Raw genomic sequence first — 115091 nt, forward strand, 5'->3', positions numbered from 1 at the left:
GCTAGAGTGGCGGCGGCGAGGACCAAAAAGAAGCCAAAGCGGCGTTGACGCGCCGGAAAAGCTGAACTATAAGCCGCTCCAATCGAGGCGGCCGTTGGCTGCCCGTTTGTTTTTTGCGCCCTGCGGCATCCCGCATGCGCCCACCAGATCAGAAGAGAGGCATCATGGCCAATACCTCCTCGGCCAAAAAGGCAACGCGCAAGATCGCCCGCCGCGCAGCGATCAACAAGAACCGCCGCTCGCGCGTGCGTACATATGTCCGCCAGGTCGAAGAGGCACTGGCTGCCGGCGACAAGGCAGCCGCGCTGGAAGCCTTCAAGACCGCAGAGCCGGAATTGATGCGCGCCGCGACCAAGGGCGTGATCCATAAGAATACGGCATCGCGCAAGGTGTCGCGTCTGGCTCACCGCCTCAAGGTGCTGTCGGCCTGATCGACCGTTCCTGAACTGTCGTTCTTTCAAACCCGGCCAATCGCGCCGGGTTTTTTCGTTTGCCGGCAAGCACTTAAAAAGAACGGCCGCAAAGCATGCCCGAGCCGCATTCCAGAGTCCGGAATGCTTTGCCGGCACATACACTCCCACTGATATTCCAATCCGCCGAAACGGCCCACGCCAATAAATTTGGCTGTCACAAATTGCTGATATTTTTCAGCGACTTGCTGGAAGTGATCCACAGCTTGTTCACATCGCCTGTGGGCGACAGGCAGCAAGTTGGTGTCAAGCGAATTATTTCAGAAAATTTCAAACCGCACAGCCATTTTCATATTCGCGGCAAAAGGGTTTGAATCCCAATGGCTTTGTCAAAATATGCGCTTCCAGCACGGAGCCCGAACCGTTGTTCACTAACCAGATTCCTTAAAAATCCGTTAGAGGTGGCCTTGCCCTATCCACAGCGATTTCGGTAATGTCGATCTATCGAAAGGGACGGGCCATTAGCCCTTAACCCAGCCTGAATCGGCCAGCTAACAGTGGCAGAATTCATGACGTGGATCAATTCCGCGAACGGGTATGGCTTGCCTTTTCGATACGATAGGGGACTGGCGTAATTGTACATGGCAGCTTGATGGCGCACCGGCGTTTTCGCCGGGTAGCACCGCTTTGCCCGAACATGTCAGACGGACTGGCCTTAAGCAGCCGGGACCGATCCCATTCTGACGAGGCAACGTCATCCGCCGGCGGCGGCGGTGGTGTTGTAGCGAAGATACGGTCGCCGGAAACATGGGTGCAGGAGGCGCACTCCCGGCGGAAAAAAGGTACAAAGGAAAAGGGACGCACAATCATGCAGAGCGGCATCGAGCGGGAGCTTACGGGCGACCTGCCATTTCCCGGAACATTGGTCGGAGCGCACGATATGGCGGCTTCCAGCGACGCGGAACAGAAGTTCGACCGGGTCAAGGCCCAGTTGAAGGCGCGCCTGGGAACCGAGGTCTATTCGAGCTGGTTCGGCCGTATGAAGGTGGCTGAGGCTTCCCGGGGCATTGTACGCATCTCGGTGCCCACGGCCTTCCTGCGCTCGTGGATCAATGGCCATTATCTCGATCTCATCGCCGATCTGTGGAAGCACGAGGATCCCGAAATCCTCAAGATCGAGATGGTCGTGCGCACCGCGACCCGTCCTGCCCGCAATGGCGTCGAACCCGAGGCCGTGCCGGCGCGCAAGATGACCAAGCATACGCAGACCGCATTGGCGGCCGGCACGGTCGGCCCCGGCAGGGTGGAGCGGGCGCCCGCCCCTCGTCCCGGCACGCCGATCGAGAGCGAATTCCGGCACAATGTGCTGGGGTCGCCGCTCGACCCGCGCTACACGTTCGGCTCCTTCATCGAAGGCCCGTCGAACCGGGTGGCTTTCGCCGCAGCCAAAGCCGTGGCGGAATCGCAGTCGAGCGCGGTGCGCTTCAACCCGCTGTTCCTTCATGCAACCGTCGGGCTCGGCAAGACGCACCTTTTGCAGGCGATTGCGGCCGAATCCCTGAAACAGAACCCGAAATCGCGCGTCGTCTATCTGACGGCCGAATATTTCATGTGGCGCTTCGCCACCGCGATCCGCGACAACAATGCGCTGACGCTGAAGGAACAGCTGCGCGACATCGACCTCTTGATCATCGACGACATGCAGTTCCTGCAGGGCAAGTCGATCCAGCACGAATTCTGCCATCTCATCAACATGCTGCTCGACAGCGCCAAGCAAGTGGTGGTTGCCGCTGACAGGCCGCCGTCGGAACTGGAATCGCTGGAACCGCGGGTGCGCTCGCGCCTCAATGGCGGTGTCGCGCTGGAAATGTCGGCGCCGGACTTCGCCATGCGCATCGGCATGCTCAAACTTCGGCTTGCCACCGCCAAGGTCGACGATGCATCGCTCAATATTTCGGAGGAGATCCTCAACCATGTCGCCCGCACGGTAACCGGCAGCGGTCGTGAGTTGGAGGGCGCGTTCAACCAGCTGCTGTTTCGTCAGTCGTTCGAGCCGGCGATCACCATCGACCGCATCGACGAAATCCTCGGCCACATCTATCGCTCTGGCGAGCCGAAGCGGGTGCGCATCGAGGACATCCAGCGCATCGTGGCGCGCCACTACAATGTGTCGAAGACCGAGTTGCTGTCCAACCGGCGCACGCGCACCATCGTGAAGCCCAGGCAGGTCGCCATGTACCTGTCGAAGGTATTGACGCCGCGCTCGCTGCCGGAGATCGGCCGGCGGTTCGGCGGGCGCGACCACACCACGGTGCTGCATGCGGTGCGCAAGATCGAGGACCTTTCCGGCGTCGACAACACGCTGGCGCAGGAACTGGAACTGTTGCGCAGGCTGATCAACGACCAAGCCTGATCGGCGCGGCAAACGGTCGTCGCGCTTTAAATTTTCTTGTTTTGATGCATGTCGTTGTCCCAAAACCGCTGCGCAGTTTTCGGCGACATGCATCGGTTGCCGGCCAACGTCCGCTTTATCCCCAGAAAGCCCGCTTAACCGGCGCGAACCGGTGGCCCGGACTTGCGTTTGCTGGCTTTTTCCTGTCAGTTTGCATAGATTCTGAGCCTGTTCAGACCTTTCGCGGGGCGCCGCCCACTGGTGACCCGTCCATTCATTCAAGCGAGCCTGTTTCGTCATGCGTGTTATCCTGGAACGGTCCAATCTCCTGAAGTCGCTCAACCACGTTCATCGCGTGGTCGAGCGGCGCAATACCATACCGATCCTGTCGAACGTGCTGCTCAGCGCCGAGGGCGCCAGCCTTGAAATGAAAGCCACCGACCTCGACCTCGAAGTGACCGAAGCGACGCCGGCAAAGGTCGAGCGCGGCGGGGCGACGACGGTTCCGGCGCACCTGCTCTACGACATCGTGCGCAAGCTGGCCGACGGCGCCGAAGTGATGCTGAAGACCGACGAGGACGGCAACGCCATGACGGTAACGTCGGGCCGCTCGAGCTTTCGCCTGCAATGCCTGCCGCAGTCCGATTTCCCGGAGCTTTCGGCGGGATCCTTCTCACACATCTTCCGGCTCGATTCCGTCGCCCTGAGAGGCCTTATCGAAAAGACCCAGTTCGCCATCTCCACCGAAGAGACGCGCTACTATCTCAACGGCATCTACCTGCACACGCATGAAACTGGCGGCAAGCTGAAGCTGCGTTCGGTGGCGACCGACGGCCACCGCCTGGCGCGCGCCGAGATCGACGCTCCGGCCGGGTCCGAAGGCATGCCGGGCATCATCATTCCGCGCAAGACGGTCAGCGAGTTGCAGAAGCTGGTCGACGATCCCGATGTCGCGGTGACCACCGAATTGTCCGACACCAAGATCCGCTTCACCATCGGCAGCGTGGTTCTGACCTCGAAGCTGATCGACGGCACTTTCCCGGACTACCAGCGCGTCATTCCGACCGGCAACGACAAGAAGCTGATCATCGACCGCCAGAGCTTCGCCGCCGCCGTCGATCGCGTCTCGACCATTTCCTCCGAGCGCGGCCGCGCGGTGAAGCTTTCGATCACCGAAGGCCAGGTGACGCTTGCCGTCAACAATCCGGATTCGGGCAGCGCAACCGAGGAACTGGCCGCTGATTACTCCTCAGACCCGATCGAGATCGGCTTCAACGCCAAATATCTGCTCGACGTCGCTGCTCAACTGACCGGCACGGAAGCCAAGTTCATGCTGGCCGATGCCGGCTCGCCGACGCTGATCCACGACATGGCCGATGAGACCGCGCTCTACGTGCTGATGCCGATGCGGGTGTAGCCGCACTGCGGCACACTGCAGCATAGTGATTGCGGCGACTTCTATAGGCGGATAGCGGTTGCCGGAACAAAGTCACATAAGGAAGCTAACACTTACGAATTTCCGCAACTATGCGGCGCTGTCGATCGGCTTTTCCCCCGGCCCTGTGGTGTTTTCCGGCGACAACGGCGCCGGCAAGACCAATCTTCTGGAAGCCATCTCCCTGCTGACGCCGGGCCGCGGCCTGCGCCGTGCGCCCTATGTCGACGTGGCCCGCGAAGGCGGCGATGGCGGCTTTGCGCTCCACGCAAGGCTCGACGGGCCGGAGGGACAGGTCGAGATCGGCACCGGCATCACCGGGGGTGAAGCGGCCGGCGAGGGCGGTCGCAAGGTGCGCATCAATGGCGCGCCGGCACGGTCGGCAGACGCCATGCTGGAATGGCTGCGCGTCGTCTGGCTGACGCCGGCCATGGACGGCCTGTTCCCCGGACCTGCCGCCGACCGGCGGCGCTTTCTCGACCGGCTGGTTTTGGCTGTCGATCCCGGCCACGGCCAGCGTGCGCTCGATTACGAGAAGGCGATGCGCGGACGTAACCGCTTGCTTACGGAAGGCTCGCGCGATGGCGCCTGGTTCGACGCCATCGAGATGCAGATGGCCGAAACCGGCGTGGCGATCGCGGCTGCGCGCGCCGAACTGGTACGCCTGCTTACCGCCATGATCGACAGGCTGCCTTCCAGCGGGCCGTTTCCGCAGGCCGACATCAGCCTCTCCGGCGACCTTGAAAGCGACGTCGCCACAGCACCCGCCGTGGACGTCGAGGAACGCTATCGCGCCGCCCTTGCCGACGGCCGCGAGCGCGACCGCGCCGCCGGACGCACGTTCGATGGCCCGCACCGTTCGGATCTGCTGGTGCGCCACCGCCCCAAGGCGATGCCGGCCGAACTCTGCTCGACCGGAGAGCAGAAGGCGCTGCTGGTCGGCATCGTGTTGTCGCACGCAAGGCTGACCGGCGAGATGTCGGGGATGACGCCGATCCTGTTGCTCGACGAGATTGCCGCGCATCTCGATGCCGGCCGGCGCGCCGCGCTGTTCTCGATCCTGGAAGAGCTGAGCTGCCAGGCCTTCATGACCGGAACCGACGCCGCGCTGTTTTCCAGCCTGAGGGGACGCGCGCAGTTCCTCACCGTCGACCACGGCACGGTTGGGCCAACCGAAGAGACCTGACAAGCTTTTTGCTCCGCTATATGGTCCGGCAATGACCCCTGCCGCCCTCACCGACGAAGAGCTCGAACGCTATGCCCGCCACATCGTGCTGCCCGAGATCGGCGGCGCCGGCCAGCAGAGGCTGAAGCGGGCGCGGGTACTGGTGATCGGCGCCGGCGGCCTCGGCGCGCCGGTGCTGGAATATCTCGCTGCCGCCGGCGTCGGCACGCTTGGAATCGTCGACGACGATATTGTCTCGCTGTCCAATCTGCAGCGGCAAGTGATCCACGCCACCCATACGGTCGGCACGGCGAAGACCGAGAGCGCCAAAGCAGCGATCGCCCGGATCAATCCCCATGTCGCGGTGGAATTGCACGATTTCAGGCTGACGGCCGACAATGCTGCCGTTCTCGTCGCGCGCTACGACGTGGTCGTCGACGGCTCCGACAATTTCGAGACGCGCTATGTGGTGGCGGATGCCTGCGCGGCGGAAAAGCGGCCGCTCGTGCATGCCGCCGTCGGCCGCTTCGACGGCTCGGTGACGGTGTTGATGCCGTTCGGGACCGGCGCCGACGGCAGACCGAACCCTGGATATCGCGACCTCTTTCCTGAAGCGCCGCCGGAAGGACTGGTGCCGTCCTGCGCGGTGGCCGGGGTCGTCGGTGCGCTGACCGGCGTCATCGGCACCTTGCAGGCAATGGAAGCCATCAAGCTGATCACCGGTATCGGCGAACCACTGGTCGGCCGGCTGCTGCTCTACGATGCGCTGTCGGCGCGCTTCGACACGATCCGCTACAAGAGAAGCTGACCGCATGGATCAGCCTGCCAGTGTTTTGGTCACGCAGTTCGCCCCCGGCTTCGACCGCTGGGACGAACTGCTCAGCCTGATCATGCGCGCCTTTGCACCGATGGACGGCGTCATCGACCCGCCCTCCTCGGCACATCTGCTGAACGCCGGAAACCTCAGGGACAAGGCTGGCCGCGAGACCGTGTTGCTGGCCCTGCAGGATGACAGGATCGCCGGCTGCGTTTTCGCGCTGGAGAGAGCCGATGATTTCTACATCGGCAAGCTCGCCGTCGAACCTGAGCTTCAAGGGCAAGGCATCGGCAGGCGGCTGATGCAGGCTGTCGAATTTCTCGCCCGCAGCCGGAACAAACCGGCCATCGAACTGCAGACGCGAATCGAACTGACCGTAAATCATGCAACCTTTGCCGGTCTCGGCTTTCGCGAGACTGAACGCACCGCGCATGACGGCTATGACCGGCCGACCTCGATCACCATGCGCAAGGAGTTCGCGTGAGCCTCGCCCTCAGCGCACAGGAGCAGACAATCGCCTCCGGCCATGACGGGGCGGCGATGGCGATGCGCATCGTTGCCGAAAGCGCTGCGCTGCTCGGCGCGCCGCGACTGATCCCGATCGCCTCGACGCATATAGACGGCGCGCTCTATCACGGCGATTCCGGCACGCTGTTTGCCGAAAGGCTGGTCGATGGCGGCGCCAGGGTCGCGGTGCGCTCGACGCTCAATGTCGGCGCGCTCGATCTGATGGGCTGCTCGCGCGTGCGCCTCGAAGAGCCGGCGCGCGGCATGGCGCGACGAATGATGGAGGCCTACCGCAAACTTGGCTGCGAGCAGAGCTGGACCTGCGCGCCCTATCAAGCCGGCCACAGGCCAGCGCTTGGCAGCGATGTCGCCTGGGGCGAATCCAACGCGGTGGTGTTCTGCAATTCGGTGCTGGGGGCACGCACCAACCGCTATGGCGACTTCCTCGACATCGCCTGCGCCATATCGGGGCGCGCGCCGGATTACGGCCTGCATCGCCCCGAGAACCGGCAGGCACGGCTGGTGTTCGATGTGTCCGGCCTCTCCGCCTCGTTCCTTGGTTCGGAGATCGCCTGGCCGGTGCTGGGCAGCCTCTACGGCCGTGAGGTCGGCAACGCGGTCGGCGTCGTCACCGGCATATCCAGCCATCCCGGCGAGGATGCGCTGAAGGCCTTCGGCGCGGCGGCGGCATCGTCGGGCGCCGTCGGCCTGTTCCATATCGCTGGGGTAACGCCAGAAGCGCCCGACGCCGAGACCATCCTGGTGGGCGGCAGGCCGGAAACGATGATCCGCGTAACGCCGGAGATGGCCATGAAGGCCCGCGCCGGCCTGTCCACCGCAGCCACGCAGACCGCCATCGATGCCGTGGCGATCGGCAGTCCGCATCTGTCTTTGGCCGAATTCGATGCACTTGAGCGGCTGATTGGCGGGCGGCGGCTCAGCGTGCCGATTTACGCCTGCACCGGCCGCCACGTGCTCACCAGGCTGGAGCAGAACGGCAACCGCAAGATGCTCGAAGCCAGCGGCGTCATCATCGTCGCCGACACCTGCGTGGTGGTGACGCCGATCCTGCCGGATCTGGCCGACGGCATGCTGATGACCAATTCGGGAAAATTCGCGCACTACGCGCCGGGCAATACCGGTTACGCCGTGCTTTACGGCTCGCTGGCCGACTGCGTGGAAAGCGCGGTTGCCGGTAAGCCCAGGTTTACGGATATCGCCGCATGAATGCTGCAGCCGACATACTGGTGCCGGGCAGCGGAGGCGAAGGACTGGCCTTGGTGCTGACCGCGCCGATCAGCTTCTGGGGCGGCGTCGATCCGAAGAGCGGCCGCATCGCCGATGTCCGTCACCCGCAGCATGGCGAAACCATTTCCGGGCGCGTGCTGTTCCTGCCCGGCACGATCGGCTCGTCCTCAGCGTCAGCCGTGCTGATGGAACTCGTCCACAATGGCCATGCGCCGACGGCACTCGTGCTGCACGAGCCGGACGCGATCCTGCTGCTTGGCTTGATTGTGGCCAGGGAAATGGGCTGGCCGACGCCGGTAGCGCTCAGGCTCAGGCGCGACGCTTTTGAGGCCTATCGCGGCAAGCGTGTGAGTGTCGCGGCGGATGGCGCCCTCACAACCGCATCCTGAACGCGGCCCGCTTCAAGTCCGTAGCGGCAGCACGCGGTCCGGCGGCCGGTGGCCGTCGAAGAAGGCGCGGATGTTGATGATCACCTTCTCGCCCATGTCGATGCGGCCCTCGATCGTCGCCGAACCCATATGCGGCAAAAGCACGACCTTGTTCTTCGCGGCAAGCTTCAGCAGTTTCGAGTTCAGCGCCGGTTCGTGCTCGTAGACGTCGAGGCCGGCGCCGGCGATCTTGCCGTCCTGGATCAGCTTGACCAGCGCTTCCTCGTCGATGATGTCGCCGCGCGCGGTGTTGACCACATAGGCGGTGGGCTGAAGCAGAGCCAGGCGCCGCGCCGAAAGCAGATGAAAGGTCGCCGGCGTCGACGGGCAATTGACCGAGATGATGTCCATGCGGGCAAGCATCTGGTCGAGGCTTTCCCAATAGGTCGCCTCCAGCCCTTCCTCGACCGCCGGCAGCACGCGATGGCGGTTATGGTAGTGGATGGACAGGCCGAAAGCCTTGGCGCGCCTCGCAACCGCAGTGCCGATGCGGCCCATGCCGACAATGCCGAGGCGCTTGCCCCAGATGCGCCGGCCGAGCATCCAGGTCGGCGACCAACCGGCCCATTTCTTGTCGCTGGTGAGCACATTGGCGCCTTCGGCCAGCCGCCGCGGGCCGGCCAGCATCAGCGCCATGGTCATGTCGGCCGTATCTTCGGTCAGCACGTTCGGCGTGTTGGTGACGGTAATGCCTTTCCTGGCCGCCGCCGCCACGTCGATCTTGTCGACGCCATTGCCGAAATTGGCGATCAGCTTGAGATTGTCGCCGGCCTGGGCAATCAGCGCCGCATCGATCTGGTCGGTGATGGTCGGCACCAGCACATCGGCTTCCTTGATCGCCGCGACCAGCTCCGGCTGCGTCATCGGGCGGTCCTCGACATTCAGCCTGGCGTCGAAGAGTTCGCGCATGCGGGTCTCGACCGGATCGGGCAGCTTGCGCGTGATGACGACGAGAGGCCGTTTTTTGCCTGCCATTGTTTCCTCGAACCCGATCTCGTTGAGACCTCTTTAACCAAGACAGGCGAAACTGAATACCGGTCGCGGTGCCTGCCACTCCTGTAACAAGCGGTGCCGCCGAAGACAAAGAAAAAGGGGCGCCCGGACCAAAGGGCACGCGCCGAAAGGAATGAAAGTGTCTGGTTTCGCGTCGCTTCGCCTGATCCTCAGCGCAGCGCTTCTCGGCGCTCTCCTGCATTCCCCGCAAGCCGCGGCGCAAGGTGCCGCCGCACCTGTGCAGACGGTCACGCTCGGGCCGAGCGGCCTGCCGCTGCCGCGTTTCGTCAGCCTGAAATCGGCTCGCGTCAACTCGCGCGTTGGCCCCGGCGCCAACTATTCCGTCGACTGGATGTACACAAAGGCCGGCCTGCCGATGGAGATCATCCAGGAATTCGATACCTGGCGGCGGGTGCGCGATGCCGATGGCTCGGAGGGTTGGATCAACCAGTCGCTGCTGTCGGGCCGCCGGACCGCGATCGTCGCCCCTTGGCAACGCACCAAAGGTGGCCGAATCAATCTGCTCGACGATGCCGACAAGGACGCCAGCGTCATCGCCATCATCGAGCCGGGCGTTACGGGCACGATCAAAACCTGCGATGGCCAGTGGTGCGAAATGACCTTCGACGGCCACACCGGCTGGATCGCCCAGTCGCAGGTGTGGGGCGCCTATCCCGGCGAGCACGTCAAGAATTGAGATTGCTGGAGGCCTAACGGCCGATACGGCCGAGGTGGGTGTCCTGAAAACCGGTCGACAGTTTGAGACCGTAGCCGAGCGCGCGGTCGACGGCGATGTGGATGATCCAGATCAGACCAATCGCGGTCGCCGTCGAATTGGCCAGAACATATCCGGCGAGGGCCAGCAACAGCGGGACGATCAGGATGTGCAACGCGTTGTAAGCGACAGCGCCGATCCGTGCCCCGGCGAGATAGCCCAGCATCGACAGGTCGGGCGCCAGAATAAGCAGGGCGAACAGCCACCAGGAAACGCCTGACGCGGCATAGGCGACTATAGCCACGACCGCGACCGCAACCCATTCGAGCCGGATTGCAAAATCGACAGGTTTCACGGGTTGGGGCTTAAACGCTGCGCTTCGGGCGCAGCCTCACCACGATGTCGACATTGGCGATCTCCATGCCTGCGGGTGGCTCCGGCAGGTTGGAGACGGTCACCGGACCGCTTTCTATATCGAAGATCCTGTTTTCGCCTTCGATGTAAAAATGATGGTGATCGGAGGTGTTGGTGTCGAAATAGGTCTTGGACCCCTCGACCGCCAGGATGCGCAGCAGCCCGGCCTGGGTGAACTGGTGAAGCGCGTTGTAGACGGTGGCGAGCGAGACCGGCACGCCGGCGGCGACCGCCTCTTCATGCAGTTCCTCGGCCGAAAGGTGGCGGTCGCCCTTGGCAAACAGCAGATCGGCCAGCGCAATGCGTTGGCGTGTCGGCCTGAGGCCGGCTTCGCGAACCCGCTTGTCCACAGCGACATTTTCCTTCCGGCAGCCCAGATCCATCTATTCGTCCAAGCCCATAGTTCTGCCTCAAGACACGCCCAGAGTGGCGAAAAAACGTCATTCGCCGAAACTGGATACCTCCAGACATATATTCTGTTGGCCGAATACGATCAATAGAGCGACGTGCGTCCAGTTGGACGCACTAAGTGCGCTCTATCGCTGTTTTGGCATCGCATGGTGCTTTCCGGAAATCGAAATCGATTTCGGCCGATGCGAGAGCGCGCATTGACCCGGGCAGACGGGCGGGTTAAGCGCAAACGCCGGTTTCCGGCCCGAAAGGGATTGTGTTAGGAAACCAACGACAAGGGCGCCCCACCGCCCGGGACATTATGGGGACGAGACATATGGCGGGTTCGAAATCCAGCTACGGTTATGAGGAATTGCTCGCCTGCGCCCGCGGCGAGCTGTTCGGGCCCGGCAACGCCCAGTTGCCCTACCCGCCCATGCTGATGTTCGACCGCATCACCGAGATCAGCGAGACCGGCGGCGCCCACGACAAGGGCTTCATCCGTGCCGAATTCGACATCAAACCGGACCTGTGGTTCTTCGCCTGCCATTTCATCGGCAATCCGATCATGCCGGGGTGCCTGGGCCTTGACGCCATGTGGCAATTGACGGGTTTTTACCTCGGCTGGCTCGGCGAGCCGGGCAAGGGCATGGCGCTGTCGACCGGCGAGGTCAAGTTCAAGGGCATGGTGACGCCTTCGGTCAAGAAGGTGGAATACGGCATCGATTTCAAGCGCGTCATGCGTGGACGCCTGGTGCTCGGTATCGCCGATGGCTGGCTTAAGGCCGACGGCGAACCCATATATGCTGCGACGGACCTCAAGGTGGGGCTGTCCAAGCAATCGGCCGCCTGACCGGCGCCACTGCAGCAGGGCGTTCCCGGACGCGCAACGACGCTGCGGCATTTTGATTTTGCGTATGATCGCCGGCGAAAACCGACTAGGGTTTCGGGATCATCCGCTGGAAGGAGTTGCGAATGAGAAGGGTCGTCGTCACAGGCCTCGGCATCGTATCGTCGATCGGCAACAACGCCAACGAGGTGCAATCCTCGCTCCACGATGCCAAATCAGGCATCAGCTTCTCCGATTCCTTCGCCGAACACGGCTTCCGCTGTCAGGTCTGGGGCGCGCCGACGCTCGACCCGACCCCTATGATCGACCGGCGTGCCATGCGCTTCCTGAGCCAGGGCGCGGCCTGGAACCATGTCGCGATGGACCAGGCGATCGCCGACGCCGGGCTTGGCGAAAGCGACATCACCAATGAGCGCACCGGCATCGTCATGGGCTCGGGCGGCCCCTCGACCCGCACCATCGTCGAGGCGGCCGAGACCACGCTCAAGAACAACAGCCCCAAGCGCATCGGTCCGTTCGCGGTGCCGAAGGCGATGTCGTCGACCGCCTCGGCGACGCTCGCCACCTGGTTCAAGATCCACGGCGTCAACTATTCGATCTCGTCGGCCTGCTCGACCTCGGCGCATTGCATCGGCAACGCCTACGAACTGATCCAGTGGGGCAAGCAGGATGTGATGTTTGCCGGCGGCCATGAAGACCTCGACTGGACGATGTCGGACCTGTTCGATGCCATGGGCGCGATGTCGTCGAAGTATAACGATCGTGCGCCGACAGCTTCCCGCGCGTATGACGCCAATCGCGATGGCTTCGTCATCGCGGGCGGCGCGGGCGTCCTCATCCTGGAGGAGCTCGAACACGCCAAGGCGCGCGGCGCCAAGATCTACGCTGAGATCGTCGGCTATGGCGCGACGTCGGACGGTTACGACATGGTGGCGCCGTCGGGCGAAGGCGCGGTGCGCTGCATGCGCCAGGCTCTGGCGACGGTGTCCACGCCGGTCGACTACATCAACACCCACGGCACCTCGACGCCGGTCGGCGATTCCCGGGAAATGGGCGCCATCCGAGAGGTGTTCGGCGAGAAGATGCCGTTCATCACCTCGACCAAGTCGCTGACCGGCCATTCGCTGGGTGCCGCTGGCGTACAGGAATCGATCTACTCGATCCTGATGATGCAAGGCGGCTTCATCGGCGAGAGCGCCCATATCGAAAACCTCGATCCCGAATTCGAGGGCATGCCGATCGTGTGCAAGCGCATCGACGACGCCAGGATCGACACGGTTTTGTCCAACTCGTTCGGCTTCGGTGGCACCAACGCAACGCTGATTTTCCAGCGCTATTCCGCATAAGGCCAGCGTTTTTTTGTAGGGGGATTGCCGGCCATGGACGGACTGATGAAGGGCAAGCGCGGGCTTGTCATGGGCGTCGCCAACGATCATTCGATCGCCTGGGGCATCGCCAGGAAATTGTCCGAACACGGAGCGGAGCTTGCCTTCACCTATCAGGGCGACGCATTCGGGCGCCGCGTCAAGCCGCTTGCCGAGAAGCTTGGCGCGTCTCTGGTGGTGCCCTGTGACGTCGAGGACAGCGCATCGGTCGCCGCCACCTTCGAGACGCTCGGCAAGGAATGGGGCGGGCTCGACTTCGTCGTCCACGCCATCGGCTTTTCCGACAAGAACGAGCTCAAAGGGCTCTACGCCGACACCAGCCGCGGTAATTTCGTCCGCACCATGGTCATCTCCTGCTACTCCTTCACCGAGGTCGCCCGCCATGCCGCCCCGCTGATGAGCGAAGGCGGCGCGATGATCACGCTGACCTATGCCGGCTCTGTCCGCGTCATGCCGAACTACAACGTCATGGGCGTCGCCAAGGCCGGGCTGGAAGCCAGCGTGCGCTATCTCGCCAACGATTATGGCCCGCGCGGCATCCGGGTGAACGGCATATCGGCGGGACCGGTGCGTACTTTGGCCGGCGCCGGAATCTCGGACGCCCGCCACATGTACTCCTACCAGCAGCGCAACTCGCCGCTGCGCCGCACGGTGACCATCGACGAGGTCGGCGGCTCGGCGCTCTATCTTTTGTCCGACCTCTCGTCAGGCGTCACCGGGGAAATCCATTATGTGGATTCCGGCTATCACATCGTGTCGATGCCAACCCTGGATGAGTTGAAGCAGACCGACAGCGTACGCGATTAACTCACCAGTAAAATTAGATGCATCGGCGGAAACTCATTTTAAGGAGATATCCGCTAGAAGTCCTATAGGCTTGGGCTCTGCGCGTTCTTGCTGGGCGCAAAGGATGCTTTAGCCTTTATGAATTTGCGCTTGATATTTCCCGAAAGTCGAGTTGATTTCGGGATCATGCGACAGGGACTGAGCAATGCCTGCTGTCAGCAACCCGAAGCGAACACCTGTGTTCCGGCTGCTCACCGTCGCCAGTTCGGGCCTTGGCAGTTTCATCCTTGGGCTTTGGGCCTCCGGCATGGTTTCGGGGACGGCTTTGCCGGCATGCAGGCGGAAACCATGATCGGCATCGCGTCGGCGCTATGCGCGCTGGCCGCCGCCGGTGCTGCCTTGTCCTTCTTCGCCGGCGTCGATGAATCGGTGGACTACGTTTTCAACGAAACCCATTTTGACAAGCTGACCGGGCTTTTTGCGCGGCCGGCGATGGTCGGCAGGATTGCCGACGCGGCGTCCGCGACGATCAGGACCGGTGAGCCGGTGTTCCTCATCGACATCGACATCGACCGCTTCAAGCAGATCAACGACGCCATCGGCTACAGCCATGGCGACGAACTGATCCGCGGCTTCACCAAGCGGTTGAAGGCCTGCATGCCCGAAGGCGCGGTGATGGGGCGCATCGGCGCCGGCGAGTTCGCTATCCTTGTCTGGGAACACCAACTCCAAAGGTCCATGGAAAGCACCGTCGAAACCATGATCGAGGAGATGCTGAAGCCGTACCAGCTCGATTCCCACCTGCAGTCGGTCGGCCTGTCGGTCGGCATCGTGGCGATGCCAAAGGATGGCGTCGATCCGGTCCTCATCCTGCGCCGCTCCAACCTGGCGCTGCAGAATGCCCGCGCCGGCGGCGTGGGCAACTGGTCGGTCTTCCATTCCGACATGGGCCAGGTCGCCGACTACCGCCACTGGATCGAATCCGAACTGCACATCGCCTTCGTCCGTGGCGATTTCGACCTTCACTACCAGCCGCAGCTCGACCTGCCGACCGGCCGTATCGTCGGCTACGAGGCGCTGATCCGCTGGAAGCACCCGGAACGCGGCATGATCCCGCCGATGGAATTCATTCCGATCGCCGAAGAGACCGGCATGATCCACCCGATCGGCAATTGGGTGCTGAACAAGGCCTGCAGCGATGCCCGTCATTTGCCCGAGGACTGCTTCGTTGCCGTCAACATCTCGCCGGTCCAGTTCAGGACCAAGGATTTCGTCGGTATCGTGCGCGACACGATGGCCAGCACCGGCATCAAGCCGTCGCGGCTGGAGCTCGAAGTGACCGAGACGGCGATGATGCAGGACCGCGACCGCGCCGCCATCATCCTGCAGCAGCTTGCCGACATGGGCATTTCGGTGGCCGTCGACGATTTCGGCACCGGCTATTCCAATCTCAGCTACCTGATCGACTTCGCCTTCGGCAAGCTGAAGATCGACCGCTCGTTCGTCAGCCGCATCGACACCGATTCCAATTCGGGCGCCGTCGTCTCTACCATCGTCGGCCTGTCGCGGGCGCTCGGCGTCGGCATCATCGCCGAAGGCGTCGAGACCGAGAACCAGGCGACGCTTTTGCGAGCAGCTGGTTGCGAGATGGTGCAGGGCTATCTGTTCGGCAGGCCGGCGCCGCTCAAGATCAAGCCTGGCGATATCAGACCGACCATTCCCGTCCACGAGCCGGCGCGCATCGTCAGCATGCATTGAGGCGACCGGCACCGTCCTATCGGCGCGCGGAGAAAACCTTGAACATGCCGTCGCGGGCGAGTTCGGCATGGCTGGAGAAGACAGCCTTCAGAACCGGTTCGTAAGGCAGCTGACGGTTCGCCACCATGAACAGCCGCCCGCCCGGTTTCAGCGCCTTGCCCGCCGCCTGGATCATGCCGGCGCCGATTTCCGGCTCGGCCGCCCGGCTGCGATGGAAGGGCGGGTTCATGACGATGGCATCATAGCGCCGCTCGACCGGCTCGCTCAGCAGATCGGTCCAGAAGAAGCCGGGCTCGAAGCCTGTCTGGCCGATATTGCCCTTGGCCGCCTCAAGCGCGTCGAAATCCGCTTCGTAAAGGTCGAGCCCCGTTATGCCGGATGAACGTGCCGCGACCTCGGCGGCGACATAGCCCCAGCCGGCGCAGAAATCAGCAATGTTGCCGCGCAGGTCTTTGGGCAGGTTGTCGACCAGAAGTTTCGAGCCGGCGTCGATGCGGTCGAAGGAGAACATGCCCGGCGCAGTGCGGAAGCGGTCCTCTACGACCAAGGCAGGATTGGCGACGCGCAGTTTTTCCGCAGGCGCCAGATCGACCGGACGGCGAAGCCAGAAGGCGATGCCGTGATATTTCGGCAGATGCCCTTCGATGGGGACAAGCTCGTCGATGCGCTTGCGCAGGCTGGCGATGCCTTCGTCCTTGCCGCCGGCGACAATGATCAGACCGCCCGGCGTGACGCGTTCGATCGCCTCGGCAATACGCATCTCGTTTAGCCCACGATGGCGGCCGGCAAGCACGAGCGCTGCATCGAATGCATCGCTTTCCGCGCGGGGCGTTACCTTGTGACCGGCACGCTCCAGCGCTCGGAGATGCGGCCGGAAACCCTGTGCAAGATGGAGCTCTGCCTCGAAGCCTTCCGGCAAGCGGAAGCCGGGCTCCGCACCCAGGAACAACACACGCTCGCCCTTTTGCGGCAGAGGAAGCCCCTCGGCCTCGAAGGGATGGAACAGTGTCTTCAGCGACTCAGCGGCCATTCTTCGATTCTCATGTCGTAGACGGGTCTTAAACGAAAACAGGCGCGACATAAGCCGCGCCCGTTCAACTCTATTGTCAGACCACTCAGGCGGCGTTTTCTTCGCCTTCGGCCTTCTTGTCGCGGGCGATTTCCCTGCCGGTGGCCTGGTCGACGACCTTCATCGACAGGCGGACCTTGCCGCGCTCGTCGAAGCCCATCAGCTTGACCCAGACCTTGTCGCCTTCCTTGACGACGTCCGAGGTCTTGGCGACCCGGTCGTTGGCAAGCTGCGAGATGTGGACGAGGCCGTCACGCGGACCGAAGAAGTTGACGAAAGCGCCGAAGTCGGCGGTCTTGACGACCGTGCCTTCGTAGATTTCGCCGACTTCCGGCTCGGCGACGATGGTATGGATCCACTTCTTGGCCGCCTCGATCTCCTTGGCGTTCGACGAAGCGATCTTGACCGTGCCGTCGTCCTCGATGTTGATCTTGGCGCCGGTCTTCTCGACGATCTCGCGGATAACCTTGCCGCCGGAGCCGATCACGTCGCGGATCTTGTCGGTCGGGATGTGCATGACCTCGATGCGCGGTGCGAACTCACCGAGTTCGGGGCGGGCGCCGGTCAGAGCATGCGCCATCTCGCTGAGGATATGCTGGCGGCCGTCCTTGGCCTGATCCAGCGCGATCTTCATGATCTCCTCGGTGATGCCCTCGATCTTGATGTCCATCTGCAGCGAGGTGATGCCGCCTTCGGTACCGGCGACCTTGAAGTCCATGTCGCCGAGGTGATCTTCGTCACCCAGGATGTCGGACAGAACCGCGAAGCGCTCGCCTTCCTTGATCAGGCCCATAGCGATACCAGCGACCGGCTTTGCCAGCGGAACGCCGGCATCCATCAGTGCCAGCGATGTGCCGCAGACGGTGGCCATCGACGACGAACCGTTGGACTCGGTGATCTCCGAGACGACGCGCAGCGTGTAGGGGAACTGGTCCGCGCTCGGCAGCATCGGACGGATGGCGCGCCAGGCGAGCTTGCCGTGGCCGATTTCGCGGCGGCCCGGCGAACCCATGCGGCCGGTCTCGCCGACGGAGTAGGGAGGGAAGTTGTAGTGAAGGAGGAACTTCTCCTTGTACATGCCGGTCAGCGAATCGACATACTGCTCGTCCTCGCCGGTGCCCAGCGTGGCAACGACCAGCGCCTGGGTCTCGCCGCGGGTGAACAGCGCCGAACCGTGCGTGCGCGGCAGGACGCCGACTTCCGAGACGATCTTGCGGACCGTCTTGAGGTCACGGCCATCGATGCGCGAACCGGTGTCGAGAATGTTCCAGCGCACGACCTTGGCCTGGAGTTCCTTGAACACCGAACCGATCTGCTCGGAGGTGTACTTGGCGTCTTCGCCTTCGGCCGGAGCGAACGCTGCCTTGACCTTCGCCTTGACGGCGTCGACGGCGGCGTAACGCTTCTGCTTGTCGACGTTCTTGTAGGCATTGCTGAGCTCGTCGCCGACGATCTTCAGCATTTCGGCTTCAAGCGCGGAGTAGTCCGGCGCCGTGAAATCGCGCGGCTCCTTGGCGGCAACTTCGGCCAGCTTGATAATGGCGTCGATCACCGGCTGGAAGCCCCTGTGGCCGAACATGACGGCGCCGAGCATCAGCTCTTCGCCGAGTTCCTTGGCTTCGGACTCGACCATCAGCACGGCGTCGGCGGTGCCGGCGACAATGAGGTCGAGCCTGGATTCCTGCATCTCGTCGACATGCGGGTTCAGCACGTATTCGCCGTTGATGTAGCCGACGCGCGCACCACCGATCGGGCCCATGAAAGGAACGCCCGACAGCGTCAAAGCGGCCGAGGTGGCGACGATCGACAGGATGTCGGGATCGTTCTCGAGGTCATGCTGGACCACGGTGACGACGATCTGGGTGTCGTTCTTGTAGCCGTCGGCGAAGAGCGGGCGGATCGGGCGGTCGATCAGGCGGGAAACCAGCGTTTCCTTTTCGCTCGGACGTCCCTCGCGCTTGAAGTAGCCGCCGGGGATCTTGCCGGCGGCGTAGGTCTTTTCCTGGTAGTTGACGGTCAGCGGGAAGAAATCGAGGCCTGGCTTCGGCTCCTTCATCGAAACGACGGTGGCGAGAACCTTGGTTTCGCCGTAGGTCGCAAGCACCGCGCCGTCAGCCTGACGTGCGATCTTGCCGGTTTCCAGGATGAGCGGACGGCCGCCCCATTCGATTTCCACTTTGTGGTAGTTGAACATATCTTGTCCTTAATAAGCGGAAAGGGCCGCGCCGTTTCACGGTGCGCGGATGCCCTTTCCCTGGCTTCCTTTCTCGGGCAGCCACGGGCAAGACAACGGGAAGCTCGGGTAGATTTCGGCGCTGGTTAGCGCACGAGCGTCCTGCAATCCTGCCCCATGACCGTCCATGGGCGGTTTCGAGTGGCCTCTGCGCGCTCGAAACCGGGTCTGGCCAATCGATGCGACTGGCAGAATGCGCGACCGGCGGGCTCTCCTTCGAAAGCCCGCCGGTCAATTCGTCAACGGCGCAGACCGAGCTTCTCGATCAACGTCTGATAGCGCGCGTCATCCTTGCGCTTGAGATAATCAAGCAGGCTGCGGCGCTGGGAGACGAGAGCGAGCAGACCACGGCGGGAATGGTTATCCTTCTTGTGGTCCTTGAAGTGGTCGGTCAGGTTCTTGATGCGCTCGGAAAGGATGGCCACCTGGACTTCCGGAGACCCGGTATCGCCCTTGGCGGTTGCGAATTCACCCATCAATTCCTGTTTGCGCTCGGCAGTAATCGACATCGTGTTTTTCCTTATCTGTTTGAGGAAACGGGTCGCCTTCAGCCGGGATGTCGTCCAGCAGGGGCCGGTGCAAGCAAAGCGACATGGCGCGATGCTGCGGCGCATATAGGGCAATTCCCCGGAAAACACCAGCCCATTCATAAAGCCGGCTTGTCGCAGCCCTTTGCTCGGGAATCCAGGATTCCCCTGACACCGAAACCTTACAGCCACTTCTTTCTTTTGAAGAAGACGATCAGCCCGACAGCAACGGCCAGCATGAACAGCAGAGAAGCCGGGTAGCCATAGTAGGCTTTCAGTTCCGGCATGTTCCACGGCGAGATCTCGGGATCGAAATTCATCCCCCAGATACCGACCAGGAAGGTTAGCGGCATGAAGATCACCGAGACGATGGTGAGATAAGAGATGACGTCGTTGGTGCGCGCCTGGCTCAGCGACAAATGCATTTCGATCAAGCCGGTCAGCATATCACGCTGGTTCTCGACCAGCTCGATCAGCCGCAATGCGTGGTCGAGCGTGTCGTTGAAGAAGATTTTCGTCTCCGGCTTCACATAGGGCACGTCGTTGCGGATCAGCGTCGCCAGCGCGTCGCGCATCGGCCACAGCACGCCCTTGAGCACATTGGCGTCGCGCCGCAATTCGTGCAGCTGGCGCATCTGATGCTTGTGAGGCGTGTTGAGCATCTCGTCCTCTATGCCATCGACCTCCTCGATAGCGGCCTCAATCGGCGGGAAATAGCTGTCGACGATGGAATCGATGAGCGCATAGGCCAGATAGTCGGCGCCGCGCATCCGCAAGCGGTTGGGCAACGCTGCCGCGATGCGCTTGCGTACGGGGTCGAACGGATCGCCTTCGCGCTCCTGGAAGGTGACGACGAATTTCTTGCCGAAGAACACCGCGATCTGCTCATAGCGATGCACCTTGACGTCGTCGATCATGCGCATGACGACGAAGGCGTGGTCCTCGAAGAAGTCGACCTTCGGCCGCTGGCCGGTGTTGACGACATCTTCCAGAGCCAGTGGATGCAGGTTGAAGATCCGGCCGATCTCCTCGATCAGCTGGATGTTGGCGAGACCGGTGCAGTCCAACCAGACGACCGGCCAGTTGTCGCAATGGGTGTTGAGATCGTCGATGCTGGCATCGTTGATGGTCTTGAATTTTTCAGGCGAAATCAGCGTCAGCCGCAGCTCGGACCGTCGCGCCGCCGGATCGGCGATCAGCGTGCCGGGCGAGGCGCCAACCGGCGGCCGGCGCGTTGTCACCGGCGCCCGCTTCTTCACCGCCTCAGCCTTTGCCATGTGCCCCTCGGATGTGACGTCGACGTAAGACTAGACGAGAGTGGTCAGCCGACAAAGACCCGCTTCGGCTTGAACATGCCTTGCTCGATGGCGCCGATGGCGACAAGCTTGCCGCGCGCGGTGGCGCAGGCTTCCTCGGCTTCCACGGGCGCGTCGCGGCCGCGGATGATGACGGGATTGCCAAGGCGGATCTTGGTCGCCGCTTCGTCGCTGATGGCGATCTGGGGCAGGCAGTCGAGCGCGGCAGCCGTGTCGACAAGCAGCGCATCGATGGCGCCGAAGTCGATCGGCGCATCGGCAACATCGGCGTCGCCCTCTCCGTCAGCTTCGCGCTGTTCGCCGAAACGGGCGACTTCCAGTTCGGCGAGGGTGACGAAATCCTCATGGGTGAACGGCTCGACCTCGACCCGGCGCAATTCGGCGATATGACCGAAGCAGCCGAGGTCGCGGCCCATGTCGCGGGCCAGCGAGCGCACATACGTGCCTTTGCCGCATTCGACCTCGAACAAGGTGTGGTCGGCAGCGTGCTCGACGATGTCCAGACGGCCGATCTCGATCTCGCGCGCGGGGATGTCGACTGTCTCGCCCCCACGGGCGAGATCGTATGCGCGTTCGCCTGATATCTTGATGGCCGAGAATTGCGGCGGTGTCTGCATGATGACGCCGGTGTAGTTCGGCAGCAGCGCCCTGACATCTTCTTCCGCCGGACGGCGGTCGGAACTTTGCGTCACCGGGCCTTCGAGATCGTCGGTCGAACGCTCCTCGCCCCAAGCGACGGTGAACCGGTAGATTTTGGCGCCGTCCTGCACATAAGGCACGGTCTTGGTTGCCTCGCCCAGCGCGATCGGCAGCATGCCAGAGGCCAGCGGGTCGAGCGTGCCGGCATGGCCGGCCTTTTCGGCCTGGAAAAGCCATTTGATCTTGGAGACGGCTTCGGTCGAACCCATGCCAACCGGCTTGTCCAGCACCACCCAGCCGGAGATCGGCCGGCCCTTCTTCTTGCCGCGGCGCCCCACTATTTCTCGTCCTTGTCGTTGTCTTCGCCATCGGTACCCAAGTCTCGCGCGACTTCCGGCGATTTCAGCAAATCGTTGATCCTGGCGAAATTGTCGAAGGACGTATCGAGCTTGAAGCGGAACTCCGGCATGAACTTCATCTGGCGGAGCGCGCCGGAGACGCGGCCACGCACGAACTTCGCGTGCTTGTTGAGCGCGTCGATGACCGCACCCGTGTCCTTGGCGCCGAGCGGCGAAACGAAGGCCGTTGCGACCCTCAGATCAGTGGACATGCGCACTTCCGAGACCGAAACCACGGTGTTCTCGATCAGCGGGTCGATAATCTCGCCGCGCTGCAAGGTTTCCGACAGCGCATGGCGCACCTGTTCGGCGACGCGAAGCATGCGCTGGGATGGGCTGGAGGCGGTTGGACGGGGCATTTTTCTCAATCCGGAAAGCGTGAGGCGCGGGATGGGACCGTGCCGCCATGTCTCATATTTGTTCTATGCATGTCGTTTATCCCGCACTTTTGGGCGACAGGCATTAAAGTTAGGGCGGCGGTCTTTCGACCACCGCCCGGTCGTATCGACAGTATACGAACTCAGAGCGTCCGGGTCACCATCTCGACGCGGAAGCACTCGATGATGTCGCCGACGCGCATGTCCTCGTAGTTCTGGAAGGCCATGCCGCACTCCTGGCCGCCCGGAACTTCCGCGACTTCATCCTTGAAGCGCTTGAGGGTCTTCAGCGTACCTTCGTGGATGACGACGTTGTCGCGGATCAGGCGCACGCCCGCTCCACGCTCGACCTTGCCTTCGGTGACACGGCAGCCGGCGATCTTGCCGACCTTGGTGATGTCAAAGATCTCGAGGATCTCGGCATTGCCGATGAAGGTCTCGCGGCGTTCCGGCGACAGCAGGCCGGAAAGTGCTGCCTTCACATCGTCGACGAGGTTGTAGATGATCGAGTAGTAGCGGATTTCGATGCCCGCGGCCGCCGCGGCCGCACGTGCCTGCACGTTGGCACGGACGTTGAAGCCGATGATCGCGGCCCCCGAGGTCTCCGCCAGCGACACGTCGCTTTCGGTGATGGCGCCGGCGCCGGCATGAACGATGCGCGCACGCACCTCGTCGGTGCCAAGCTTGTCGAGAGCGGCGTTGATCGCCTCGATCGAACCCTGCACGTCGCCCTTGATGACCAGCGGGAATTCCTTCAACCCGCTCGTCTGCAGCTGCGACATCATCTGTTCGAGCGAGCCGCGCTGGCCGGCATGGCGAGCCACTGCCTTCTCGCGCGCCAGACGCTGGCGATATTCGGTGATCTCACGGGCGCGGGCCTCGTTGTTGACGACAGCGAAGCGGTCGCCGGCTTGCGGCGTGCCTTGCAGGCCGAGCACCTCGACCGGCATTGCCGGCGGCGCCTCCTTGATCTGCTCGCCATGGTCGTTGACCAGCGCGCGCACCCGGCCCCATTCGTTGCCGGCGACGAGGATGTCGCCCGGCATCAAAGTGCCGGTCTGCACCAGTACGGTGGCGACGGGGCCACGGCCCTTGTCGAGCTGGGCTTCGATGACCACGCCCTCGGCGGTACGGTCCGGATTGGCCTTGAGGTCGAGGATTTCGGCCTGCAGCAGGATCGCCTCGAGCAGCTTGTCGAGGTTGGTGCCCTTGGTCGCCGACACTTCGACGTCCAGCACTTCACCGCCCATCGATTCGACGAACACCTCATGGCGCAGCAGTTCCGACCGCACCTTCTGCGGATCGGCATCATGCTTGTCGATCTTGTTGATCGCCACGATGATCGGAACGCCGGCCGCCTTGGCATGGCTGATCGATTCGATGGTCTGCGGCATGACGCTGTCGTCGGCCGCCACCACCAGGATGGCGATGTCGGTCGCCTGAGCGCCGCGGGCGCGCATCGCCGTGAAGGCGGCGTGACCGGGCGTGTCGATGAAGGTGATCTTCTGACCGTTCTTCTCGACCTGGTAGGCGCCGATATGCTGGGTGATGCCGCCGGCTTCGCCGGAGACGACATTGGCATTGCGGATGGCGTCGAGCAGCGAGGTCTTGCCGTGGTCGACATGGCCCATGATGGTCACGACAGGCGGCCGCGACACCAGGTCCTCGGCATTGTCGGCAATGTTGAACAGGCCTTCCTCGATGTCGGACTCGGCGACGCGGCGGACCGTGTGGCCGAATTCGGTGGCGACCAGCTCGGCCGTGTCGGCGTCGATGATGTCGCCCGGCTTCAGGATCTGGCCCTGCTTCATGAAGTACTTAACCACATCGACAGCGCGCTCGGACATGCGCTGCGCCAGTTCCTGGATGGTGATCGTTTCAGGCAGGATCACTTCGCGCATAACCTTCTCGCGCGGCTCATTATGCATCGCGCGCTTGAATTTTTCCTGGCGGCGACGCATCGACGACAGCGAGCGGGCGCGCGCGTCCTCGTCGGAAAGCGCCGTGTTGAGGGTCAGCTTGCCGCGACGACGGTCTTCCTCGGCCTTGGTCGGCTTGGCCGGGCGCGCCACTTCGGGCGTAACCGGACGGCGTACCGGGGCGCCGGCGGCGGTGCGCTTCGGCTTGACCTCTTCCTCGTCGTCCGATGCCACAAGCTCGGCAGCCTGCGGCGCGCGGCGGCGCGCTTCTTCCTCGGCGCGGCGGCGGGACTCGGCCTCGGTCTGCAGGCGGGCTTCTTCCTCGGCCTGACGGCGCGCGGATTCCTCGCGCTCGCGCTTGCGGCGTTCCTCATCCTCGTTGCGGCGCTTGGCCTCTTCGATGGCGCGTTGGCGGTCCTCGACGTCGCGAACCTTGGAGCCTTCGAGCGCCCTGCGGCGCGCTTCCATTTCATTGCGCGACAGTTCGTTCAGCACCATGCCGCCGCGTTCGGCCGGCGGCGGCGGAGGCGGCGCCTTGGGCGCTTCCTGCACGACGGGGGCTGCCACTACCGCGGGCTTGGGCGTAAATACGGGTGCAGCCACCGGCTCCGGCTTGTCGCCGGGCATGGAGAATTTACGCTTCTTGATCTCGACCTGGACCTGCTTGGTGCGGCCATGCGAGAAATTCTGTCGCACGACGCTCTGCTCGGTACCGGGGCGCTTCAGCGTCAAGGTCTTCTTCGGTGTAACACTCAACGTCTTATCGTCGCCCGATTTCGTATCGCTCATTCCATATCCTCTGCAGCATCATCTTCGTCAGCAACGGCCGCAAGCATTGCCAGATCGTCGGGGGTTCCGCCCCGATATCGGTCGAGCGCAACCATGCGCCTCTCAACCGCCTTGCCCGCGTCTCCCGCGAGAACGGCAGCATGTATCACATTTGTACCCCCCAATGCCAAGCTCAACTCGGCCTCGGAGAAAAGTTTGTAGGCAAGGACTGCCGGCCCGCCGAGGTGGACAGTTGCCCGCCGCGCCTGACTGATCTTGCGCACGCCATCGTCGGATGCCTCGGTCGCGTGGAGCACGAAAAGCGCCGACCCCGAGCGCACCGCGCTCTCGACCTTGGTTGCGCCGAGTGCGATCGAGCCAGCCTTGCGGGCAAGGCCAAGCATACCCAAAGCGGATCGTGCAAGCAGTCCGTCGACCATGCCGCCGAGATCGGGCGGCACGACGACCTGCGCCTTGAAGGCGCGGGCAAACAGGTTCTTCGCCGCCGCCTTGTCGATATGTAGGCGGTCGGCGCTCACCCAACAACCACGGCCGGGCAGATTTCTCTTCAGGTCAGGAACGACGGCCGAATCCGGGCCGACGACGAAACGGATCAGCTCATCCGGCTCGGCTTGCTTGCGCGTGACGATGCAGGTGCGATCGTTCATCTCGTCCGGGGGCGGGTTGTGTGCGATGCGGTTTCACCTCACGCACCAACGGCTTCGTCAGCCGGGACCTGTTCGGCTGCAAGCTCGTCTTCGGTGATCCAGCCGGCCTTGAGGCGGGCTGCCAGAACCATCTGCTCGGCGTCAGCGCGCGACACGCCGTGATTGGCGAGCACACCCGGGAATACCTTGGTCTCGCCGTCCTTGCGTTCCTTCCAGCCGGTCAGGTCGTCGGCGGCATAGCCGGCGAAATCCTCGATCGTCTTCACGCCATCCTCGCCGAGCGTCACCATCATGGCGGTGGTGACGCCAGGGATCTCGCGCAGTTCGTCGGTGACGCCCAGCGCCTTGCGCTTGTCGTCATGCTCGGCTTCGATCTTCTCCAGATATTCGCGGGCGCGGGTCTGGATCTCCGAAGCGGTGTCTTCGTCGAAACCGTCGATCGAGGCGATCTCGCCCGAATCGACATAGGCAACTTCCTCGACGCTGGTGAAGCCTTCGGAGGCCAACACCTGGCCGACCATCTCGTCGACATCAAGGGCTTCCATGAACAGCGACGAGCGTTCGACGAATTCCTTCTGGCGGCGCTCGGACTCCTCGGCCTCGGTCAGGATGTCGATGTCCCAGCCGGTGAGCTGCGAGGCAAGACGCACGTTCTGGCCGCGACGGCCGATGGCCAGCGACAGCTGGTCGTCGGGAACCACCACTTCGATGCGCTCGGCATCCTCGTCGAGCACGACCTTGGCGACTTCCGCCGGCTGCAGCGCGTTGACGATGAAGGAGGCGGCCGAAGGCGACCACGGAATGATGTCGATCTTTTCGCCCTGCAATTCGCCGACCACCGCCTGGACGCGGCTGCCGCGCATACCGACGCAGGCGCCGACCGGATCGATCGACGAGTCACGCGAAATGACGGCGATCTTAGCGCGCGAGCCTGGGTCGCGGGCGACCGACTTGATCTCGATGATGCCGTCATAGATTTCCGGCACTTCCATGGTGAAGAGCTTGGCCATGAACTGCGGATGGGTGCGCGACAGGAATATCTGCGGGCCGCGCTGTTCGCGGCGCACGTCGTAGACATAGGCGCGGACGCGGTCGCCGTACTTGTAGTTTTCACGCGGGATCAGCTCGTCGCGGCGGATAATCGCCTCGCCACGGCCGAGATCGACGATGACGTTGCCATATTCGACGCGCTTGACGGTGCCGTTGACGATCTCGCCGATGCGGTCCTTGTATTCGTCATACTGGCGGTCGCGCTCGGCCTCGCGCACTTTCTGCACGATGACCTGCTTGGCTGACTGGGCGGCGATGCGGCCGAAATCCATTGGCGGCAGCTGTTCGGCGATGAAGTCGCCAAGCTGGGCGTCCGGATTGCGCTCGCGGGCCGAGGAAATGGCGATCTGGGTGGCGTAGTCGTCGACCTTCTCGACCACTTCCATCAGCCGCTGCAGCTTCATCTCGCCGGTGTTGGCGTTGATGTCGGCGCGGATGTTGGTTTCCTGGCCGTAGCGCGAGCGCGCGGCCTTCTGGATTGCATCAGCCATGGCGGCAATGACGATCGACTTGTCGATCGACTTTTCACGCGCCACCGCGTCGGCGATCTGCAGCAGTTCAAGTCTGTTGGCGCTTACAACCATCTTATTTCTCCCGAGCTTGTTGCCGAGCTTTTAGGCCCGGCCGCTCATCATAGTTCCTGTTCGATTTCGTCTTCCGCGCCGCCTTCAGCACCTTCGGGTGCATCATCAGCTTCGCCGCGGCGTTTCTTGGCTTCCTTGCGTTCCCGGTTGTCCTTCGAAAGGGCATCGCGAATAAGGTCGTCGGTGAGGATCAGCCGCACATCGGCGATCGCGTCATAAGGAATGCGAACCGTCGGCTCTTCGCCGTAGGCGGCCTTGTCGCGCTCGAGCAGCATGTCGTCTTCGCCGGCTTCGGCGATCTTGCCCTTGAAGCGCTTGCGGTCGGCGACCGGCACCGAGGTTTCCATCTTCACCAGATGGCCGGTCCAGGTGACGAAATCCGACTTGCGTACCAGCGGCCGGTCGATGCCCGGCGACGACACTTCGAGATGATAGGCCTTCTCGATCGGGTCATCGACGTCGAGCGCCGGCGACACAGCGCGGCTGACCTCTTCGCAATCCTCGACGGTCATGGTGCCGTCCTCGCGTTCGGCCATGATCTGCAGCGTCAGGCCGTTCTGGCCCGACAGATGCACCCGCACGAGGCGGAAGCCAATGCCTCGCAACACCGGCTGAACGATCAGCGCGATGCGCGCATCGATACCGCTTTCGCGGATGATGCGGTCGTCGGCTTCGCTTGCCGTTGCAGTCATGCGGTTCCTGTCGTTCTCTGGATCAGGATGATCGTCGTCCCGAACCATCTATTTGCTGATGGCTGACCGGCAGGTAATAAAAAAGAGCGGGACCGGGTGGACCCACTCTTCGTCATACCGACCAAGAATTTGAGGTTGATATAGACGATCCCGGCCAGTGTTTCAAGTCTGTTGACGGGCCGGGCAGAGTGCAGCCGGCGACGGCTCGCAGGATTGCGCGCGGCGCATGCCGGCTATGCGGTAACGGCCCTGTGATCCCGGATTTCACATCCCTATCTATGTTGCACTGCACAAATCAAAGATGAGCGCGGTGGCGCGCGAAAGGTCAAGACAATGAGCAACCGCACCGTGTTTTCCGCCATAGGCGACGCCTTTGCTCTGTTCGGCAGCGCCGTTGCCGCCTCGCGGGCCGTCGAAGCCGGCCGCAAGCCGCGCGCCAACGATCTGCGCCGGCTTGGCATGGACCCGACCGCTTTCGGCAAGATCGGCCGTTTCTGAAGCCAGACCGGCTGTCGATGCGGGACACTTTCCCGCATCGAACTATTTTCTGATGAAGGTGAGATAGGCCGGCCGTCGGCCCTCGCGAATGGCTTTCGCCTCGTAGCGTGTGCCCGGCCAGCCTTCATAGGGCCGATGCCAGTCGGCCCCACCTTGCGCCTGCCAGAGGAGCGCGCCATGCGCCCGACAGTGCAACAAGGTCCAGTTCACATAGGTGTCGATGTCGGATGCGAAGCGGAATTTTCCGCCCGGCTTCAGCACGCGCGCGAACCGATCGAGGTTGAGCGGGCTGACGAAACGCCGCTTCCAGTGCTTTTTCTTCGGCCAGGGATCGGGGTAGAGCAGATCGATGCCGTCGAGCGACGCCTGCGGCAACCAATCGAGCAGGCGCGTGGCGTCGTCATCATAAACGCGAAGATTGGCAAGCGGCTTTTCCCGCACCGCCATCATCAGCTTGGCCATGCCGTTGACGAACGGCTCGGCACCGATGAAGCCGGTCGCCGGTGCCTCCCTGGCACGGTGCAGCAGATGCTCACCGCCGCCGAAGCCGATTTCCAGCCGAACCGTTGAAACATCCGCTGAGAATAGCGCGCGCAATTCTGCCGGTGCCTGGACGGAGAGGTCGAGGCCATACGCTCCAAGACCGCTTTCCAGCGCCGCGGCCTGCTGCGGGCGAATGGTCTTGCCGTGCCGGCGGCCGAAGAACCCTTCGGTCGCGCGGCTCCGCCTGTCCTGTGGATCCATGGCCTGGTCGCGCGCCGCGCTTAGATTGAGATGAGATTTGGGATTGAGATGAGATTTGGCTGAAATCTCATCTCAATCTAATCCTTTGTTGGAGCATGATCTTTTCCAAAAAACCGGTACCACTTTTTGGAATCATGCCTAAGCAGCGATCGCGTCCTTGAGCGCCTTGGCCAGATCGGTCTTTTCCCAGGAGAAGGACCCGTCTCGGCCGGCCTTGCGGCCGAAATGGCCGTAGGACGAGGTCTTTGCGTAGATCGGCTTGTTGAGGTCGAGATGCCTGCGGATGCCGGATGGCGACAAATCCATCACCGTGCGCAGCGCTTCCTCGAGCTTGGCCTCGTCGACCTTGCCGGTGCCGTGCAGGTCGACATAGACCGACAGCGGCTGGGCAACGCCGATGGCGTAGGACAGCTGGATGGTGCAGCGGTCGGCGAGCTTGGCCGCCACTACATTTTTGGCGAGATAGCGCGCCGCATAGGCGGCGGAGCGGTCGACCTTGGTGGTGTCCTTGCCGGAGAAGGCGCCGCCGCCGTGCGGGGCAGCACCACCGTAGGTGTCGACGATGATCTTGCGGCCGGTCAGGCCGGCGTCGCCGTCCGGTCCACCGATGACGAACTTGCCCGTCGGGTTGATGTACCACATGCAATCGTCGGCGATCTTGAGGTCGCCGAGCGCCTCACGGATGTAAGGCTCAACCACCTTGCGGACCTTCTTGGAATCCCAGGTCGCGTCGAGATGCTGCGTCGACAGCACGATCTGCGTCGCTTCGGCGGCTTTGCCATCGACATAGCGAACGGTGACCTGGCTCTTGGCGTCGGGTCCGAGCTTGCCGGCTTCGCCGTTGTTTTCGTGACGGGCAGCGGCGAGCAGTTCGAGAATCTTGTGGCTGTAATAGATCGGCGCCGGCATCAGGTCCGGGGTCTCGCGGCAGGCATAGCCGAACATGATGCCCTGGTCGCCGGCACCCTCTTCGCCCTGGCGGTCGGCGGCGTTGTCGACTCCCTGGCCGATGTCGGGCGACTGGCCGTGCAGCAGAACCTCGATCTTTGCCGTCTTCCAGTGGAAGCCGGCCTGCTCGTAGCCGATTTCGCGGATCGCCTTGCGGGCGACCGACTTGAACTTGGCCGGGTTGACGACCGAATGCCCGGCGGCGTCCTTGAGGATGTTGCCGGCTTTGTCCCGCTTCAGCAGAGTATCGGGAACCCTTACTTCGCCGGCGATGACGACGCGGTTGGTGGTTGCGAGCGTCTCGCAGGCGACGCGGACTTTCCACGGGTCCATGCCGGTCTTCTTGGCCTCGCGATAGACCAGATCGACGATCTCGTCCGAGATGCGGTCACAGACTTTATCGGGATGACCCTCGGCCACGGATTCCGAGGTGAAGAAGTAGTTCTGCCGCGTCACGGGTGTCCCCTCTTGAAAAAACGATCGGCAGGGCTGCCGATTTTGGCGCGCCACGTGTTAACGGTGCCGGGCGCCGCTCGTCAAGCGGTGCCGCGGTTCTGGCATGAGTGCCGCAGCAATATATCTTGTACCACCGGCGGCTTGGCGCCGCCGGCAGTCGAGCCTCTGGGCTACTCGGGCCCGGGGGATTACTGGGGCCAATGGGTCAATCGACCCACCGAATCACTCGGCATCTTCGGCAGAAAGGGACTTCACAAGGTCGATAATCCGGCGGCGCACCTTCACATCCGCGATCTTGACGAACGCGCGGTTGAGCTGAAGCCCTTCCGGACTGCCGCAGAATTCGACGGCGAAAGCCATCGAAGTGTCCTCGGCAAATCCTCTATTACCCACCGGCTCCTGCCCTGGCGCATCCTCGAAAAAGAAGGCGACAGGCACGCTGAGTATCGAGGCTATTGCCTGCAGACGGCTGGCGCCGACGCGGTTCGTTCCTTTTTCATATTTTTGGATCTGCTGAAACGTAATACCGAGATTTTCACCAAGCTTTTCCTGGCTCATTCCAAGCATATTGCGCCGAAGGCGGACGCGACTTCCGACATGGATGTCGATCGGATTCGGTTTCTTCTTGTTTTCTTCTGTCATTTTTTCCTCGCCGAATTTTTCCGGCCTTTTCTATTTTTCTCGCCCAAACGAAGCCGGAGCCAACTGCCCCAACAGAAACACCAACCGACTTCGAGAAAATTAGGCGGCAACAGTATGAGTTTCTAATGTGTCGACTGTCAATTCACCCGTAGCCGTTGCCTTACGTTCAAGCTGAGGGCGATTGCGGCAAACACCAACATGATCAGCATTCCGTTAATGCGCCGCCCCGCGGCGGAGATGAAGGCTTGGCCGGAGATCGGCACCCGCACGTCGATGGCGCCACGTGCATCGACCGCCAATGCGTCGACGATGCGTCCCCGCGTATCGACAACGGCGGAAATGCCGTTGTTGGCGGCGCGCAACAGCGGCAATCCGTTTTCCACCGCGCGAATCTGAGCCTGCCTGAAATGCTGGTACGGCCCAGGCGTGTCGCCGAACCATGCGTCGTTGGTGACGTTTACAATAAGCTGGGATGACGTTGCGTCAACAGTCACAAGATCAGGAAAGATCACCTCGTAGCAAATAAACGGCAAGGCGCTGATGCCGCCGGGCAGAGCGATCGGATGGCGCTCGTTGCCGGCGGCGAAGTTCATCGGCCCGGCGACGAGCTGTCCGATGCCGAAGCGGCTGAGCAGACCGGAAAACGGCAGATACTCGCCGAACGGCACCAGATGGACCTTGTCGACGGCATCAGCGATTTCGCCCTTGTCATCGATCGCCACCACCGAATTGTAGTAGCGGCTGTCGGCATCCGCCCCGGATCCGCGCTCCTCGCGCACGACGCCGGCAATCAGCATCTGACCAGGCTGCAGCATGTCGCCGAGCGCGGTCAGCGCGTCCGGACGCTCAGTGAACAGGAAGGGTACCGAGGTCTCCGGCCACAGGATCAACTGCGGTTTGCTATTGCCGGGATCGGGCGCTGCGGCCGACAGGCCCATCATCGTGGCGAAGATGCGGTCGCGCACCGAGGCGTCCCATTTTTCGCTGAGGTCGACATCCGGTTGCACGATACGGACATCGAGAGTGCGGGTTGTCGGCTTGTCGGGGGTCGCGAGCCTGACATAGCCGAAGCCAGCATGGGCGGCGACGAGAATGGCAAGCAGGACCACACCGAGACGGACATGCCGGCGTGCTGCAAGCAAGGCCGGCATGGCGAAGACAAATACCGCCAGCGCGTTCATGCCGACCATGCCGGTCACCGACACGCTTTGCATCAACAGCGGCACGGGCATCGCCGCATAACCGACGGCATTCCAGGGAAAGCCGGTGAACAGGAAGCCGCGCAGCCATTCCGTCAGGCCAAAAGCAGAGGCAAGGGCGGCAATGCGGCCAATGTCGTTGGTCCATAACAGCCGCGCGACGACGGTGGCGAAGCCGTAGAAAAATGCCAGCGCCAAAGGAATGCCGACGACCGCGAAGGGTAAGGCCCAGGCGAAACTGTCGGCCTCGACCAGAAGCGCCTCACCGATCCACCACAGGCCGGCGAGGAAATAGCCGAAGCCGAACCACCAGCCGATGGCAAAAGCCGGCCGCAGGCGCCTGAGCCAGCCGTCGGAAGCCTCGCCGGTGACGCCGTCGAGCAGCCAGACCAGCAGTGGAAACGAGACGAAACAGACGGCGAAGAAATCGTAAGGCGCCTGGGCGAGCACCGCCAGCGCCCCGGCAAGAAACGCCACCAGCGCGCGCCGCCAGCCCCAAAGCAGAATTATCCGGCCGGCAAGGCGCTCCATACAGACTTCCCAGGTCGCGCGAATCAGGAGCCAAGATTTATCAGATTTATTGAAACGCGAACCGGCCGATCGCTGCGCTATCGGTGCCATCCCTCGATGGTGAGCCCGCTCAGGTGCTCGGCCTCCTCGCGCGGCACCGTGCGCAAGGTCTGGGTGAAGGTCCAGACATGCCCTTCGGGGTCGCGCGCCCGATACTGCCGTTCGCCGTAGAAATGGTCGGCAGGCTCCTCGACGATTTGGGCTCCAGCCGCCATTGCCCGCCCACAATGCACGTCCAGGCCGTCTTTCAGACGCACACAGACCGACTGAGTGTTCTTGCCGGCGACGCTTACCGGACTGGCAATATGATCGGCCCATTCGGAATCGACGATGATGTAGCCGTCGCCAAAGCGCATTTCGGCATGGACCAGCCGTCCGTCGGCGTCGCTGACCACCATGCTCGGCTCGAAGCCGAAGGCCGTTTCGAGCCATTTCAATGCGGCTCGCGGGTCCTTGTAGAAGACACCCGAGCCAAAGGTTGAGTGCTTGAAGGGATCGTCGATCGTCATCGGCCGGGCAACGTTCTGTCCTAGGCCTGCTCGGTGCGGGGGGCGGTCACGCGGCGGCGACGCTCGCCCTTCTGGTTCTGGACGATGCGCACCCGCTTGACGCGGCGCGGATCGGCGTCGAGCACGTGGAATTCGAAGCCGGGGATGGCTTGCACAACCTCACCACGCGCGGGCACGCGACCGAGCGTGTTGAAAATCATGCCGCCGATCGTGTCGACATATTCACCATGCTCACCAGCGGTAAAGTCCTCGCCGATCATCTTGGCGACCTCGTCGATCTCGGCCTTGCCGTCGACGACGAACACGCCCTCGCCGGTCTGGGTGATCAGCGGCTCGTCCTCGTCATGCTCGTCCTCGATATCGCCGACGACCATCTCGACGATGTCTTCCAGCGAGGCGAGACCATCGGTGCCGCCATATTCGTCGATGACCAGCGCCATCTGGGTTCGCGTCGTCTGCATATGGCCCATCAGGTCGGAGGCAAGCATTGAGGGCGGCACGAACAGCACCGGGCGGATCAGATTGAGGTCGCCGATGGTGCGGCCGAGATCGACCTGGGCGAGGTCGAGAAGCGTCGTTGCCGGCGTCTTCCTGGATGTTCTGCCCTTCTTGACCCGGGCGACCTTGGTGATGTGGGCCAGCACGTCGCGGATGTGAACCATGCCGCGCGGATCGTCGAGCGTCTCGGAATAGACCGGCATGCGGGAATGGCCGGACTGCTCGAACAGACCGAGCAGATCGCCCAACGTCGTGGTGATCTCGACGGCCTCAATATCGGCGCGCGGCACCATGACGTCCTCGACGCGTACCTCGCGCAGGCGCAATATGTTGTTGAGCATGGCGCGTTCGCCAGGCGAGAAAGACCCGGCATCGCTGGTCGTTTCGGCAAGCGCGCCGGCGATTTCCTCGCGCAGACTGGTGCCGTTCCGCTGCTTGAAAAGGCCCAAGACGCGGTCGAACAGGGACGGACCGGCAGGCGATGGCTCGCTGGCAATGCTACCAGAAGCGGGGCTGCCGGAACTGGGACTCGGACTCGATCCCTCTTCCGTCGTATCGGAAGGCTTTGTCGCACTGCCAGCCTCGGGGCGGGCGGCAGTTTCTGGTTTGTCGTTCATCGTCGTCCGGTCAATTGGTCTTTTGTCATTACGTGTAGGGATCGGGAATGGCAAGCCTTGCGAGCGCTGAGCGCTCGATGGCTTCCATCTCCTCGGCCTCTGCATCGGTCTCGTGATCGTAGCCCAGCAAATGCAGCAGGCCGTGGATGACGAGATGGGTGATATGGTTCTCGAAGGGCTTGTCTTCCAGGGCTGCTTCGCGCGCCACCGTCTCGGCGGCCAGCACGATGTCACCCAGCATGGGCGGCAGCTTGCCACCCCTGGGGAACGGAAAAGCCGGGAAAGACAAGACGTTGGTCGCCTTGTCCTTGTCGCGCCAGCCGGCATTGAGGGTACGGATATGGGCATCGTTGGAAAAGACGATGCTGAGTTCGGAAGGACCGGCAGCAGCGGTTTCGGCAAAGGCAGCCGACACGGCGCGATCGACCAGACGCGTCAGCGCCGCCTCATCGGGCCAGTCGCCGGCCTCGACCGACATATCGATCTCGACGGGAACCGAACTGTCCCCGCCGCCAGGTCTTATGTCTTCAGGCATGAGCCCGCATCGTCACATCAGCTCTCGGCGCCTAGGCCGCGCGCCAGCTTGGCGTCGCGGTCATAGGCCCTGACGATTTCGGCCACCAGCGGGTGGCGCACAACGTCGACATCGTTGAAGCGCACGGTTACCGCGCCGGCCACGCCGTCAAGGACACGCAAGGCTTCGACGAGGCCCGACTTGGTGCTTGGAGGCAGATCGATCTGCGTCGGATCGCCGGTGACGATCATGCGCGAATTCTCGCCGAGGCGGGTCAAAAACATCTTCATCTGCATCGGCGTGGTGTTCTGCGCCTCGTCGAGGATGACGGCGGCATGCGCCAGCGTGCGGCCGCGCATGAAGGCCAGCGGCGCGATCTCGATGACCTCGGCGGCAATGGCGCGCTCGACCTTGTCGGCCGGCATCATGTCGTAAAGCGCGTCATAGAGCGGCCGCAGATACGGATCGACCTTTTCCTTCATATCGCCGGGCAGAAAACCCAGCCGCTCGCCGGCCTCGACCGCCGGCCGTGACAGGATGATGCGCTCGACCATGCCGCGTTCGAGCAGCATCGCCGCATGCGCCACCGCCAGATAGGTCTTGCCGGTGCCGGCCGGGCCAATGCCGAAGACAAGTTCCGAACGCTCCAGTGCCCGCATATAGGCGTCCTGATTGAGCGAACGGGCATAGATCGTCTTCTTGCGGGTGGAGATCTGGGCGGCCGAGACCTTGCCCTTGCGTTCCAGCGTCGGCAGCGTCAGCTGGTCGTCGGCGGCAATCGCCATGCGCACGGCGCCATCGACGTCGGACTGGCCGATATCGGTGCCCTTCTGGAGAATGCCGTAGAGATTGTCGAGCGCGCGGCGCGCCTGCTCGGCCGCCGAGGCCGAGCCCTTGATGGTCAGTTGGTTGCCGCGCGAGCGGATGTCGACGCCGAGCTTCTGCTCGAGCCGGGCCAAATTCTCGTCGAACTGGCCGTACAGGGCGCTGGCAAGCTTGTTGTTGTCGAAAGTCAGAACGATGTGCGCCATGTCAGAGGCCCCGGATGTCTGGTTCTGGGGCAGAGTCTTCACTTCAGCAGCGCTCAACCGTCTCTCCTCATCTGCCGAGGCCATCAAGCCAACTCGGCGAACAGGCTATTGTAGCCCGTCTTCGTGATTCGCACCCGGATAATGTCACCGATTTCGCCGGCCTTTTCATCAACAATAACCGGCTGCAGCCAAGGCGAGCGGCCGACCTTCTGGCCGGCCTGACGGCCGGGCTTCTCGATCAGCGTCTCGATGGTGCTGCCGACCAGGCCCAGGCCGAAATCCTGCTGCTGCTTGAGCAACAATGCCTGCAGCTGTTGCAAGCGTTCATCCTTGACCGCTTCCGGCACGTGATCGGGCATATCGGCGCCCGGCGTGCCGGGACGCGGCGAATATTTGAACGAGAAGGCCGAGGCGTAGTTCACCTGGCGCACCAGACCCATCGTGGCCTCGAAATCCGCCTCGGTTTCACCGGGGAAGCCGACGATGAAGTCACCGGACAGCGCGATGTCGCCGCGTGCAGCGCGGATGCGCTCGAGCAGCGCCAGATAGTCCTTGGCCGTGTGCCTGCGGTTCATCGCCTTGAGGATGCGGTCTGACCCGGATTGCACCGGCAGGTGCAGATAAGGCATCAAAGCCGGGAGATCGCGATGGGCAGCGATCAATTCGTCGTCCATGTCGCGCGGATGGCTGGTGGTGTAGCGCAGCCGCGCCAGGCCAGGAATTTCGGCCAGCCGGAACAGCAGGCGACCAAGCCCCCATTCCATGCCATCCTCACCCTTGCCGTGCCATGCATTGACGTTCTGCCCCAGCAGCGTCACCTCGCGCACACCGGCATCGGCCAGCCGCTCGGCTTCGGCGACGATCTGCGCCACCGGCCGCGACACTTCCGAGCCCCTGGTATAGGGCACGACGCAGAAGGTGCAGAATTTGTCGCAGCCTTCCTGCACGGTGAGGAAGGCGGTGACGCCGCGCTTGATCATTTCGGCACGCTTCGGCTGCGGCAGATGCTCGAACTTGTCCTCGATGGCGTATTCGGTCTCGACGATCTTCTCGCCGCCGCGCACCCGGGCCAGCACATCGGGCAGCCGGTGATAGGTCTGCGGGCCGATGACCAGATCGACAGCAGGCGAACGGCGGATGATTTCCGCGCCTTCGGCCTGCGCGACGCAACCGGCGACGCCGATCAGCATTTCGCGCCCAACTGCTGCGCGTTCAGCCTTCATGTCGCGGATGCGGCCGAGCTCGGAATAGACCTTTTCCGCCGCCTTCTCCCTGATATGGCAGGTGTTGAGCAGCACCAGGTCGGCGTCGGCGATGACATCGGTCGCGGTGTAGCCGTCGGCGGCCAGCGCATCGGTCATGCGCTGTGAGTCATAGACATTCATCTGGCAGCCATAGGTCTTGACGAAGACCTTTTTGGCCGGGGCGGACGCCGCAGCAGCGCTTTGCGAGGCGCTGTCGGTTTCGTTCCGCTCTATCGTGTTCAAATCCATCCGGCGGCTTCTAACGCCTTTCCGTGACAAAAAACAGACGATTCTCGGGCATCGGCCTGGAGGCGCCCGGCCTGCGCTAGCGGCTCGGTCGGGGATCGGCGAGCGCGGCCTGCATCATGGCGCGCACCTTGCTTTCCATCATCCTCGACGTTTCCTTGCGGTTCGAGCCCTTGGAAAAGGCGATGGGCTCGCCGAAATGCACCTCGACGTCAATGGCGCCTTCGGCCATCAGCACCTTGAGATGCGGCATCAGGTCCTGATCGCCGATCCAGGCAGCGAGCGGCCGGTGGCGACGGCCGAGAGGCACGCCGTGCACCCGCGTGTAGGCAATCGCCAGCGGCTGGATGAAGACCTGCTCGGCCGTGCCTTCCGAAATCGCCATCGAGGCGGCGCCGAACAAGGTGCTCTTGAACGGCAGGATGGTGTTGCCGTCGCCGGTAGAGCCCTCGGCAAACAGCACCATGGCGTCGCCCTTGGCCATGCGGCTGGCGATCTCGCTGGCCTGGTCGCCAGCTGTCCGCTTGCGCTCGCGTTCGATGAAGACCGTACGCTGCAGTTTCGACAGCCAGCCGATCAGCGGCCATCCCTCCATGTCCGCCCGAGCGATGAAGGTCACATCGGCAAAGGAGCCCAGCACCATGATGTCGGTCCAGGAGATATGGTTCGAGGCGACCAGCAGCGGGCGCTGGCTGGACAGCGCACCTTTGACATGGATGCGCAGGCCGAGCGTCCGGACGATGAGGCTGTGCCAGGCCTTCAGAATGACCGTCTCGCGCCAGATTCCGGTCTTCATCGACAGCAGCTGCAAAGGCACAAGGACCAGCGAACCGATGACAACGAGGCTCAGCGCCAGGAAAATCCTGATTTTTCCGATCATGCAGCTTGGCCCTGCCCCAAAACTTTGGCTAGCGAAGATCGCGGCGCATGACAAGCGCGCCGGTAGGACCATGTTCGGTCGAGCGGTAATAATTGGCGCGGTGGCCGACCTGGCGGAAACCCAGCCGCCGGTAGAGGGCGATGGCAGCGACATTGGTCTCGTCGACCTCAAGGAACAGCGCCTCGGCCCGCTGCGCATGCAATTCGCGCAGTACCGCGTCCATCAACTGCCAGCCGAGCCCCTGGCGGCGATGCGAGCGCGCCACCGCCACGGTCAGAATCTCGCCCTCGCCGGCTGCAAGCCTGGCCAGCACGAAGCCGACCGGCGGCTTGGCGCCCTGGCCGATTTCGCGCGCGGCATAGCCGAACACGGTTTCCTGTTCGAGCAACGCGGCGAACTCGCCATCGGTCCAGGGCCGGACGAAATCCTCGCGGTGCAGCACCGACGCTGCCGGGCTGTCGGCGATGGTCAGCGGCTCGAGCGCATAGTCCCTGCGGCGCGGCTGGAGGAAAGGGATGCGCATCACTTTTCCTGCCTCAACAGGATGAACCCGGCCTGCGCCTTGGCATCGGCGCCGCGCAGATAGAGTGGCTTCGGCTTGTCGCCCTCACCTTTTGCAGCGGCGAGCCGGGCGTAGACGGCAATGTCGGCGGTGGCAGCCGTCGGGCCGATATCGAAATCGCGACCGGCCGCGGCTGCGATCTGCACGGCGGCCGTGCCGGCAAGCACCGGACGATTGTCCGCCGCCATTCCCGCGGCTTGGGCAAGTGTGGTCACAGCCGGACCATAGCGCAAAATCGCTTCCGCATCGTAAAACGCCGCATGGATCTCCTCGCGGCCTGCATCGAGAGCCGCCAGGATCGGGCGGCCGGGAAATGCCGCCCTCGCCTCGGCCGCCAGCGCCTCCAGTGTCGTTACCCCGATCGCCGGGATCTTCAGCGCCAGCGCCAGGCCGCGCGCCGCCGAGACGCCCACCCGCAGGCCGGTGAAGGAACCCGGACCGATGGAGACCGCAACGGCGCCAAGGCCGGCATAATCGGTGCCGTCCGCTTTCAACGCTTCGTCAATGACAGCCATCAGGTGTTCGGCGTGGCCTTTGCCGAGATCGAGTACCGAGCGGCCGAGCTCTCTGTCGCCCGATGCGTCATAGACGCAAGCGGCGCAGAGATTGGCGGCACAGTCGATGGCGAGCAGTTTCATGGGCGACCGGTTCGAAAAACAGTCTCCCTCTGCCCGCCACGGCGCGCCGCCGCAAGAGCCAGCGCGTAAATTGTTAAGCGGCTTCGCTTCGGTGCAGGCCGGACGGCTTACGCCGCCGGCGCGATGCGCAGCATGTGGTTGTCCCAGACATAGTCGGGCTCGGAGCGCGTCGCGCCGCTGCCTTCGATGATTTCGCCGGCACCCGTGGTTGCCATGAAGCCCGGGCCGTCGGGCGCCAGGCCGCAGACCTCGACCAGCGCCTTGGTGGCGACGATCTTGCCGCTGGCGGCGTCGATGACGGCCAGCGAATTGCCTTCCGGCGAAGACACCGCGACCGTGCCGGCAATCGGGTTGGCGGCGACCGAGCCGATGTAATTCCGGAAGCCGGATAGCACGTCCTGCGGCATGTCGAGCAGCTGCAGCCCCTTGCCGCGCGTGGCGCGGCCGACCAGCGGTGGCCGCTCGGTGCCCGGCCCGCGGTACTGGCAGCCGAACCAGATGGTGCCTGTGGGGTCGGCATCCATGTGGCGAATCGACAGCTGGTGCAGAGCCGGCGGCAGTTCGTGCTTTTCGATGAGATCGCCGGTTGTGCGATCGACCAGCACATAGGACGGCTTCATGGTGGCGATGTTGAGCTCGGCGCGGCCATAGTCGGGATGGGTCTCGATGCCGCCATTGGCGATGGCGATCGTCCGGCCGTCTCCGAGCAGCAAGAGCTCATGCGGCCCCATGCCATAGGTCGGAAACTCGCCGATGCGGCTGAACTTGGCCCGTGCGTCGTAGATCCCGACGACGCCGGCGGCATTGTCGAAATTGTTTTCGGTGACGTAAAGCAGCGCGCCGTCGGTGGAAAACACACCGTGGCCGAAGAAATGCCGACCGGTGATGCTGACGATGGTCAGCGGCGGCTCGCGGCCGGCATGGTCGAAGACCACGGCGAAGGTGCCGGGTTGCCGGGCGAAGACCACGGAGCGCTTCGAGACCGGATCGAAGGTGACGTCGTGGCCACGGTCGGGCAGGTCGATCGCATGCAATACTTTTCCGGCTTCCGACAACACAGCGGCGCCAAAGCTGCCGTCGCGCTTGACGAAGGCGGTGGCAAAGACGGCATCGGCGGCAAGCGTGTCCGCCCAGGCCCGCGGCGCCATTGACGCGACGAAGCCGGCGCCGGCAGCTCTGAGAAAATCGCGGCGGTCCATCAGCGGCGTGCGTGTCGCAACCATTGGTCAGTCCCCGTCCAGTGACGAAAAGCCGGCGGTCAGGCCGAACTCGGCGGTTAGCCGGGTGCCGATCAAGCCCGACAGGCTGGAGGTGATCAGCGCGAAATGTTCGAGTTTTCCGCGCTCCGCGGGATCGGCGAGCGTCTTGTCGATCCGACCCTGGATGGATTTGGCAGTGGCAACGCCATTGATGAGCTGGATATGGATGGATTCCGCCATCCATCTGCTATCCTCGGGCAGCGCGTCGCCGAGCTTCGAGGCCTGGAACAGCGCATCAATGCCGGAGAGGTTGCCGGCTAATGAAAGGCCGGTGTTTTGCGAGCGCCAGTAGATCGCTTGCCTCGGCTTGTCACCCTGCGGTTTGGCGCCGAGAAAACCTTTGAGGCGCACGTCGCGCACCATTTCGAGTTCATTGATGAACACGCCGACCAATTCGGTCACCGCTTCAGTGCCGTCGCGGTAAAGCGCATTGTCGGGTCCGGGATTGGCCCACAGGCCTGCAAAACCGTCCGGTTTTTTCCAGGCGGCGTCGACATCGGCCGCCATGGTCTCGATATTCTTGGCGATCGCCGCGCCATAGGCGCAGCGATAGGGCTCGTCCTTGCCGACGAGCGTCTCGGCGCCGTCGCCGTAAAGCACGAACTCAAGCGCCCCTAATCCCTGCATCGCGACACTCTTGCCCGCCAGCTGCGCCGGATCGGTGGCGGTCGGATCCTTGCCGGCCAGCGCCGCCTGCACCTGCTTCAGGCCGATGCTCTTTCGGTCCGGCCAGTAGAGCATGCGCTCCAGCCGGTTGTTCTCCTTGATTGGCCCGAAGCCGATGATTTCAGCCGACGACCAGGCTGCGACCGTGGCCGAGAATCCGGCATGCGCGGCATCGAGGTTACCCTGCGACGGCGCCTGGCAGAGCGCGTCCATGGCCTTCGCCAAGGTGCCGGCATGGCCATGCAGGCTGGCATAGGCGGGGCGGACAAAGCCGTCGATCGCTCTTTGGATCACGTCGGAGGCTTTCACCGAGGCCGATGCCGGGGACGCACCGAACAGAGCCAATGGGAGGAGTAGAACAGGCAAAACCCGCTTGAGCATCAGAATGACTCCAGGAATTTGATGAGAGCATCGCGGTCGGCCGTATTGGCGTCGGCGAAGCGATCGCGCGCTTTCTGCCCCTCGCCACCATGCCACAGGATCGCTTCGGCAAGCGTGCGCGCACGCCCGTCATGCAGGAAGAAAGCGTTGCCGTTGACGGTCTTTGTCAGGCCGATGCCCCATAGCGGCGGGGTGCGCCATTCACTGCCCGTGGCATCGCCCACCGCCTGGCCGTCGGCAAGGCCAGGCCCCATGTCGTGCAGCAGAAAGTCGGAATAGGGCCAGATCAGTTGGAACGCCTGCGCCTTGTTCCCGCGCATGGTGACGAATTTCGGCGTATGACAGGCAATGCAGCCCATCTCGTAGAACAGCTTCTTGCCGGCGAGCACGGCGGGTGCGCCGACATCGCGCCGCGCCGGCACCGCAAGGTTCTGCGAATAGAAGGTGACGAGGTCCATCACCGGTGGTGGCGCCTCGACCGGGCCGAGCCGCTTCTGCACGCCATTGGGCATGGCCAAACAGGCCTCTTCGGCTGCGGTGCAATCGCCCCAGTGACTGGGCTCTTCCGGCGTCGAAATGCCGATGTCGCCGGCAAAGGCGTCCGCCGCCTGCTGGCGGATCGACGCGGTCTGGGCCTTCCAACCGAAGCGGCCAAGCGTCAGTTGCCCACTGCTGAGGTCACGCACCATGTTGGGCTTGCCGGAAATGCCGTCGCGGTCGTCGGGATCGGCATGGGCAAGGAGGTCGGCCGGCGCGATCTGCTCGATCAGGCCAAGGCCGATCATTGGCGGCGTCAGGCGCGGCGACAGCGTGGTGCGCGGGTCAAGCGGGCCGTAGCCAAGCCCGTCGACCGAATAGCTCGGCTTGCGCAGCGAAACGATGCTACCGTCGCCGAGCGTGACCTTTTCCTCGCGATAATCGACATACATGCGGCCTTCGCCCTTGAGGCCGGGCACCGCCAGTTCCTGCAACTGCGCGCCGTAGACCGGATCGGGGAAGTTCAGCACCTTGTGCGCGGCGATCTCGGTCTTTTCCTCGGCCGTGCTCGCATCGCGCGCTAGCCGCAGGAACATCGACGTGGTGCGGCTGTCGGCCGCCGGCGGGCGGCCGCGGCCATCCTTCAAATGGCAATTCTGGCAGGCGCGCTCGTTGAACAGGGGTCCGAGACCGTCCGAGGCCTGGGTCGAGGATGGCGACGACACCCAGTTCTTGCGGAAAAGCGCATTGCCGAGCTTGAAATTGCCCTGTTCCTCGAAGGTAATGTTTTCAGAGGGTTGCGAGAAGGCGTCGCGGTCGACCTGCTTGCGCGACGTGCCGGCGCCGCCTTGCATCGTTTCGAAGGATTCGGGCTTGGAGAAATCCTGGGTTGGCCTGGTAACTGCAAGGACGCGGGCCTGGTCCTTCGGCGTCAGGTCGGTGCGGCTCGTGGCGAGGCCGACCGGTTCCGACGATCCGGCCAGGGCCGGGGCCAAAATTGCCGCCAGGGTTACAACCGAAAGCCCGCGAAAGGCCTGATATCGCGGGTTTTTGAGGAGCAGCGGGCCGGCGGCCCGCCGCAAGCGGCGCAGAATATCTATGGGGCGCCGCATTCCTGCATGGTCCTATTCCGCCTCGTCCGCCGATGCGGCGTTGAGCTGGCCGTATTTTTCCTCGCCGATCGAGGCAAGGAGGTCGAGCTGCGTCTCGAGGAAGTCGATGTGACCTTCCTCATCCGCCAGCAATTCCTCGAACAGCTTCATCGTCACGTAGTCGCCGGCTTCGTTGCAGATCTCGCGCGAACGCTTGTAGGCGGTGCGTGCGTCATATTCGCCGGCGAGATCGGATTCGAGCACTTCCTTGACGTTCTGGCCGATGCGCAACGGCGCCACGGACTGCAAATTGGGATGCCCTTCGAGGAAGATGATACGGGCCACCAGCCGGTCGGCATGGTGCATCTCCTCGATCGATTCGGCGCGTTCCTTCTTTGCCAGCTTGGCATATCCCCAATCTTCGAGCAGGCGGAAATGCACCCAGTATTGATTGACGGCGCCAAGCTCCAGGAACAGAGCCTCGTTAAGCCGCTCGATGATCTGCGGTTCGCCTTTCATGGATTCTGCTCCCATATTGGACGCGCAGGCCTCTGACGCGATCCAGGTGTGAAACGATGTCCACGCCGCTCGCCTCCGAACGGGTGTGGTAATTTTCGGTGACCCGAATGATCGTTTCGACCACATTTGGGAAGCAGCCGCAACAGCGACCGCGCTTTTGCATCGTGTGATAGACCTTCGCCGGCACGATCAGTTGCCAGGGGTCCTGATCCAGCAGATCGACGATCGTCTGCTCAATCTCCTTTTCGGTGATGATGTTGCAATGGCAGATCAGCATGGATTGGCTCTGGCTGACGGCGCCCCTCCGCGCCGTTTGGCTGGTAGTTGGTTGGGGTGCTACTTGAACACCTTGTCCGGTGCGTCGAGGCTGTCGGACCCCTCGAAGGCTATGTTGTTCAGCTTCAGCGCGCCGACGGCGCGTTCGATCGACTTGGTCTGGTCGACCAGCGCGTCGATTGCCGCCTGCACGGTAGCATTGCCTTCGGTGTTGCCCTCGGCGATCTGCTGGTCGTAGGCCTCGCCGGCCACTTCCCGCGCCTTGATCGCCTCCATCTTGGCGACCGAGACATCGAGCTTGTCGGACAGTTCCTTGTCGATCGCCGGATCGGCCGCCTTGACCATATCGTGCACCGACGGGCCTGAAACGACGGTGCCGTCGATGCGCGTGTAGCTGGCGAGATAGGCGGCGCGGATGCCGATGGCGTCATAGAGATGCGAGTTGTAGGTATTATCCGAGAAGCAGTCGTGCTCCTCTTCGGGATCGTGCAGCAGCAGGCCGAGTTTCATGCGCTCCCCGGCCAGTTCGCCGTAGGACAGCGAGCCCATGCCGGTGAAGATCACCGAGATAGCGGTGTTCGGCTGGCCATCGACGAGGTTCTTGCGGGCGGCGCCGTCTTCCTTCCAGTTGCCGACCATCTCCTGCAGGTCGGAGACCAGAAGATCGCTGGCCGACTTCAGATACTCGGCCCGGCGATCGCAATTGCCGCCGGTGCAGTTCTTGAGGTCGTAGTCGGTGTACGGACGCTCGCCGGCGCCCGGGCCGGTGCCGTGCAAATCCTGGCCCCAGAGCAGGAATTCGATGGCGTGATAACCGGTGGCGACATTGGCCTCGATGCCGCCGGCCTCCTGCAGCGTGCCGGCGAGGAACTCCGGCGAAAGCTTCGAGGCGTCGACCTTCTTGCCGTCGATCTCGATGTCCTTGTTAGCGATGACATTGGCGGTGTAGAGCGCGTTGGCGTCGGACTCGGTGCCGTAGCTCTTGGCGACGTAGTCGATCAGGCCTTCGTCGAGCGGCCAGGAGTTCACCTTGCCTTCCCAGTCGTCGACGATCTTGTTGCCGAAGCGGTAGACCTCGGTCTGCTGGTAGGGCACGCGCGACGCCTTCCAGGCATCGCGGGCGGCATTCAGCGTGTCCGCCGACGGGTTGGCAAGCAGCGCGTCGACAGCCTTGTCGAGCGCCTGCGCCGTGGTCAGCGAATCCTCGTACTTGGCCAGCGCGATGTCGGAATAGGTCTTGATGACCGCCTTGGCATCGATCTCCGCCGCCTTGGCCGGCAGGATGAAAACCGCCGCCGTCAACATAGCCGTGGCACCGATCGCAGCCAGTCTGCCGCCATATCGCGCTGTCATCATCAGTCTCCAGTTCAAAGGGGATTCGGTAAAAGGCGCGCGTGCCAAACGGTGCCGGGACATAGGCATGCCGTTGGACACCACAGATGCCGCGCCGCTCTGCGGCTCACGGGAGAAAGACACCAAATGCCTCCAATCGAACGGGTTCAAGGCCCAAACATCAAAGGGATGCGCTGACGCGCGAGCCTCCATAAAACGATGGCGAGGCCGGAAGTCAACTGGTGAACCCTAGAAAATTCAATTGAAACAACAGTTTAGAATTATTCTAAACTAGCACTATCAACTTTAAATCGTAGCCAGCAGCCAAGGTGAGAGATGCCGCGATTGACAAGCGACCGTTCCGGGTGCGACCCGGACCGGGGCTCTTGCGACGGCGGCAGACAATCGCCATCTGGCGGAACGGCTCACAATCAAAGCATGATGTCGTCCGAAAACCGCTTCACACTTTTCGGCATCATGCTCCAGATTTGAAACAGGAATTCGGGTTGCGATGAAGAACGGGGTCGTCATTGTCGGTGCGGGTCATGCGGGCGTGCAAGCGGCCGCCAGCCTGCGCGAGGAAGGCTATGACGGGCCTGTCATACTGATCGGCGACGAAACCGATCTGCCCTATCACAAGCCGCCGCTGTCGAAGACCTTCATCAAGGACGCCGATGCCAAGCCGCAACCCTTGCGCGGCGAGGCCTTTTACACCGGCAGCGCCATCGACTTCAGGCCGGGCGTCCGAATCGACAGCATCGATACGGCAGGCCGCAAGCTGGACATAGCGGGCGGCGGCGTGCTGCCGTTCGACCGGCTCATCCTGGCCACCGGTTCGCGGCCGCGGCTTCTGCCGCTGCCGGGCGCCGACCTCTCGGGCGTGCTGTCGCTGCGCTCGATCGCCGATGCGCGGCTGATCCGCGCGCTCAGCGCCCAAAGCGAAGACGTGGTCATCCTCGGCGGCGGCTTCATCGGGCTGGAGATCGCGGCAACGCTGAGGGCCGCCGGCCGCAACGTCACCCTGGTCGAGGCTGTCGACCGGCTGCTTGGCCGCGCCGTGGCGCCGGTGGTGGCGAGCCATGTCCGCCAACGGCTGGAGGCGATCGGCGTGCGTATCCTCACCGGCACCACCATTGCCAGGCTGGAAGGGGAAAACCGCCATGTCTGCGCCGCCATCACCTCCACCGGCGAAAGGCTGCCCGCGCGCATGGTCATCGTCGGCATCGGCGCCGTGCCGAATGTCGAACTTGCGCAGGCTGCCGGACTGACTGTCGCCAATGGCATCCGCGTCGACCAACAGATGCGCACCTCAGTGCCTGATATTCTGGCCATCGGCGACGCCGCTTCCTACCGCCACTGGTCGACCGGCGGCGACGTGCGGCTGGAATCGGTGCAGAACGCCACCGACCAGGCGCGGCTTGCCGCACGCACGATCACCGGCCATACGGACGCCTATGCGGCGGTGCCGTGGTTCTGGTCTGACATCGGCGACATGAAACTGCAGATGGTCGGGCTGACCTCGGGCGGCGACAGCCATGTCGTGCTGGGCGACCTCGCTGAGAACAAGTTCTCGATCTACCACTATGCTGGAAGCCGGCTGCTCGGCATCGAATCCGTCAACAGGCCGGGCGACCATATGCTGGGCCGCAAGATGCTCGGGGCCGGGTTTTCGCCGATGGCGCAGACGATTGCTGAGGGACCTGACGGGCTGAAGGCTGCACTGGCAGCGTTCCAGCAGGATGAGCCGGCACGGGCTGCGGGCTAGACGCACTTACCCTCCCCCTTGTGGGCATAGGCGCTAAGATAGGTATTGCCTTGCGGAATCGGGTGTGATTCTACGCTGCGATGACACACGAATCGCTTGTTGATGACGGCTGGGCCGAGACGATTGAGCTTCTGGGCGGCGAAGAGTTGATCGCAGNGCCGACATTTCGGACGTGGCGTTGCTTGGCCGGCTGCGCAATGCAGGACCATGGCTGCAGCAGTTGATTGGGCACCTTTTGAAGCGCGAGGATGCAGGTTTGGCCAAAGGCCGACTGGTTCGCATCCTCGATGCGACAGCGGTTGCCAAGGCCGGTGCGTATGNAGGATGCAGGTTTGGCCAAAGGCCGACTGGTTCGCATCCTCGATGCGACAGCGGTTGCCAAGGCCGGTGCGTATGAGAAGAAGAACAATGGTCTTTGGCGCATGCACTGCGCCTTCGAGCTTGAGCGCGAGCAGTTCGACTTCATCGAGATCACCGATCAGAGCGAGGCCGAGTTGATCGACCGCGTGCCGGTGGTGCCGGGCGAGATCCGCATCGGTGACCGCGCCTATCTGCAGGCCGAGCGGATCGCCAAGGTGATGGCGCAAGGCGGCGATGTTGTTGTGCGCGCGTCGTGGAAAAACGCGCGATGGCTCGACGCCAACGGCAGGGCGTTCGATCTCATCGGCTACCTGGAGAGCTGCCGGGAGGAAGTCTGCGAAACGCCTGCCCGGCTGGCACTCAAGAAGGGCGAGCCTGTGAAGATGCGCCTGATCGCCTTGCGCAAATCCGAGGCCGCAGATCGGAAGAGCACACGTCNCTGCCGGGAGGAAGTCTGCGAAACGCCTGCCCGGCTGGCACTCAAGAAGGGCGAGCCTGTGAAGATGCGCCTGATCGCCTTGCGCAAATCCGAGGCCGCGGCACAAGAAGCGCGGCGCAAAATCAACAAGGAAGCCAGGGCCAAGGGCAACAAGGTTCAACCGCAGACGCTGATTGCGGCCGGCTTCGTCCTGCTTGTGACCTCGCTTGACCGGGAGGAGTTTCCCGCCGATACGGTCCTCAAGCTCTACCGCATGCGCTGGCGCATCGAACTCGCCTTCAAGCGCCTGAAGAGCCTGATCGGGCTGCGCTCTCCTCCCGCCAANCTTGCACACTTCCTCATCGCGCTTGTGACCGAACCCCTCTCGCAGGAGTTGGGTGTCTCTCCCCCTTGAGCGACGGGCGCCCGCTGCTGTGGCGCGCAACCCGCCAGATCGTCGCCTCTCTGATCGCGACCATCTTTCCTCAACCTTCCTTGGCGGCCCTGCGCCAAAAACTCCATGCCTTGCGATATCGCTGGCGCGAACCACCACGAAAGCGCAAGTTTCAGTCCATGCCAAAGCTATCTTAGCGCCTATGNAAAACTCCATGCCTTGCGATATCGCTGGCGCGAACCACCACGAAAGCGCAAGTTTCAGTCCATGCCAAAGCTATCTTAGCGCCTATGCCATCGAGGGGAGGTAGGGTGCCGCGTTTTTATGGTCGAACTGGTTTGCTAGCCGCTGGACCATCGTGGATTGTCCGGGCGGCAAAACTGCCGCGACCTCCTACCTCCCCTCGATGGGGAGGTCGGCGCGAAGCGCCGGGTGGGGTGACTGCCGAGACCCAAAAGAAAAGGCCGCCCGGAGGCGGCCTTTCGATGTCTGGAACGTCGCAGCGCTTAGCGCTTCGAGAACTGGAAGGAACGACGGGCCTTCGCCTTGCCGTACTTCTTGCGCTCGACGACGCGGCTGTCGCGGGTCAGGAAGCCGCCCTTCTTGAGCACGGCGCGCAGTGCCGGCTCATAGTAGGTCAGCGCCTTGGAGATGCCGTGACGAACGGCACCGGCCTGGCCGGACAGGCCGCCGCCGATGACGGTGGCGACGATGTCGTACTGGCCGGCGCGGTTGGAAGCGATGATCGGCTGGTTGAGGATCATCTGCAGGACCGGACGCGCGAAATAGGTCGCGAATTCCTTGTCGTTGACGACGATCTTGCCCGAACCCGGCTTCACCCAGACGCGGGCGATGGCGTTCTTGCGCTTGCCGGTGGCATAGGCGCGGCCCGACTTGTCGAGCTTCTGGACATGGACGGGTGCTGCCGGCTGGGTGTTGGTGTTGCCGGTGGCGGCGCCCAATTCTGCGAGCGAGGAAAGCTCAGCCATCTTATGCAACCTTCTTGTTCTTGGCGTTCAGCGCGCCGACGTCGAGGGTGACGGGCTGCTGGGCGACATGCGGATGTTCCGTGCCTGCATAGACGCGGAGGTTCTTCATCTGACGACGGCCGAGCGGCCCGCGCGGGATCATGCGTTCGACGGCCTTCTCGACGACACGCTCGGGGAAACGGCCCTCGAGCAGCTGGCGCGCGGTGCGCTCCTTGATGCCGCCGGGGTGACCGGTGTGCCAGTAATAGACCTTGTCGGTGAACTTCTTGCCGGTGAACACCACCTTGTCGGCATTGATGACAATGACGTTATCGCCGTCGTCGACATGCGGGGTGAAGGTGGGCTTGTGCTTGCCGCGAAGATGATTGGCGATGACAGTGGCGAGACGGCCGACGACGAGACCCTCGGCGTCGATCAGCACCCACTTCTTCACCACATCCGCAGGCTTCTGCGAAAAGGTTGCCATGGATTTTCTGCTTTCGATTTTGACCTTCCGAAGAAGGCGTTTCTTGTTGCTTGGATTGGCGACAAGGCACTTGCCCGCCGCCAATAACAAAACGGCGGCCTTTGCGGGCCGCTGCTTCGTGACGGCTTATAGGCGAGGGGGTGGTGCACGTCAAGGCGCGGGAAAAGCACGTCTGCTCGTAAAGTGTAATAAAAACAAAGGTTTGATCAAAAGGTATTATTTTACCACATCGGCGGCGCGCTTCGGCGGGATCGAATAGGTGCCGGTCGCATGCGCTACCGTGTGTCCCTTCGGTCCGGCGACGATGTCGATATCGAACACCATCAGGCTCTTGCCCAGCTTCAGGATGCGGCAATGGCCGTCGATCGGCCCGGCTTCGGCCTTGCGGACAAAATTGATGTTGAGGTTGACGGTAACCGAAAGCGCATCCGGCCCGGCATGGCTGAGCACGCAGACATAGCCGCCAATGTCGGCCAGCGTGAACAGCGAGGGCCCGGACACCGTGCCGCCGGGACGCAAATGCCGTTCGCTGGCGTTGAGCCGCACCGTGCAGCCGCCGGGAAACACATCGAGCGCCTCATACGACGTGAACTCGTCGTTGAGCTGGGGGTAGACGCTGGCCATCAGCGCATTGACTTCAGCCGCCGTCAGCACCGGCTTGAGATTGTCCTGGGCGGGCATGTCGGTCTCTCGTTCTATGCCGGGCCTGTATGAACGCAATGATGCGCTTCTGGCAACACCTCTGGCGCAAGCGATGGGTGTTGATGAAACTCGATCCGATATTAGATAGTCTGGCGGCGCCCGGCGGAATCGCGGAGACCCTTGTCATGGCCGAAATCCTTTCGATCAAACCTGTTGCCATAGACGGGCCGGTCATCGCCGGGCTGGACAAGGGCGTGCTGCGCCTGACGCTCGCCAATCCGCCCGCCAATGCCTTGTCGCTTTCCGTCATGGCGGCATTGAGCGCCGAGCTCGACCGTGCCAAGGCCAACAAATCGGTCCGCGTCATCGTCTTGGCGGCCGCCGGGAAAGTCTTCTGCGCCGGTCACGATCTCAAGGAAATGACCGCGCGCCGCGCCGACGCCGACAAGGGCAAGGGGTTTTTCGAGCAGACATTTTCGGCTTGCGCGGCGTTGATGCAGCAGATCGTGCGCCATCCGCTCCCGATCATCGCCGAAGTCGATGGCCTAGCCACCGCTGCGGGGCTGCAACTGGTTTGCAGTTGCGACCTCGCCATTGCCTCGCATGAAGCGACCTTCTGCACGCCGGGCGTCAATATCGGCCTGTTTTGTTCGACGCCGATGGTGGCGCTGTCACGCAACGTGTCTCACAAGCACGCCATGGAAATGCTGCTCACCGGCGAGACCATCGATGCCGCAACCGCCAAGGAATTCGGCCTGGTCAACCGCGTCGTGCCGCGCGAATACCTGAATCAGATCGTCACCAAATACGCGCAAACCATTGCCTCCAAATCATCTCTGGTGGTCAAGACCGGCAAGGAAGCCTTTTACGCGCAGGCCGAGATGGGGTTGGCGGACGCGTATGCCTATACCGGCCGCGTCATGGTCGAGAACATGCTGGCCCGCGACGCCGAGGAAGGCATCGGCGCCTTCATCGGCAAGCGCAAACCGGAATGGACGGACGAATAGGTTTTCGATCCATGGAACCGCGCATCTCCATCATCACCATCGCCACCGACGATCTCGAGCGCGCCGTGCGCTTTTACGAAGGCATGGGCTTGAAGCGCCACGCCGGCATCACCGATGGCGTCGCCTTCTTCCAGATGGGCGGCGCCATTCTCGGCCTGTTCCCGAGGCCAAGCGCCGAGGAGGATTCAGGCATTGCCTTCGCCGCAGCACCGTCGGCGGTCTACCTCGCCTACAACACCCGCTCCGATGCCGAAGTCGACGACGTGCTGGCGGCCGCCGAGAAGGCCGGCGGCAGGATCGTCAAGCCGGCAGGCCGCGCCTTCTGGGGCGGCTGGTATGGATATTTCGCCGATGCCGACGGCCATGTCTGGGAAGTCGCACACAATCCGGCCTTCCCGATCGCGGATGACGGCACCATCTCGCTGCCGGACTGAGCGTCCGCATGGGCTATCGCAAGCAACTGACCCGGCTTAAGGCGCCTTATCTCAAACGCATCCTGATTGACCCCGAGCGCGTGGAAGATTGGGACAAGTATCCCTGGAACCTGCCTCTGTTCCGCGGCCGCGAATTCGAGCTCGAATTCACCACGCCGATCACCATCATTGTCGGCGAAAACGGCACCGGCAAATCGACGCTGCTGGAAGCGATCGGCGCGCTGGCCGGTTACGACGAAGCCGGCGGCGGCAAGGGCTACATGCCCGTCGACCACTCCGGCGCCATCGACGAGAGTGGTGCAGCGCTTGCCGACACGTTGCGCGGCCACTGGCTGCCGAAGGTCACAGCGGGTTGGTTCTTCCGCGCCGAATCTTTTTACTCGGTTGCCCGCTATCTCGATCAGGCGGCGCTGGAATCTGGCGGGGCGCCGCCGGATTTCCTGTCCTGGTCGCATGGTGAAGGGTTCATCCGCTTCTTCGAGGAGCGCTGCCGCCGGCAAGGTATCTACATCCTCGACGAGCCCGAAAGCGCGCTGTCGCCATCGCGGCAGATCGAGCTGCTGAAGATGCTGCGGCGCATGGACCGGTCCGGCACGGCTCAAGTGATCATGGCGACGCACTCGCCGCTGCTGATGGCCTGTCCGGGCGCGCGGCTGTTCCGCATCAGCCGCTTCGGCCTCGACCCCACAGATTTCACCGATACCGATCATTTTCGCATGATGCGCGACTTCTGCACGGACCCGCAGTCCTTTATGGAGGAAGCACTGAGGGAGACCGACGAGTGAATCACGATAGCTACGACAATGCCTATATCGGCGGCATCCTCAATTCTGTGAAGACCATCGCCATGGTCGGCGCGTCGGCCAACGATGTCAGGCCGAGCTTTTTCGTGCTGAAATACCTGCTGGCCAAGGGCTTTTCGGTGTTTCCGATCAATCCGGGGCAGGCCGGCAAGGAAATCCTCGGCCGCATGACCTATGCCAGCCTTGCCGATCTGCCTGAACCAGTCGACATGGTCGACATCTTTCGCGCCTCCGCAGCGGTGCCCGGCATTGTCGATGAGGTGCTGAAGCTCGACCCCTTGCCGAAAGTCGTCTGGATGCAGCTTGGCGTGCGCGATGACGAGGCGGCCGCGCGTGCCGAGGCGGCCGGTATCAAGGTGGTGATGAACCGCTGCCCGAAGATCGAATATGGCAAGCTGTCGGGCGAGATCGGCTGGACCGGCGTCAACTCCGGTGTGCTTTCGTCGAAGAAGCCGCTGATGCGGTCGGGATTCCAGAGTTTCGGTGTGCGCCAGAAGTAAGGCAGTGAATGGTGAATGGTGAATAGAAGGATTTTCCTGGAAGCCGGGTAAAGCCGCATATGAGCGGCTTGCAATCAAGGTGGGACTGGCCGACTTTGCGACCACCATTCATCGCTCACCATTGACCATTTCATCATTCACACGTTTACCGCTCAGGGAGGTTTTCGATGACCCGCACGCCCGGTTTCAACACGCTCGCCGTCCATGCCGGCGCCAAGCCCGACCCGGCGACGGGCGCACGCGCCACGCCGATCTACCAGACGACCTCCTTTGTGTTCGACGATGCCGACCATGCCGCCTCGCTGTTCGGGCTGAAGGCCTTCGGCAACATCTACACCCGCATCATGAACCCGACCCAGGCGGTGCTGGAAGAGCGGATCGCGGCGCTCGAAGGCGGCACGGCTGCACTTGCCGTTGCTTCCGGCCATGCCGCACAGGTGATCGTGTTCCACAATCTCATGCGGCCTGGCGATAATTTCGTCGCCGCCACAAGGCTTTACGGTGGTTCGATCAATCAGTTCGGCCATGCCTTCAAGAATTTCGGCTGGGAGGTGCGTTGGGCCGACACCAACGACGTCTCCACCTTCGAAAGCCAGATAGACGACAAGACCAAGGCGATCTTCATCGAGAGCCTGGCCAATCCCGGCGGCACCTTCGTCGACATAGAGAAAATCGGCGACATCGCCCGCAAGCACGGCTTGCCGCTCATCGTCGACAACACGCTGGCCTCGCCCTATCTGGTGCGGCCGATCGAGCATGGCGCCGACATCGTCGTCCATTCGCTGACCAAGTTCATCGGCGGCCACGGCAATTCGATCGGCGGCGCCATCGTCGATGGCGGCACGTTCGACTGGTCGAAATCCGGCAAATATCCGATGCTGTCGGAGCCGCGCCCCGAATATGGCGGCCTTGTCCTGCACGAAACCTTCGGCAATTTCGCTTTCGCCATCGCCGCGCGCGTGCTTGGCCTGCGTGACATCGGCCCGGCGATTTCGCCGTTCAATGCCTTCCTGATCCTGACCGGGCTGGAGACCTTGCCACTCAGGATGCAGCGCCATTGCGACAATGCGATCACCGTAGCCGGCTGGCTGTCCAACCACCCCAAGGTCGCCTGGGTCAACTATCCCGGCCTGCCCAGCGACAAGAACAACGCGCTGCAGAAGAAATACTCGCCGCAAGGCGCCGGTGCTGTCTTCACCTTCGGCCTGAAGGGCGGCTACGACGCAGGCATCAAGTTCGTCGAGGCGCTCGAACTGTTCTCGCACCTCGCCAATGTCGGCGATACCAAGTCGCTGGTCATCCATCCGGCCTCGACCACGCATCGCCAGCTTTCCGACGAGCAGAAGGTCAAGGCGGGTGCCGGACCGGACACGGTCCGGCTTTCCGTCGGCATCGAGGATGTCAACGACATCGTCGCCGATCTGGAACAGGCTTTGACCAAGGTTTGAATTTTTTTAGTGAGTAGTGAGTAGTGAGTAGTGAGTAGTGAGTAGTAGTCGGTATTCACTAGTTAGCAGTGATTAGTGATCAGCCACCCGCTCGAGGGAGCGCTTTCCGCTCACTACTCACTACTCACTACTCACTAGTCACTACTCTGCACTACTCACTAGTCACTAATCTGTTGGAGGCAAACCCTGTCCGCGCATTACTTGGCAATATCGACCGACAGCGTCGACGCCGAACATGGCGCCCCGGCGCCGGATCGTCTGATTGCGGGCGATCCGAAGTTCCGCACCTGGAATGTCGAGGAGCGCGATGGCCGCCTCTATGCCGGCATCTGGGAAGCGACGCCGGGCAAATGGCGCATCGAATATGACGAATGGGAGTTCTGCCACATCCTGTCCGGCGTCTCGGTGGTTGCCGAGGATGGCGGCGAGGCGCGCACGGTCCGGGCCGGCGACAGCTTCGTGCTCAGGCCAGGCTTCAGGGGCAGCTGGGAAGTGCTTGAAACGACCCGCAAGGAGTATGTGGTCAAGCTCTGATCTCGCGGTGCGCTTGGACTTCACAAAAGCCGATCGATGTCAGTGTCGGAAAAGCCGTATCCGCTCATCATCTCCCTGTGCCAGGGACTGCCAAGCAAATCACTGAGGCATAAGTCGACGCGCTGGAGCAGGGTGGCACTGCCTTTGGCGAGAGCGAAAGCGCCGGGCGCTGGCTGTTTTTCGACTGCCGGGACGTCGACGACGTCGAGAGGCGCGTCGGGTCGCCGGCTCAGATAGCCGCGATGCGCGAGCGCTACACTCGCATAGGCATGCACCACGCCGGCCGCGACGGCGTTAGCTGCTTCGGCCTGGGTGGCAAATATCCTTAGCCGTTCGGGCTGAATAGCGTTTTGCAGGGCCGTCCGGTGCTGGATCTGGCCCGATATGACGCCGATCAGCGCCGTCCGATCATTGGCGACGGACCGATAGCCATCAAAGGCGCGGGGATTGTCTTTCGCGACCAGCAATCCATCCGCCAGCATCCAGATCGGCCTTGTGAAGTCGACCAGCTTCCGGCGGTCTTCGGAAATGAACAGGCCGGTGGTCATGTCCCACCCCTTCGGCAAGCCCAGGCAGCAGCTCGGCAAACTCGGTCTCGATGGGCAAAAGTTCCAGCCCGAGCGTCAGGCAGACCCTCTTGGCCAGTTGGGCATCGCTGCCGCCCAGACGTCCCGATCCGTCGATAAAGCAGAAGGGGTGGTTCCTGTAGAAAGGCGAATCTCATTTTCTCGGGCATGCGTCGGCTCCGCCGTCCTCACAAGCTCACAGTGAGCTTTTCCAGCCCATGGAAATGATAGGTGTCGCGGAAGCGCGGCTGCTCCGCAAGATGGAGTTGCGGCTGCCGCTCGAACAGGGTTTTCAGCGACACCTGCAACTCCAGCCGCGCCAGCGGCGCACCGATGCAGAAATGGATACCGGCGCCGAACGAGACATTCTTCTGGTCTAGTCGGCCGGGCCGGAAGGCGCCAGGTTCGGCAAAGGCAAGCGGATCATGATTGGCCATGCCGAGCAGCAGGCCGATCGTCTCGCCCGGTTGTACGACAACCCCCGATGTCACCTCGACCTCCTGATAGGCGTAGCGGGTGAACATGTGCAGCGGCGCGTCGAAGCGCAGGCACTCCTCGACCGTTGCAGCGGTTGCTTCCGGCGAGGTGAAGAAACGGCCGGGGTCGCCGCCTTGCGCCAGCAACGTGCGCACGGCGTTGCCGGTTTGATGGACGGTCGCCTCGTGGCCGGCATTGAGCAACAGGATGGCGGACGAGACCAACTCGTTTTCCGACAGCTTCTGGCCATCCTCTTGCGCCACGATCAGCAGCGATAGCAGGTCGTCGCCAGGCTTCTTGCGCCGCTCGGCGACATAGCCGCGCAAAAAGTCGGAAAAATCGCGCGCGGCGCGATTGGCCGCTTGCTCGGTCTCGCGCGTCCGGCCATGCATGTACATGGCCACCATCCGGTGCGACCAGTCGAGCAGTTGCGGCCCCATTTCGACCGGCACACCGAGCATTTCGGCAATGATGGTGATCGGCAAAGGTGCGGCGAAGCTGGGCAATAGATCGACGTGGCGCGGTTCGAAACGGTCGATCAGCTCATTGGCCAGCGCCTCCACGCGCGGCCGCAGCCGCTCGACCTGGCGCGAGACGAAGGCGCGGTTGACCAGGGTTCTGAGCCTGGTGTGCACCGGCGGCTCCAGCTCCAGCATCGAATTGCTCTCGATGCCGTCGAAAGCGGCCAAATGCGAGCGATCCTCGCCGATGCCGCGGCTGTCGGGAATGCCGGCCGGGTTCTGGCGGCCGAAGCGGCGGTCGCGCAACAGCCGGTTGACGTCGTCGAAGCCGCCAAAGCACCAGGAGCCGAATTCCTCCCAGAAGAAGGCATTCGATGCGCCATGCAGGACGGCATAGGCGTCGTAAGGGTTCTGGAAAAACGCCGGTTCGTGCGGGTCGAGCCGCAGGCGGCGCGTGGCTGGATCAAAGGCGAGGTAGGGCGGCATGGATGTGGTCATGCCAGACCATTACCGCGGCTTGCCGGCTTGGTGCCAGACCGGATGTTGGCACCCGACGGCCCTATGGATTGAGCCAACCGAGGCGGACCTCGGCGAAGTACCGAAGTCTAATCCTCGCAATGCCTGGCAATATGCACGCGGCGCCAGCTGGTCGAGCCTTCCTGCACCACCACCCGGCGCGCCATCCTCTGGTATGACGGCGCTATCTGGGTGACGTGCCGCCGCTCGGGCCGCACCAGCACTTCATGGGCGACGCTCTCATATTCGGCCGGCAGCACAACCCGGCGGGTGCGCTCCGGTTCAACCACCACCGTTTCGGCCACACGCGCGTAGCGGGCCTTGCGCCACACCTTGCACAGCACCTTGCGGCCGTGGATGACGCGCCATTCCCAGGCATAGCCGCCATCGTCGACCTGGACCGTGCGGTAAACGGTGCGGGTTCTCGCCGGTACGATGTCATAGGTGACTCGGGGCGGCGCGATCTGCTCGACGCGCTCCATGGTGCCATAGATCGGCGGATCATAGTCGACCAACTGCCCGCCGGGACTGACCATGACGTCTTCATAGACGGTGTCATAGAGCGCCGGCCTGTGCACCGGCTCATAGCATTCGGCGGCCCGGCCGCCGGCAACCGCATCGGACACCATGCCGAGACCGGCAAGGCCGGAGATGGCGAGGCAAGCAGTTTTCCTGATCATGGCACTCCCCCTGTTTGAACCCGAAACGTGAGGTTCAATGTTGAATTGTAGGGGAAGGTTCTCCGGGGGAAAGCGGTTTCGCCGCATTTCGTTAAGCGACGCGGTTAAGGAATTGCTACACCGCAAAAACGCCGCTGGCCGCGTTCGGACTTTCCCTTGCGCGGAAACCTTGATTCGACTTAACCAGATGGCTAGGAGCAGGCGGCCTTGCGCTAGGGTGAGCCGGCATCCTATTTACATTCTAACCATCAAGAACCGATTCTGCCCGATGTTCCGGCGCCGGAATCCCCATCTCCAAAAAGGGTAGTCCATGAAGAACCCCGTCGAAACCTACATGAACCTCGTTCCGATGGTGGTCGAGCAGACCAATCGCGGCGAGCGGGCCTACGACATTTTCTCGCGCCTGCTGAAAGAGCGCATCATTTTCATCACCGGCCCGGTCGAAGACGGTATGGCGACGCTGGTTTGTGCACAGCTTTTGTTCCTCGAGGCCGAGAACCCGAAGAAAGAGATCAATCTCTACATCAACTCGCCGGGCGGCGTGGTGACCTCGGGCATGGCGATCTACGACACCATGCAGTTCATCAAGCCGGCGGTGTCGACGCTGTGCATCGGCCAGGCGGCGTCGATGGGCTCGCTGCTTCTGACCGCCGGCCACAAGGACATGCGTTTTGCCACGCCGAACGCCCGTATCATGGTTCACCAGCCTTCCGGCGGTTTCCAGGGTCAGGCCTCCGACATCGAGCGGCACGCGCAGGACATCATCAAGCTGAAGCGCCGCCTCAACGAGGTCTACGTCAAACACACCGGCAAGAGCTACGAAGACATTGAAAAGACGCTTGACCGCGACCATTTCATGACAGCCGACGAAGCCAAGGATTTCGGCCTCATCGACAAGGTCATTTCGTCGCGCGAGCCGGTCGAAGGCGCTGCGGCATAAGCGCTGCATGGCAGTTGCGTGGCTGGATAACGCGCTTTTGCTGGGATTTGCGGCATTTCGGCCACAATTGGCTGTTCCCTCGGTGGATGGGATTGCCTACGTTAAGGCTATGTTGATTTTCGACGGCTTAGCTTTGTGCAGGGTTGGCGCGAATCATTGCGACGTTTTCTGATTTGTGTTTCGTACGGAATGCGTTGCGGGAGCCGGGACACTGGCGGCGGCGAATTCCCGCGATAGATAGAATATGCGCCCTTTCAGCCAGACCATCGGCGGGCGGCCATGAAAGGACAGGAAAATGAGCAAAGTCGGCAACAACAGCGGTGATTCGAAGAACACGCTTTATTGCTCGTTTTGCGGCAAAAGCCAGCACGAGGTGCGCAAGCTGATCGCCGGCCCAACGGTGTTCATCTGCGACGAGTGCGTGGAGCTGTGCATGGACATCATCCGCGAGGAGAACAAGACCTCGATGGTGAAGTCGCGCGAGGGCGTGCCGACCCCGCAGGAGATCCTGAAGGTTCTCGACGACTATGTCATCGGCCAGCCCTACGCCAAGCGCGTGCTGTCGGTGGCTGTCCACAACCACTACAAGCGCCTGGCGCATGCCGGCAAGAACAACGACGTCGAATTGGCGAAGTCCAACATCCTGCTGATCGGCCCGACCGGCTGCGGCAAGACGCTGCTTGCCCAGACGCTGGCCCGCATCATCGACGTGCCCTTCACCATGGCCGACGCGACGACGCTGACCGAAGCCGGTTACGTCGGCGAGGACGTCGAAAACATCATCCTGAAGCTGCTGCAGTCGGCCGACTACAATGTCGAGCGCGCCCAGCGCGGCATCGTCTACATCGATGAAATCGACAAGATTTCGCGCAAGTCCGACAACCCATCGATCACCCGCGACGTGTCGGGCGAGGGTGTGCAGCAGGCGCTTCTGAAGATCATGGAAGGCACCGTCGCCTCCGTGCCGCCGCAGGGCGGCCGCAAGCATCCGCAGCAGGAGTTCCTGCAGGTCGACACCGCCAACATCCTGTTCATCTGCGGCGGCGCCTTCGCCGGGCTGGACAAGATCATCTCGGATCGCGGCAGGAAGACTTCCATCGGCTTCGGCGCCATCGTCGCTTCGCCCGAGGATCGCCGCACCGGCGACGTGTTCCGCCTGGTCGAGCCCGAGGATCTCTTGAAGTTCGGCCTCATCCCCGAGTTTGTCGGCCGTCTGCCGGTCCTGGCGACGCTGGAAGACCTCGACGAGCCGGCGCTGATCCAGATCCTGACCGAGCCGAAAAACGCGCTGGTCAAGCAGTATCAGCGGCTGTTCGAGATGGAGAGTGTCGACCTGACCTTCCATGAGAATGCGCTGTCGGCGATCGCCAAGCGCGCCATCGAGCGCAAGACCGGCGCCCGTGGCCTCCGCTCGATCATGGAAGCGATCCTGCTCGACACCATGTTCGAACTGCCCGCCCTGGAAGGCGTGCGCGAAGTGGTGATTTCGGAAGAAGTGGTGACCGGCAGCGCCCGGCCGCTCTACATCTATTCCGAGCAGAAGGAAAAGAAGGGCAACGTCAGCGCCTGATCTGGCATCTGGCCTAACCTTTTTATGGAACGGCGCCCGCGGGGCGCCGTTTTGCTGTGGTGAGGTACCGATCCTTGTGACGGAGTGGATGAACGAACGTGTCGACCCTTGATCTTTGCCCCTCGTGCATCCAACTAACATCGGAAGGCCGTGGTGCCGAATTCTGTGCTGTAAAACTCCCGTCACAAACGGTGGTAGGCGGAACGATCCCCGGTCGTTAATATGAGATTCGCGGTTGGCTCAATTAGCGGCCGCGACATGAAAGGTTGGACAATGGCCAAAATATCCAAGGCTCCCAGCGACGGCGTCTTCGCAGTCCTCCCACTGCGCGACATCGTGGTGTTCCCGCACATGATCGTTCCGCTCTTTGTCGGGCGTGAAAAGTCGATCAAGGCGCTGGAAGAGGTTATGGGTCAGGAAAAGCAGATCCTGCTTGCCACCCAGATGAATGCCGCCGATGACGATCCCGAGCCCGATGCGATCTTCGACATCGGCACGCTCGCCAATGTGCTGCAATTGCTGAAGCTGCCCGACGGCACCGTCAAGGTGCTGGTCGAAGGCGCTTCGCGTGCCAAGATCGTCTCGTTCACCGACCGTCCGGACTTCCACGAAGCTACCGCCACGGCGCTGGTCGAGCCGGAGGAGGAAGAGGTCGAGGTCGAGGCGCTCGCCCGTTCGGTCGTCACCGACTTCGAAAACTACGTCAAGCTGAACAAGAAGATCTCGCCTGAAGTGGTGGGTGCCGCCAGCCAGATCGACGACTATTCCAAGCTCGCCGATACGGTTGCTTCGCACCTCGCCATCAAGATCCCCGAGAAGCAGGAGATGCTGGCCACGCTGTCCGTCAAGGAACGGCTGGAAAAGGCGATGGGCTTCATGGAAGCCGAAATCTCCGTCCTGCAGGTGGAGAAGCGCATCCGCTCGCGCGTCAAGCGCCAGATGGAGAAGACGCAGCGCGAATACTACCTCAACGAGCAGATGAAGGCGATCCAGAAGGAACTCGGCGAAGGCGAGGACGGCCGCGACGAGGCCGCCGAGATCGAGGCGCGCATCAAGAAGACCAAGCTCTCCAAGGAGGCCCGCGAAAAGGCGGAAGCCGAGTTGAAGAAGCTGCGGACGATGTCGCCGATGTCGGCGGAATCGACCGTCGTGCGCAACTACCTCGACTGGATCCTGTCGATCCCGTGGGGCAAGAACTCCAAGGTCAAGCAGGACCTGGCGTTTGCGCAGAACGTGCTCGACACCGATCATTTCGGCCTCGACAAGGTCAAGGACCGCATCGTCGAGTATCTCGCCGTGCAAAGCCGCCAGAAGAAGCTGAAGGGGCCGATCCTGTGCCTCGTCGGCCCTCCCGGCGTCGGCAAGACCTCGCTCGGCAAATCGATCGCCAAGGCGACCGGCCGCGAATTTATCCGCATGGCGCTTGGCGGCGTGCGTGACGAGGCCGAGATCCGTGGCCACCGCCGCACCTATATCGGTTCGATGCCCGGCAAGGTCATCCAGTCGATGAAGAAGGCCAAGAAGTCCAACCCGCTCTTCCTGCTCGACGAGATCGACAAGATGGGCCAGGACTTCCGCGGCGATCCGTCATCGGCCTTGCTCGAGGTGCTCGATCCCGAGCAGAACTCGACGTTCATGGACCATTACCTCGAGGTCGAATACGACCTGTCGAGCGTGATGTTCGTGACGACGGCGAACACGCTGAACATCCCTGCGCCCCTGATGGACCGCATGGAGATCATCCGTATCGCCGGCTACACCGAGGACGAGAAGATCGAGATCGCCAAGCGTCACCTGATGCCCAAGGTGATCCGCGACCATGCCCTGCAGCCGAAGGAATTCTCCGTCGGCGAAGACGCGATCCGCGGCATCATCCAGACCTACACCCGTGAAGCGGGCGTCAGAAGCCTGGAGCGCGAGCTGATGAAGCTCGGGCGCAAGGCGGTGACCGAGATCCTGAAGACGAAGAAGAAGACGGTGAGCATCACGGCGGCGAACCTCGCTGATTACCTCGGTGTTCCGCGCTTCCGCTTCGGCCAGGTCGAGGCTGACGATCAGGTCGGTGTCGTCACCGGTCTTGCCTGGACGGAAGTCGGCGGCGAGCTGCTGACGGTCGAAGGCGTCATGATGCCCGGCAAGGGCCGCATGACGGTGACCGGCAATCTGCGCGACGTGATGAAGGAATCGATCTCGGCGGCGGCCTCTTATGTCCGCTCGCGGGCCATCGATTTCGGCATCGAGCCGCCGCTGTTCGACAAGCGTGACATCCACGTCCACTTGCCCGAAGGCGCCACGCCGAAGGACGGTCCGTCTGCAGGTGCTGCCATGGCGACGGCCATCGTATCTGTCATGACTGGTATTCCGGTCCGGGCCGATGTGGCGATGACTGGCGAGATAACGCTTCGCGGCCGCATCTTGCCGATCGGCGGCCTCAAGGAGAAACTGCTCGCCGCACTGCGCGGCGGCATCAAGAAGGTGCTGATCCCGGAAGACAACGCCAAGGATCTGGCGGAGATACCGGACAATGTGAAGAACGGTATGGAGATCATTCCGGTCTCACGTGTCGGCGAGGTTCTGAGGCACGCGCTGGCGCGCATGCCGGAGCCAATCGAGTGGGTCGAGCCAGTCAATCCGCCGGCTTCCACCGATACCGTTGACGATGCTGGAAAGTCGCTTGCACATTAGAAACTACTAAAGTTGCAGTGCACAAAGAGAGAGCCGGGCCTTGAGCCCGGCTTTTTCATGTGAAAAACCCACCATTTCCGGGCTTTTTTCAACTTTTTTCCGGCTTTTTGACTTGGGTTTGCGAGCGCTTCTTTCTAAAGTCCCTCTCCTGCCGGATGAGTCGAAAGTTCCGGTTTTCTCATGGAAGGGAATTTTTATGAACAAGAACGAACTGGTTTCCGCTGTCGCTGAATCCGCGAGCATTTCGAAGGGTGACGCACAGTCGGCGGTTGAGGCGGTGTTCTCCGTCATCACTGGCGAACTGAAGAAGGGCGGCGATGTACGGCTCGTCGGCTTCGGAAATTTCACCGTCTCCAAGCGTGCGGCATCGACTGGCCGCAACCCGCAGACTGGCGCGGAAGTGAAGATTCCGGCGCGTACCGTGCCGAAGTTCTCGGCCGGCAAAGGCCTCAAGGACGCGGTCAACTAAAAATTTTTCAGAGAATGTTGAAAAGCCGGGTTCGCCCGGCTTTTCTTTTGCCTCGATGGCGGCAGGCCGTCAGCCCGCTGAGGCGAGCCTTCAGCCCACCGGCGCATCCGCGCGCATCAGGCCTTCCTGCTTGAGGTCCGCCCACAGCGCCGCAGGCAGCTTGGCATCGAGCAGGGCGCGGTTGCTTTCGACTTCACTCGGCCGCTGGCCGCCGGGGATGACCGACACCACGGAAGGGTGCAGCAGCGGAAACTGCAGCGCCGCCTCGATCAGCCTGACGCCATGGCGCTGGCAGACGGCCTCGATGCGCCCGACGCGATCCATGATGTCCCTTGGCGCCTCGGAGTAATTGTAATAGGCGCCTGGCTTCGGCCCGGTCGCCAGGATGCCGGAATTGTAAGGACCGCCGAGAACGATGCCGATGCCGCGTTGCTCACAGAGCGGCAGGAAGGTGGCAAGCGCTTCCTGTTCCAGCAGCGTGTAGCGCCCGGCCAGCAGGAACAGGTCGAAGTCGCCACGCTCCGCCAGCGTCTGGCAAACCTCCCATTCGTTGATGCCGCCGCCGAAGGCCTTGATCACGCCCTGGTCGCGCAGCGCAACCAGTCCGTTGTAGCCCGAGGCCATGAATTCCTCGATGCGCTGGTCTGACGCCTCCTTGCTGCCATGGGTGAAGATGTCGAGGTCATGGACGAAAAGGATGTCGATGCGGTCGACGCCAAGCCGTTCCAGCGACGCCTCGAACGAGCGCATGACGCCGTCGTAGCTGTAGTCGTAGACCTCCTTGCGCGTCGGTGTGTCGAAGAACTTGCCGATGCCGGTTCGTTCCTCCGGCGGGCAGGCGCGCAACAGGCGACCGACCTTGCTCGACAGCACATAATCGTCGCGCTTCCTGCCGCGCAGGAAGGCATTGAGCCGTGTTTCGGCAAGGCCCAGGCCATAGAGCGGCGCGGTGTCGTAGTAACGGCAGCCGGTCGCCCACGCCGCCTCCAGCGTGGCGTTGGCATCCGCGTCGGGGACGGCGCGGTAAAGGTTGCCGAGCGGCGCGCTGCCGAAGCCAAGCTCGGTGAAGTCGAGGCCGCCATTGCCGATGCGGTCGAAATGCCGTGTCTTCATGTCGTGCTGATTTCCTGGATTGATTGTCTGACATGACACTATCACGCCGCTGGCTCAGCAAAAGCCGCCATGGCCGTTGGACAGGCATTTTCGCGGTGATAGCATGAACAAAAACAAGCCTTTTTCCGAAAGCGCGCAACCCGAAATCACCGGCCACAAACCCAGCCGGACAGATGGGACTCTCATGACGAATGCCGGCTCGGATATGTTTTCGACCGCCCTGCAAGAGCTGGGCGCCGTACTGGCGCGCGTCGACGAAGCCGGCATCGACACCGCCTGCGAAACCCTGGCCCGCGCGCAAAAGATCGTCGTCTATGGCTGCGGCCGCGAGGCGTTGCAGCTCAAGGGTTTCGCCATGCGCCTCTATCACCTTGGCCTTGAGGTGTCGGTGGTCGGCGACATGAACACGCCACCGCTTCGCCCAGCCGATGTCTTCCTGGTCAGTTCCGGCCCGGGCGAGACGACGACGGTGCTTACCTTGATGCAAGTCGCCCGCCAGGCCGGCGCCACCGTGCTTTTGCTCACCGCCGAGGCAGGCAGTAGTGCGGTCGCGCTTGCCGACTTCACCTTGCTGATCCCGGCGCAGACCATGGCGCGTGACCAGGGGCCACAAAAGACATCGCTGCTGCCGATGGGCTCGGTCTTCGAAGGGGCGCTGTTCCTGCTGTTCGAGGTGATGGTGCTGAAGCTCAAGGCGCTGACCGGCCAGTCGTCCGAGGCCATGCGCACCCGCCACACCAACATGGAATAGATCATGCGCTACGAACTGATGTTGCCGCACCAGATCCGCAAGGCGATCGCCGAGAACTGGCCGGTCGCTCTCCCGCTCGGCGTGCTCGAATATCACGGCGAGCACATGGCCGTCGGCATGGACACGCTGGCCGTCGTCAAGACGCTGGAGCTCTACGAGAAGGAGGCCGACATCGTCATCCTGCCGGCTTTCTACTACGGTGCGGCGAGCTATGTGGTGGCAGCACCTGAAGGCAACGGCTCGGTGCAGGTCGGCGGCAACCAGCTGGCGCCGTTCGCCGAAGAATTGTTCTACAGCCTGCTGCGCATCGGCTTTCGTAACATCAACGCCATCATCCACCACCAGACCGAGAACTTTGCCGCCGGCATGCCGACCGATCTCGCCTTCAAGGCCGCCGGCCGCCAGGCGATTTTCCGCTTCCTCGAGAAGCAGCGCGGCGAGGGCTGGTGGGGCTCAGACGAGATGGCCGATTATTATGCCGGGCACGCCGCCGGCGAGAATTTCTTCAACTGGGTGCAGGTGCACCCGCTAATGTCGGCTGCCATGAACGGGAAGTATCCGTTCGATCACGCCGGTGTTGGCGAGACATCATTGATGCTGGCACTGTGTCCGGAAGCGGTCGATGCCGGGCGTTTTGGCGAGAATACCGCGTGGTATACGGCCAGTGCGCCGGAGGCCTCGGCGGAGCTAGGGCAGAAGGGCGTCGCGATGATCATGGATCACCTGAGGGCGATATTGGGGCGCTAGCAGACAAAGTCGCTCTGTAGCGATTCTTCACACCCCCTCTGTCCTGCCGGACATCTCCCCCGCAAGGGGGGAGATCAGATGTCATTTCCGCTTTCGCCAATCACCTACGTCGCAAGAAAAGCGATGCAGCCAAAGCTGCCGATCTCCCTCCTTGCGGGGGAGATGGCCGGCAGGCCAGAGGGGGGGTGCTGTCCCGCCGAGGTCAACAGTAGAGGGGCACGCCGCCTCTCGCCCTACTTCACCGCGCCCGCCGTCATGCCCATGATCAGATACCGCTCAAGCGCAATCCCGATGACCGCCAGCGGTGCGATCGCGGCGGTGGCAAGCGCCGCCATCGACCACCAGTTGATGCCTTGCGAGCCGGTCTGGCTCGCCACCATGACCGGGATGGTCTTGGCGTCGGTCGAGGTCAGCAGCGCGGCGAAAAAATACTCGTTCCAGCACAGCACCATCGCCAGGATGAAAGCGGCGACCATGCCCGGCAGCGCAATCGGCATGACGATGCGGAAAAAAGCGCCCCAGATCGAGAGGCCGTCGACCAGCGCTGCCTCCTCGAGCTCGACCGGGATCGAGTTGAACTGGTCGCGCATGATCCAGATGACGATCGGCAGCACCATCAGCGTGTAGAGCAGGATCAGGCCGATGCGTGTGTCGAGCAGACCGACTTCCCGGTAGAGCACCAGGAAGGGCAGGGCCAGCACCACCGGCGGCAGGATCAGCTGCGACAGGAAGAAGAAGGAGATGTCCTCGTTCTTGAACCAGGCGAACTGATAGCGGTAGCGGGTCAGCCCATAGGCGGCGAGGCTGCCGATGACGATGGCGAGGCTCGACGCGCCGACCGAGGTGATGACCGAATTCATGAAGCGCTTGAAAAACTCCTCGCGCACCGTCGAGGTCTGGAAGATCGAATCCGGCGACAGGCCGAGCGAGCGCCAGCCCTTCCAGTCCGGCTGGAAGTCGACGAACGGGATGAGGTGTCCTTGCGTGACGTCGACCGCGGTCTTGAACGAGGTGGTGATGGTCCAGTAGATCGGGAACAGGCAGATGAAGGCCCAGAACGCCAGCGCGCCATAGATGAAGATGCGATTGGCCAGAAAACCCAGCGGTGAGCGGATTTCCGAGGCAGCATAGTCGGTGGTCTGGACGCTCATTGTGCCTCGTCAGTTCACGTTGCGCACGAAGCGATTGGCGAATTTCAACAGCCAGGTCACGAACACGACGATGATGACGAGATAGGCCATCGCCAGCATGGTGCCGTAGCCGACATTCGAGCGGTCGCGGTATTCGCGGTAGATGAAGCTCGACACCGAATCGGTGGCGCCGCCAGGCCCGCCGGAGGTCACGGTGATGATGATGTCGGCGAGCTTCAACTTGAAGATGATGCGCAGGATCACCGCCGTGACCGACACCGGCAGCATCAGCGGGAAGGTGACCTGCCAGAAAGTCTGCCAGGGCGTGGCGCCATCGACGCGCGCCGCTTCCAGCACGTCGCGCGACATCGCCTGCAGGCCGGCAAGCAGCATGATCATCATGAACGGGATGAAGGTCCAGGCGTCGAGCACCATGATCGAGATGCGGGCGGTGATCGGGTTGGAGAAGAAGGCGGGGTTCTCCCAGCCGAGATGGCGCGCCAGCGTCGCCGCCGGCCCGAAACGGTACTCCATCAGCGATTTGCCGATCATCCAGGATACCGCGACCGGCGACAGCATCAGCGGCATCAGGAAGACGACTCGGAAGAATTTGCGCGCCCGGATCTGCGCGTTGAGCAGCAGCGCCAGGCCGAAGGCAATCACATACTCAACCAGCACGGCGAGCACATAAAGCACCATGTTGAACAGCGCGTTGCGGTAGTAGGGATCGGCCAGCATCTGCCAGAAATTGTCGAGCCCGTTGAACTTGCGGCCGGAAAAGGACGACAGGTTCCAGTCGGTCAGCGCGATATAGAAGCCGAACAGCGTCGGGAAGATCACCATGGCGATGGTGAACAGCAGCGCCGGCAGCAGGAACAGCGCGCGCTGGCCGTCCTCGCCGCGCGTCAGCACCTGGCCGATGCCGAGCGCCACGCCCCACAGAACATAGGCGTAGACGATCGGACGCCAGGTCTCGAAGCCGAGCGTGGTGATCTCGTTCTTGTAGAGGATCTCAAACGCGATCACCGCCAGCAGGCCAAGCGTGGCGGCCGCCATCAGGGCAAAACCCGCCCGCTTGCGGGCCGGCGAGATCAGATCGGCTGGGCCGGCGTTGGCCGGCCATGCATTGGTGGTCTGGTCTGCCACGCGTCCCCGTCCGTTTAAAAAATCAAGCCTGCGACCGGCCCGAGCCGGTCAGGTCCGGCGGCTTGCACCGCCGGACCTGTTGTCACGATAGGATCAGCCTACACGCCGAGCGAGGCCTTGTAGAGCTTGATCTGGTTTTCGCGGCCGATCTGGTCGGTCAGCTTCTCCCAGGCCGCGGCAATGGCGTCGGCGCCTTCCTGCGCCTTCATCTTGCCGGCGAATGTGTTGGCCAGAATGTCCTCGGCAGCCGAATAATACTGGAAGATGCCGGGGATGCGCGGCTCGATCGCCGCGTTCGGATGGTTGTAGCTGTCGGCTTCCGACTTCAGATACGAGGTGATGAACGCCTCGTCGTAGCCTGCCGCCACCCATTCGGGAATGTCGAAATGCGAGTTGCGGTAGGGCTGGAAGCCGGACGGATACATCGCCGTCCAGATTGACAGGTCCTTGCCGCCGAGATGAGCGGCGGCCGACCATGCCGCTTTTTTCTTCTTTTCGTCAGTATCGACGCGGGCCATGACGTAGACGCCCCAGCCGAGATAGGCGCAGTTCGGCGCATAGTTCGGGCCGCTGGCGAGTTTGTCCCAAGCGCCGGTCTTGGCATTGTAGACGTCGTCGGACCCCGGCAGGATCGAGAAGCCGGTGACGTCGCCGATGACCGAGCTATCATTGGTCTTGACGTTGGAGCCGACGTCACCCCACCAGGTGACCATCGAACCGGTGCCGGCCAGGAACTGCTGGAAGGCTGTCGTGTTCGGGTCGGCGTTGATCTGGTCGGCGGGCTCCGACGGCAGCGCGTCGATGACGTCCTGGATGGCGCGCACCCAGGCCGGATTGTTGATGCGCGGCTTCATCGTGTCGGCATCGAACAGCCAGGCCTTGTCGTCGGGATGCTTGGCATAGGCGGTGGCGCGGCTGCCGAGGAAGTAGAAGCCGAAACCGCCCCAGGCCTTGGGCGCATCGAGATAGCCGAAGACGTCCTGATCCTTGAACTTCTTGCCCTTGAGGAATTTTGTGACGGCCTGGACTTCCTGCCAGGTCTTCGGCACACCCCATTCGGTGGCCGCGCCGCCGTCCTTCCACGCCTTGGCGAGGTCGGCATCGGCAAAAACGTCGGTGCGGTAATTGAAGTTGTGCGCATCGCCATCGACGGTGATCCGGTACTGCTTGCCGTCCCAGGTGCCGACCGGCGGCTGCAGATAGGCCACGACATCCTTCATGTCGATCTGCTCTTTGACCCAGTCGGGCATCTCGGACGTCAGGCCCTTGCCGCAGACATCGCCTTCGAAGGGCGCGCCCATCTCGATGATGTCGAAGTCGACGGTGCCGGTGGCGATCGACTGCTGCAGGCGGGCATTGTAGTCGGCCTGCGCCAGGTCGATCCAGCTGATCTTGGCGCCGGTATAGGCCTCCCACGGCTTCAGGAAGCCGCGGAACAGCACATTGTGCAGGTTCTGGTTGTTGAGGCCCATGAAGGTGAGCTCGACGCCGGCGAATTCGCCTTCCTTGACGTTGGCCTTGGTGGCTTCCAGGCAGAGTTCGCCGACCTTCTGGAAATCGGCATCCGTCGGCTGACCCTTGCCGACGCCGGGGATCTGCAGAATTTTGGAGCGTAGCTCGCTGGCGGCTTCAGCCGGGCGGGTGAAAGCGCCGAGCCCAGCGCCCGATGCGGCGGCGATCGCGGCCATCGAGGCCGCGCCTTTGAGTATGTCACGCCGGGTGGCACCCGCGCGGACGAGTTTTTCGTACAGACCGACTCTCATCTATTCCTCCCAGAACAACAGTCGTGAATTAAATGCCAATCCCTCCGACGCCGAAACGTCGGCGGTTCTCCTTTATCATACGGGGACGTGGGACCCCACCCTGCGTCGCCTGGAGCTCCGATTTTCGGATAAAAATCCGACTGCCGGATTGGCAACAGCTAATATTTGCGTAATCGATTACCTTGTCAACACGAATGGCTTTTTATCGATAACATACCGACTTGCCCTTGCCGTTGGCAATGGCTAGCTTCACCGCGAGAAAAGGGGGGACGATGGCTCAAGTCGCGATCAGCAATGTGGCCAAGGCGTTCGGAACCGTCAAGGTCCTGCACGAGGTCAGCGTCGATATCGCCGATGGCCAGTTCGTGGTGTTGGTAGGCCCGTCGGGCTGCGGCAAGTCCACGCTGCTCAGGATGGTGGCCGGGCTGGAGACCGTCTCCGGCGGCACGATCGCCATTGGCGAGCGCATCGTCAACAATCTGCCGCCGGCCAAGCGCGACATCGCCATGGTGTTCCAGAACTACGCGCTCTATCCGCACAAGACGGTGGAGCAGAACATGGCGTTTGCGCTGAAGCTGCGCAAGACCGATCCGGCCGTGGTCGCCGAGCGGGTCAAGCGCGCCGCCGACATTCTCGACCTCAATCCGTACCTGAAACGTTATCCGCGCCAGCTCTCCGGTGGCCAGCGCCAGCGCGTCGCCATGGGCCGCGCCATCGTGCGCAATCCGCAGGTCTTCCTGTTCGACGAGCCGCTCTCCAATCTCGACGCCAAGCTGCGCGTGCAGATGCGCACCGAGATCAAGGAACTGCACCAGCGGCTGAAGACCACCACCATCTACGTCACCCACGACCAGATCGAGGCCATGACCATGGCCGACAAGATCGTCGTCATGCGCGATGGCCGTATCGAGCAGGTCGGCGCGCCATTGGAATTGTTCGACCGGCCGGCCAATCTGTTTGTCGCCGGCTTCATCGGCTCGCCGTCGATGAACCTGCTCAAAGGCGTGGTGCGCAAGGGCGACAAGGTCGAGATAGCAGGCACGCTGTTCCCGATTGCTGCCGGCAGCGCCGCCAAGGAGGGCCAGGCCGTGGTCTATGGCGTGCGGCCCGAGCATCTCGAAATCCATCCCGACGGCGTGCCGGCAAAGATCTCGGTGGTCGAACCCACGGGTTCCGAAACGCTGGTCTTCGTGCGCTTCGGCGACAGCGGCGAGATGGTGGCGCTGTTTCGCGAGCGCCACGACTTCAAGCCCGGCGACACGCTCAATCTCAAGCCGCGCCTCGACCAGGTCCATCTCTTCGACGCCGAGACCGGCAACCGGCTCTGATTTCCAATCGACTTTGACCAAACCTGTTTGACGAGGACTGCCATGCTCAAAGGGATCAACCCATTGCTCAATGCCGATGTGCTCCAGGCGCTCAGGGCAATGGGACACGGCGACGATCTGATCATCGCCGACACCAATTTCCCCGCCGATTCGGTGGCAAAGCAGACCGTGCTCGGCAAGCTGCTGCACATCGACGCCTCGGCGGCCGATGTGGTCAAGGCGGTGCTGTCGCTCTATCCGCTGGACACTTTCGTCGACGATGCGGCCGCGCGCATGGAGATCGTCGGCAAGCCGGACGAGATCCCGCCGGTGCAAAAAGAGGTGCAAAAGGAGATCGACAAGGCCGAGGGCAAGGCCTGGCCGATGATCTCGGTCGAGCGCTACGCCTTCTACGAGCGCGCCAAGAAAGCCTATTGCGTCATCCAGACCGGGGAGCGCCGCTTCTATGGCTGTTTCGCCTTTCGCAAGGGCGTCGTGCCGCCGGACGCCGAGTAGGGCCATGGCGTCGGGCAAACCTGTCGTCATTCTGGGCGTTTTCGTCGCCGACACCGCTTACCGGGCCGATCGACAGCCGCGCATGGGTGAAACCATTCTTGGTAATTCCTTCAAGCTGGGACCTGGCGGCAAGGGCTCGAACCAGGCGGTGGCGGCAGGCAAGCTCGGCGCGGACGTCACCTTCCTGACCCGGCTTGGCGTCGATGCTTTCGCCGACATGGCCAAGGCGACCTGGGCAGAGGCGGGCGTGAAATCCGCCGTCATCGACACGCCGCAAAGCTATACCGGCGCGGCCTATATCTTCATCGAGGAGACGACCGGCAACAACGCCATCATCGTCAGCCCGGGTGCGGCGATGCTGATCTCGTCTGAAGACATCGAGGCCAATGCCGGCCTGATCCGTGGAGCCGGCGTCTTCGTCACCCAGCTCGAACAGCCGATCGACGCGGCACTGCGCGCACTCGAGATCGCGCGCGGGGCAGGGGTGACCACCATCCTCAATCCGGCGCCGGCAGCAAAACTGCCGGACCGCATCTATACGCTTTGCGACTATGTCACCCCCAATGAGACCGAGGCCGAGGAACTGACCGGCATCAAGGTCGCCTCCATCGACGACGCCCGCCGCGCCGCCGACAGCCTGCTCAAAAAAGGCGTCGGCTCGGTCATCATCACGCTCGGCGAAAAAGGCGCGCTGCTGCACACGGCCGCTCGGTCCGTCCATGTCCCGGTGGTCAATGCCGGCGCAGTGGTCGAAACCACCGGTGCGGGCGATGCCTTCAATGGCGGCCTGGCCGCCGCACTCGCCAAAGGCGTGGAGCCGCTGCAAGCCGTCCGCTTCGCCTGCGCCGTCGCCGGCATTTCGGTGACGCGGCCGGGTACGGCGCCATCCATGCCGACGCTGCATGAGGTCGAGGCGCTGCTGGCCAAGGGGTGACGTCGTTGGGGGAGAGATCGAATTCAGATCCGACCGGATCTGAATTGCCTCATGCAAGATCATGATTCTAGACGATTATGTCACATTTCTCCTGAGGAGAAATGGCGCGAGTGACGGGGCTCGAACCCGCGACCTCCGGCGTGACAGGCCGGCGAAAACGCCTGATTAATCAACGAATGGTTTCAATTCCTCACGCTCTCGAATTTGCGGGAAAAAGCGCGAAATTGAAACTTGCTTATCAGAACTCCTCGTCAACTCCGCGAGATATTAACTTTGATCGACGCCTCCGCTGCTGCCAGCCTAGCGGCTGGACCGGGACAGACTGCTCCCGGCGACTTCTGGATCGGCTGGAGACGGCAGATCGATGCGCTCGCTTCCGCTGGATTCCGGGTCATCGTTCCCGACCAGAGGGGCTACAACACCAGTGACAAGCCGAAAGCCATCCGTGAATACACGCTCCCCAAGCTCGTCGGCGATGTCGTTGCCATCGCCGACGCGCTCGGCATCGGAAGGTTTCACCTCATCGGTCATGACTGGGGCGGTATCGTCGCCTGGGCGGCAGGCGCAAAGCTGCCGCACCGCCTGGAAAGGCTCGTCATCCTGAACGCGCCCCATCCCGAGGTGCTGCTTGCCCATTCCTTGCGATCTCCGACCCAGTTCCTGCGGAGCAGCTATGCCGCCTTCTTCCAGTTCCCCTTGCTGCCGGAGGCTGTTCTGGGAGCAGGGCACTCGGCTCTGCTGGCACGGGCGCTCATCAAATCCAGCCGAACAGATGCCTTCACGGCGGAGGAAATCGCAGAGTATCGGCAGGCCTGGGAACGGCCGGGGGCGCTGACCGTCATGCTCAACTGGTATCGGGCGCTGCGCTTCCGCCCAAGCCTGAAGCAGCGGATCACGACACCGACCCTTGTACTGTGGGGGATGCAGGACCAAGCTCTGGAATATGGCCTGGCCGAGCGCAGTCTGGCCCTTTGCAACGATCGGGGCCTGCAGACGTTCGAGAAGGCGACGCATTGGGCACAGCGCGAAGAGGCCAGCGCGATGAATGCCGCGCTTCTGGCGTTCCTGGACGGCTGAGATGCCGCTCCGTTCTGCAGGTGGCCTGACTCGCCGTGATCTCCTGACCGTGCTCGCTGCCGCGGTCACAACCCACCACCTTACCTCCTCTGCTGATGCAGCATTGGCAGAGGCCTCAACGGAGCATCCGATGCCACACGTCGTCCTTCTCGGGGATTCGATCTTTGACAACGCTGCCTATGTCGCGCGCGGGCCGGACGTAGTGCGGCAGCTGCGGGAGCGCTTGCCGGAGGGGTGGCGTGCAACGCTAAACGCCGTCGACGGCGCCGTCACAAGCGGCGTCGAGCGGCAGCTTGAACGGCTCCCCCAGGATGCTAGCCATCTTGTCGTCAGCGTCGGTGGCAATGATGCTCTTCGTCATGCAGGGATTCTGGAGCAGGGGGCCCGTTCGGTGGCCGAGGTTCTGGACAGGATCAGCGATGTCCGGGAGGAATTCGAGCACGACTACTGTACGATGCTCGAGGGGGCGCTGGGCCAAAACCTACCCACCGCTATCTGCACGATCTACGAGGCGCGCTTTCCCGACCCACAGCGTCGTAGACTTGCCGCAGCTGCCCTGACGGTCCTCAACGACGTCATCACCCGGGCGGCGTTCTCGCGCGGTATGCCGCTCGTCGACCTGCGCTTGGTATCGAATGAGGACGCGGACTTCGCCAATCCTATCGAACCGTCAGTGCAAGGCGGCGCGAAGATCGCCGCAGCCATCGCGGCACTTGTAGTCGAGCACGATTCAGCCGGACGTCGGTCGGTGGTCTTCGTCGGCTGAACGGCGTAATCCCGCCCGACCGTCTGCACTCCCGATGGTCGGGCGACTGAAAGCAACAATTCAGACGGCCAGCACGATCTTGCCGTGAATACTGCCGTCGGCGGCGCGCTCATGTGCGCGCGATGCCTCGGCCAGCGGGAATGTGCTGTCGATGACGACACGCACAAGGCCGTCGTCGAGCAGGCGGGCGGCTTTTGCCAACTGCGCGCCATTGGATCGAACCTGTGTGGATGAGACCGTGATCCCCAGCCTCTCTGTCTCTTCGTGACCAGCGAAGCCCAGTGGGTTGACCAGGAACAGCGCGCCGCCCGGCTTCAGAACATGGAAGAAGCGCTCCATGTCCGCGCCGCCCACCGCGTCGAGGACAAGGTCGACGTCTCGGACGACATCTTCCGCCGCGGTTGTCTTGTAGTCGATGAATTGATCCACGCCGAGATCGCGCATCAGCGCCTCGTTCTTGGCCGATGCCACCGCGATGACGCGAGCGCCCCGCCATTTCGCCATCTGGACGGCCAGATGCCCGACACCGCCTCCGGCACCATTTATGAGCACCGTCTTGCCGTCGAGGGGCACCGGCTCATGCGGTAAGGGCTGGAACGGATTCGGCTCGTCGTGGCCAAGTTCGATCAAGAACTGCCATGCCGTCAGAAGCGACATCGGCGCACCAGCCGCATGAATATGGTCGATGCCGGCTGGTTTCAACGCAACATGCGATGCCGGCACACTGACATAATGCGCGTAGGCATTGCTACCCGTCATCAAGTTATCGGGGAAGCGAACCATTGCGTAGACCTCGTCACCGATGCTGAAATCAGCGACGTCAGCGCCAACCGCTTCAATGACGCCCGACACGTCTGTGCCGAGAATCAGTGGGAAGGACGCGTTGGGTCGCCATTCTGGCGGCAGTGCGCGATAGCCATCCCGCAGATACCAGTCGGGCGGATTAAGCCCGGCCGCCTGGACTCGGACAAGCACCTCGCCGGGCTTCACACCCGGCCTAGGCGCGTCTTCGTACACCAGCATCTCGGGACCACCGAATGCGTGCAGACGGACTGCCTTCATCTTATCGCTCATTGGTGAAATCTCCGCTCATCCATGTCATTGGAGCGAATCTAACGGCATGACCGCCGGTTGATAATCGGTGCCGATGGCGGTTAAGTAATGCCATGGCGGAACATATCACTTTGGATCGGCTCACCGGCATCATCGCCTTCGCGCGTGCGGGATCGCTGGGCAGCTACACGGCAGCGGCGCGCGCGCTGTCGATTTCCCCGTCGGCGGTCAGCAAGAGCGTCCAGCGGCTCGAGCGGCATTTAGGAGTGTCGCTGTTTACCCGTACAACGCGCTCGCTCACCTTCACGCCCGAAGGGCGCGACCTGCATGAGCGCGCGCTGCGTCTGCTACGCGAGGCGGAGGAAATAGAGCAGGCGGCAATGACCGCGCGCTCCGAACCATCGGGCACGTTGCGCGTGGCCGCGTCGCTGCCGATCGGACTCCATCTGATCGCTCCTGCTTTACCGGCTTTCCGTCGGCTCCATCCGAACCTGATCGTCGATCTCAGGCTGGGTGACCAGTTGGTGGACATGATCGAGGAAGGGATCGATGTCGCCATACGCATCGGTGATCTGGCTGACACCCGGCTACTATCACGCAAGCTCGCACCCCATCGGCTTTGCTGCTTCGCCTCGCCAGCCTATCTCGAGGAACGCGGCACACCGACCCATCCCGATCACTTGAAAGGGCACGACACCGTCAATCTTCGCTATCAGAGCACAGGCCAGGCCTTTCGCTGGCCCTTCCGGATTGGCGACCGTGAAATCGAGATCGTGCCCAATTCCGGTGTGGTCGCCGATGCGAGCGATGCCGTGCTCATCATGCTGGCAGCCGGCGGTGGGATAGGCATAGGCGCCTCCTTCATGGCGGCTCCCTATGTGAAGCGCGGCGAACTGGTCCCAGTGCTGTCCACGTTCGCGGTCGAGCGAAACAATGTCACCGTGCTCTGGCCGGCAAGCCGACGCGCCAACCCCGCCGTGCGCGCCTTTCTGACCATGCTCGACGCCGCTTTCACTCTGCGAATGGCAGCTTCAAGCATCGACTGATCTGGCGCGGAAGGGTCGCTAAAGGGCGAAAGCGGTCAATCCTGCTGATTGGCTGAACGGCAGCTATTCCGGGCACAACGTCCAAAAGCTGCTATTCCGTTTCGGCCCCACTACAGGCCGCCCCTCCTCGTCGAATAGCATTAGACTAGTTGATCGGCTACAACGACCTAGAGTGCTAGCAACGGGGAGGGCACATGTCGGCGAGTGCTTACGCATTGACTGGCTTCATCTCGTGGGCGCTGGCCCTGCTGATCGTGATGGAAGTTATCCGGAGCTACCTGGTGATCTCTGGGCAAGTCCCGGCAAACGGCTTTACGCCAGATAACGGAGCCCTCTCCCCGTTTATGCGGAGGTTAGCCCGTGCCCACGCCAACTGCATTGAAGGGCTTCCAATCTTCGGAGGTCTGCTCGGAGTCGCGATCATCATTTCAAAGACAGATGTCACGGATCCCTTGGCCTCCACGATGTTAGGCGCACGTATAGTGCAGTCGGTGATCCACCTCGTCTCAACCAGCCAACTCGCGGTCAGTCTCAGGTTCACCGCGTTCGCTGTGCAAATGGTGATTGGTGCGTATTGGTGCTGGTTGCTGTTGATCTGAAGAGTGGCGGAGCCCCGACGCAAAAGTGGGCCACCTCGATTCCGGGAGCCTTGGCAAACCCACTCCGGATCGTGACCCGAAAGACTGTCCCTTTTGACAGGCGAGCGAACCGCAAAACTGGCAGTGGCAAAACCGCCGTTGAGGCATGATATTGCTGTTGGATTTTGGGGCTACTCCCCAGCTTCGGAGAAGGATCGGCGTTCAGAGAGCAATTTGCACGCCTGGGCGCTGCGGCGCTCCCCAGCTTTTGGCCACACGCACGCCCTGCAAACGCTCGGGCTCCAGAGCGCCTGGCAGCGGAGCAGAGAATTATTGGACTTTGTGAGTGTTAGAGGGAGAGGAACTGAGATTCAACCTTCTCCACCTGCACTTGTTCCTGGCACGCTGGCCTCAGCAGCACCTAATCCTGCCACCCAACCTGGAGGAGCAAGCCAGTGCTACCGAGCTATGTAGACACCGATCGGCTCGCGCTGTAGCCATAGGCCTCCGCCCGTCGGGGTTCACCGGCGCCGGGGGGGGGCGGCTTAGGGGGGGCCAGCAACGCGCACGTCAGCCAAGCTATCTTTGAGTCGCCGGGTCCGGAGACCGCCAGGCTGGATTATACCCGACAAATCTTGATAGGCTGCCGTTCTGGGGGTCGCACGATGAACGAGGTTGAAAAGCTGGCCGTCGAGGTTGTCGCGACCGGCCTTGGCTGGCCCGAGGGCCCGACGGTGCTGCCCGATGGCCGAATTGTCATCGTCGAAAGCTATCGCAGCCAGCTGACGGCCATAGATCGCGACGGAAGTGCTCGCCAGTTCGCGTATGTTGCCGGAGCGCCCAACGCCTGCGTTCTCGGATCGGATGACCTGCTCTATGTCTGCCAGAACGGCGGCACGACCGGACCTTGGCGGGCCGCGGACATGACGACGCCATCGATCCAGCGGGTTGCCGAAGGCGGAAAGCCGGAAATCCTGCTGAGCGAAGTCGCGGGCATTCGGCTCAATGGGCCAAACGATCTTGTATTTGCTGCTGACGGCCGGCTCATCTTCAGCGATCCCGGCACATACAACCCGGGGAATCCGGACCCAAGCTACATCTTTGCCGTCAACCCCGATGGCAGTGCTTACCTTGCTCTCGGTTTCGACAAGCCGACCTTCCCCAATGGTGTGGCGATCGAAGCCGACGGCTCGATCATTTGGGGGGAGTCCTATACGGGGCGCGTCAAGCGGCAGCGTCCGGATGGTTCCGTCGAAGACCTGGGCCGCTTGCCTGGGGCCAATCCGATCCCGGACGGGCTGAAGGTCGGAGCCGATGGCCGCCTTTATGTCACGGATATTGCCGCCAACGGCATTCACGTTCTGAAGCCCAACGGCACAGCGGAGGGTTTCTTCGTCTGCGGCCAGGCAACGACCAACTGCGTCTTCTCGGGCGAGATGCTTTGGGTGACAAATGCCGGCGTGCTGGCGACCGGCAGCGATCCCTCCTTTGAGGGAACACTCTCCTGCGTGCGTGTTCCGGGAGGCGGTGGACCGACGCATCATGGTCGCATCGGCGGAAAGCAACCGTGAGTAGCTCCTCGTCCGCCTCAAACACAGGCGATGACCGCGGTGCCGGCGGTGCGGCATCGTCCGCTTCGATGGCGGCGTTGAAGTGCCTGTACAGCGTGGCCGCGGTCCGCGTCGCCGCGCGGCGGACTTTGCCACGCCCGGTGTTCGACTTCGCCGATGGCGGTGCCGAGGATGAGCGAACGCTGCGCCGGAACGAGCAAGCTTTTAACGAGGTTGCCATTCTGCCGCGACCACTCAACGGTGCAACGACGCGAGACCTTTCCCTTGACCTCTTCGGCGCGAAACTTGCCATCCCGCTGGGCATCGCGCCAACCGGCCTGGCTGGGCTGTTCTGGCCCGACGGCGAGCGCGCAGCCGCCCGAGCCGCAGCGGCCGCAGGGACATTCTACTGCGCCAGCCACGGATCGGTCTGCACGCTGGAGGATATAGCAGCCACCGGAAGTAGCCCACGGTGGATGCAGGTGTTCGTCTATACCGATCGCGGCTTCACCCGAGAAATGGTGGATCGGGCGCGTGCCTCAAGCTACGACGCGCTGGTGCTCACCATTGATAACCAGATGCTTGGCAACCGTGAACGCGACATCCGCAACGGTTTTGCCATCCCGCCGCGCTTCGGTGTGGCCGGAACCCTCGCGGCCGCCACCAAGGCGGCGTGGCTTCTTCGTATGCGCACCCGACTCCCGAAACTGACTTTCGGCAACTACGCGCGCCCCGGAGATACGGCGACGGTCGGTGCATTGGCGGGCCGAATGGCCGCAATGCTCGATCCCGGACTCTCCTGGGCCGATGTCGACTGGCTGCGCACTGTCTGGTCCGGACCGTTGTTGCTGAAAGGCGTCCTGCATCCCAGCGAAGCCGCCGAGGCTGTAGCCCGAGGAATCGACGGCATCATCGTATCCAATCATGGGGGACGTCAGCTTGACGGCGCCGCCGCATCCCTGGACGCGTTGACGGCAGTTGTCGCGGCTGTCGCCGGCCGCGTACCAGTGCTTATCGACGGCGGCATCAGGCGAGGCTCTGACGTCGTCAAGGCCCTGGCGCTCGGCGCCTCGTGCTGTCTGATCGGGCGGCCGCAGTTGTGGGGGCTCGCGGTCGCCGGCGAGGAGGGGGTACGCCACGTGCTCGAACTCTACCGCAAGGAGATCGACCGCGTCATGGGACTGATGGGCGCGCGGAGCCTGCGCGACCTCGGGCCGGACTGTATTTCGTTCGTTCAGGGAATGGGGCCGCTACATGATTGAAGACCCACCACTGCTCACCATCAAGCGCCGTTTCGAACGGCCCGCAGCAGAAATCATCAGTGCTTTTGCGGGCGTGCCGGTTAGCCAGGTCGTAGACGCGATGGGGGGACGCGGCGCCTTGCATTATGCGATCAAGCCACTGTCGCCAGCTACTGCGACGATGGTCGGCGTCGCCGTGACCTGTCACTGCGGTCCCGCCGACAACCTCGCCCTGTTTGGAGCACTGGATGCCGCAGCAAGTGGCGATGTCATCGTCGCGGCCACCGACAGCTTTGCCGGTACCGCGGTAGCTGGCGATCTCGTGCTCGGCATGGCGCGCAACAAGGGGGTCGCCGGCTTCATCACTGACGGTCTGGTGCGCGACGTTGTCGGGATCGAGGCGGTCGGGTTGCCGGTTTACTGTGCCGGGGTCATTGCGAATTCGCCTGCGCGAAATGGTCCAGGCACGGTCGGATTCCCGGTGGTGCTGGGAGGAGTGACTATCTCGCCGGGAGACATACTGGTCGGCGACCGCGACGGTGTCGCCGTGGTGCCTCGCCTGGAGGCTGAGACTGTGCTGGCCCGGCTCTCCGCCATCAGGGCGGCTGAGAAAACTCTTGATGGCCTGGTGCGGCAAGGTCTCGAGATGCCCGACTTCGCCAAGGTCGTCCTCAAATCGAACAGGGCGCGCTTCGTTGACTGAGATGTGAGCTTCTCTAGCTGCGGGACATATGAAGCGCAACACGATTTCGTCCTTCCGATTTGGCACGAAACAGAGCCAAATCGGCGGCATTGACGAAATCGTTTGGCGTCTCGTTCTCGGTGGGCACCGCTGTTGCGACGCCGACGCTGATGGTCACGCGATCCGGGCCGTGGGGTATGTTCAACTCTCGCACGCTCTGGACGAGCCGCTCGGCGATCGCACTGGATTGTTCCAGTATGGTGTCGACCAGCACGATGACGAACTCTTCGCCTCCGTACCGCGCAGCGAGATCGGTGGAGCGGCCGGAACCGCTCTGGATTACGCGGGCGATTTGCTTCAGCACATCGTCGCCGGCCATATGGCCATAGGTATCGTTGTATCGTTTGAAGTTATCGGCATCGATCATCAACAGCGACAGTGGGGACTGTGCGCGAAAAGCGCGTTTCCATTCAGCCGCCAGATATTCGTCAAAATAGCGCCTGTTACCGAGACCTGTCAGGCCATCGATCCGCGTCAGACGTTCAAGCTCTAGATTTGCACTGATCAGCTGTCGCTGGCTTTCCCTCAGCGCTCGGTGTGCCGAGTCTCGCTGGACGTGATCCAGATAGGCCCGCGTGTGATATCGAATGCGTGCAATCAACTCGATACGATCCGGCAGTTTGACGAGATAGTCGTTCGCGCCCGCAGCGAAGGCTTCGCCCTTGGTGGCTGGATCTTCCTTGCTCGACAGCACAATGACTGGAACCGCGCGTGTCGACGCATGCTTCCTGTATTCTCGCACCAGATGTAGCCCATCCACCCCGGGCATGACGAGATCCTGCAGGATGACGGTTGGCTTTACCTCATCCGCGACCGTCATCGCTCTCAACGGGTCGGTGCAGAAGTGTAAGGAAATATCGGGCTCGTTGGCTAGGGCGCGCCTGACCGCCTCGCAAACCATGATCTGATCATCGATGAGCAGAACCATGGATGAATAGTTATCTGCGAGTGGCGGGACCAACTCTGGTTCTTGCGTCATCGGAAGGGGCCTTTCACGTGGAGCGCTCGCAGGCTTCGATTATACGTGAGCCGATCGCACCCAAAGGAAGAATATCAACAGCCGCGCCGATGTCGGCGGCGGCCTTCGGCATGCCATAGACGGCACTTGTTGCTCTATCCTGCGCGATTGTGAGATGTCCCTTGTCACGGAGCTGTCTCAGCCCGCGCGCACCATCCCTGCCCATGCCTGTGAGCAGAACACCAATCACCGAGCCAGGCCACCATTGCGCCGCACTTTCGAAGAACACATCTACCGACGGCCGATAAACATTGTCCTTGGGGCTGGGCGTATAGCCAAGTTGCTGAGCTGACTTGAAAACCAGATGATCCGCAGAACTGGCAACGAGAACGGTGCCCGCTTGTGGACTATCCCTTTCCCCCGCCGGACGGATCGGGAGACGCGTATGCTGCCCTAGCCAATCAACAAGGCCTGGAACGAACTGAGCATCGAGATGCTGGACAAGCACAATCGCGCCGCGAAAATCAACGGGAAACGCGCTCAGGACTGCGGCAACGGCAGCCGGCCCGCCCGCAGAGGCGCCGATTGCTATCACGTGTCGAGTTGACGGCTCAGCCGCACGTGACATCCGCCTTTTTGCCTGGGTAGGCGCATCGCCGATCAACTTGCCTATCGTTCGTATCTTGTTCGTCAAAAGCCGGGCGGATTGCGAGGACGCGTTGCCTTCGATGCCCACTGACGGAATATCGACTGCGTCAAGCGCGCCATGACCCATTGCTTCGTAGACGCCGGCGAGGTTGGCTTCGATACTGGCGGTCACCAGCAAGATTGAGCACGGGGTTTCCGCCATGATTCTGCGCGTCGCTTCCACGCCGTCCATCTCTGGCATCGCTAGATCCATGAGTATCAGATCCGGCAGATCACGTCTGCAGACCTCGACCGCCTCACGCCCATTAGTCGCGATCCACGCGACCTGATGTTCGCCGGTCAACAGAACCAGTCGACGCAGAAGTTCAACCGCCATCGGCATGTCGTTAACTACGCCGATTCTCATTCGCTGGCTTCCAATCTCGATCTCATTCAGCCGCCTCGCCAATCATGTCCACGACGGCATGGATCAGCGCCTCGTCCTGAAAACTACTCTTGGTCAGATAATAGTCCGCACCTGCGTCGAGCCCGCGCGCGCGATCTTCTTCCCGATCCTTGTATGAAACGATCATAATGGGTGTGTTCTTGAGATCAGCGTCCTTTCTGATCAAACTCACCAGCTCGATGCCATCCATGCGAGGCATGTCGATGTCGGTGACGACGAGATCGAAAGGACCAGACCGGACGGCATTCCACCCGTCCATGCCGTCTACCGCCACTTCGACCTCATAACCGTAATTGCCGAGCATCTTGCGCTGGAGTTCGCGAACCGTCAGTGAATCGTCAATCACGAGCACGCGCTTGCGCCTGCTCGCTTCGGGACCGCCCGCGGCGCGCCGAAGAGCTCGAAATCCGCTGGACGATGCAAGCTTTTCCACCGATCGGATCAGATCGTCGACGTCGAAGATCAGAACAGGCGAACCGTCTTCCATCAGGGCCGCTGCGCTGATGTCCTTGATCTTGGCAAACCGTGGATCGAGAGGTCTGATCACTAACTCGCGTTCCCCGAGAAAACGGTCAACGATCAGGCCGTACGCATCGCCCCGACCCGCATCCACGACGACGACCGATAGTTCGTTCGGTTCCGATCCGGGCTCACCTCGATCGAGCACCTCGCGAGCGGTGACCAGCCCGATCTGTCGATCGTTCAATCGAAAATGCGGCCGGCCCTGCAGGACGTTGATCTCCGTCCGCTGCAGTTTCAAAGTCTTGGAAATGGCAGCGAGTGGAAAAGCATAGGGCTCTCCATCGACATCGACGAGCAGCGTGCGCAGGACCGACAATGTCAGCGGCAATTGCAGTTGAAATCGGGTTCCGTGGCCAAATTCTGAGGAGACGCTTGCGACTCCCCGGACTTCCTTCGTCATGGCTTGCACTGCATCGAGCCCCACACCGCGACCTGAGACGTCGGTAAGGCCCGCTTTCATGGAAAAGCCTGGCAGAAACAGAAATGCGAGCAATTCGCTTTCGCTGAGTGTTTCAGCACTTTCCCTGGTTGCAAGTTGCCGGGCGACGACGGTCTCGCGCAGCTTCGAGAGCTCTATCCCCCTGCCGTCGTCCACCACGGCTATCTGCAGCAGCCCGGCATTGTGCCTCGCTTCGAGCCTGATGAGCCCCTCTTCGGGTTTGCCCATCGCGAGGCGCTCCTCAGGCGGTTCAAGCCCATGGTCTACAGCGTTGCGCAGAAGGTGCCCCAAAGGGGCATCGAGCTGCTCGAGGATATCGCGGTCGATGCCGGTCGAGCCGCCTACGATCTCCAGTCGCACCCGCTTGCCAAGGGTACGACCGAGGTCGCGGATCATTCTCGCATAGTGTCGCACGCCGTCCTCAAAAGGCCGCATCCGGCTCGCCAACGTTTCGTCGTACAATCTGTTGGCAAGATCGGTCGCTTTCCGATCCACTGAATCCAACTCATCGAAACGCTCCGCCAGGAACGCTTGGCTCAACCGAAGCTTTCGCTGCGCTTCAGCCAGCGCCTCCACCACCGCCGCATCGTTTGAAACCGGCGGCAGCGCTGCATGAAGATTGTCGAATGCACTTGCGAGGTCCGATTGAAGTCGCTTCAGCCGTAGCAGCCCGTCAGCGAATGGCCTGAGCCGCCGAGCTTCCATCAGCGACTCGCCAGCCAGCCCGAGCAATCGGTTCAGGCTGTCTGCCGTCACCCGAACCATTCTATCAGAGCCGATGCTGTCGTGGGCTTGCGGCACCGCCCCAACGAGGAGGTTCGCTGAAGAGGTCGTCGCCAGTTGCTCCTGGGCATGATCTGGAGTTGCGAAATCAGCTGCAGAATCTTGGGGCCCGGGCTTTGCCTGGGGGAGGGACAACCCCTCGAACTTCGCGAGAAAGGTTTCGACTTCTGAGTTGGCGCTCTCGCTCGATGATCCCGATGCGATCAATTTCAAAAGGTCAGAACCTTGCAGAAGCGCGTCTATATGCTCCCGTCGCACCCTCAGATGCCCGCGTTGCGCTGCGACCAGGCAGTCTTCCATCGCATTTGCAACTTTGACTGCGGGCATCAGGTCGATGATGCGGGCAGCTCCTTTCAGGGAATGCGCGGCACGCATGCATGCTTCTAGGGCGTCGGCGGCGATAGGATCGCGTTCGAGTGCCAGAAGTCCAGAGGTCAGAGCCCGTGACTGCATCTCCAGTTCGGCCTGGAAGAGGCTGAGCATCGAAACCTGGCTGAAGTCTTCATCTGTCATGCGATGCTCCGATCCAGCATCGTGAGCAGTTGTCGTGGATCGAGACAGCCAACGGCTCGTCCTTGCCATGGCAGCACGGCAACCGTAGCGGCAGACAGTGCCTTCCCAATCATGGCCGGAACAGCGAGAGTGTCGCGTTCCTGGTACCGATGTAAGCCGTGGATCTCATCAACCATAAAAGCAACCCGCTTGTCGCGCTCGCCTACCACGACAAGGCGGCGAAATACCTTGGTTCGTGTGCCTTGTTCCCCTTCCTTGCGCTCGTCTATCCCGAGCAATTCGGCCAGGGAAAGGCAAATGAGCAATTCACCACGGACATTCGCAATGCCGAGCAGTGCACTGTTCCTGCGATGTGGAAGTGAATGAACGCGACGAGATTCAGCCACTTCATGAAAAATACCGACTGGAAGTGCCAGCCATTCCTCCCCCAAACGGAAGAGAACGGCCGTCTGCAGCGCGTCGTTGTCTGCCGAATCGATCCCTGCACGACCAGCGTTGTCAGGCCATTCGTCGCGAGATGCCGAGGGAGCTGCACGGTCGAGGAGGCGTCGTGCGATCTTCTTGTAGGTCGGGCAATTGCGGCAGTGGAGATGCTGCTCTAGTAGCGGACATGACTTGTCACCCCGTACGCCTATTTGCCGCCAGCAGTCGTTGATTTCGATCTCCTCCACCGGCTGGGCGATCCTTGTCGAAGCCGCCATCAACTGCCGCTCCTTTTCTGGACCCGACCCAGCCGGCCGGCCAGCGCCTCGGCGCCGTTATGGTCGCCTTGCTTGCTAAGCAGCAAGGCCAGGTGGACAAGAGCTTCTCGATGATTTGGCGCGAGATAGAGCGCCTTGCGATAACTTTGCGCGGCTTCGGGTGCAGAACCATCCGCATCCTGGACGAGGCCCAGCAGGTAGAAGATTTCTGCGGAAGGACCGAACTCCCTGAGATGCGCCAGGGCGACCTCCTGTGCCTCCTTTACGCGTCCTGCATTGGCGATCCGTTCAACCGCGATGAGGCTTTCCGAGGCGTGTGCAAGCGGCTTGGCCGGAGCCTGCCCGCGGCCTTCATTGCCAATTGTCGGTCGGAACGGACGAAGAGGCTCGGTCTTGTTGACCTTAGGGCTTGGCGTCCGCACCGGGACGGCGGCCGAAACCTTCGGCGCCGTGGTCTTGACGGGCTCCGATTTCAGAAAGGCGAAGGCCAATGGCCATTCAGCGGAAAGAAAGCCATGCACCCTTGGAAGAGCTGCTTCCGCCGGACCGACCAGAAGAAGTCCGTCTTTGGCCAGCAGGTCCTTCAGGCAGATCAATGCGCGATCCTGCAGCTCTCGATTGAAATAGATCAGCAAATTGCGGCAAAGCAGGATGTCATAGACCTCTTGCCCGAAAGGCGCGTGAGAACCGAACAAGTTTCCTACCATGAACCGAACCTGTTTCAGCACCCCAGCAACAGGCCGCAACCCGCCCTCGGCCGCTTCGAAATAGCGATCCTTGAATTCTAAATGGCTGCCGCGAAACGAATTGCGGCCATAGATGGCGTGTTCAGCCGTCGCGATATTGCGGCTGCTGACGTCCACGCCATCGATCTTGAACTCATGCGCCTCAAAGCCGGCATCGAACATGGCCATGGCGACCGAGTAAGCCTCTTCGCCGGTTGAACATGGCAGGCTTAGGATTCTTATCGGCTGAGCAGGCTTGTGCGCGCGCGCATGCCGCGCCAGCATCGTGAACGCTTCTCGGTCGCGAAAGAACCAGGTCTCTGGGATCACCACCGCATTGATCAGCTCCTGCAGCTCCTGCGAGGAACCGGCCAAGTGGTGCCTATAGGCCTGAGGGTTGGTTATCCGGCATGCTTCCATCCGTTCTCTGACCGCCTGACGAACCACTGTCGGACCAACGCTGGCACTGTCCAGTCCAATGGTTTCCGTCAGGAGCTTTTCTATTGCTCCGGTCATTGATCACCTATTGCCGCCTGGCGGAGCAAAGCGGTACGAATCTCTTCCGAAAGCAGCGCTTCCACTTTGACCCACTGAATGATCTCCAAACCATCGGAAGCCACCGGCCCAAGATAGGGCGGGGTTCCTGGTTCCAGTCCGAACGGCGCGAAATCGGCCGGGTCTCGCTCGATCGTATCCGTCACCCGTTCCGCGATCAGCCCCAGCAGGCGTCGCTCGCCATCATCCGCCGGATAGCGCGTCACAACGATCCGGGTGCTCAATAGGCGCTCCGATGGTCGGCCAAGCGCAAGAAGGGTGACATCGATCAGGGGGATGGGTATTCCGTTATAGCTGACCAAACCCACCACACCAGTTGGCGCACCCGGAAGAACTTTCACGTCGATATAGGGCAGCACCTCTTCAATTTTGTGGACATCGATCAAGTAGCGATCCGGACCCATGCTGAAGGCGAGGAATAGCATTGTCACCTCCTACTGCCGGCTCGCTATGCTCGTAGCTTGAACCTCGATATGCTACTTCGCATGCCGCCTGAGACTTGATTGAGCTCGTCGATCGCGAGCGTCGATTGCTGAAGGGACTCGACTGTTTGCTGAGCTGCCTCGCTTAGCTGGGTTAGCGTGTCGCTGATCTGCCCCGCGCCGGTCGCCTGTGCTTGCATGCCTTCATTGGCGACTTCGAAACGTGGCACCAGCCCCTGAACCTGCTGAATGATCTCGAAGAGTTGCCCGCCGACCTGCTGGATGTCCTGCATACCCCGACGGACCTGCTCGGAAAACTTGTCCATGCCCATCACCCCGGCCGCGACTGCCGACTGGATGTCCTTGACCATTTGCTCGATATCGTAGGTGGAGACAGCTGTCTGGTCCGCGAGCCTTCGGATTTCCGTCGCCACCACTGCAAAACCCCGGCCATATTGGCCTGCCTTCTCCGCCTCGATGGAAGCGTTGAGCGACAACAGGTTCGTCTGATCGGCCACTTTGGTGATGGTCGTCACCACCTGATTGATGCTGCCGGCTTTCTCGCTCAGGATCGCCAGTTTGGAATTGATCGCGCCAGCCGCTTCCATGACCTGCTGCATGGTTTCTTCCATACGGGTCAGCCCCGCTTGCCCCCCGCCAGCCACGGCAGCGGTTTGTTCGGCAACTGTGGAGACCTCGTTCATCGTGCGGACCAGTTCGTTTGATGTGGCGGAGATTTCCTTGGCTGTCGCTCGGATTTCTGTTGTGGTCGCTGCGATTTCAGTCGCAGTTGCCTGCTGTTGCTTGGAGGTGGCGGCGATCTCAGTTATCGACGTGCCGACCTGTATGCTGGACCTTTGAACCTGACCAATGAGGGTTGTGAGATCGTCCGCCATTGCGTTGAAGCCGTCGGCAAGCACGCTGAATTCGTCTCGGCGCCTCAGATCGAGCCGTTCGCTGAAGTCGCCTTGCCGCATCAATTGAACCGCGTCGACCAAACGGGTGAGCGGACCTGTAATGGCGCGAAACAGCTGGTAACCCAAAAGAAGGGCTAGCCCGAGGGCTATCAACAACCCAACGCTCAAACCGACTTCGGCCGTTCTGACGATCGAGCTGATCCGCTGCGTCGCGCTGTTTGCCTCGCCTCTGTGATCCTCAACCATGGCCTGCAGAGCGGACTGCAATTTTACAAAGATCGGCTCTACTTCGTTCTTGATAGCTGGGCTTTCATTGGGAGTTTCACCTTTCGACAAGGCAGCCCGGCTTGTTTCCAGCACAGCAGTTTCAGCCAGACGGAATTCGTTGGCGAGTTGTTTGACGGCTGCATAATTCTGCTTGTCGATATCGGAGACGATCGTTGCCTCATAGTCGTCCATCGACCGCTGCACCTGGTTGCGATTGGTCGTGATCGCGTTTTCAACCGTGCTTCTGTCTGACGGGTTGTCCTGAAGGGCATATTCCTGAAGCAGACTATGGGCCGCCATCTGGCCCGTCATGATCTCGGTACTGTGATAAAGGTCCGGAAGGATGCCCTTCTCGACCTCAGTCGCCTCCTCCCCCGCCTGAAGAAACCAGGCGTACGCGATGAGGGCTATCACGGACATGACCACCAGAACGGCTGCGAAACTGACGAGGATGCGGTGGCGTATTGTCAGACTCTTCATGGAACCGGTTCACCATGGGGGGCGTCGTGGGCTGCGCGACAAGCGCTCGTTCCGACATATTCGAAAAGGTGTGTCGAAAAGCGGTAGTCTGATGCTGAATGGTTTCTTTTCCGTTCCATCGCTAATGATAGCGAGGCGCTCGCCAATCGGCGCCGCCAGAAGCTGTGGTCAAAGGACGACTGCCGTCCACGCACATCAGCCCGACATCGGCTGGGTGGCACGCCGCGTCAGGAGGAGCGTGGATGAGCTGCTTGAGGCCACGAATTGAATGACTGCTTAGGCCAGGTCGAGGTAAGAAAGCCGACGTCCTGCTTGCTGCCCCTAAGCTGCCAGGCGGGAACGCGCCTCATATCAGCCGTCCAGCATGATCGTCGCTACTGAAAGCGGAATCGCCGAAACCAGATGTCGCAAACTGGCCAACGCGTAGATTGGCGTCGAGTGCGGGTTCGGCATTTGCAGGTGACGATAACTAAATGGCAAGCGCCCCCGCCTGAGGCCCTCAGGACTAAAAGATCTTGAGAAAACCAGTTTCAAATGCGCATCCTCAAGCGGCGGCCGCCCACCGCACGAGGATGGGCACAACGTGACGAGCGCTCTGGAGCCTAGAGAGAACTGACCCGACACCACCTTCCTTTGCGGCATTGCGGCGGCGCAAAAAGATTACGAGATGGAGCAGGCGTATTGCCAAATGGGTCCACCAGCGAGAGTTCGCGTTTTCCGCCTCGGCTGTGAACCCACTTCCATTCGCTGGTCTTGCTCAGGTCGAGGTCTACTTTGCCATCGAGGGCTCATGTTGCGGCTCATAAGCAGGCGGTTGGGTAGGTCTCGGCCAGCACACGGCCCGGTGGCACTCACTGCGGTCCACACCGCAGTTGAAACTGACCACCCGACCCAGGGTTCGAAGACGGTCCCCGATCGGAACACCGAGCAGAGTGTGCTCGCGCTCCTCAAGTCACCGATATCCTTGGTGAAGACGTTGAAGGCGTGTGCAAAGGACGCCTCGACATCGGCGGAGTGATTAAACGGCTCGGCTACCGGATGCTTAGACATCGTTGACAAGGGTGCTATGGGATCATAACGTACCTGACTGGTATAACAGGTATGCCACATGATCGGAGTTCTGATCAAGCAGCGGAAGCTTTCGGACGAGGTGGCAGCGCACCTCGAACGGATGATCCGAGAGGGAGAGTTGGCCGAAGCCGACCGTCTCCCATCTGAACGGGAACTCATGCGGCAGTTCGGGGTAGGGCGGCCTTCCATCCGTGAGGCGCTGCTGCATCTTAGCAAAATGGGCCTTGTCGAGGTAAAATCGGGGGAGCGTGCCCGCGTCACTCGACCCACTCCTCAATTCGTGATTGACGCCCTTTCAGGGCCGGCTCGGCACATGATTTCGGCGCCGGGAGGCGTTCACGACTTCCAGAGCGCGCGCTTGTTTTTCGAGGTCGGTCTTGCCCGCAACGCCGCTGTGCATGCTACCCCGGAAGACATTGACAGCCTCAAGGAGGCGCTCGAACTCAACCGGCAGTCGATCGGCGATCTGGCGCGCTTCGAGCGCACGGACGTAGACTTCCATTACGTGCTGGCGGTAATCACCCGCAATCGGATCTTTACAGCTATTCACGCGGCCTTGGCTGAATGGTTGCTCGAACAGCGTCGCACCACATTGGCCAAGGGTGAAGACCGCAAGGCTTACCAGGCTCATCGCGAAATCTTCGAGGCCGTCGCCGCGCGCGATCCAGACGCGTCAGAGACGGCCATGCGCAGCCATCTCGAATATGTGGCCAAGCGGTATCTGCAACTTGCGAGGCCCAAGTGATGACCGGATTTGTCGTCTGGGTCGATTTCCGCCTGAGGCCTGGTGCCCGGGACAGATTCCGAGAACTTGTCGACGCCAATGCGACCGCCTCGATGCGCACCGAGGCCGGCTGTCGCCGCTTTGACGTGACGGAGGCGCGCGGCGAACTGGATCGGGTCCTGCTCTATGAGATTTACGATAGCGAGGCCGCATTCGAGGACCACTGCCGCACCGCTCATTTCGACGAATTCAATACGCAGAGCGCGCCGCTCGTCGTGACCAAGTTGGTGACGACCTGCGACCTCGTTCTTGAAGCCACGCATTGAAGCGAACATAGGCGGATTGGCCCATTGGGGCGAACGGGAGGAAGTGCATGTCGGAGCCAAGTCTCAGGGCGTTAGCTTCTCACAGGCGGGTCAAGCTCGGTACGCTCGTCGCCGAGTTCGCCACGCCGGGAATCGGTCACATCCTGAAGTCCGCTGGCTGCGATTTCGTCTTTTTCGACATGGAGCATTCGGGATTTAGCTTGGAAACGCTGAAGAGTGCGATCCGTTATTTCGAGGCGGCCGATCTGCCGGTCATGGTGCGTGTCCCGTCGCAGGACTACCATTTCCTCGCCCGCGCCATGGACATGGGCGCCGAAGGCCTGATCGCGCCGATGGTGAGCAGCGTCGAACAGGCGCAGCACATCATCAACTCCATGAAATACCACCCTGCCGGCGCCCGCGGCGTGGCGCTGCAGATCGCTCATGACCGTTACCGTCCGGGCTCGGTCGCTGACAAATTCGAGGCCGCCAACAAGCGCTCGACGTTCATCTGCCTGATCGAGACCGCCGACGGCGTCAAGAACATTGACGGCATCGCGGGACTGGACGGGGTCGATTGTCTGTGGGTCGGACATTTCGATCTGTCCGTCTCGCTCGGCATTCCTGGCGACTTCGCCCACCCCACTTTCACTGCTGCAATGGCCAAAATCGTTGCCGCCGCCAAGAAGCACAACAAATCGCTTGGACGCTTGGTGCCCAACGTCGCCCAGGGACACGAGTTCTACGCACAGGGCTTCGATTTCATTTGTTATTCAGGCGACGTTTGGGTCCTGCACGACGCGATCGCCGACGCGGTTTCCAAGATCCGGGCCGGGTGCCAATAGGAACGGAGGAGACGATGGACAGCGTGAAATTCAGGGTGGCGCTTTCCGGTGATTTCCGCAGGCCGGACGGCTCGCCGACCTACCCAGATTTCGATCTGGAGCCGCTGCGCAATGCGACAGCTGTCGAGATGGTGTTCCTGGAGTCAAACAGTCCGCTTCGCGCCGACCAACTTGAGGATTTCGATGCGCTGATCCTCCTCGCCCATCGTTTCGATGCCACGAGTGTCCCGAGGAGCGGCCGCCTGGCCGTCGTAGCCCGCTTCGGGGTCGGCTACGACACTGTCGACGTTGAGGCATGCACCGCAGCCGGTATTGCCTTGGTCATCACGCCCGATGGCGTGCGACGGCCCGTCGCCGTATCCGTCGTCACCTTCATGCTGGCGCTGACCGGCAAGCTGCTGACAAAGGACGCGCTCACCCGCAAAGGGTCTGTTGGTTTTGAGAAGCGCTCCGAACATATGGGGGTCGGCCTCGTCGGGCGTACGCTTGGGTCGCTGGGCATCGGCAACATCGGTGCCGAGGTCTTCCGCTTGGCGAAGCCCTTTGACATGCAATTCATTGCCCATGACCCGTTTGCCGACAAGGGGGTCGCTGCCGACCTGGGCGTCGAGCTGGTAGGGCTGGAGGATCTGTTTCGCCGCGCCGACGTGCTGTCGGTGAGTTGCCCCCTGTCGTCCCAGACCCACCACATCGTCAATGCCGAGCGGATCGCCCTGATGAAGCCGACAGCTTACCTGATCAACACCGCGCGCGGCCCGATCGTCGACCAGAAAGCTCTGACGCAAGCACTGCAGGAGCGCCGCATCGCCGGCGCCGGTCTCGACGTGCTGGAACAAGAGCCTCCCGACGCAGACGATGCGATCCTCAAACTCGACAATGTCATCCTGGCGCCGCACGCGCTTTGCTGGACCGACCAGTGCTTTGCCGGCAACGGTGCCGCGGACGTCAAAGCGGTAATGGAGGTGCAGCGCGGTCGCGAGCCGCGCGGCGTGGTCAATCGCGAGGTGCTTTCGAGCGAGCTGTGGAAGACCAGGCTGTCTGGGCTCGCCGCCCGCTTTGGAACCTAGGAGGACACTGATTTTCGGCGCGCCGCCGCGGCCTGTTTGCGGCGACCTTACGGGAGGAAATGCTTGACCGCTGCGCCGGCGGACGAGTGAAGCAAAAGGAAAATGGGAGGACCAAGCACTATGAACGATCGTGAAAAACGTGACTTTCAGGCAGGTCTCGAAGCAGAGGTCGACGCCTTCATGCGCGGCGAAACCACCCGCCGAACTTTCATCACCCGCTTCGGTCAGATGACCGGCATGTTGGCCGTGTCCGGCCCGCTGCTGGGGATGATGACCGATTGGGCCCTGGCGCAGCAAACATTGGAATTGGCGGACGGCACGTCGCCGCTCGGCCAGGCGCAGGCCGCAGCCCTGAAAGCATCGAAGGAAGGGCCTGCGGACGGTTCCGCCTTTCGCGCGGCGGAGGCGGCCAAGGCGCATTCGGGCGTCACCCTCAACATGACCTACGAGGCTGGCCTGCAGGCACTCGACCCGCGCAATTTCAGCGGGCCAATGTGGGAGCAGCTTACCGGGATGAAGTCGAATGTCGTCGAGCTGTCGAACCCGGACCAGTACTCCAAGGCGGTCGCCGAGCACATCGCCGGCTCGGGTGCCTATGACGTCCTCGACATCTCGCCGGCCTGGACGCCGTCGCTTGCCGATGGCGGCGTCATCGCCCCGCTAGACGACTACATCGCCAAATACATGAACCCGGCAGACCTCGAGGACTATCATCCCCTGTACAAGGCGCTGCCGACCTACAAGGGCAAGATCTGGGGGTTCTTCGACGACGGCGACATGTTCGCTCTCTACTACCGCAAGGACATTTTCGAGGATCCGAAAATGATGGAGGCTTACCAGGCGAAGTTCAACACCAAGCTTGGACCGCCCAAGACATGGGAAGAATATGCCCAGATCGCCCAGTTCATCACTGACCAGATGGCGCCAAAGGTCTATGGCGCGGGACATTTCCGCAAGGCGGGCAGCCCCGGCAATCAGTTCGACTTTCTGCAGCAGTACCGGGCCAACGGCGGAAAACTCTTCGGCGACGACATGAAGGCAGGTTTGGTTTCGGATGCCGGCGTCAAGACGCTGACAAACATGCTCGCCGCAAACAAGGCCTCGATCCCCGGCAACAACGAGCTCGACGCCGTCTCCTTGTGGGCGGCTTTCCTGACCGGCAAAGTCGCGATGATCTATTCCTGGCCTCCTAGCGGCCGTATGGCGGCGAACTATTCGCAGTCGGCCACGGCAATCAACTTCATTCCGCAGTCCCAAATCGCCGGCAAGGTCGGCTATGCCGTGGTTCCGGGAAATCCGGAACATGCCACCGGCTACAACAAGGCACTGTCGGCCGACTCGCCCAACCCTGAGGCGGCGTATCTGTTCATGCAGTGGGTATGCTCGCCACCCGTCTCGCTGGCACGTTGCATGCTGCCCTACGCGCTACGCGACCCGTACCGCATCTCGCACTTCAAGTCCGAGCTCTACGGCGCGCTCTTCCCGAGTGCCAAGGAGTACCTTGCCAACCTCAACAACTCGGCAAACGTCGGTCTGCTCGACCCGATCATGCCAGGCGCGCAGGACTACTTCTTGAGCATCGATCGCATGTGCACGGCGGTGTGGGCTGGTGCGGATCCGAAGGCGTCGCTTGAAACGGCGGCCGCCGAGTGGAACGAGACGACCGACCGACTGGGTGTGGATTCGCAGAAGGGCTTCTACACCGAGTTCTTGAAACTGCCTGGCGCCACCGCCGACAACACGGTGGAAAAACTTGGCATGGCGGTCACCCTCTGAAGGGAGGCGGACTCTCTGGAGCAATTGGTGTTGCGGGCGCTTGGCTCGCAACACCTCCCCGCTAAGCGGCGATAGGATACGCCTATGCAGCCCACCGCCACGATCCGTCATTTGAAGGCCGCCGGCGCACCGCCCCGGCTGTCTGCCTTTGCCCAATGGGCAGACCGTCATTTCAAGTGGCTGCTGGTCGGCCCCGCTGTGCTGCTGATATTGGCACTGTCGATCTATCCGCTTCTGTTCTCGCTGGTGGTATCCTTCATCAACTACGACTTCCAGGTGCCGGGCCACGCCTTTGTCGGATTGAAGAACTTCGAGCGGGTCGTGTTCGATCCCGTAGCACGTTGGTCCCTGTTGCTGACAGCATCGCTGTCGGGCATCAGCGTCGCTATAGAATTCGTTCTCGGCCTCCTGGTGGCGCTGACAATGGTGCGCAGCTTTCCGGGCCGCGGTGTGATCATGTCGATCCTGATCGTGCCGCTGTTCATCAGCCCGGTCATCGTTGGCCAAGCCTGGACGCTGCTCTTACAGCGGCCTTTTGGACCGACCAACTATGTCCTGACGCAACTATTGGGGCAGGAGGTTACGATCGGCTGGATGACGGAGCGCCCGTGGCTCTACGTCTCGCTGATCATCGCCGATGTCTGGCAGTGGACGCCGTTCATGTTCGTCATCCTGCTCGCCGGGCTGACCGCAATCCCACCCAATCTCTATGAGGCGGCAGAACTCGACGGCGTCAACGCCTGGCAGGTTTTTTGGGCGATCACGCTCCCGCATCTCGGGTCGATGATGCTGCTGGCGCTGACCTTCCGTCTGCTCGACGCAATCCGTATGTTCGATACCATTTTCATCATGACAGGGGGTGGCCCAGGAACACAAACCTACACGGCCTCCTATTATCTTTATACCATAGGCTTCACGCAGTTTCATCTGTCGCAGGCAACAGCAGGAAGTTGGCTGTTCCTGATCTTTACGGCGCTCATCGTGACGTTGCTGGTGCGTCGGCTCTTGAAGGTGGAACCGGTCTGATGGCCGCCGTCGCGCCCGCCCGCCGCAGGAAACGCCGGTCGTTGCCGATCGGCCGAATTCTGCTGCTGGGGTTCTTCCTGGTGTTCGTGCTCTGGCCGCTCTACTGGATGTTCAACACCTCCATCAAGCCCAGCGACGACTACCTCACCGTACCGCCTGTCTGGTTCCCCGCCGCTCCGACGCTTGTCCACTACAAAGCTGCGCTGTTCGCCTATCGTGGTCTCGACGGGCTCATCAACAGCCTGATTATTTCGCTTTCGGCCACGGTGCTTTCGGCGCTGCTCGGCACGCTGATGGCCTATAGCCTGGCGCGCTACGACACCGGCGGCAAGCATCTGTCTTTCTGGGTGCTGTCGCAGCGCTTTTTGCCGCCGATCGGGATCGTGCTGCCGGTGTTCCTGATCTATCGCCAGGTCGGGCTCTACGACACTCATGTCGGCCTGATCATCGCCTATACGGTCTTCACGCTGCCGGTCTCGGTGTGGATGATGTTCGCCTATTTCCGCGGCATGCCGAAGTCGATGGAGGAGGCGGCCCTCGTCGATGGCTGCACGAGATGGGAGGCGTTCTGGCGCGTTGCCGTGCCGCTCGCAGCACCGGGCATCGTCGCGGCGGCTGTCTTCGCCTTCATTGCATGCTGGACGGAGTTCTTCTTCGCTCTGATCTTGACCAGCCGAACTGCCTTTACACTGCCAACGGTCTTCCGCGCCTTCATCGGCTTCCAGGGCGCGCAATATGGCGAAGCCGCGGCCCTTGCCATCGTCTCCCTTGTGCCATCGATCGCCCTTGGGGTCCTTGCTCAACGTCATCTGGTGCGCGGGCTGACGCTCGGCGCCGTTCGCGGTTAGGAAAGCTCCCGCATGGCCGAAGTCAAAATTACCGGCTTGCACAAGCGCTACGGCGCGTTCCATGCCGTGCGCGGCATCGACCTGGACATTCGCGACGGCCAGTTCACCGTTCTGGTTGGACCGTCCGGCTGCGGCAAGTCCACGCTGCTCCGGACCATCGCCGGCCTGGAGGAGATATCGGAAGGCACGATCGAGATCGGCGGCGAGGTGGTCAATGATTTCCGGCCGCGCGATCGCGACGTGGCAATGGTGTTTCAAGATTATGCGCTCTATCCGCATATGAGCGTGGCCAAGAACATTGGCTTCGGCCTCAAGGCTCGCAAGATGCCGAAGCCAGAGGTCGAGGTGCGCGTGGCCGAGGCGGCACGCATGCTTGGCATCACTCCCTTGCTGGGGCGTTTTCCGCGCCAATTATCCGGCGGCCAGCGCCAGCGCGTCGCCATCGGCCGCGCCATAGTCCGCAACCCGCGCATCTTTTTGTTCGACGAGCCGCTGTCCAACCTCGACGCACAGCTTCGCGACGAAATGCGCGGCGAAATCAAACGCCTTCACCAGGACATTGCGACAACGATGATCTACGTCACCCATGACCAGATCGAAGCGATGACGTTGGCTGACCGCATCGTGCTGATGCGCGNCTGATGCGCGACGGGTTGATAGAGCAGCAGGGCGCGCCACTCGAGTTGTTCGAGCACCCGGCCTCAACGTTCGTCGCTGGGTTCCTGGGTTCGCCGCGGATGAGCTTCCTGCCAGGTACCCTTGCCTTGGACGCAGGCGCCGCTGCCATCCGGCTCGCGGATGCACTGCTGCCTTTAGCGCGCGGCAGGGGGCTGAAGGGCGTCGCGGACGGACAGCAGGTGCTGCTCGGGTTGAGGCCAGAACACGTCACTCGTGCGCACACTGCAACGCCGGAGCAGGGCACGTTTCGCTATGAGGCAACGATCGACCTGCTGCAGCCGACCGGCTCGCGCAGTTACGCGACATTCCGACTGGCCGGCGCGCCGGTGATGGCTGAGCTGCAGGCGCACGATGTCAGCCGTCCGGGCGAGAAGCTTGCGATCGACATCAACATGAACCGGGCCTCGATCTTCGACGCCACGACGGAGCGCGCAATTTGACCTCGGCAGCTTCCCTGGCAGTCCGCTTGTGTGGCACCGAAGAGCTCGAGGCACCGCTGCGCACGCTGCGCGCCGGATCCTTGTCGGTCGCGTTCGACAATGGGGCGTTGCGTTACATCCACGTTGGGACGATCGAGGTCTTGCGCGGAATCTCGTTTCTTGTACGGGACGAAAACTGGGGAACATGTACCACCGTTCTCGATGATCTGCGGATCGACGAGAGGCCGGATGCGTTCGCCATTGAATACCGTGCAACATGTGCTGCAACATCCGGCCGCCTGATTTACCGGGCGCGCGTCTCAGGCCGTGGCGATGGTGCGCTGTCGTTTGTGGCGGAGGCAGAGCCCGAGACCGACCTTTTGACGAATCGGACCGGCTTCGTCGTCCTTCATCCGATCGAGGGCTTAGCCGGCAAGCCGATAAAGGTGCTGCATGAGGATGGTCACGACGAGCTATCGTTCTTGCCGGACCACATCGATCCAAAATGTCCGTTCACCGACATCCGGGCGTTGTCGCACGAGATCGCGCCTGGGATCTGGGCGACATGCACCATGGAGGGTGATGCCTTTGAGATGGAGGACCAACGCAATTGGTCTGACGCCTCGTATAAAACATATGTCCGCCCTCTGCGTCGCCCGTGGCCTTACAGACTGCCCAGGGGCCAGAAATTCACGCAGGCCGTCCGGCTTCACGTGTCAGGAACGCTCCCTGCCGGGACGTCTGAAAATCGCAATCCACTCATCAACCTGACGATCGGCGGACCGGTCGGCCGAGTGCCCCGCACTGGCGTCGGCGTCGCCGCCGACGAGGCAAAGCACGCGCTCGAAACCCCCGAGCTCCTACGACGAATGGCTCCCCAGTGGATGGTCTGCCAGGTCGATCTCCGGATCGCACACGGCCAGGACGAACTAGAAAGCTACGCCGCGCTCGCACGGCTGACCGGCGCTGGAGTGGTCCTCGAGATTATCACCAAGGGCACGCGCGATCCATTCGGCGAATTGGCGCCGGTCGCGGATGCTGTCCACTCACTCGGCCTCAAACTAGAAGCTGTCTCCGTCTTTCCGGCGCAGGACATGACATCCGTACAGCCGGGAGCACCGTGGCCGACTATGCCCAGCTTCCACGAAAGCTACTCCGCCGCTCGCCGGGCTTTCCCGGGCATCGCGCTGGGCGGCGGCATGGCCGCTTACTTCACCGAACTCAACCGCAAGCGTCCGCCAGCCGAAGCGCTCGACTACGTGACCTTCACCACCTGTCCCAGCGTGCACGCCGCAGATGATGTCTCGGTGATGGAGACACTTCAGGCAATCCCCCATCTAATCCGCTCCGCGCATGCTTTCATGGGGGAACGCTTGCCACTGCGTATCGGTCCCATCCAGCTCGGCTGCCGTGAGAACCCATACGGAAAATCCACTACGCCGAATGAAGCGAACGCTCGCGTCTGTCTATCGCGCATTGATCCTCGTCAGCGCGGGCTGTTCAATGCGGCTTGGACTGTCGGATATTTCGCGGCCTGCGCTCGCGAAGGAATCGATGCCGTCGCGTTCGGTGACTTCGCCGGCCCCTTTGGCCAAATCCATAGGAAGGCTGATTTCGTGCAGCCATGGTATGACCAGCAGGATGGCCCAACGGTCTATCCCGCTTTCCATGTCTTGGCTGGTCTCTCAAAGCTCGGCGGAGCCACCTTGCTGTCCGTAGGAACTTCCGGCTGTGACGGCGTCGTGACGATCGCGGCTGAAAAAGGTCGCCGCGTGACCCTGTGGGTCGCTAACCTTACCGCCAAGACGCAATCTGTGAGGCTTTCGGATTCGCCGAGCAGCGCCCGCATTGCTCTTCTCGGCGCCGAGCAGTTCGAGCGGGCGGCAACCGATCCCGACTTCATGGAAAGTTCCGCAAGACCGCTGGATGATCAAAGCATCTCGCTTGGCGCCTACGCCGTCGCGCGAGTCGACCTCGATCGATCGTCTTAGGCCTAGCCGATGTTCGCTGTTTGGCCAAACCCCCGTCAAAGATGAGGGTGGTAGTTCCATACTCTAAGGCAGCGCGCGGGATCCATCTCGCTTATACGTTCTACTATCGCGACGCCGACCAGGCTCGCCAGGTTCCGCCTGCCGAGACGCCAAGTTTTGAGGCCGCTCGCGCCGAAGCGATCCGTTGCGTAATCGGGCGATGACGATATGACCGGATGGTTAGTGCGCATGCGCGATCAGGCAGGCAACGAGCTTTGCACGATCAGCGTCTGCGAGGCCGAAGCCGCACCGCAAACGGAAACAAGCCGGTTAGGCAGCACCGCTCACGTCTGTGTCGATACGCCAGCCCTTATTCAATTAGATCGTCGCCGGTCGGAACTTTTGTGATGTTGAGCCCTTGTCCATTGAACAGTGGAGGTACCAATGGCTAACCTGGGAAAATTGGCGATCGCGATGCTCGGCGTCTTGGCATACCAAAATCGCGACAAGATCGGCGACATGATCCGTGGAGCGGGTGATCGCAACCCAAATGATCCGCAAGGCGGGATTCTGGATCAGCTTTCAAAAGGCGTTTCGGGGACCGCGCTTGGCGATATTCTCGACCGGTTCAGAGGGGCAGGCGCCGGATCGAAGGTCGATTCGTGGGTAGGCACCGGGCCGAACGAGCCGATCCAGCCAAGCGAGGTGGAAGCAGCCATAGACGAAGAAACCCTGACTTCCCTCTCGATGCAGACCGGCCTTTCGCGCGAGGAACTCATAAGCCGGATCACGCGAGATTTGCCTGAGGCCGTCAGCAAGATGACGCCTACTGGTGAATTGCCCGTTGAGGCGCCGAAAAGCTCCGGTGAGACGACCTTGCTCGACGACGTGCCATCGCACAGGACGCAAGCGAATTCAGGCGGTCAAAGCGATATCTAAGGTGACGGCTATCCATCAGGGAGAGATACTAAATCGTACTGGCGCGCGAGTTGGCATGATCGGGCAGGGCGGTCACGGTGGTCATACAGCAAACGTACTTGCCGAGTTGGATCTATTGGCCGCGCTACTCGATTCCCGCTGGCGCATTCCAGGCACATCAATTCGTTTTGGACTGGATGCGCTCGTAGGTCTGGTTCCCGTACTCGGAGATGCGGCGACGGGCATTATCTCGGCCTACATCGTCTTGCGAGCTCGAAACGTCGGTGCCGGAAATGGGTTGGTCGCCCGCATGCTAGGCAACGTGCTGCTGGATACGCTCGTAGGAAGTGTCCCAATTCTCGGCTCGATCTTCGACGTCTATTTTAAGGCGAACAATCGCAACATCAGACTGCTGCGCCGTCACATCAACAAGTGAGGCGGATAAGCAATCGTCGCGATGCAATTCTTCTAAAAGGCTCGGAACCGACAGGGGCGCTGGGGCTTGAGTCGCGATTCCTGGAGTCGCGAGCATATGACCAGTGCCATTGACCGGCTTTCGTTCATCGAGTTCCAATCGCCCACACTGGTCGAGAAAGCTCCCGAAGGCGGAGATTGGCTTCACGAGATCAAATATGACGGCTACAGGACGCAGCTGGTCGTTGAAGGCGGAAAGGCGCGAGCATTCACACGTCGCGGCCACGATTGGTCCCACCGTTACAAGAGGATTGTTCAGGCCGCGGCAAGCCTGCCGGTCAAATCCGCTATCATCGATGGTGAAGCTGTCGTCCTGGGCGACACCGGCCTGCCGGACTATCAAGCCCTGGAACGTGAGCTGGGCAACCCAAGTTCGCTGCGGATGACTCTCTACGCTTTCGACCTCCTGTACCTCGATGGCCGTGATCTACGGGAACAACCGTTAGTGAAGCGCAAGGCTGCGCTGAAGAAGCTGCTGACCGAAACCGAGCCAATCCTGACTTATGCCGAGCATCTGGAGGTGAACGGCAATGATATGTTCGACCATGCCTGCCGGATGGGCATAGAGGGAATCGTATCCAAGCGAGCGGATGCTCACTACCGCTCGGGCGTCCAGACCAGTTGGGTCAAGGTCAAATGTGTCAAGAGCGACACTTTTCCAATCGTGGCTTTCGTCGAGAAACTTGGCGCGCAGCCGCGCCGCATCGCATCGTTGTACATCGGCAGGCGAGAGGGCGACCGGCTGCTTTATGCCGGGAAGGCCCAGACCGGCTATACGCTGGACGCAGCCCGGCGCGTTAGGGAGCGGCTTGATCCGCTTGTAACCGCCAAGTCACCGCTGTCGGAGCCGATCAAGAAGCCCAAGGCGACATGGGTCGAACCAGACGTTCTTGCCGAGGTGCAATTCAGTGGCGTGTCGGACCGGGGCATCTTGCGTGAGGCGGTCTTCAAGGGACTCCGCGAGGACCTTCAGGCAATCCCGCCCAAGCCTCCGTCGCCCTCCAAGCGGAGGTCGGAAGGCCAACACGGCGTCCCGCGCGAGAACATTCTCCAGCTGCTACCCGATGCGGTTGCACCTTCCAAGGAAGAGCTGGCAGACTATTGGCGGCGGGTCGCTGATCAAGCTCTAGTTGATCTGGTTCGGCGACCGCTGAAGCTGGTCCGCCACGCCTCCGGCGCAACCTTCTATCACAAGGGACCGCTACCTCGGATACCGGCGTCCGTACATCAGCTCCGGGTTCAAAAGCGCGAAGGCGGCGAAGGCATTCGGGTATGGATAGATGACATGGATGGTCTGCTTGGCTTGGTCGAGATGGATGCCGTTGAGCTTCATCCGTGGAACGCGACGATTGATGACATCGAACATGCGGACCGGCTCGTCCTCGACCTCGATCCCGGAGAAGGCGTTCCATGGGACGATGTGATCGAGGCCACGCTGGCGCTACGGGGCATCTTGGAAGCGGCAGGCTTGGAGAGCTGGCCAAAGGTCACTGGCGGCAAAGGCATCCACTTGATGGCCCCGCTCGTTGCGAAGATGACCCATGACAGCGCCCGGAAACTGGCCAAGTCGCTCGCCCACCGTCTGGTTGATACCGATCCTGACCGATACCTGTTGTCAGCTGACCCCGCAGCCCGAGGAGGCCGGATCTTTCTCGACTATCTCCGCAACGGACAGGGCAATACCGCAATAGGCGCTTTTTCCCCGCGAGCGCGGCCCGGCTTCCCAATTGCCCACCTGGTCACATGGAAGCAAGTCGAGGCGGGCATCCGGCCAGACGTTTTCACGCTCGCGCAGCCTTTCAGACCCGCTCGTCGAAAAGCCGCGTGATGCGTCGCGACCATCAGCCGGTATCAGCGAGTTTCCTTGCCTCGCGTCCGAGCCTCTTCCGGTCGTTGCCGTGTTCTCTGATTAGCTCGCGCGTTCTGGCGTGATACGATGCTGTTTGGCGAAATAGCCAACCTCATAATCTTCATCGACTGATACACGGTTGCGATCTCGAAAATCACGCTTGCTCTTATCGTCTGCCATCATCTTTCCTCCTGATCAGAGAAACAACGACCGACGTTGTATGTTCCCGGCGCCTCACTTCGGCCGCCAGAGGCGCGGGCTGTCCGACCGTACTGGGGCCGCAGCCATTGCGAAGGTGATCTGGCGAAAGTTGGTTGGCCAAAGGCAAGGGTGATTTCGTTTGCTGTTCGGGATAGCTGACCGTCGATCGAGCCTGTCTGCGGGCCTCTTGGTTTTTTACGACGCCAGTCGGAACCCAGACGGGTCGCAGATGATTCAGATGCGCATCCGGGCTATCAACGAGGATCGTGAGCAAAATGGCGGGGGGTGACCACGAAGGCGACAAAACTGCGCTCCGGGAGCCCAAGGTTTCGTCTAGGACGCATGACCCGGGTCACAGCGCCGCGGCACGAGTTCGACTTCATCACCAAGGTCGGCCGCATAGACCACGCCGGAGCTCTCGCAATGTTGCAGAGGCATATGGGAGATATAGAGGCGGTCTTTTTCGGAACTGATGTTTTGGCTAAAGCGCTAGACCAGCCTGCCGAGTGACGCTCAGTTAATCCCTATCGCGGCGCCCAGCCAGCCTTTCCGTTGCCGCTCAGTAAGCCGGCACAAGGCGCGTGTTTCGCAACGGCAAGGCCATGGTGAACTGCAAGCCGTCACGATGGTAGTTCAATTCGATCTTGGCGTTGCATTGCACGGTCACGACTTTTTCCAGAAGTGTCGTGCCAAACCCCCGGCGACTGGGCTGCTCGACTTTCGGCCCATCTCGTTCCCGCCAGTCAAGATTGACGATCTGTGTATCGCCGGACCCGCCTAACGACCAGCGGACATCAAGGCGGCCTCCCGTTTGCGAAAGCGCGCCAAACTTCGACGAATTGGAGGCCAGTTCGTGGAAAGCCATCCCGACAGGGACCGCAATGTCGGCGACTAGCGCTACGTTCGGGCCTTCCAGAACGATACGCGGCCTGTCGCGCGTCTCATAGTGGTCAAGCTCGCTTTCGAGCAGCTTGTGCAGGGAGGCAGTCTGCCAATAATCGTCGGTAAGCATCGAATGGGTCTGGGCCAGGGAAACGAGCCTGGCTGAAAAATCGCGTACGAAATCATCGACGTTGCCGCTCGACTTGGCCGTCGCGCCCATCATGGCGCGAACGTTGGCCAGCGTGTTCTTGACGCGGTGATGCAGCTCGCGGATGAGCAATTTCTGCCGATCGGCGACCTCCCGCTTCTGTTCGATGTAGGACTGGACCTCACGCTGGCGGGCGCGGGCACGCAAGGCGGAGCGCACCGAGTTGGCGAGGCTCGAAGCCAGAAATGGCCGTTCAAGCACGATCAGATAGCGGTCCAGAAATGCCATCCGCGTGTCGACTTCGTTCCCCCGCATCGTCAGAAGCACGATCGGAAAATCCGACCATGCGGGTTGGGCTTCAAGCCAGGCCGCAAACTGCGTTCGATCGGAACTGAGCAGGGCCTCCTCGGCCACGACAAGGCACTGAGCCTCGTCGAGAAGCGGCACTGCCTCTTCCAAGCTGCCGCACACACGCGAGGCAATCTGGTTTGTAGCCAGGATGGAGGCCGCGATCCTCGCGTCACGGCCAAGCGGCGCCAGCACGAGAACGGCGGGGCTGGACGACATCACAGCGCCTTATCCCTCAGAAGGTCTGTCGGCTTGCCTTCAAATTCCGGAGATCCCATCAGGATGCCGCGGAATTGTTCCAGTGGCTCACCTACGGCCACGCCATTACCGCCGATTTTAAACTCACGAATCGTCTCTTCGTGGGGGCCGACACGTTTCTTGACAACGGAAATCGCGCGTCTCAACTGACCTGCGTTCTCGAAGAAGCGCAGAAGCATGATGGAATCGCAGAGATAGGTCATGTCGACCGGCGCTGCCGTTTGCCCAAACAGCCCGTGATTGGCCAACAGCAGGATCGTCGCCACTGCCTTCTGATTGAGATAGGTGAGGATCTCGTGCATCTGAAGCACCAGATGTTGTTCTTCGGACATGGCATTGAGATAGCCAGTTAGGCTGTCGATCACGACGATCCGCACATTGGATTCTTCGACGGCCGCTTGGATGCGCGAAGACAATTCGCCTGGTGAAAGCTCAGCCGGATTGACAGATTCAAGCATCAGCGTGCCGTCCTCGGCAAACGGCTCCAGGTCCATGCCGAGCCCGGCGGCGCGCGCCAAGAAGATGCGCTTTGTCTCGTCAAACAACAGCACCAGCACACGCTCGCCACGCTCGAGTGCGGCATAGCAATAGGTGCAGGCAATGGTAGACTTGCCAACGCCAGACGGCCCCATCAGCATCGTGCTGGTACCACGGGCCAGCCCGCCGCCAAGCAGGGTGTCGATCCGGTTGTTGCTCATGGCCGGCGTATCATGCTCGGCCACCTCATGCTCGGCTGCAACGAGCCGCGGATAGGCGATAACGCCGCCTGGGCGAATGACGAAATCGTGAAAGCCGCCCCGGATCTGCACGCCGCGCATTTTGATCACGCGTAGCCGCCGACGCTCTCCACCATAGACGGGCGACAGCTGCTCCATCCGAATGACGCCGTGACTGATCGAATGCAAATTGAGGTCATCCTGCTCAGCGGTCAGGTCGTCGAGCATAAGCACCGTCACATTGTTGAGCATGAAGAAGCTCTTCAATGCCAACACCTGGCGCCGATACCGCAGTGACCCTTGCGATAAAAGTCGAATTTCAGAGAGCGAATCGAACACCACGCGATCGGGTCTGACGCGTCCGATCTCGGCCATGGCAGACTGCACGGTTTCGCCGAGTTCCAATTCCGAGGAATGGATCAATGTCTGTAGCTGCGCAGGATCGAAACTGAGCTCCGGCGGCACAAGTTCAAGAATTTGCACCCCCTTCAGATCCCAGCCGTGACGGCCAGCAACCGAGAGCAGTTCGCGCTTGCTTTCTGACAAAGTGATGTAAAGGCATGTCTCGCCATTCTTGGCGCCCTCGATCAAAAACTGGAGGCCAAGAGTGGTTTTTCCAGAACCTGGTTTCCCTTCGATGAGATGGGAGCGGTTCCTGGCGTAGCCGCCACGAAGAATGTAGTCGAGGCCGCTAACTCCAGTTGTGATCGCCGAGGCGTCGTCTCTGTCCAACTAATCCCCCAATGTAATTTCGAGAACCAGATAACGACGGGCACCTTTCGCGGTTCCACGTCTCTCGGTGAGCGCCCTTGTCGTGAGACTCACGAAAAGGCGACAAGAAACGCGGCAAAAAAGGGCGCCGTACCTCTCGGAGCCCTTTTTCAAGTTCAGTTTGGAACCGGCGACCTACCAGCCTTGCCGGCCATACCAGTCATCGATGTCGCGCCGAGCGCGGTCCTTCTCAATGCCGTNAACCGGCGACCTACCAGCCTTGCCGGCCATACCAGTCATCGATGTCGCGCCGAGCGCGGTCCTTCTCAATGCCGTAGCGCTCCTGAATCTTGCCTTCCAACTGATCGCGGTTACCGGCAATACGGTCCAGATCATCGTCTGTGAGTTTGCCCCACTGTTCCTTGACCTTGCCCTTTACCTGCTTCCAATTGCCTTCGACACGGTTCCAGTCCATGGCACCTATCCTTGTTTGTTTCGGACTGAGAAAAACGCCGTAACGCTACCGGAGTTCCCGTCAAGTTTGAGCAGATCGACCGATCGAAGCGTGGCGAGGTAGGCGGCCCCGAAGCAACCCGCTCTGGAACGCGATGATGGCTTGCCGCGCCGGCTGTGTTCTCCACACTCTTGGCCACAGTCGCTCGCGAGACCAGCTTCGTTGGACAAACAGCGACAGTGATAGCGTGAAGCCAACTATGCTGCGTTGGTCATCCAGGCCTGGCGTCAGATACTAATTCTTGCTGTCGGGAGCCATGTTCCCTGCGGCTTTTGCCCTGAAGCGCCTTACCCGGCTGCGTGTGCCGCAGCTCTCATCCGAGCACCACCGTCTGCGCCCGCCACGCGAGGTGTCGATGAAAAGCCAACCGCAGTTCGGCCCGGTGCACTCGCGCACGCGGCGGCGGTCATTCCTGGACACCAAAAACTCGGCTGTCTCAAAGGCCACGCGGTGGCCGATCGTGTTCAGACTGGCTGCGTCGGTCCACTGCCAAGCGAGGCGGTCGCCGGACGGGAAAAGCGAGCGCTTCGGCAGGGCTAGGGCGACTGCATCGCGCACGATTTGCAAGGCATCGTCCGGCACCCGGGCGCCTGCCGCCTCGGCCTGGAGAGCCGCGTAAACGGCCTCGCGCAAAATCTTGGCCTTTTCCAATGCCGCCTCCGCAAGGAGCGGGCGGGCGGGAGCCTCCGCGAGCAGTGCTCGCGCCTCATCGACGTCGATCAAATCGGCACGTCCAGCCCAGACGACCAGGTCGGCATAGGTCTGCAAGAGGTCTGGCCCCCACACATCGCGTCGCGCGTCGACCGTGTTGACGAAGTCCAAGCAGGGGTGACCGCCAACCATGCGCATGTCGACGATAGTCTTCGCACCATCCATCCCGGAAACATCGGTTGGCGGAACCGTATTGGCAAGAGGCCGTTGTAACGAAATAAACGTCTTTTGGCCGTTACGACGAACCAACAACGCCCAGCGAAGGCTGCTTCCGATGAACCGCAACACAGCGACATTTCTTGTTTTATGTGTGATCTGGGGCACCACGTGGATCGGTATCAAGGCAGGGATCGCCACCGTGCCGCCTCTGATGTTCGCAGGCACGCGTTTTACAGTAGCCGGCTTGCTGATCCTCAGCGCGACGCGCCTAAGGGGCGCTGCTCTACCACGGGTGGCGAAAAGGAGTTGGCCGCGTCTTTTCGTTGTTACGTTGTTCATGATTCCGCTTTGCTATGGCCCACTCTTTTGGGGCATGCTCTACGTCGATACGGGCACCGCGGCTGTTCTTGAGCTTTCGCTGACCCCCGTCACGCTGCTTGGGTTTGCGTTGCTTCTGGGGAACGAACGCTATGACGGCCGCAGGCTCTTTGCGATTTTGCTCGGCGCGGCCGGTCTGTGCGTCCTGTTCGGGCCCGAAGCCTATGCTAGTTGGACACACGCAGACCAGCAGGGCAGGGGGGTCCGGCTGCTGGCGATGGCAGCGGTGGCGTCGGCAGCTTTAATCTATGCATGGGGTTCGGTGCTCGCGCGGCCGCTTCTTGAGGTATATTCATCGGACTTCATCGCCGGCTTCACCACCCTTTTCGGGGGCGCATTCCTAATTCTCATCTCACTCGTTGTGGAGCCAGGCGCGACCGCGGCTCTAAAAGGCAATTGGGGCTGGCCGGCCTGGGTCGGGTGGCTGTTCCTCGTGCTGTTTGGTTCGTTCATAGGCTACACTCTATTTATCCGGCTCCTGCACGAAATCGGCGCCTCGCGCGCCGGAGCATTTGCCTTCGTCTCACCCGTCATTGCCGTCGTGCTTGGCATCATCACCTACGGCGAGGAGGTTAGCCTGATCGACATCATCGGCATGGCTATCATGCTCTTCGCAGCGTTTCTTGCGCTACGCGAGCGCAAACAGGAAACATCATCCGCTTCCCCGCCGTTGATTCCACGCTCCGCGCGGGCTGATGGCAGAATATGAAAGACGGCGCGCGCATCCAGCCGCCAATCAGCCTTGAGACGGAAAAGCACAAGGTTCGCGTCTATGCGAAAAGAGGGCTGTCCCGGCAGCGTATCCCGCCTACCACCGGCGGCGAGGAAAGCTCCAGCTCATATGACAACACTAGTCGGCGAGGGATTTTGCCGAGTTGTTGTCAAGATTGCAGGCGGGATTTGATGGAAAAATCGCGAGGCTGCAATCAGCGACCTATTCGTTCCGATCGCGATGCAGGCTATCCGCCAACGCGTCGACAAAGTGTCAGCCGCATCGCTTCAGTTCCGCCACCTGAACGCCGAGACGGAATGCCTGACCATCGGCATAAGAACGTGCATAGCTTTCTGCTTCGAACGGAAACGTCAGGGTGCTGCCGTAGGCGGTGATGCGGACCGTCCACTTCTTGTCGCGAACGAGTTCGACCGAATTGTCGGGCGACGTCATGATTTCCTCCGGCACCAGCAAGGCGAAGGCACGGATAACGTCGCAAAGGTCGTTTGAATGCAAACAATCCGACACGCTCATGTCGCTTGTTCTATACGCCCAGATTTTCTCTCGATTAGAGCAGCGCCCGGCTGCAATGTCGGTGGCGTTAAGTCCCCTAGCTGCCAAGACCTTTCCCATTGGGTCGGTCCCCATGCGGCCTCACGCAGCGACCTTTCTGAACCCAATCGCCGAGATCGTCAGCCCGCAGTGTCTTCGAGAGAATAGCCGGCAAGCCGCAGGGTGCGAATGGCAACTCTGCGACGACTGCTTCAACAACTTTCGCGACTGGCTCATGTGAACGTCGACCACCTGGGCGCTCACACTGGCTTTCTGCGACCAGCCAGCTGCGATGAATTCATCACGGCTGATCACCTTTCAGGATTCTCGAGCCATGTGGCGCACCAACTTGAACTCGATCGGCCCAAGAGGAATTTTCCCCGGTGCTGCAAAGACGGTGGTATCGAGCTCCATCTCGACGCCGCGATATGTCAGTGGTCTGCGCTTCTGGGCCAATTTTCGTGACGGTAGCCCAATCGCGAGCCTTCGCAGGTGTTCGAGGAGCTATTGCGGCGCAAATGGTCTGATGAAGCGTTCGTCGACCCCGGGCTGCAACAGCCGGTGCTGACCTTCAGCACCTGGGGATATCAAGGCGACACAGGGCAGGGAATTGGTCCGGGCATCCCGCTTCAGCCGGCCGCTCCCGTCGCCAGCTCATTGTCTGGCCGACAGTCCAGCACAATTCCCACGCACCGGCCTTTTCGCGGCAAGACCTAGCGCGTCATCGATCGAGCGGGCCAGCTTGCTGCCGAAGCCATCCACCTGCCGAATGTGGCTTAGGAGCAGATAGAACTCCGCATGCTGCGAGGGAGATGCACCGGCCCGCGGCTCCGTCGAACTCAGCGAGGGAAACGGAGGTCAGCTCTTCGCAGTCCAACTTCGAGAGCAGACGTTCCTGGATTGGCCTTGGCACATTTGTGAACGGTCGATTCCAATGGCTGTCAAAGAGTACGGCGCGACATTGAGGGCGCAGCGAACCACTTCGAAACCGGTCGAGCTAGTAGCCGGGCCGGGTCAATCCGAGACAATTTCGTAGTGAAGAAGCTGGGCTTCGTCGAGTGCCGACTTCACTCCAGGCGAGATGACGCCGCAGCCGAAGAGGATAATATCTTCACGGCGTACGAATACTTCATGGCCCAGTCCCATGGACACAAATGTGCCCGAAGAGCTTCGTTCGAGAAGCCGAGCTCTGCCATTCAATATGGTGAAGGCGGCGTGGCGCCTCGATACCCAGGGCCGCTCGACGATGATATCGCATTCCGCCGATCTGCCGACTGTCACGGATTCGCCGTTTCGACAGGATCGCAGCTGATCTCTGTAGCGGATGACCAGATGAATCTGCCGCGGCAGGACCGAGCGTCTATCTGTAGTGGCGCCATGGCTGGTGATCTGCGTACCGGGGCCCCCATCGTCGCTCCACAGGGTATAGACATCGAAGAACTCTTGCTTCCCCTTCAAGGCCATTTTGTCGAGGAGCCGCAGGCCCTTGCGGCTTCTCGGGGAAAGGGCTTCGCAGAAGCTCTGGCTGATCAGCACCTCTCCGGGGTTCGCCGTGGTGGACAACCTTGCGGTGACATTGACAACGTCACCGAATATCGCGCCCCGCGCGCGAATGACCGCCCCGAAATGCAATCCGATACGGGCGCTTAACGGACCTTTAGTCAGTTGGTGGCTGATTTGGCAGACGGCCGTCAGCGCCATTTCCGGGCTCTCGAAGAGGCTGAGTATGTCATCGCCCTTCGAGTAAATGAAATCACCACCGTGTTTGGCGACGATCTCGCGCATCGTGTCCAGGCAATCCGAGACCTGCTGTAGAGCGGCATCGTCTCCGATCCGCTCATAGAGTGGCGTGCTGCCCACGACATCAGCTAAGAGGACTGCGGCAAGAAGCGTTTCCTGGTCCATCGATCTCGTGTCCGACCCAAAAAGTCAGCGTGCGTGTATAACACACGAGGTTGCCTGCGACATATCTGCTCGTGCGCCTGGGGCCGGGGCGATGCCTCAGGTGATCGTCGCGGACGGACGGGCGTATGCCATTCGTCGGCTTCGTGCCGACATCCAGAACCCTCTTCGCCCCAATCGTTCGCGACTTCGGTGCTATGAGTGGACTTGGTCTTTTTAGGTTCGGAAAGGCTGACCGAGTTGCAACGGGCGACGGCCTTCTCATGCACCATCAACCACGACCCGATCTCGGCCCTCCGACTTCGCACGGAATAGTGCCAGATCGGCGGCTTTGACGAGATCATTCGGGCTCTCGTTCGTATTTGGGACCGGTGGCGACGCCAACGCTGTGCTTTGCGATACGATCACGGATCCATTGATCAGATTTCAGGTATATTCTCTTTGAAGATCACCTGAAGTCGTGGTTGATGCGGTTCATAGTTCAGGTGCCTGACAGAGTGGCTTAAAATGTTGAGCGCTTCCCGCGCCTCGACGCGCGGATTTTGATCTATGACCGCATCGAGCGTCCCATCCAACAAAAGTTCCTTGGTGCCGTCTGTCACCTCGTGGCCGAGAAAGAGAATGTCTTTGGCGCGTCCACGCTCCTTGAGCGCCCGAGCGATGCCGGTGTTGCCGGCGCCGACATTGTAGATCGCGGCAAGATCGGGGTGCCGGTCCAGAAGCGCTGATGCTTCCGAATAAGCCTTCTCTCGGTCATCCAGCATTTCGCGCATCTCGACGATCTTGAGGTTGGGCGACTCCTCGGTCAAGATGTGCCGGAATCCCATCTCGCGTTCCTCATGGCCGCGGTAGGACAGCGAACCGGCGAACAGCGCCACCTTGCTTGGGCGTTCGGATCCCATGAAGCGGTTGAGCAGATAGCCGGCCAGCCGCCCCGCGGCGCGGTTGTCGATGCCGATATAGGCCACTCTCGGAACATGCAGGATGTCGGAGGCGATGGTCACCACCTTGACGTCATTGGCTGACAGCGAGCGGATCGCCTCGCGCACCGTTGGATGATCGAGCGCGATCACGCCGACGCCTTGTGTCTGTCCACGCAATTCTTGCAGCAGGCGGGCGAGCCGGTCGGGGTTGAAGCCCTCTATGGTGGCGATGTGGACGTCAAGATCGGGGCGCGCTAGGGCCTGCGCCTCGATGTGTCGATGCAGCATCTTGATGAAGGAATTGGTGCCGGCCGGCAGGGCGAAGTCGAGACGGATGACCTCTCCAGGTGAGGGCCTGGGCGGCGCTCCGTTCGGGCCTTCCGCGATGTAGCCGAGGCGCTGCGCCATTTCGAGCACGATCTCACGCGTGCGCGCCCGCACACCGGGCCTGTTGTTCAGCACGCGGTCGACGGTGGCGGCGGAAACGCCGGCTTCCCGGGCTATGTCAGTCAAGGTGGAACGCACCGTCTTCATCTCCTCAATGCATCAAATCGCACAATGCCGCTAGCCCGTCCGACGGCCACAGCTGCCAGCCATCAGCGATTCTGATGGGAAATGATGTATCGAGCCTTAGCCGATGCGCAAGGAGGTTGGGCTAAATCGCGTCGCCCGGCGTGATAGTCGCGTGCCAGAAAGGCAGATTTCCCATCAAATCGAGGCATTGAGCCCGTGTGTCGACCTTTGCATGACGTATTTTCTCCGCGGTTGCGGTGTTACGATGTATTTTGAGTATTTATGATGTTGACAGCCTTCCGGTGCTGCCGTCAATATCCCTCAACGGGCTCGTGGAGGAAACATCGGCCCTGAGGGAGGAATTCCAATGTCTGATTTGATCCGCATATCGCGACGCGGCTTGTTGGCGTCCGGAGGGAAGGCGGCGGCGTTCGTGGCTGCGGCCGGTATCGCACCGCAATTCATCCGTCCCGGCCGTGCCGTTGCGGCCGACGCGCTGGCGCCAGGCATGGTAGGCGGTCCCACCGGTTTCGAGGGCGCCGAGCGCTATCAATATGGCGCCGACACGCCGGAAGCCCGTGCCGTTGAGGCGGCCAAGGCCTTGAAGGGAGCTGGCAAGGCACCGGCCAAGATCGTGCTTGGCCTGTCGGATGGCTCGATTGGCCAACTCACACAGCCTTTCCCTGCGGGTGCGCCGTCGATCAAGGAGCTGTGGGAAAAGGAAACCGGCATCCAGATCGAGATCGTCGGCCTGCCGAACGGCCAGGAATTCACCAAGACGATGCAGGACATCTCCACCAAGGGTGGGGCCTATGACATCTACTCGACGGAATGGAACCGCCTCGGCGACCTTGCCGAGACCGGCGGCATCGCCAAGCTCGACGACTTCGTCGCCCAGTACAAGCCCGAATGGGACGATCCCAAGACCGGCTATGTCGACGGCGCCAAGGGCGTGTCGCTGCTCAACAAATATCGCGGGTCCAACTATGGCGTGTCGCTGGACGGCGACTTCCAGACCTGGGTCTACCGCACCGACCTGTTCGGCGACGCTGCCGAGCAGAAGGCGTTCAAGGACAAATTCGGCTACGATCTGGCGCCGCCGAAGACCTGGAAGCAGCACAGTGACATCGCGGGCTTCTTCCAGCGGCCCGACAAGGGCCTGTTCGGCTCCACCGACCTGCGCAACCAGGGCTGGGGCTACACCAACTGGTATCAGCGCTATGTCTCGATGGCATCGCCCAACCAGTTCCTGTTCGGCGACGACGGCAAGCCGCTGATCAATTCCGAGCACGGCATTGCCGCCACCAACGAATATGTCGGCTCGCTGGTTCATCACTCGCCGGACGCGATCTCCTGGGGCTGGCCGGAGCAGTATGGAAATTTCGCCAAGGGCGGCGCGGCGATGACCTGCGCCTTCTCGAACCTGCCGAAATTCCTCGACAATGCCGGCAACAAGGATTCTGCCGTCACCGGCAAGATCGGCTCGATGCTGCCGCCCGGCCGCGAAGTCGACGGCAAGCTGATCAGCCGTTCCGTGCTGTGGTTCTCGCTGACCGGCATGGTCTCGTCGCAGTCGAAAAACCAGGAGGTCGCCTACCTTTTGCTGCAGTGGCTGGGCTCCGCCCGCATCTATGCCTGGATGAGCGCCAATCCGGGCGGCTATCTCGATCCGTTCCGGCTCTCGGATTTCTCCGATCCGCTGGTGCGCCAGACCTACCACGCCTACCACATCGACGTGGTGCGCGAGACCGTCGCCCGCACGGTGCCGACGATCAACTATCCCGGCGCCACCGCCTTCCACAAC

At 61.9% G+C, this 115091-nt stretch carries 109 protein-coding genes and 2 pseudogenes (2 of these 111 only partly in view); 53 read left to right on the forward strand and 58 right to left on the reverse strand.

The features are described 5' to 3' along the window. Together X757_RS145775 and rpsT are read left to right on the forward strand one after the other, a co-directional pair. Positions 1 to 5, forward strand: the final stretch of a protein-coding gene (locus X757_RS145775; protein ID WP_023681994.1) for an enoyl-CoA hydratase. 769 nt of this gene lie to the left of the window's left edge; only the last 5 of its 774 coding nucleotides appear in the window; the start codon falls outside the window, past its left edge; it ends in the stop codon at positions 3 to 5. 159 nt (positions 6 to 164) lie between these two features. After that, a complete protein-coding gene (gene rpsT / locus X757_RS145770; protein WP_023681995.1) occupies positions 165 to 431 on the forward strand; it encodes a 30S ribosomal protein S20 in 267 nt (88 codons plus the stop codon). 26 nt (positions 432 to 457) lie between these two features. Here the strand turns inward: rpsT and X757_RS1000000168035 are convergent, their stop codons facing one another. Continuing rightward, positions 458 to 709, reverse strand: coding sequence for a hypothetical protein (locus X757_RS1000000168035; protein WP_156933448.1), 252 nt, complete (start codon positions 707 to 709; stop codon positions 458 to 460). Positions 710 to 1278: 569 nt separating this feature from the next. Here X757_RS1000000168035 and dnaA point away from each other — a divergent pair. From dnaA to X757_RS145735, 7 genes are all read left to right on the forward strand, one after another. Then, positions 1279 to 2823: a chromosomal replication initiator protein DnaA gene (gene dnaA / locus X757_RS145765; RefSeq protein ID WP_031195619.1), complete on the forward strand. Its 1545-nt coding sequence runs from the start codon at positions 1279 to 1281 to the stop codon at positions 2821 to 2823. A gap of 277 nt (positions 2824 to 3100) precedes the next feature. Beyond that, positions 3101 to 4219, forward strand: coding sequence for a DNA polymerase III subunit beta (gene dnaN, locus X757_RS145760; protein WP_023669575.1), 1119 nt, complete (start codon positions 3101 to 3103; stop codon positions 4217 to 4219). Positions 4220 to 4277: 58 nt separating this feature from the next. Beyond that, positions 4278 to 5423 carry a DNA replication/repair protein RecF gene (gene recF / locus X757_RS145755; protein WP_023726852.1) on the forward strand — a complete coding sequence of 382 codons (1146 nt, stop codon included), beginning with the start codon at positions 4278 to 4280 and terminating at the stop codon, positions 5421 to 5423. A gap of 31 nt (positions 5424 to 5454) precedes the next feature. Beyond that, complete coding sequence (locus X757_RS145750; protein WP_023681998.1) at positions 5455 to 6210, forward strand: molybdopterin-synthase adenylyltransferase MoeB; 756 nt, start codon at positions 5455 to 5457, stop codon at positions 6208 to 6210. 4 nt (positions 6211 to 6214) lie between these two features. Then, the gene (locus X757_RS145745) at positions 6215 to 6703 is read left to right on the forward strand and encodes a GNAT family N-acetyltransferase (RefSeq protein WP_023726853.1); all 489 of its coding nucleotides are present in this window, start codon (positions 6215 to 6217) and stop codon (positions 6701 to 6703) included. After that, positions 6700 to 7953 (forward strand): aconitase X catalytic domain-containing protein, encoded by a 1254-nt coding sequence (locus X757_RS145740; protein ID WP_023726854.1) that lies wholly within the window; start codon positions 6700 to 6702, stop codon positions 7951 to 7953. The genes X757_RS145745 and X757_RS145740 overlap by 4 nt, the downstream gene beginning before the upstream one ends. Continuing rightward, on the forward strand, positions 7950 to 8363 hold the full coding sequence (locus X757_RS145735; protein ID WP_023726855.1) for an aconitase X swivel domain-containing protein: 414 nt from the start codon (positions 7950 to 7952) through the stop codon (positions 8361 to 8363). The genes X757_RS145740 and X757_RS145735 overlap by 4 nt, the downstream gene beginning before the upstream one ends. Before the next feature lie 12 nt (positions 8364 to 8375). Here X757_RS145735 and X757_RS145730 read toward each other — a convergent pair whose 3' ends face one another. Beyond that, on the reverse strand, positions 8376 to 9377 hold the full coding sequence (locus X757_RS145730) for a D-glycerate dehydrogenase (RefSeq protein ID WP_023669570.1): 1002 nt from the start codon (positions 9375 to 9377) through the stop codon (positions 8376 to 8378). A gap of 157 nt (positions 9378 to 9534) precedes the next feature. Between X757_RS145730 and X757_RS145725 the strand changes: the two genes are divergently transcribed. Continuing rightward, positions 9535 to 10092 (forward strand): SH3 domain-containing protein, encoded by a 558-nt coding sequence (locus tag X757_RS145725; protein WP_023669569.1) that lies wholly within the window; start codon positions 9535 to 9537, stop codon positions 10090 to 10092. A gap of 13 nt (positions 10093 to 10105) precedes the next feature. Here the strand turns inward: X757_RS145725 and X757_RS145720 are convergent, their stop codons facing one another. Both X757_RS145720 and irrA read right to left on the reverse strand, forming a co-directional pair. Then, positions 10106 to 10465 carry a DUF4260 domain-containing protein gene (locus X757_RS145720; RefSeq protein WP_023669568.1) on the reverse strand — a complete coding sequence of 120 codons (360 nt, stop codon included), beginning with the start codon at positions 10463 to 10465 and terminating at the stop codon, positions 10106 to 10108. A gap of 10 nt (positions 10466 to 10475) precedes the next feature. Beyond that, the gene (gene irrA, locus X757_RS145715) at positions 10476 to 10907 is read right to left on the reverse strand and encodes an iron response transcriptional regulator IrrA (protein ID WP_023688734.1); all 432 of its coding nucleotides are present in this window, start codon (positions 10905 to 10907) and stop codon (positions 10476 to 10478) included. Between the two features lie 344 nt (positions 10908 to 11251). On the opposite strand from irrA, the gene fabA reads away from it, so the two are divergent. The 4 genes and pseudogenes from fabA (at position 11252) to X757_RS01000000164975 (ending at position 15693) form a co-directional block, all read left to right on the forward strand. Beyond that, on the forward strand, positions 11252 to 11767 hold the full coding sequence (gene fabA, locus X757_RS145710; protein ID WP_023669566.1) for a 3-hydroxyacyl-[acyl-carrier-protein] dehydratase FabA: 516 nt from the start codon (positions 11252 to 11254) through the stop codon (positions 11765 to 11767). 122 nt (positions 11768 to 11889) lie between these two features. Beyond that, positions 11890 to 13110 carry a beta-ketoacyl-ACP synthase I gene (gene fabB / locus X757_RS145705; RefSeq protein ID WP_023726856.1) on the forward strand — a complete coding sequence of 407 codons (1221 nt, stop codon included), beginning with the start codon at positions 11890 to 11892 and terminating at the stop codon, positions 13108 to 13110. A gap of 33 nt (positions 13111 to 13143) precedes the next feature. Then, positions 13144 to 13956, forward strand: coding sequence for an enoyl-ACP reductase FabI (gene fabI / locus X757_RS145700; RefSeq protein WP_023726857.1), 813 nt, complete (start codon positions 13144 to 13146; stop codon positions 13954 to 13956). 184 nt (positions 13957 to 14140) lie between these two features. After that, a pseudogene (locus X757_RS01000000164975) lies at positions 14141 to 15693 on the forward strand (putative bifunctional diguanylate cyclase/phosphodiesterase). A 16-nt stretch (positions 15694 to 15709) separates the two neighbouring features. On the opposite strand, the gene X757_RS145695 reads toward X757_RS01000000164975, so the two are convergent. The 10 genes from X757_RS145695 to rimP form a co-directional block, all read right to left on the reverse strand. After that, positions 15710 to 16723 (reverse strand): class I SAM-dependent methyltransferase, encoded by a 1014-nt coding sequence (locus X757_RS145695; RefSeq protein ID WP_023726858.1) that lies wholly within the window; start codon positions 16721 to 16723, stop codon positions 15710 to 15712. Between the two features lie 85 nt (positions 16724 to 16808). After that, positions 16809 to 18956: a polyribonucleotide nucleotidyltransferase gene (gene pnp / locus X757_RS145690; protein WP_023726859.1), complete on the reverse strand. Its 2148-nt coding sequence runs from the start codon at positions 18954 to 18956 to the stop codon at positions 16809 to 16811. Positions 18957 to 19234: 278 nt separating this feature from the next. After that, a complete protein-coding gene (gene rpsO, locus X757_RS145685; RefSeq protein ID WP_280790540.1) occupies positions 19235 to 19609 on the reverse strand; it encodes a 30S ribosomal protein S15 in 375 nt (124 codons plus the stop codon). A gap of 95 nt (positions 19610 to 19704) precedes the next feature. Beyond that, on the reverse strand, positions 19705 to 20799 hold the full coding sequence (gene corA, locus X757_RS145680; protein ID WP_023726860.1) for a magnesium/cobalt transporter CorA: 1095 nt from the start codon (positions 20797 to 20799) through the stop codon (positions 19705 to 19707). Between the two features lie 44 nt (positions 20800 to 20843). Beyond that, complete coding sequence (truB, locus tag X757_RS145675; protein ID WP_023669559.1) at positions 20844 to 21815, reverse strand: tRNA pseudouridine(55) synthase TruB; 972 nt, start codon at positions 21813 to 21815, stop codon at positions 20844 to 20846. Further along, complete coding sequence (rbfA, locus tag X757_RS145670) at positions 21815 to 22234, reverse strand: 30S ribosome-binding factor RbfA (RefSeq protein ID WP_023692585.1); 420 nt, start codon at positions 22232 to 22234, stop codon at positions 21815 to 21817. The genes truB and rbfA overlap by 1 nt, the downstream gene beginning before the upstream one ends. 161 nt (positions 22235 to 22395) lie before the next feature. Further along, the gene (gene infB / locus X757_RS145665) at positions 22396 to 24960 is read right to left on the reverse strand and encodes a translation initiation factor IF-2 (RefSeq protein WP_023726861.1); all 2565 of its coding nucleotides are present in this window, start codon (positions 24958 to 24960) and stop codon (positions 22396 to 22398) included. Beyond that, positions 24957 to 25607 carry an RNA-binding protein gene (locus X757_RS145660; protein ID WP_023726862.1) on the reverse strand — a complete coding sequence of 217 codons (651 nt, stop codon included), beginning with the start codon at positions 25605 to 25607 and terminating at the stop codon, positions 24957 to 24959. The genes infB and X757_RS145660 overlap by 4 nt, the downstream gene beginning before the upstream one ends. Before the next feature lie 38 nt (positions 25608 to 25645). Then, the gene (gene nusA / locus X757_RS145655) at positions 25646 to 27241 is read right to left on the reverse strand and encodes a transcription termination factor NusA (RefSeq protein ID WP_023669555.1); all 1596 of its coding nucleotides are present in this window, start codon (positions 27239 to 27241) and stop codon (positions 25646 to 25648) included. A 47-nt stretch (positions 27242 to 27288) separates the two neighbouring features. Continuing rightward, entirely contained in the window at positions 27289 to 27933 is a 645-nt protein-coding gene (rimP, locus tag X757_RS145650; protein WP_023669554.1) for a ribosome maturation factor RimP, read from the reverse strand. Between the two features lie 333 nt (positions 27934 to 28266). Between rimP and X757_RS1000000166750 the strand changes: the two genes are divergently transcribed. Then, entirely contained in the window at positions 28267 to 28431 is a 165-nt protein-coding gene (locus tag X757_RS1000000166750; RefSeq protein WP_023669553.1) for a hypothetical protein, read from the forward strand. A 42-nt stretch (positions 28432 to 28473) separates the two neighbouring features. Here the strand turns inward: X757_RS1000000166750 and X757_RS145645 are convergent, their stop codons facing one another. From X757_RS145645 to X757_RS145560, 18 genes are all read right to left on the reverse strand, one after another. After that, positions 28474 to 29175, reverse strand: coding sequence for a tRNA (guanosine(46)-N(7))-methyltransferase TrmB (locus tag X757_RS145645; protein WP_023726863.1), 702 nt, complete (start codon positions 29173 to 29175; stop codon positions 28474 to 28476). Between the two features lie 138 nt (positions 29176 to 29313). Then, entirely contained in the window at positions 29314 to 30579 is a 1266-nt protein-coding gene (gene metK / locus X757_RS145640) for a methionine adenosyltransferase (RefSeq protein ID WP_023669551.1), read from the reverse strand. Positions 30580 to 30801: 222 nt separating this feature from the next. Then, positions 30802 to 31221 carry a helix-turn-helix domain-containing protein gene (locus X757_RS145635; protein ID WP_023669550.1) on the reverse strand — a complete coding sequence of 140 codons (420 nt, stop codon included), beginning with the start codon at positions 31219 to 31221 and terminating at the stop codon, positions 30802 to 30804. 137 nt (positions 31222 to 31358) lie between these two features. Next, positions 31359 to 32951 (reverse strand): apolipoprotein N-acyltransferase, encoded by a 1593-nt coding sequence (lnt, locus tag X757_RS145630; protein WP_023726864.1) that lies wholly within the window; start codon positions 32949 to 32951, stop codon positions 31359 to 31361. Between the two features lie 77 nt (positions 32952 to 33028). Beyond that, entirely contained in the window at positions 33029 to 33499 is a 471-nt protein-coding gene (locus X757_RS145625; RefSeq protein WP_023726865.1) for a VOC family protein, read from the reverse strand. 20 nt (positions 33500 to 33519) lie between these two features. Then, complete coding sequence (locus X757_RS145620; protein ID WP_023726866.1) at positions 33520 to 34614, reverse strand: hemolysin family protein; 1095 nt, start codon at positions 34612 to 34614, stop codon at positions 33520 to 33522. Positions 34615 to 34642: 28 nt separating this feature from the next. Further along, positions 34643 to 35149, reverse strand: coding sequence for an rRNA maturation RNase YbeY (ybeY, locus tag X757_RS145615; protein ID WP_023726867.1), 507 nt, complete (start codon positions 35147 to 35149; stop codon positions 34643 to 34645). Positions 35150 to 35166: 17 nt separating this feature from the next. Then, complete coding sequence (locus X757_RS145610) at positions 35167 to 36159, reverse strand: PhoH family protein (protein ID WP_027049340.1); 993 nt, start codon at positions 36157 to 36159, stop codon at positions 35167 to 35169. Between the two features lie 83 nt (positions 36160 to 36242). Next, the gene (miaB, locus tag X757_RS145605; protein ID WP_023726868.1) at positions 36243 to 37652 is read right to left on the reverse strand and encodes a tRNA (N6-isopentenyl adenosine(37)-C2)-methylthiotransferase MiaB; all 1410 of its coding nucleotides are present in this window, start codon (positions 37650 to 37652) and stop codon (positions 36243 to 36245) included. Positions 37653 to 37728: 76 nt separating this feature from the next. Further along, positions 37729 to 38529 (reverse strand): 1-acyl-sn-glycerol-3-phosphate acyltransferase, encoded by an 801-nt coding sequence (locus tag X757_RS145600; protein WP_023726869.1) that lies wholly within the window; start codon positions 38527 to 38529, stop codon positions 37729 to 37731. Positions 38530 to 38557: 28 nt separating this feature from the next. Then, positions 38558 to 39052: a ribosomal protein S18-alanine N-acetyltransferase gene (gene rimI, locus X757_RS145595; RefSeq protein ID WP_023669542.1), complete on the reverse strand. Its 495-nt coding sequence runs from the start codon at positions 39050 to 39052 to the stop codon at positions 38558 to 38560. Next, positions 39052 to 39729 (reverse strand): tRNA (adenosine(37)-N6)-threonylcarbamoyltransferase complex dimerization subunit type 1 TsaB, encoded by a 678-nt coding sequence (gene tsaB, locus X757_RS145590; RefSeq protein WP_023711441.1) that lies wholly within the window; start codon positions 39727 to 39729, stop codon positions 39052 to 39054. Before tsaB ends, rimI begins: the two co-directional genes overlap by 1 nt. A gap of 107 nt (positions 39730 to 39836) precedes the next feature. Further along, on the reverse strand, positions 39837 to 40952 hold the full coding sequence (locus X757_RS145585) for a DUF1513 domain-containing protein (RefSeq protein ID WP_023726870.1): 1116 nt from the start codon (positions 40950 to 40952) through the stop codon (positions 39837 to 39839). A 3-nt stretch (positions 40953 to 40955) separates the two neighbouring features. Continuing rightward, positions 40956 to 42035 carry an imelysin family protein gene (locus tag X757_RS145580; protein WP_023682016.1) on the reverse strand — a complete coding sequence of 360 codons (1080 nt, stop codon included), beginning with the start codon at positions 42033 to 42035 and terminating at the stop codon, positions 40956 to 40958. Then, complete coding sequence (locus tag X757_RS145575; RefSeq protein ID WP_023726871.1) at positions 42035 to 43624, reverse strand: di-heme oxidoredictase family protein; 1590 nt, start codon at positions 43622 to 43624, stop codon at positions 42035 to 42037. Before X757_RS145575 ends, X757_RS145580 begins: the two co-directional genes overlap by 1 nt. A 12-nt stretch (positions 43625 to 43636) precedes the next feature. Continuing rightward, the gene (gene bfr / locus X757_RS145570) at positions 43637 to 44122 is read right to left on the reverse strand and encodes a bacterioferritin (RefSeq protein ID WP_023669537.1); all 486 of its coding nucleotides are present in this window, start codon (positions 44120 to 44122) and stop codon (positions 43637 to 43639) included. Next, positions 44088 to 44399, reverse strand: a complete 312-nt coding sequence (locus X757_RS145565; protein WP_023669536.1) for a (2Fe-2S)-binding protein — start codon at positions 44397 to 44399, stop codon at positions 44088 to 44090. Before X757_RS145565 ends, bfr begins: the two co-directional genes overlap by 35 nt. A 59-nt stretch (positions 44400 to 44458) precedes the next feature. Further along, on the reverse strand, positions 44459 to 45751 hold the full coding sequence (locus X757_RS145560) for an imelysin family protein (RefSeq protein ID WP_023669535.1): 1293 nt from the start codon (positions 45749 to 45751) through the stop codon (positions 44459 to 44461). 490 nt (positions 45752 to 46241) lie between these two features. On the opposite strand from X757_RS145560, the gene X757_RS145555 reads away from it, so the two are divergent. Both X757_RS145555 and X757_RS145550 read left to right on the forward strand, forming a co-directional pair. Next, on the forward strand, positions 46242 to 47495 hold the full coding sequence (locus X757_RS145555) for an NAD(P)/FAD-dependent oxidoreductase (protein WP_023696740.1): 1254 nt from the start codon (positions 46242 to 46244) through the stop codon (positions 47493 to 47495). Positions 47496 to 47827: 332 nt separating this feature from the next. Next, a complete protein-coding gene (locus tag X757_RS145550) occupies positions 47828 to 48688 on the forward strand; it encodes a transposase (protein ID WP_156933450.1) in 861 nt (286 codons plus the stop codon). Positions 48689 to 49173: 485 nt separating this feature from the next. Here the strand turns inward: X757_RS145550 and rpsI are convergent, their stop codons facing one another. The 3 genes from rpsI to X757_RS145535 all read right to left on the reverse strand — a co-directional run bounded on the left by rpsI (position 49174) and on the right by X757_RS145535 (position 50803). Then, the gene (gene rpsI / locus X757_RS145545; protein ID WP_023669408.1) at positions 49174 to 49656 is read right to left on the reverse strand and encodes a 30S ribosomal protein S9; all 483 of its coding nucleotides are present in this window, start codon (positions 49654 to 49656) and stop codon (positions 49174 to 49176) included. 1 nt (position 49657) lies between these two features. Next, positions 49658 to 50122: a 50S ribosomal protein L13 gene (rplM, locus tag X757_RS145540; protein ID WP_023669409.1), complete on the reverse strand. Its 465-nt coding sequence runs from the start codon at positions 50120 to 50122 to the stop codon at positions 49658 to 49660. 216 nt (positions 50123 to 50338) lie between these two features. Continuing rightward, entirely contained in the window at positions 50339 to 50803 is a 465-nt protein-coding gene (locus X757_RS145535; protein WP_023693292.1) for a PaaI family thioesterase, read from the reverse strand. A gap of 146 nt (positions 50804 to 50949) precedes the next feature. Here X757_RS145535 and X757_RS145530 point away from each other — a divergent pair, with 146 nt between their 5' ends. The 6 genes from X757_RS145530 (at position 50950) to X757_RS145505 (ending at position 55490) form a co-directional block, all read left to right on the forward strand. Then, the gene (locus X757_RS145530; protein ID WP_023689473.1) at positions 50950 to 51771 is read left to right on the forward strand and encodes an enoyl-CoA hydratase; all 822 of its coding nucleotides are present in this window, start codon (positions 50950 to 50952) and stop codon (positions 51769 to 51771) included. Between the two features lie 11 nt (positions 51772 to 51782). Continuing rightward, a complete protein-coding gene (locus tag X757_RS145525) occupies positions 51783 to 52205 on the forward strand; it encodes a VOC family protein (RefSeq protein ID WP_023689472.1) in 423 nt (140 codons plus the stop codon). Between the two features lie 8 nt (positions 52206 to 52213). After that, positions 52214 to 52990 (forward strand): AAA family ATPase, encoded by a 777-nt coding sequence (locus X757_RS145520; protein WP_023693294.1) that lies wholly within the window; start codon positions 52214 to 52216, stop codon positions 52988 to 52990. Further along, positions 52987 to 53508 carry a CoA-binding protein gene (locus X757_RS145515; protein ID WP_023669414.1) on the forward strand — a complete coding sequence of 174 codons (522 nt, stop codon included), beginning with the start codon at positions 52987 to 52989 and terminating at the stop codon, positions 53506 to 53508. Before X757_RS145520 ends, X757_RS145515 begins: the two co-directional genes overlap by 4 nt. A 167-nt stretch (positions 53509 to 53675) precedes the next feature. Further along, positions 53676 to 54956: an O-acetylhomoserine aminocarboxypropyltransferase gene (locus X757_RS145510; protein WP_023693295.1), complete on the forward strand. Its 1281-nt coding sequence runs from the start codon at positions 53676 to 53678 to the stop codon at positions 54954 to 54956. Between the two features lie 201 nt (positions 54957 to 55157). Next, complete coding sequence (locus tag X757_RS145505) at positions 55158 to 55490, forward strand: cupin domain-containing protein (RefSeq protein WP_373420123.1); 333 nt, start codon at positions 55158 to 55160, stop codon at positions 55488 to 55490. Positions 55491 to 55510: 20 nt separating this feature from the next. Here X757_RS145505 and X757_RS01000000164980 read toward each other — a convergent pair whose 3' ends face one another. The 3 genes from X757_RS01000000164980 to X757_RS145495 form a co-directional block, all read right to left on the reverse strand. After that, on the reverse strand, positions 55511 to 56038 hold the full coding sequence (locus X757_RS01000000164980; RefSeq protein WP_280790547.1) for a transporter substrate-binding domain-containing protein: 528 nt from the start codon (positions 56036 to 56038) through the stop codon (positions 55511 to 55513). 206 nt (positions 56039 to 56244) lie between these two features. Then, a complete protein-coding gene (locus tag X757_RS145500) occupies positions 56245 to 57492 on the reverse strand; it encodes a cytochrome P450 (protein WP_023700520.1) in 1248 nt (415 codons plus the stop codon). Positions 57493 to 57599: 107 nt separating this feature from the next. Next, complete coding sequence (locus X757_RS145495) at positions 57600 to 58190, reverse strand: hypothetical protein (protein ID WP_023689466.1); 591 nt, start codon at positions 58188 to 58190, stop codon at positions 57600 to 57602. A gap of 310 nt (positions 58191 to 58500) precedes the next feature. On the opposite strand from X757_RS145495, the gene clpP reads away from it, so the two are divergent. From clpP to X757_RS145475, 4 genes are all read left to right on the forward strand, one after another. After that, entirely contained in the window at positions 58501 to 59130 is a 630-nt protein-coding gene (gene clpP, locus X757_RS145490) for an ATP-dependent Clp endopeptidase proteolytic subunit ClpP (RefSeq protein ID WP_023682306.1), read from the forward strand. A 295-nt stretch (positions 59131 to 59425) separates the two neighbouring features. Further along, positions 59426 to 60700 carry an ATP-dependent Clp protease ATP-binding subunit ClpX gene (gene clpX, locus X757_RS145485; protein WP_023682305.1) on the forward strand — a complete coding sequence of 425 codons (1275 nt, stop codon included), beginning with the start codon at positions 59426 to 59428 and terminating at the stop codon, positions 60698 to 60700. A gap of 273 nt (positions 60701 to 60973) precedes the next feature. Next, entirely contained in the window at positions 60974 to 63385 is a 2412-nt protein-coding gene (gene lon, locus X757_RS145480; protein WP_023726873.1) for an endopeptidase La, read from the forward strand. Positions 63386 to 63581: 196 nt separating this feature from the next. Beyond that, complete coding sequence (locus X757_RS145475) at positions 63582 to 63854, forward strand: HU family DNA-binding protein (protein WP_023669423.1); 273 nt, start codon at positions 63582 to 63584, stop codon at positions 63852 to 63854. A 90-nt stretch (positions 63855 to 63944) separates the two neighbouring features. Here the strand turns inward: X757_RS145475 and X757_RS145470 are convergent, their stop codons facing one another. Beyond that, positions 63945 to 64967, reverse strand: a complete 1023-nt coding sequence (locus tag X757_RS145470) for an aldo/keto reductase (RefSeq protein WP_023669424.1) — start codon at positions 64965 to 64967, stop codon at positions 63945 to 63947. Positions 64968 to 65151: 184 nt separating this feature from the next. Between X757_RS145470 and X757_RS145465 the strand changes: the two genes are divergently transcribed. Next, complete coding sequence (locus X757_RS145465; protein ID WP_023689464.1) at positions 65152 to 65718, forward strand: SIS domain-containing protein; 567 nt, start codon at positions 65152 to 65154, stop codon at positions 65716 to 65718. Between the two features lie 3 nt (positions 65719 to 65721). Next, a complete protein-coding gene (locus X757_RS145460) occupies positions 65722 to 66465 on the forward strand; it encodes a creatininase family protein (protein ID WP_023689463.1) in 744 nt (247 codons plus the stop codon). A gap of 233 nt (positions 66466 to 66698) precedes the next feature. On the opposite strand, the gene X757_RS145455 is transcribed toward X757_RS145460, so the two are convergent. The 3 genes from X757_RS145455 to X757_RS145445 all read right to left on the reverse strand — a co-directional run bounded on the left by X757_RS145455 (position 66699) and on the right by X757_RS145445 (position 70504). Then, positions 66699 to 67616 carry a carbohydrate ABC transporter permease gene (locus X757_RS145455; RefSeq protein WP_023669427.1) on the reverse strand — a complete coding sequence of 306 codons (918 nt, stop codon included), beginning with the start codon at positions 67614 to 67616 and terminating at the stop codon, positions 66699 to 66701. Between the two features lie 9 nt (positions 67617 to 67625). Continuing rightward, positions 67626 to 68741 (reverse strand): carbohydrate ABC transporter permease, encoded by a 1116-nt coding sequence (locus tag X757_RS145450; RefSeq protein WP_023689462.1) that lies wholly within the window; start codon positions 68739 to 68741, stop codon positions 67626 to 67628. 98 nt (positions 68742 to 68839) lie between these two features. Further along, on the reverse strand, positions 68840 to 70504 hold the full coding sequence (locus X757_RS145445; protein WP_023669429.1) for an ABC transporter substrate-binding protein: 1665 nt from the start codon (positions 70502 to 70504) through the stop codon (positions 68840 to 68842). Between the two features lie 272 nt (positions 70505 to 70776). Between X757_RS145445 and X757_RS145440 the strand changes: the two genes are divergently transcribed. The 5 genes from X757_RS145440 to X757_RS145420 all read left to right on the forward strand — a co-directional run bounded on the left by X757_RS145440 (position 70777) and on the right by X757_RS145420 (position 75104). Continuing rightward, on the forward strand, positions 70777 to 71832 hold the full coding sequence (locus tag X757_RS145440; RefSeq protein WP_023697414.1) for an ABC transporter ATP-binding protein: 1056 nt from the start codon (positions 70777 to 70779) through the stop codon (positions 71830 to 71832). Between the two features lie 42 nt (positions 71833 to 71874). After that, on the forward strand, positions 71875 to 72327 hold the full coding sequence (locus X757_RS145435; protein ID WP_023669431.1) for an RbsD/FucU family protein: 453 nt from the start codon (positions 71875 to 71877) through the stop codon (positions 72325 to 72327). A 4-nt stretch (positions 72328 to 72331) separates the two neighbouring features. Then, on the forward strand, positions 72332 to 73261 hold the full coding sequence (gene rbsK / locus X757_RS145430; RefSeq protein WP_023726874.1) for a ribokinase: 930 nt from the start codon (positions 72332 to 72334) through the stop codon (positions 73259 to 73261). Between the two features lie 273 nt (positions 73262 to 73534). After that, positions 73535 to 74338: an alpha/beta fold hydrolase gene (locus X757_RS145425; RefSeq protein ID WP_023726875.1), complete on the forward strand. Its 804-nt coding sequence runs from the start codon at positions 73535 to 73537 to the stop codon at positions 74336 to 74338. 130 nt (positions 74339 to 74468) lie between these two features. After that, positions 74469 to 75104, forward strand: coding sequence for an SGNH/GDSL hydrolase family protein (locus X757_RS145420; RefSeq protein WP_023726876.1), 636 nt, complete (start codon positions 74469 to 74471; stop codon positions 75102 to 75104). 60 nt (positions 75105 to 75164) lie between these two features. Here X757_RS145420 and X757_RS145415 read toward each other — a convergent pair whose 3' ends face one another. Then, the gene (locus X757_RS145415; RefSeq protein ID WP_023726877.1) at positions 75165 to 76178 is read right to left on the reverse strand and encodes an NADP-dependent oxidoreductase; all 1014 of its coding nucleotides are present in this window, start codon (positions 76176 to 76178) and stop codon (positions 75165 to 75167) included. Between the two features lie 92 nt (positions 76179 to 76270). On the opposite strand from X757_RS145415, the gene X757_RS145410 reads away from it, so the two are divergent. The 5 genes from X757_RS145410 (at position 76271) to X757_RS145390 (ending at position 81275) form a co-directional block, all read left to right on the forward strand. Next, positions 76271 to 77203, forward strand: a complete 933-nt coding sequence (locus tag X757_RS145410) for a LysR family transcriptional regulator (RefSeq protein WP_023726878.1) — start codon at positions 76271 to 76273, stop codon at positions 77201 to 77203. A gap of 194 nt (positions 77204 to 77397) precedes the next feature. After that, complete coding sequence (locus X757_RS145405; RefSeq protein WP_023682292.1) at positions 77398 to 77802, forward strand: MAPEG family protein; 405 nt, start codon at positions 77398 to 77400, stop codon at positions 77800 to 77802. 644 nt (positions 77803 to 78446) lie between these two features. After that, positions 78447 to 79352 (forward strand): SMP-30/gluconolactonase/LRE family protein, encoded by a 906-nt coding sequence (locus X757_RS145400; RefSeq protein WP_023700512.1) that lies wholly within the window; start codon positions 78447 to 78449, stop codon positions 79350 to 79352. A gap of 68 nt (positions 79353 to 79420) precedes the next feature. Further along, positions 79421 to 80593 carry an alpha-hydroxy acid oxidase gene (locus X757_RS145395; protein ID WP_023724766.1) on the forward strand — a complete coding sequence of 391 codons (1173 nt, stop codon included), beginning with the start codon at positions 79421 to 79423 and terminating at the stop codon, positions 80591 to 80593. Beyond that, complete coding sequence (locus X757_RS145390; RefSeq protein WP_023700510.1) at positions 80586 to 81275, forward strand: RraA family protein; 690 nt, start codon at positions 80586 to 80588, stop codon at positions 81273 to 81275. The genes X757_RS145395 and X757_RS145390 overlap by 8 nt, the downstream gene beginning before the upstream one ends. A gap of 13 nt (positions 81276 to 81288) precedes the next feature. On the opposite strand, the gene X757_RS145385 is transcribed toward X757_RS145390, so the two are convergent. The 7 genes from X757_RS145385 to X757_RS145360 form a co-directional block, all read right to left on the reverse strand. Further along, on the reverse strand, positions 81289 to 82242 hold the full coding sequence (locus X757_RS145385) for a PleD family two-component system response regulator (RefSeq protein ID WP_023669440.1): 954 nt from the start codon (positions 82240 to 82242) through the stop codon (positions 81289 to 81291). 64 nt (positions 82243 to 82306) lie between these two features. Beyond that, a complete protein-coding gene (locus tag X757_RS145380; RefSeq protein ID WP_023682287.1) occupies positions 82307 to 83326 on the reverse strand; it encodes a chemotaxis response regulator protein-glutamate methylesterase in 1020 nt (339 codons plus the stop codon). A gap of 22 nt (positions 83327 to 83348) precedes the next feature. Then, positions 83349 to 85622, reverse strand: coding sequence for a hybrid sensor histidine kinase/response regulator (locus tag X757_RS145375; RefSeq protein WP_023700509.1), 2274 nt, complete (start codon positions 85620 to 85622; stop codon positions 83349 to 83351). Beyond that, complete coding sequence (locus X757_RS1000000166755; protein ID WP_023726879.1) at positions 85619 to 86323, reverse strand: chemotaxis protein CheW; 705 nt, start codon at positions 86321 to 86323, stop codon at positions 85619 to 85621. Before X757_RS1000000166755 ends, X757_RS145375 begins: the two co-directional genes overlap by 4 nt. Further along, positions 86323 to 87564, reverse strand: coding sequence for a protein-glutamate O-methyltransferase CheR (locus tag X757_RS145370; RefSeq protein ID WP_023700506.1), 1242 nt, complete (start codon positions 87562 to 87564; stop codon positions 86323 to 86325). The genes X757_RS1000000166755 and X757_RS145370 overlap by 1 nt, the downstream gene beginning before the upstream one ends. Continuing rightward, on the reverse strand, positions 87561 to 88028 hold the full coding sequence (locus tag X757_RS145365) for a chemotaxis protein CheW (RefSeq protein WP_023700505.1): 468 nt from the start codon (positions 88026 to 88028) through the stop codon (positions 87561 to 87563). The genes X757_RS145370 and X757_RS145365 overlap by 4 nt, the downstream gene beginning before the upstream one ends. A gap of 23 nt (positions 88029 to 88051) precedes the next feature. Beyond that, complete coding sequence (locus X757_RS145360) at positions 88052 to 89689, reverse strand: methyl-accepting chemotaxis protein (RefSeq protein ID WP_023700504.1); 1638 nt, start codon at positions 89687 to 89689, stop codon at positions 88052 to 88054. 1108 nt (positions 89690 to 90797) lie between these two features. On the opposite strand from X757_RS145360, the gene nanR reads away from it, so the two are divergent. The 12 genes and pseudogenes from nanR to ligD all read left to right on the forward strand — a co-directional run bounded on the left by nanR (position 90798) and on the right by ligD (position 103638). Further along, on the forward strand, positions 90798 to 91505 hold the full coding sequence (gene nanR, locus X757_RS145355) for a transcriptional regulator NanR (protein ID WP_023682279.1): 708 nt from the start codon (positions 90798 to 90800) through the stop codon (positions 91503 to 91505). Next, positions 91505 to 91810 carry a putative quinol monooxygenase gene (locus tag X757_RS145350; protein WP_023669450.1) on the forward strand — a complete coding sequence of 102 codons (306 nt, stop codon included), beginning with the start codon at positions 91505 to 91507 and terminating at the stop codon, positions 91808 to 91810. The genes nanR and X757_RS145350 overlap by 1 nt, the downstream gene beginning before the upstream one ends. 47 nt (positions 91811 to 91857) lie before the next feature. Then, positions 91858 to 92634: an HpcH/HpaI aldolase/citrate lyase family protein gene (locus tag X757_RS145345; RefSeq protein WP_023726880.1), complete on the forward strand. Its 777-nt coding sequence runs from the start codon at positions 91858 to 91860 to the stop codon at positions 92632 to 92634. Positions 92635 to 92648: 14 nt separating this feature from the next. After that, entirely contained in the window at positions 92649 to 93701 is a 1053-nt protein-coding gene (locus tag X757_RS145340) for an NAD(P)-dependent oxidoreductase (RefSeq protein WP_023689444.1), read from the forward strand. Positions 93702 to 93821: 120 nt separating this feature from the next. After that, a complete protein-coding gene (locus X757_RS145335) occupies positions 93822 to 95477 on the forward strand; it encodes an extracellular solute-binding protein (protein WP_023689443.1) in 1656 nt (551 codons plus the stop codon). 84 nt (positions 95478 to 95561) lie between these two features. Next, positions 95562 to 96503 (forward strand): carbohydrate ABC transporter permease, encoded by a 942-nt coding sequence (locus X757_RS145330; protein WP_023700503.1) that lies wholly within the window; start codon positions 95562 to 95564, stop codon positions 96501 to 96503. Next, the gene (locus X757_RS145325) at positions 96503 to 97351 is read left to right on the forward strand and encodes a carbohydrate ABC transporter permease (protein ID WP_023827582.1); all 849 of its coding nucleotides are present in this window, start codon (positions 96503 to 96505) and stop codon (positions 97349 to 97351) included. Before X757_RS145330 ends, X757_RS145325 begins: the two co-directional genes overlap by 1 nt. A 12-nt stretch (positions 97352 to 97363) precedes the next feature. Then, positions 97364 to 98469, forward strand: a pseudogene (locus X757_RS01000000164985) (ABC transporter ATP-binding protein). Continuing rightward, positions 98466 to 100439, forward strand: a complete 1974-nt coding sequence (locus tag X757_RS145320) for a hypothetical protein (protein WP_023726881.1) — start codon at positions 98466 to 98468, stop codon at positions 100437 to 100439. The pseudogene X757_RS01000000164985 and the gene X757_RS145320 overlap by 4 nt, the downstream one beginning before the upstream one ends. Before the next feature lie 423 nt (positions 100440 to 100862). Then, a complete protein-coding gene (locus X757_RS145315; RefSeq protein WP_023669459.1) occupies positions 100863 to 101357 on the forward strand; it encodes a YidB family protein in 495 nt (164 codons plus the stop codon). Between the two features lie 55 nt (positions 101358 to 101412). Next, complete coding sequence (locus X757_RS01000000164990; RefSeq protein ID WP_023669460.1) at positions 101413 to 101772, forward strand: DUF4112 domain-containing protein; 360 nt, start codon at positions 101413 to 101415, stop codon at positions 101770 to 101772. A 96-nt stretch (positions 101773 to 101868) separates the two neighbouring features. Then, positions 101869 to 103638 carry a DNA ligase D gene (ligD, locus tag X757_RS145310; protein WP_023726883.1) on the forward strand — a complete coding sequence of 590 codons (1770 nt, stop codon included), beginning with the start codon at positions 101869 to 101871 and terminating at the stop codon, positions 103636 to 103638. A gap of 81 nt (positions 103639 to 103719) precedes the next feature. Here ligD and X757_RS1000000169555 read toward each other — a convergent pair whose 3' ends face one another. The 5 genes from X757_RS1000000169555 to X757_RS1000000169030 all read right to left on the reverse strand — a co-directional run bounded on the left by X757_RS1000000169555 (position 103720) and on the right by X757_RS1000000169030 (position 108436). Next, positions 103720 to 103839, reverse strand: a complete 120-nt coding sequence (locus X757_RS1000000169555; protein WP_306413631.1) for a DUF3606 domain-containing protein — start codon at positions 103837 to 103839, stop codon at positions 103720 to 103722. A gap of 580 nt (positions 103840 to 104419) precedes the next feature. Then, positions 104420 to 105457 (reverse strand): sensor histidine kinase, encoded by a 1038-nt coding sequence (locus X757_RS145305; protein WP_031199112.1) that lies wholly within the window; start codon positions 105455 to 105457, stop codon positions 104420 to 104422. Continuing rightward, positions 105457 to 106944, reverse strand: coding sequence for an ATPase domain-containing protein (locus X757_RS145300; protein WP_023669465.1), 1488 nt, complete (start codon positions 106942 to 106944; stop codon positions 105457 to 105459). The genes X757_RS145305 and X757_RS145300 overlap by 1 nt, the downstream gene beginning before the upstream one ends. 250 nt (positions 106945 to 107194) lie before the next feature. Continuing rightward, positions 107195 to 107398, reverse strand: coding sequence for a CsbD family protein (locus X757_RS145295; RefSeq protein WP_023669466.1), 204 nt, complete (start codon positions 107396 to 107398; stop codon positions 107195 to 107197). Between the two features lie 273 nt (positions 107399 to 107671). Beyond that, positions 107672 to 108436 carry an ABATE domain-containing protein gene (locus tag X757_RS1000000169030; RefSeq protein ID WP_155929636.1) on the reverse strand — a complete coding sequence of 255 codons (765 nt, stop codon included), beginning with the start codon at positions 108434 to 108436 and terminating at the stop codon, positions 107672 to 107674. On the opposite strand from X757_RS1000000169030, the gene X757_RS145285 reads away from it, so the two are divergent. Next, positions 108423 to 109394, forward strand: coding sequence for a DMT family transporter (locus X757_RS145285; protein WP_023700498.1), 972 nt, complete (start codon positions 108423 to 108425; stop codon positions 109392 to 109394). The two genes, X757_RS1000000169030 and X757_RS145285, sit on opposite strands and share 14 nt — an antisense overlap. Positions 109395 to 109670: 276 nt before the next feature. Here the strand turns inward: X757_RS145285 and X757_RS145280 are convergent, their stop codons facing one another. The 3 genes from X757_RS145280 to X757_RS145265 all read right to left on the reverse strand — a co-directional run bounded on the left by X757_RS145280 (position 109671) and on the right by X757_RS145265 (position 113299). Further along, positions 109671 to 109931 carry a hypothetical protein gene (locus X757_RS145280; RefSeq protein ID WP_245260004.1) on the reverse strand — a complete coding sequence of 87 codons (261 nt, stop codon included), beginning with the start codon at positions 109929 to 109931 and terminating at the stop codon, positions 109671 to 109673. 1032 nt (positions 109932 to 110963) lie between these two features. Further along, entirely contained in the window at positions 110964 to 111854 is an 891-nt protein-coding gene (locus X757_RS145270; RefSeq protein ID WP_023669471.1) for an adenylate/guanylate cyclase domain-containing protein, read from the reverse strand. A 416-nt stretch (positions 111855 to 112270) separates the two neighbouring features. Continuing rightward, entirely contained in the window at positions 112271 to 113299 is a 1029-nt protein-coding gene (locus X757_RS145265) for a LacI family DNA-binding transcriptional regulator (protein WP_023669472.1), read from the reverse strand. Between the two features lie 355 nt (positions 113300 to 113654). On the opposite strand from X757_RS145265, the gene X757_RS145260 reads away from it, so the two are divergent. Beyond that, a protein-coding gene (locus X757_RS145260) for an extracellular solute-binding protein (protein WP_023700495.1) crosses the window boundary here: on the forward strand, positions 113655 to 115091 show its 5' portion. The gene runs 177 nt beyond the window's last position; the window shows 1437 of its 1614 coding nt (coding positions 1-1437); it begins with the start codon at positions 113655 to 113657; its stop codon lies off the right edge, out of view.

Source organism: Mesorhizobium sp. LSHC412B00, from assembly GCF_000503035.1.
GTDB lineage: Bacteria > Pseudomonadota > Alphaproteobacteria > Rhizobiales > Rhizobiaceae > Mesorhizobium.

Coding starts and splice junctions, on each gene's coding strand:
- rpsT (WP_023681995.1), top strand. CDS start 165: ATGGCCAATACCTCCTCGGCCAAAAAGGCAACGCGCAAGATCGCCCGC.
- dnaA (WP_031195619.1), top strand. CDS start 1,279: ATGCAGAGCGGCATCGAGCGGGAGCTTACGGGCGACCTGCCATTTCCC.
- dnaN (WP_023669575.1), top strand. CDS start 3,101: ATGCGTGTTATCCTGGAACGGTCCAATCTCCTGAAGTCGCTCAACCAC.
- X757_RS145750 (WP_023681998.1), top strand. CDS start 5,455: ATGACCCCTGCCGCCCTCACCGACGAAGAGCTCGAACGCTATGCCCGC.
- X757_RS145745 (WP_023726853.1), top strand. CDS start 6,215: ATGGATCAGCCTGCCAGTGTTTTGGTCACGCAGTTCGCCCCCGGCTTC.
- X757_RS145735 (WP_023726855.1), top strand. CDS start 7,950: ATGAATGCTGCAGCCGACATACTGGTGCCGGGCAGCGGAGGCGAAGGA.
- X757_RS145730 (WP_023669570.1), bottom strand. CDS start 9,377: ATGGCAGGCAAAAAACGGCCTCTCGTCGTCATCACGCGCAAGCTGCCC.
- irrA (WP_023688734.1), bottom strand. CDS start 10,907: ATGGATCTGGGCTGCCGGAAGGAAAATGTCGCTGTGGACAAGCGGGTT.
- fabA (WP_023669566.1), top strand. CDS start 11,252: ATGGCGGGTTCGAAATCCAGCTACGGTTATGAGGAATTGCTCGCCTGC.
- fabB (WP_023726856.1), top strand. CDS start 11,890: ATGAGAAGGGTCGTCGTCACAGGCCTCGGCATCGTATCGTCGATCGGC.
- fabI (WP_023726857.1), top strand. CDS start 13,144: ATGGACGGACTGATGAAGGGCAAGCGCGGGCTTGTCATGGGCGTCGCC.
- X757_RS145695 (WP_023726858.1), bottom strand. CDS start 16,723: ATGGCCGCTGAGTCGCTGAAGACACTGTTCCATCCCTTCGAGGCCGAG.
- pnp (WP_023726859.1), bottom strand. CDS start 18,956: ATGTTCAACTACCACAAAGTGGAAATCGAATGGGGCGGCCGTCCGCTC.
- rpsO (WP_280790540.1), bottom strand. CDS start 19,609: ATGCGCCGCAGCATCGCGCCATGTCGCTTTGCTTGCACCGGCCCCTGC.
- corA (WP_023726860.1), bottom strand. CDS start 20,799: ATGGCAAAGGCTGAGGCGGTGAAGAAGCGGGCGCCGGTGACAACGCGC.
- rbfA (WP_023692585.1), bottom strand. CDS start 22,234: ATGCCCCGTCCAACCGCCTCCAGCCCATCCCAGCGCATGCTTCGCGTC.
- infB (WP_023726861.1), bottom strand. CDS start 24,960: ATGAGCGATACGAAATCGGGCGACGATAAGACGTTGAGTGTTACACCG.
- X757_RS145660 (WP_023726862.1), bottom strand. CDS start 25,607: ATGAACGATCGCACCTGCATCGTCACGCGCAAGCAAGCCGAGCCGGAT.
- nusA (WP_023669555.1), bottom strand. CDS start 27,241: ATGGTTGTAAGCGCCAACAGACTTGAACTGCTGCAGATCGCCGACGCG.
- rimP (WP_023669554.1), bottom strand. CDS start 27,933: ATGACTGCAACGGCAAGCGAAGCCGACGACCGCATCATCCGCGAAAGC.
- X757_RS1000000166750 (WP_023669553.1), top strand. CDS start 28,267: ATGAGCAACCGCACCGTGTTTTCCGCCATAGGCGACGCCTTTGCTCTG.
- X757_RS145645 (WP_023726863.1), bottom strand. CDS start 29,175: ATGGATCCACAGGACAGGCGGAGCCGCGCGACCGAAGGGTTCTTCGGC.
- X757_RS145635 (WP_023669550.1), bottom strand. CDS start 31,221: ATGACAGAAGAAAACAAGAAGAAACCGAATCCGATCGACATCCATGTC.
- lnt (WP_023726864.1), bottom strand. CDS start 32,951: ATGGAGCGCCTTGCCGGCCGGATAATTCTGCTTTGGGGCTGGCGGCGC.
- X757_RS145625 (WP_023726865.1), bottom strand. CDS start 33,499: ATGACGATCGACGATCCCTTCAAGCACTCAACCTTTGGCTCGGGTGTC.
- X757_RS145620 (WP_023726866.1), bottom strand. CDS start 34,614: ATGAACGACAAACCAGAAACTGCCGCCCGCCCCGAGGCTGGCAGTGCG.
- ybeY (WP_023726867.1), bottom strand. CDS start 35,149: ATGCCTGAAGACATAAGACCTGGCGGCGGGGACAGTTCGGTTCCCGTC.
- X757_RS145610 (WP_027049340.1), bottom strand. CDS start 36,159: ATGGCGCACATCGTTCTGACTTTCGACAACAACAAGCTTGCCAGCGCC.
- miaB (WP_023726868.1), bottom strand. CDS start 37,652: ATGGATTTGAACACGATAGAGCGGAACGAAACCGACAGCGCCTCGCAA.
- X757_RS145600 (WP_023726869.1), bottom strand. CDS start 38,529: ATGATCGGAAAAATCAGGATTTTCCTGGCGCTGAGCCTCGTTGTCATC.
- rimI (WP_023669542.1), bottom strand. CDS start 39,052: ATGCGCATCCCTTTCCTCCAGCCGCGCCGCAGGGACTATGCGCTCGAG.
- tsaB (WP_023711441.1), bottom strand. CDS start 39,729: ATGAAACTGCTCGCCATCGACTGTGCCGCCAATCTCTGCGCCGCTTGC.
- X757_RS145585 (WP_023726870.1), bottom strand. CDS start 40,952: ATGGTTGCGACACGCACGCCGCTGATGGACCGCCGCGATTTTCTCAGA.
- X757_RS145580 (WP_023682016.1), bottom strand. CDS start 42,035: ATGCTCAAGCGGGTTTTGCCTGTTCTACTCCTCCCATTGGCTCTGTTC.
- X757_RS145575 (WP_023726871.1), bottom strand. CDS start 43,624: ATGCGGCGCCCCATAGATATTCTGCGCCGCTTGCGGCGGGCCGCCGGC.
- bfr (WP_023669537.1), bottom strand. CDS start 44,122: ATGAAAGGCGAACCGCAGATCATCGAGCGGCTTAACGAGGCTCTGTTC.
- X757_RS145565 (WP_023669536.1), bottom strand. CDS start 44,399: ATGCTGATCTGCCATTGCAACATCATCACCGAAAAGGAGATTGAGCAG.
- X757_RS145560 (WP_023669535.1), bottom strand. CDS start 45,751: ATGACAGCGCGATATGGCGGCAGACTGGCTGCGATCGGTGCCACGGCT.
- X757_RS145555 (WP_023696740.1), top strand. CDS start 46,242: ATGAAGAACGGGGTCGTCATTGTCGGTGCGGGTCATGCGGGCGTGCAA.
- rpsI (WP_023669408.1), bottom strand. CDS start 49,656: ATGGCTGAGCTTTCCTCGCTCGCAGAATTGGGCGCCGCCACCGGCAAC.
- rplM (WP_023669409.1), bottom strand. CDS start 50,122: ATGGCAACCTTTTCGCAGAAGCCTGCGGATGTGGTGAAGAAGTGGGTG.
- X757_RS145535 (WP_023693292.1), bottom strand. CDS start 50,803: ATGCCCGCCCAGGACAATCTCAAGCCGGTGCTGACGGCGGCTGAAGTC.
- X757_RS145530 (WP_023689473.1), top strand. CDS start 50,950: ATGGCCGAAATCCTTTCGATCAAACCTGTTGCCATAGACGGGCCGGTC.
- X757_RS145525 (WP_023689472.1), top strand. CDS start 51,783: ATGGAACCGCGCATCTCCATCATCACCATCGCCACCGACGATCTCGAG.
- X757_RS145520 (WP_023693294.1), top strand. CDS start 52,214: ATGGGCTATCGCAAGCAACTGACCCGGCTTAAGGCGCCTTATCTCAAA.
- X757_RS145510 (WP_023693295.1), top strand. CDS start 53,676: ATGACCCGCACGCCCGGTTTCAACACGCTCGCCGTCCATGCCGGCGCC.
- X757_RS01000000164980 (WP_280790547.1), bottom strand. CDS start 56,038: ATGACCACCGGCCTGTTCATTTCCGAAGACCGCCGGAAGCTGGTCGAC.
- X757_RS145500 (WP_023700520.1), bottom strand. CDS start 57,492: ATGACCACATCCATGCCGCCCTACCTCGCCTTTGATCCAGCCACGCGC.
- X757_RS145495 (WP_023689466.1), bottom strand. CDS start 58,190: ATGATCAGGAAAACTGCTTGCCTCGCCATCTCCGGCCTTGCCGGTCTC.
- clpP (WP_023682306.1), top strand. CDS start 58,501: ATGAAGAACCCCGTCGAAACCTACATGAACCTCGTTCCGATGGTGGTC.
- clpX (WP_023682305.1), top strand. CDS start 59,426: ATGAGCAAAGTCGGCAACAACAGCGGTGATTCGAAGAACACGCTTTAT.
- lon (WP_023726873.1), top strand. CDS start 60,974: ATGGCCAAAATATCCAAGGCTCCCAGCGACGGCGTCTTCGCAGTCCTC.
- X757_RS145475 (WP_023669423.1), top strand. CDS start 63,582: ATGAACAAGAACGAACTGGTTTCCGCTGTCGCTGAATCCGCGAGCATT.
- X757_RS145470 (WP_023669424.1), bottom strand. CDS start 64,967: ATGAAGACACGGCATTTCGACCGCATCGGCAATGGCGGCCTCGACTTC.
- X757_RS145465 (WP_023689464.1), top strand. CDS start 65,152: ATGACGAATGCCGGCTCGGATATGTTTTCGACCGCCCTGCAAGAGCTG.
- X757_RS145460 (WP_023689463.1), top strand. CDS start 65,722: ATGCGCTACGAACTGATGTTGCCGCACCAGATCCGCAAGGCGATCGCC.
- X757_RS145455 (WP_023669427.1), bottom strand. CDS start 67,616: ATGAGCGTCCAGACCACCGACTATGCTGCCTCGGAAATCCGCTCACCG.
- X757_RS145445 (WP_023669429.1), bottom strand. CDS start 70,504: ATGAGAGTCGGTCTGTACGAAAAACTCGTCCGCGCGGGTGCCACCCGG.
- X757_RS145440 (WP_023697414.1), top strand. CDS start 70,777: ATGGCTCAAGTCGCGATCAGCAATGTGGCCAAGGCGTTCGGAACCGTC.
- X757_RS145435 (WP_023669431.1), top strand. CDS start 71,875: ATGCTCAAAGGGATCAACCCATTGCTCAATGCCGATGTGCTCCAGGCG.
- rbsK (WP_023726874.1), top strand. CDS start 72,332: ATGGCGTCGGGCAAACCTGTCGTCATTCTGGGCGTTTTCGTCGCCGAC.
- X757_RS145420 (WP_023726876.1), top strand. CDS start 74,469: ATGCCACACGTCGTCCTTCTCGGGGATTCGATCTTTGACAACGCTGCC.
- X757_RS145415 (WP_023726877.1), bottom strand. CDS start 76,178: ATGAGCGATAAGATGAAGGCAGTCCGTCTGCACGCATTCGGTGGTCCC.
- X757_RS145410 (WP_023726878.1), top strand. CDS start 76,271: ATGGCGGAACATATCACTTTGGATCGGCTCACCGGCATCATCGCCTTC.
- X757_RS145405 (WP_023682292.1), top strand. CDS start 77,398: ATGTCGGCGAGTGCTTACGCATTGACTGGCTTCATCTCGTGGGCGCTG.
- X757_RS145400 (WP_023700512.1), top strand. CDS start 78,447: ATGAACGAGGTTGAAAAGCTGGCCGTCGAGGTTGTCGCGACCGGCCTT.
- X757_RS145395 (WP_023724766.1), top strand. CDS start 79,421: ATGGCGGCGTTGAAGTGCCTGTACAGCGTGGCCGCGGTCCGCGTCGCC.
- X757_RS145390 (WP_023700510.1), top strand. CDS start 80,586: ATGATTGAAGACCCACCACTGCTCACCATCAAGCGCCGTTTCGAACGG.
- X757_RS145385 (WP_023669440.1), bottom strand. CDS start 82,242: ATGGTTCTGCTCATCGATGATCAGATCATGGTTTGCGAGGCGGTCAGG.
- X757_RS145380 (WP_023682287.1), bottom strand. CDS start 83,326: ATGAGAATCGGCGTAGTTAACGACATGCCGATGGCGGTTGAACTTCTG.
- X757_RS145375 (WP_023700509.1), bottom strand. CDS start 85,622: ATGACAGATGAAGACTTCAGCCAGGTTTCGATGCTCAGCCTCTTCCAG.
- X757_RS1000000166755 (WP_023726879.1), bottom strand. CDS start 86,323: ATGGCGGCTTCGACAAGGATCGCCCAGCCGGTGGAGGAGATCGAAATC.
- X757_RS145370 (WP_023700506.1), bottom strand. CDS start 87,564: ATGACCGGAGCAATAGAAAAGCTCCTGACGGAAACCATTGGACTGGAC.
- X757_RS145365 (WP_023700505.1), bottom strand. CDS start 88,028: ATGCTATTCCTCGCCTTCAGCATGGGTCCGGATCGCTACTTGATCGAT.
- X757_RS145360 (WP_023700504.1), bottom strand. CDS start 89,689: ATGAAGAGTCTGACAATACGCCACCGCATCCTCGTCAGTTTCGCAGCC.
- nanR (WP_023682279.1), top strand. CDS start 90,798: ATGATCGGAGTTCTGATCAAGCAGCGGAAGCTTTCGGACGAGGTGGCA.
- X757_RS145350 (WP_023669450.1), top strand. CDS start 91,505: ATGACCGGATTTGTCGTCTGGGTCGATTTCCGCCTGAGGCCTGGTGCC.
- X757_RS145345 (WP_023726880.1), top strand. CDS start 91,858: ATGTCGGAGCCAAGTCTCAGGGCGTTAGCTTCTCACAGGCGGGTCAAG.
- X757_RS145340 (WP_023689444.1), top strand. CDS start 92,649: ATGGACAGCGTGAAATTCAGGGTGGCGCTTTCCGGTGATTTCCGCAGG.
- X757_RS145335 (WP_023689443.1), top strand. CDS start 93,822: ATGAACGATCGTGAAAAACGTGACTTTCAGGCAGGTCTCGAAGCAGAG.
- X757_RS145330 (WP_023700503.1), top strand. CDS start 95,562: ATGCAGCCCACCGCCACGATCCGTCATTTGAAGGCCGCCGGCGCACCG.
- X757_RS145325 (WP_023827582.1), top strand. CDS start 96,503: ATGGCCGCCGTCGCGCCCGCCCGCCGCAGGAAACGCCGGTCGTTGCCG.
- X757_RS145315 (WP_023669459.1), top strand. CDS start 100,863: ATGGCTAACCTGGGAAAATTGGCGATCGCGATGCTCGGCGTCTTGGCA.
- X757_RS01000000164990 (WP_023669460.1), top strand. CDS start 101,413: ATGATCGGGCAGGGCGGTCACGGTGGTCATACAGCAAACGTACTTGCC.
- ligD (WP_023726883.1), top strand. CDS start 101,869: ATGACCAGTGCCATTGACCGGCTTTCGTTCATCGAGTTCCAATCGCCC.
- X757_RS1000000169555 (WP_306413631.1), bottom strand. CDS start 103,839: ATGGCAGACGATAAGAGCAAGCGTGATTTTCGAGATCGCAACCGTGTA.
- X757_RS145305 (WP_031199112.1), bottom strand. CDS start 105,457: ATGTCGTCCAGCCCCGCCGTTCTCGTGCTGGCGCCGCTTGGCCGTGAC.
- X757_RS145295 (WP_023669466.1), bottom strand. CDS start 107,398: ATGGACTGGAACCGTGTCGAAGGCAATTGGAAGCAGGTAAAGGGCAAG.
- X757_RS145285 (WP_023700498.1), top strand. CDS start 108,423: ATGAACCGCAACACAGCGACATTTCTTGTTTTATGTGTGATCTGGGGC.
- X757_RS145280 (WP_245260004.1), bottom strand. CDS start 109,931: ATGAGCGTGTCGGATTGTTTGCATTCAAACGACCTTTGCGACGTTATC.
- X757_RS145270 (WP_023669471.1), bottom strand. CDS start 111,854: ATGGACCAGGAAACGCTTCTTGCCGCAGTCCTCTTAGCTGATGTCGTG.